108 protein-coding genes, 1 tRNA gene, 3 rRNA genes and 1 riboswitch (1 of these 113 only partly in view) are annotated in these 113098 nt (G+C 70.0%); of the genes, 56 read left to right on the top strand and 56 right to left on the bottom strand.

Annotated features, from left to right (window positions below; all coding sequences use genetic code 11):
• Positions 1–87: 87 nt before the first annotated feature.
• Positions 88–1353 (bottom strand): GNAT family N-acetyltransferase, encoded by a 1266-nt coding sequence (locus P8T65_RS24945; protein ID WP_316727490.1) that lies wholly within the window; start codon positions 1351–1353, stop codon positions 88–90.
• Between the two features lie 166 nt (positions 1354–1519).
• The gene (locus tag P8T65_RS24940) at positions 1520–2161 is read right to left on the bottom strand and encodes an AmfC protein (RefSeq protein ID WP_316727489.1); all 642 of its coding nucleotides are present in this window, start codon (positions 2159–2161) and stop codon (positions 1520–1522) included.
• A gap of 216 nt (positions 2162–2377) precedes the next feature.
• Here P8T65_RS24940 and dtd point away from each other — a divergent pair, with 216 nt between their 5' ends.
• Positions 2378–2803 carry a D-aminoacyl-tRNA deacylase gene (dtd, locus tag P8T65_RS24935; RefSeq protein WP_215457916.1) on the top strand — a complete coding sequence of 142 codons (426 nt, stop codon included), beginning with the start codon at positions 2378–2380 and terminating at the stop codon, positions 2801–2803.
• A gap of 58 nt (positions 2804–2861) precedes the next feature.
• Here dtd and P8T65_RS24930 read toward each other — a convergent pair whose 3' ends face one another.
• The 4 genes from P8T65_RS24930 to P8T65_RS24915 form a co-directional block, all read right to left on the bottom strand.
• Positions 2862–3827 carry a folate-binding protein gene (locus P8T65_RS24930; RefSeq protein WP_316727487.1) on the bottom strand — a complete coding sequence of 322 codons (966 nt, stop codon included), beginning with the start codon at positions 3825–3827 and terminating at the stop codon, positions 2862–2864.
• Positions 3828–3837: 10 nt separating this feature from the next.
• On the bottom strand, positions 3838–4275 hold the full coding sequence (locus P8T65_RS24925; RefSeq protein ID WP_316727486.1) for a transcriptional repressor: 438 nt from the start codon (positions 4273–4275) through the stop codon (positions 3838–3840).
• Between the two features lie 15 nt (positions 4276–4290).
• A complete protein-coding gene (locus P8T65_RS24920; protein ID WP_045555944.1) occupies positions 4291–4866 on the bottom strand; it encodes an FABP family protein in 576 nt (191 codons plus the stop codon).
• A 266-nt stretch (positions 4867–5132) separates the two neighbouring features.
• Positions 5133–5348 carry a hypothetical protein gene (locus tag P8T65_RS24915; RefSeq protein WP_316727484.1) on the bottom strand — a complete coding sequence of 72 codons (216 nt, stop codon included), beginning with the start codon at positions 5346–5348 and terminating at the stop codon, positions 5133–5135.
• Between the two features lie 700 nt (positions 5349–6048).
• On the opposite strand from P8T65_RS24915, the gene P8T65_RS24910 reads away from it, so the two are divergent.
• Complete coding sequence (locus P8T65_RS24910) at positions 6049–6411, top strand: DsrE family protein (protein WP_184892353.1); 363 nt, start codon at positions 6049–6051, stop codon at positions 6409–6411.
• 36 nt (positions 6412–6447) lie between these two features.
• Here the strand turns inward: P8T65_RS24910 and P8T65_RS24905 are convergent, their stop codons facing one another.
• The 7 genes from P8T65_RS24905 to P8T65_RS24875 form a co-directional block, all read right to left on the bottom strand.
• Positions 6448–6708, bottom strand: coding sequence for a DUF3099 domain-containing protein (locus tag P8T65_RS24905; RefSeq protein WP_184892351.1), 261 nt, complete (start codon positions 6706–6708; stop codon positions 6448–6450).
• 109 nt (positions 6709–6817) lie between these two features.
• A complete protein-coding gene (locus P8T65_RS24900) occupies positions 6818–7108 on the bottom strand; it encodes a DUF1416 domain-containing protein (RefSeq protein WP_184892349.1) in 291 nt (96 codons plus the stop codon).
• Between the two features lie 96 nt (positions 7109–7204).
• Positions 7205–8044, bottom strand: coding sequence for a sulfurtransferase (locus P8T65_RS24895; RefSeq protein WP_184892347.1), 840 nt, complete (start codon positions 8042–8044; stop codon positions 7205–7207).
• Between the two features lie 449 nt (positions 8045–8493).
• A complete protein-coding gene (locus tag P8T65_RS24890) occupies positions 8494–9228 on the bottom strand; it encodes a DUF2993 domain-containing protein (RefSeq protein ID WP_316727483.1) in 735 nt (244 codons plus the stop codon).
• Positions 9229–9621: 393 nt separating this feature from the next.
• Positions 9622–10854: a hypothetical protein gene (locus P8T65_RS24885; RefSeq protein WP_316727482.1), complete on the bottom strand. Its 1233-nt coding sequence runs from the start codon at positions 10852–10854 to the stop codon at positions 9622–9624.
• Between the two features lie 10 nt (positions 10855–10864).
• A complete protein-coding gene (locus P8T65_RS24880) occupies positions 10865–11119 on the bottom strand; it encodes a MoaD/ThiS family protein (RefSeq protein ID WP_184892340.1) in 255 nt (84 codons plus the stop codon).
• Between the two features lie 31 nt (positions 11120–11150).
• A complete protein-coding gene (locus P8T65_RS24875; RefSeq protein WP_316727481.1) occupies positions 11151–12107 on the bottom strand; it encodes an alpha/beta fold hydrolase in 957 nt (318 codons plus the stop codon).
• 159 nt (positions 12108–12266) lie between these two features.
• Here P8T65_RS24875 and P8T65_RS24870 point away from each other — a divergent pair, with 159 nt between their 5' ends.
• The 6 genes from P8T65_RS24870 (at position 12267) to P8T65_RS24845 (ending at position 18197) form a co-directional block, all read left to right on the top strand.
• Positions 12267–13046 (top strand): response regulator transcription factor, encoded by a 780-nt coding sequence (locus tag P8T65_RS24870; protein WP_316727480.1) that lies wholly within the window; start codon positions 12267–12269, stop codon positions 13044–13046.
• A gap of 94 nt (positions 13047–13140) precedes the next feature.
• Positions 13141–14163: a LacI family DNA-binding transcriptional regulator gene (locus P8T65_RS24865; protein WP_316727479.1), complete on the top strand. Its 1023-nt coding sequence runs from the start codon at positions 13141–13143 to the stop codon at positions 14161–14163.
• 234 nt (positions 14164–14397) lie between these two features.
• Entirely contained in the window at positions 14398–15498 is a 1101-nt protein-coding gene (locus P8T65_RS24860; protein ID WP_316727478.1) for a trypsin-like peptidase domain-containing protein, read from the top strand.
• A gap of 132 nt (positions 15499–15630) precedes the next feature.
• A complete protein-coding gene (locus tag P8T65_RS24855; protein ID WP_316727477.1) occupies positions 15631–15813 on the top strand; it encodes a hypothetical protein in 183 nt (60 codons plus the stop codon).
• 177 nt (positions 15814–15990) lie between these two features.
• A complete protein-coding gene (locus tag P8T65_RS24850; protein WP_230222064.1) occupies positions 15991–16731 on the top strand; it encodes a response regulator transcription factor in 741 nt (246 codons plus the stop codon).
• Positions 16728–18197, top strand: a complete 1470-nt coding sequence (locus tag P8T65_RS24845; RefSeq protein WP_316727476.1) for a HAMP domain-containing sensor histidine kinase — start codon at positions 16728–16730, stop codon at positions 18195–18197. Before P8T65_RS24850 ends, P8T65_RS24845 begins: the two co-directional genes overlap by 4 nt.
• Before the next feature lie 24 nt (positions 18198–18221).
• On the opposite strand, the gene P8T65_RS24840 is transcribed toward P8T65_RS24845, so the two are convergent.
• From P8T65_RS24840 to P8T65_RS24825, 4 genes are all read right to left on the bottom strand, one after another.
• Positions 18222–18620, bottom strand: coding sequence for a hypothetical protein (locus tag P8T65_RS24840; protein ID WP_316727475.1), 399 nt, complete (start codon positions 18618–18620; stop codon positions 18222–18224).
• Positions 18617–18925 carry a hypothetical protein gene (locus P8T65_RS24835; RefSeq protein WP_316727474.1) on the bottom strand — a complete coding sequence of 103 codons (309 nt, stop codon included), beginning with the start codon at positions 18923–18925 and terminating at the stop codon, positions 18617–18619. The genes P8T65_RS24840 and P8T65_RS24835 overlap by 4 nt, the downstream gene beginning before the upstream one ends.
• Before the next feature lie 66 nt (positions 18926–18991).
• The gene (locus P8T65_RS24830) at positions 18992–19192 is read right to left on the bottom strand and encodes a DUF397 domain-containing protein (protein WP_316727473.1); all 201 of its coding nucleotides are present in this window, start codon (positions 19190–19192) and stop codon (positions 18992–18994) included.
• Positions 19189–20022, bottom strand: a complete 834-nt coding sequence (locus P8T65_RS24825) for a helix-turn-helix transcriptional regulator (protein ID WP_316727472.1) — start codon at positions 20020–20022, stop codon at positions 19189–19191. Before P8T65_RS24825 ends, P8T65_RS24830 begins: the two co-directional genes overlap by 4 nt.
• A gap of 149 nt (positions 20023–20171) precedes the next feature.
• Here P8T65_RS24825 and P8T65_RS24820 point away from each other — a divergent pair, with 149 nt between their 5' ends.
• A complete protein-coding gene (locus P8T65_RS24820; RefSeq protein WP_316727471.1) occupies positions 20172–20399 on the top strand; it encodes a hypothetical protein in 228 nt (75 codons plus the stop codon).
• Positions 20396–20704 carry a hypothetical protein gene (locus P8T65_RS24815; RefSeq protein ID WP_316727470.1) on the top strand — a complete coding sequence of 103 codons (309 nt, stop codon included), beginning with the start codon at positions 20396–20398 and terminating at the stop codon, positions 20702–20704. Before P8T65_RS24820 ends, P8T65_RS24815 begins: the two co-directional genes overlap by 4 nt.
• On the opposite strand, the gene P8T65_RS24810 is transcribed toward P8T65_RS24815, so the two are convergent.
• Positions 20701–21705 (bottom strand): erythromycin esterase family protein, encoded by a 1005-nt coding sequence (locus tag P8T65_RS24810; RefSeq protein WP_316727469.1) that lies wholly within the window; start codon positions 21703–21705, stop codon positions 20701–20703. The genes P8T65_RS24815 and P8T65_RS24810 overlap by 4 nt on opposite strands.
• A 122-nt stretch (positions 21706–21827) precedes the next feature.
• Between P8T65_RS24810 and P8T65_RS24805 the strand changes: the two genes are divergently transcribed.
• Positions 21828–22598 carry a TioE family transcriptional regulator gene (locus P8T65_RS24805; RefSeq protein ID WP_316727468.1) on the top strand — a complete coding sequence of 257 codons (771 nt, stop codon included), beginning with the start codon at positions 21828–21830 and terminating at the stop codon, positions 22596–22598.
• A gap of 52 nt (positions 22599–22650) precedes the next feature.
• On the opposite strand, the gene P8T65_RS24800 is transcribed toward P8T65_RS24805, so the two are convergent.
• Positions 22651–24453, bottom strand: a complete 1803-nt coding sequence (locus P8T65_RS24800; protein ID WP_316727467.1) for a bifunctional metallophosphatase/5'-nucleotidase — start codon at positions 24451–24453, stop codon at positions 22651–22653.
• Between the two features lie 284 nt (positions 24454–24737).
• On the opposite strand from P8T65_RS24800, the gene mshD reads away from it, so the two are divergent.
• The 8 genes from mshD to P8T65_RS24760 all read left to right on the top strand — a co-directional run bounded on the left by mshD (position 24738) and on the right by P8T65_RS24760 (position 33547).
• The gene (gene mshD / locus P8T65_RS24795) at positions 24738–25679 is read left to right on the top strand and encodes a mycothiol synthase (protein ID WP_316727466.1); all 942 of its coding nucleotides are present in this window, start codon (positions 24738–24740) and stop codon (positions 25677–25679) included.
• 112 nt (positions 25680–25791) lie between these two features.
• A complete protein-coding gene (locus tag P8T65_RS24790; RefSeq protein ID WP_230217105.1) occupies positions 25792–26196 on the top strand; it encodes a GntR family transcriptional regulator in 405 nt (134 codons plus the stop codon).
• Positions 26193–27155, top strand: coding sequence for an ABC transporter ATP-binding protein (locus tag P8T65_RS24785; protein WP_316727465.1), 963 nt, complete (start codon positions 26193–26195; stop codon positions 27153–27155). The genes P8T65_RS24790 and P8T65_RS24785 overlap by 4 nt, the downstream gene beginning before the upstream one ends.
• The gene (locus P8T65_RS24780) at positions 27152–28171 is read left to right on the top strand and encodes an ABC transporter permease (RefSeq protein ID WP_316727464.1); all 1020 of its coding nucleotides are present in this window, start codon (positions 27152–27154) and stop codon (positions 28169–28171) included. Before P8T65_RS24785 ends, P8T65_RS24780 begins: the two co-directional genes overlap by 4 nt.
• On the top strand, positions 28168–29148 hold the full coding sequence (locus tag P8T65_RS24775) for an ABC transporter permease (RefSeq protein WP_316727463.1): 981 nt from the start codon (positions 28168–28170) through the stop codon (positions 29146–29148). Before P8T65_RS24780 ends, P8T65_RS24775 begins: the two co-directional genes overlap by 4 nt.
• Before the next feature lie 523 nt (positions 29149–29671).
• The gene (locus P8T65_RS24770) at positions 29672–31906 is read left to right on the top strand and encodes an RNA degradosome polyphosphate kinase (RefSeq protein WP_184898311.1); all 2235 of its coding nucleotides are present in this window, start codon (positions 29672–29674) and stop codon (positions 31904–31906) included.
• Complete coding sequence (locus P8T65_RS24765; RefSeq protein WP_316727462.1) at positions 31887–33128, top strand: CHAD domain-containing protein; 1242 nt, start codon at positions 31887–31889, stop codon at positions 33126–33128. Before P8T65_RS24770 ends, P8T65_RS24765 begins: the two co-directional genes overlap by 20 nt.
• Positions 33125–33547, top strand: coding sequence for an NUDIX hydrolase (locus P8T65_RS24760; RefSeq protein ID WP_316727461.1), 423 nt, complete (start codon positions 33125–33127; stop codon positions 33545–33547). The genes P8T65_RS24765 and P8T65_RS24760 overlap by 4 nt, the downstream gene beginning before the upstream one ends.
• A 50-nt stretch (positions 33548–33597) precedes the next feature.
• Here P8T65_RS24760 and P8T65_RS24755 read toward each other — a convergent pair whose 3' ends face one another.
• Positions 33598–33765: a hypothetical protein gene (locus tag P8T65_RS24755; protein WP_184892294.1), complete on the bottom strand. Its 168-nt coding sequence runs from the start codon at positions 33763–33765 to the stop codon at positions 33598–33600.
• 340 nt (positions 33766–34105) lie between these two features.
• On the opposite strand from P8T65_RS24755, the gene P8T65_RS24750 reads away from it, so the two are divergent.
• Together P8T65_RS24750 and P8T65_RS24745 are read left to right on the top strand one after the other, a co-directional pair.
• Positions 34106–34939: a hypothetical protein gene (locus P8T65_RS24750; protein WP_316727460.1), complete on the top strand. Its 834-nt coding sequence runs from the start codon at positions 34106–34108 to the stop codon at positions 34937–34939.
• 143 nt (positions 34940–35082) lie between these two features.
• Entirely contained in the window at positions 35083–35268 is a 186-nt protein-coding gene (locus tag P8T65_RS24745; RefSeq protein WP_184892292.1) for a hypothetical protein, read from the top strand.
• Between the two features lie 92 nt (positions 35269–35360).
• Here P8T65_RS24745 and P8T65_RS24740 read toward each other — a convergent pair whose 3' ends face one another.
• On the bottom strand, positions 35361–35762 hold the full coding sequence (locus P8T65_RS24740) for a metal-sensitive transcriptional regulator (RefSeq protein ID WP_316727457.1): 402 nt from the start codon (positions 35760–35762) through the stop codon (positions 35361–35363).
• Positions 35763–35951: 189 nt separating this feature from the next.
• On the opposite strand from P8T65_RS24740, the gene P8T65_RS24735 reads away from it, so the two are divergent.
• Together P8T65_RS24735 and P8T65_RS24730 are read left to right on the top strand one after the other, a co-directional pair.
• On the top strand, positions 35952–36572 hold the full coding sequence (locus P8T65_RS24735) for a DUF47 domain-containing protein (protein WP_009326469.1): 621 nt from the start codon (positions 35952–35954) through the stop codon (positions 36570–36572).
• Between the two features lie 7 nt (positions 36573–36579).
• Positions 36580–37578 carry an inorganic phosphate transporter gene (locus P8T65_RS24730; RefSeq protein ID WP_316727455.1) on the top strand — a complete coding sequence of 333 codons (999 nt, stop codon included), beginning with the start codon at positions 36580–36582 and terminating at the stop codon, positions 37576–37578.
• A gap of 456 nt (positions 37579–38034) precedes the next feature.
• Here the strand turns inward: P8T65_RS24730 and pstB are convergent, their stop codons facing one another.
• The 4 genes from pstB to pstS form a co-directional block, all read right to left on the bottom strand.
• Entirely contained in the window at positions 38035–38811 is a 777-nt protein-coding gene (gene pstB, locus P8T65_RS24725; protein WP_037726303.1) for a phosphate ABC transporter ATP-binding protein PstB, read from the bottom strand.
• Between the two features lie 66 nt (positions 38812–38877).
• Entirely contained in the window at positions 38878–39942 is a 1065-nt protein-coding gene (gene pstA, locus P8T65_RS24720; protein WP_316727454.1) for a phosphate ABC transporter permease PstA, read from the bottom strand.
• The gene (gene pstC / locus P8T65_RS24715; RefSeq protein ID WP_184892288.1) at positions 39939–40946 is read right to left on the bottom strand and encodes a phosphate ABC transporter permease subunit PstC; all 1008 of its coding nucleotides are present in this window, start codon (positions 40944–40946) and stop codon (positions 39939–39941) included. The genes pstA and pstC overlap by 4 nt, the downstream gene beginning before the upstream one ends.
• 137 nt (positions 40947–41083) lie before the next feature.
• On the bottom strand, positions 41084–42214 hold the full coding sequence (gene pstS / locus P8T65_RS24710; RefSeq protein ID WP_316727451.1) for a phosphate ABC transporter substrate-binding protein PstS: 1131 nt from the start codon (positions 42212–42214) through the stop codon (positions 41084–41086).
• Between the two features lie 1104 nt (positions 42215–43318).
• Between pstS and P8T65_RS24705 the strand changes: the two genes are divergently transcribed.
• Entirely contained in the window at positions 43319–44860 is a 1542-nt protein-coding gene (locus P8T65_RS24705; RefSeq protein ID WP_316727449.1) for an FAD-binding oxidoreductase, read from the top strand.
• Positions 44861–45015: 155 nt separating this feature from the next.
• Here P8T65_RS24705 and P8T65_RS24700 read toward each other — a convergent pair whose 3' ends face one another.
• The 3 genes from P8T65_RS24700 to P8T65_RS24690 form a co-directional block, all read right to left on the bottom strand.
• Positions 45016–45744, bottom strand: coding sequence for a phosphatase PAP2 family protein (locus tag P8T65_RS24700; RefSeq protein WP_316727447.1), 729 nt, complete (start codon positions 45742–45744; stop codon positions 45016–45018).
• Positions 45745–45979: 235 nt separating this feature from the next.
• Complete coding sequence (locus P8T65_RS24695) at positions 45980–46987, bottom strand: bifunctional lytic transglycosylase/C40 family peptidase (protein ID WP_316727445.1); 1008 nt, start codon at positions 46985–46987, stop codon at positions 45980–45982.
• 66 nt (positions 46988–47053) lie between these two features.
• On the bottom strand, positions 47054–47482 hold the full coding sequence (locus tag P8T65_RS24690) for an ATP-binding protein (RefSeq protein WP_316727443.1): 429 nt from the start codon (positions 47480–47482) through the stop codon (positions 47054–47056).
• A gap of 151 nt (positions 47483–47633) precedes the next feature.
• Between P8T65_RS24690 and P8T65_RS24685 the strand changes: the two genes are divergently transcribed.
• From P8T65_RS24685 to P8T65_RS24655, 7 genes are all read left to right on the top strand, one after another.
• A complete protein-coding gene (locus tag P8T65_RS24685) occupies positions 47634–48482 on the top strand; it encodes a helix-turn-helix transcriptional regulator (protein ID WP_316727441.1) in 849 nt (282 codons plus the stop codon).
• Between the two features lie 11 nt (positions 48483–48493).
• The gene (locus P8T65_RS24680; RefSeq protein ID WP_316727439.1) at positions 48494–48688 is read left to right on the top strand and encodes a DUF397 domain-containing protein; all 195 of its coding nucleotides are present in this window, start codon (positions 48494–48496) and stop codon (positions 48686–48688) included.
• Positions 48681–48959 (top strand): DUF397 domain-containing protein, encoded by a 279-nt coding sequence (locus P8T65_RS24675; RefSeq protein WP_316727437.1) that lies wholly within the window; start codon positions 48681–48683, stop codon positions 48957–48959. The genes P8T65_RS24680 and P8T65_RS24675 overlap by 8 nt, the downstream gene beginning before the upstream one ends.
• 343 nt (positions 48960–49302) lie before the next feature.
• A complete protein-coding gene (locus P8T65_RS24670; protein ID WP_316727436.1) occupies positions 49303–50625 on the top strand; it encodes an ATP-binding protein in 1323 nt (440 codons plus the stop codon).
• Positions 50622–51749 carry a hypothetical protein gene (locus P8T65_RS24665; protein WP_316727434.1) on the top strand — a complete coding sequence of 376 codons (1128 nt, stop codon included), beginning with the start codon at positions 50622–50624 and terminating at the stop codon, positions 51747–51749. Before P8T65_RS24670 ends, P8T65_RS24665 begins: the two co-directional genes overlap by 4 nt.
• 329 nt (positions 51750–52078) lie before the next feature.
• Positions 52079–52378 (top strand): hypothetical protein, encoded by a 300-nt coding sequence (locus tag P8T65_RS24660; protein ID WP_316727432.1) that lies wholly within the window; start codon positions 52079–52081, stop codon positions 52376–52378.
• Positions 52375–52845, top strand: a complete 471-nt coding sequence (locus P8T65_RS24655; RefSeq protein ID WP_316727430.1) for a hypothetical protein — start codon at positions 52375–52377, stop codon at positions 52843–52845. Before P8T65_RS24660 ends, P8T65_RS24655 begins: the two co-directional genes overlap by 4 nt.
• Positions 52846–52922: 77 nt before the next feature.
• Here the strand turns inward: P8T65_RS24655 and P8T65_RS24650 are convergent, their stop codons facing one another.
• From P8T65_RS24650 to P8T65_RS24640, 3 genes are all read right to left on the bottom strand, one after another.
• Complete coding sequence (locus P8T65_RS24650; protein WP_316727427.1) at positions 52923–53573, bottom strand: hypothetical protein; 651 nt, start codon at positions 53571–53573, stop codon at positions 52923–52925.
• A gap of 213 nt (positions 53574–53786) precedes the next feature.
• A complete protein-coding gene (locus P8T65_RS24645; RefSeq protein ID WP_316727425.1) occupies positions 53787–54665 on the bottom strand; it encodes an immunity 49 family protein in 879 nt (292 codons plus the stop codon).
• Between the two features lie 13 nt (positions 54666–54678).
• Positions 54679–57294 (bottom strand): hypothetical protein, encoded by a 2616-nt coding sequence (locus P8T65_RS24640; RefSeq protein WP_316727423.1) that lies wholly within the window; start codon positions 57292–57294, stop codon positions 54679–54681.
• Between the two features lie 618 nt (positions 57295–57912).
• Between P8T65_RS24640 and P8T65_RS24635 the strand changes: the two genes are divergently transcribed.
• From P8T65_RS24635 to P8T65_RS24605, 7 genes are all read left to right on the top strand, one after another.
• Complete coding sequence (locus P8T65_RS24635) at positions 57913–58221, top strand: hypothetical protein (protein WP_033525053.1); 309 nt, start codon at positions 57913–57915, stop codon at positions 58219–58221.
• Positions 58222–58424: 203 nt separating this feature from the next.
• A complete protein-coding gene (locus tag P8T65_RS24630; RefSeq protein WP_316727418.1) occupies positions 58425–59288 on the top strand; it encodes a hypothetical protein in 864 nt (287 codons plus the stop codon).
• A complete protein-coding gene (locus tag P8T65_RS24625) occupies positions 59278–60603 on the top strand; it encodes a hypothetical protein (protein WP_316727416.1) in 1326 nt (441 codons plus the stop codon). Before P8T65_RS24630 ends, P8T65_RS24625 begins: the two co-directional genes overlap by 11 nt.
• Positions 60600–62156 carry an SCO6880 family protein gene (locus P8T65_RS24620; protein ID WP_184892260.1) on the top strand — a complete coding sequence of 519 codons (1557 nt, stop codon included), beginning with the start codon at positions 60600–60602 and terminating at the stop codon, positions 62154–62156. Before P8T65_RS24625 ends, P8T65_RS24620 begins: the two co-directional genes overlap by 4 nt.
• Positions 62157–62210: 54 nt before the next feature.
• On the top strand, positions 62211–63644 hold the full coding sequence (locus P8T65_RS24615) for an ATP-binding protein (protein ID WP_033525049.1): 1434 nt from the start codon (positions 62211–62213) through the stop codon (positions 63642–63644).
• Between the two features lie 52 nt (positions 63645–63696).
• Positions 63697–63819 carry a hypothetical protein gene (locus tag P8T65_RS24610; protein ID WP_316727412.1) on the top strand — a complete coding sequence of 41 codons (123 nt, stop codon included), beginning with the start codon at positions 63697–63699 and terminating at the stop codon, positions 63817–63819.
• Positions 63816–65432, top strand: a complete 1617-nt coding sequence (locus P8T65_RS24605; RefSeq protein ID WP_316727410.1) for a type IV secretory system conjugative DNA transfer family protein — start codon at positions 63816–63818, stop codon at positions 65430–65432. Before P8T65_RS24610 ends, P8T65_RS24605 begins: the two co-directional genes overlap by 4 nt.
• A gap of 37 nt (positions 65433–65469) precedes the next feature.
• Here the strand turns inward: P8T65_RS24605 and P8T65_RS24600 are convergent, their stop codons facing one another.
• Positions 65470–65847 (bottom strand): signal peptidase I, encoded by a 378-nt coding sequence (locus P8T65_RS24600; protein ID WP_230217157.1) that lies wholly within the window; start codon positions 65845–65847, stop codon positions 65470–65472.
• 46 nt (positions 65848–65893) lie between these two features.
• Positions 65894–66475: a GNAT family N-acetyltransferase gene (locus tag P8T65_RS24595; protein ID WP_316727407.1), complete on the bottom strand. Its 582-nt coding sequence runs from the start codon at positions 66473–66475 to the stop codon at positions 65894–65896.
• Positions 66476–66569: 94 nt separating this feature from the next.
• Between P8T65_RS24595 and P8T65_RS24590 the strand changes: the two genes are divergently transcribed.
• Both P8T65_RS24590 and P8T65_RS24585 read left to right on the top strand, forming a co-directional pair.
• Positions 66570–67871, top strand: a complete 1302-nt coding sequence (locus P8T65_RS24590; RefSeq protein WP_316727404.1) for a histidine kinase — start codon at positions 66570–66572, stop codon at positions 67869–67871.
• Positions 67868–68539 carry a response regulator transcription factor gene (locus P8T65_RS24585; protein ID WP_316727402.1) on the top strand — a complete coding sequence of 224 codons (672 nt, stop codon included), beginning with the start codon at positions 67868–67870 and terminating at the stop codon, positions 68537–68539. The genes P8T65_RS24590 and P8T65_RS24585 overlap by 4 nt, the downstream gene beginning before the upstream one ends.
• A gap of 83 nt (positions 68540–68622) precedes the next feature.
• On the opposite strand, the gene rrf is transcribed toward P8T65_RS24585, so the two are convergent.
• The 4 genes from rrf to P8T65_RS24565 all read right to left on the bottom strand — a co-directional run bounded on the left by rrf (position 68623) and on the right by P8T65_RS24565 (position 75042).
• Positions 68623–68739: ribosomal RNA gene (gene rrf / locus P8T65_RS24580) — 5S ribosomal RNA — on the bottom strand.
• Between the two features lie 95 nt (positions 68740–68834).
• Positions 68835–71958, bottom strand: a 23S ribosomal RNA gene (locus tag P8T65_RS24575).
• Between the two features lie 308 nt (positions 71959–72266).
• Positions 72267–73792 (bottom strand): 16S ribosomal RNA (locus P8T65_RS24570).
• The 16S, 23S and 5S rRNA genes sit together here, the layout of an rRNA operon.
• A 692-nt stretch (positions 73793–74484) precedes the next feature.
• Positions 74485–75042 (bottom strand): MarR family transcriptional regulator, encoded by a 558-nt coding sequence (locus P8T65_RS24565; protein WP_316727400.1) that lies wholly within the window; start codon positions 75040–75042, stop codon positions 74485–74487.
• A gap of 170 nt (positions 75043–75212) precedes the next feature.
• Between P8T65_RS24565 and P8T65_RS24560 the strand changes: the two genes are divergently transcribed.
• The gene (locus tag P8T65_RS24560; protein WP_316731699.1) at positions 75213–76499 is read left to right on the top strand and encodes an MFS transporter; all 1287 of its coding nucleotides are present in this window, start codon (positions 75213–75215) and stop codon (positions 76497–76499) included.
• Between the two features lie 47 nt (positions 76500–76546).
• Here P8T65_RS24560 and P8T65_RS24555 read toward each other — a convergent pair whose 3' ends face one another.
• Entirely contained in the window at positions 76547–77608 is a 1062-nt protein-coding gene (locus P8T65_RS24555) for a hypothetical protein (protein WP_316727398.1), read from the bottom strand.
• Positions 77560–77862 carry a hypothetical protein gene (locus P8T65_RS24550; RefSeq protein ID WP_316727396.1) on the bottom strand — a complete coding sequence of 101 codons (303 nt, stop codon included), beginning with the start codon at positions 77860–77862 and terminating at the stop codon, positions 77560–77562. Before P8T65_RS24550 ends, P8T65_RS24555 begins: the two co-directional genes overlap by 49 nt.
• Before the next feature lie 114 nt (positions 77863–77976).
• On the opposite strand from P8T65_RS24550, the gene P8T65_RS24545 reads away from it, so the two are divergent.
• Positions 77977–78684 (top strand): response regulator transcription factor, encoded by a 708-nt coding sequence (locus tag P8T65_RS24545; protein ID WP_316727394.1) that lies wholly within the window; start codon positions 77977–77979, stop codon positions 78682–78684.
• A 30-nt stretch (positions 78685–78714) separates the two neighbouring features.
• On the opposite strand, the gene P8T65_RS24540 is transcribed toward P8T65_RS24545, so the two are convergent.
• Together P8T65_RS24540 and P8T65_RS24535 are read right to left on the bottom strand one after the other, a co-directional pair.
• A complete protein-coding gene (locus P8T65_RS24540) occupies positions 78715–80385 on the bottom strand; it encodes a SpoIIE family protein phosphatase (protein ID WP_316727392.1) in 1671 nt (556 codons plus the stop codon).
• Between the two features lie 226 nt (positions 80386–80611).
• The gene (locus P8T65_RS24535; RefSeq protein ID WP_316727390.1) at positions 80612–81976 is read right to left on the bottom strand and encodes an NAD(P)/FAD-dependent oxidoreductase; all 1365 of its coding nucleotides are present in this window, start codon (positions 81974–81976) and stop codon (positions 80612–80614) included.
• 484 nt (positions 81977–82460) lie between these two features.
• Between P8T65_RS24535 and P8T65_RS24530 the strand changes: the two genes are divergently transcribed.
• Both P8T65_RS24530 and P8T65_RS24525 read left to right on the top strand, forming a co-directional pair.
• The gene (locus P8T65_RS24530; protein ID WP_316727388.1) at positions 82461–83264 is read left to right on the top strand and encodes a helix-turn-helix domain-containing protein; all 804 of its coding nucleotides are present in this window, start codon (positions 82461–82463) and stop codon (positions 83262–83264) included.
• A 351-nt stretch (positions 83265–83615) separates the two neighbouring features.
• Positions 83616–85508 carry a sigma-70 family RNA polymerase sigma factor gene (locus tag P8T65_RS24525; RefSeq protein ID WP_316727387.1) on the top strand — a complete coding sequence of 631 codons (1893 nt, stop codon included), beginning with the start codon at positions 83616–83618 and terminating at the stop codon, positions 85506–85508.
• Positions 85509–85524: 16 nt separating this feature from the next.
• Here P8T65_RS24525 and P8T65_RS24520 read toward each other — a convergent pair whose 3' ends face one another.
• Together P8T65_RS24520 and P8T65_RS24515 are read right to left on the bottom strand one after the other, a co-directional pair.
• Positions 85525–85713 carry a hypothetical protein gene (locus P8T65_RS24520; protein ID WP_316727385.1) on the bottom strand — a complete coding sequence of 63 codons (189 nt, stop codon included), beginning with the start codon at positions 85711–85713 and terminating at the stop codon, positions 85525–85527.
• A 606-nt stretch (positions 85714–86319) separates the two neighbouring features.
• A complete protein-coding gene (locus P8T65_RS24515) occupies positions 86320–88404 on the bottom strand; it encodes an asparagine synthase-related protein (protein ID WP_316727383.1) in 2085 nt (694 codons plus the stop codon).
• A gap of 714 nt (positions 88405–89118) precedes the next feature.
• On the opposite strand from P8T65_RS24515, the gene P8T65_RS24510 reads away from it, so the two are divergent.
• The 4 genes from P8T65_RS24510 (at position 89119) to P8T65_RS24495 (ending at position 94739) form a co-directional block, all read left to right on the top strand.
• A complete protein-coding gene (locus P8T65_RS24510; protein ID WP_184892229.1) occupies positions 89119–90543 on the top strand; it encodes an MFS transporter in 1425 nt (474 codons plus the stop codon).
• Positions 90544–90762: 219 nt separating this feature from the next.
• Positions 90763–91974, top strand: coding sequence for an L-2-hydroxyglutarate oxidase (lhgO, locus tag P8T65_RS24505; RefSeq protein ID WP_316727381.1), 1212 nt, complete (start codon positions 90763–90765; stop codon positions 91972–91974).
• A gap of 462 nt (positions 91975–92436) precedes the next feature.
• Positions 92437–93312, top strand: a complete 876-nt coding sequence (gene trmB / locus P8T65_RS24500) for a tRNA (guanosine(46)-N7)-methyltransferase TrmB (protein WP_316727379.1) — start codon at positions 92437–92439, stop codon at positions 93310–93312.
• A 77-nt stretch (positions 93313–93389) separates the two neighbouring features.
• Positions 93390–94739: a PrsW family intramembrane metalloprotease gene (locus tag P8T65_RS24495; RefSeq protein ID WP_316727377.1), complete on the top strand. Its 1350-nt coding sequence runs from the start codon at positions 93390–93392 to the stop codon at positions 94737–94739.
• Positions 94740–95007: 268 nt separating this feature from the next.
• Here P8T65_RS24495 and P8T65_RS24490 read toward each other — a convergent pair whose 3' ends face one another.
• On the bottom strand, positions 95008–95952 hold the full coding sequence (locus P8T65_RS24490) for an aldo/keto reductase (protein WP_316727375.1): 945 nt from the start codon (positions 95950–95952) through the stop codon (positions 95008–95010).
• A 5-nt stretch (positions 95953–95957) separates the two neighbouring features.
• Here P8T65_RS24490 and P8T65_RS24485 point away from each other — a divergent pair, with 5 nt between their 5' ends.
• Positions 95958–96113 carry a hypothetical protein gene (locus tag P8T65_RS24485; protein ID WP_316727373.1) on the top strand — a complete coding sequence of 52 codons (156 nt, stop codon included), beginning with the start codon at positions 95958–95960 and terminating at the stop codon, positions 96111–96113.
• 9 nt (positions 96114–96122) lie between these two features.
• On the opposite strand, the gene P8T65_RS24480 is transcribed toward P8T65_RS24485, so the two are convergent.
• From P8T65_RS24480 to P8T65_RS24460, 5 genes are all read right to left on the bottom strand, one after another.
• On the bottom strand, positions 96123–96686 hold the full coding sequence (locus P8T65_RS24480; protein WP_316727372.1) for a cysteine hydrolase: 564 nt from the start codon (positions 96684–96686) through the stop codon (positions 96123–96125).
• Positions 96687–96837: 151 nt separating this feature from the next.
• Positions 96838–97899 (bottom strand): M23 family metallopeptidase, encoded by a 1062-nt coding sequence (locus tag P8T65_RS24475; RefSeq protein WP_316727370.1) that lies wholly within the window; start codon positions 97897–97899, stop codon positions 96838–96840.
• Positions 97900–97909: 10 nt separating this feature from the next.
• A riboswitch (cyclic di-AMP (ydaO/yuaA leader) is annotated at positions 97910–98072 on the bottom strand.
• Between the two features lie 286 nt (positions 98073–98358).
• Entirely contained in the window at positions 98359–99462 is a 1104-nt protein-coding gene (locus P8T65_RS24470; RefSeq protein ID WP_316731698.1) for a PP2C family protein-serine/threonine phosphatase, read from the bottom strand.
• A 362-nt stretch (positions 99463–99824) separates the two neighbouring features.
• Positions 99825–100484 carry a GTP cyclohydrolase II gene (gene ribA / locus P8T65_RS24465; protein WP_316727369.1) on the bottom strand — a complete coding sequence of 220 codons (660 nt, stop codon included), beginning with the start codon at positions 100482–100484 and terminating at the stop codon, positions 99825–99827.
• A 213-nt stretch (positions 100485–100697) separates the two neighbouring features.
• Positions 100698–101240, bottom strand: a complete 543-nt coding sequence (locus P8T65_RS24460) for a MarR family transcriptional regulator (RefSeq protein WP_316727368.1) — start codon at positions 101238–101240, stop codon at positions 100698–100700.
• Between the two features lie 48 nt (positions 101241–101288).
• On the opposite strand from P8T65_RS24460, the gene P8T65_RS24455 reads away from it, so the two are divergent.
• Together P8T65_RS24455 and P8T65_RS24450 are read left to right on the top strand one after the other, a co-directional pair.
• Entirely contained in the window at positions 101289–102446 is a 1158-nt protein-coding gene (locus P8T65_RS24455; protein WP_316727367.1) for a dihydrofolate reductase family protein, read from the top strand.
• A 97-nt stretch (positions 102447–102543) separates the two neighbouring features.
• A tRNA-Met gene (locus tag P8T65_RS24450) sits at positions 102544–102617 on the top strand.
• Here the strand turns inward: P8T65_RS24450 and P8T65_RS47340 are convergent.
• Complete coding sequence (locus P8T65_RS47340) at positions 102599–103051, bottom strand: hypothetical protein (protein ID WP_399099976.1); 453 nt, start codon at positions 103049–103051, stop codon at positions 102599–102601. The two genes, P8T65_RS24450 and P8T65_RS47340, sit on opposite strands and share 19 nt — an antisense overlap.
• Before the next feature lie 204 nt (positions 103052–103255).
• Between P8T65_RS47340 and P8T65_RS24440 the strand changes: the two genes are divergently transcribed.
• The 3 genes from P8T65_RS24440 (at position 103256) to P8T65_RS24430 (ending at position 106184) form a co-directional block, all read left to right on the top strand.
• Positions 103256–104566 carry a chloride channel protein gene (locus P8T65_RS24440; protein WP_316731697.1) on the top strand — a complete coding sequence of 437 codons (1311 nt, stop codon included), beginning with the start codon at positions 103256–103258 and terminating at the stop codon, positions 104564–104566.
• 112 nt (positions 104567–104678) lie between these two features.
• Complete coding sequence (locus tag P8T65_RS24435; protein ID WP_316727366.1) at positions 104679–104828, top strand: hypothetical protein; 150 nt, start codon at positions 104679–104681, stop codon at positions 104826–104828.
• A 792-nt stretch (positions 104829–105620) separates the two neighbouring features.
• The gene (locus tag P8T65_RS24430; protein WP_316727364.1) at positions 105621–106184 is read left to right on the top strand and encodes a DUF4232 domain-containing protein; all 564 of its coding nucleotides are present in this window, start codon (positions 105621–105623) and stop codon (positions 106182–106184) included.
• Positions 106185–106238: 54 nt separating this feature from the next.
• Here P8T65_RS24430 and P8T65_RS24425 read toward each other — a convergent pair whose 3' ends face one another.
• The 4 genes from P8T65_RS24425 to P8T65_RS24410 form a co-directional block, all read right to left on the bottom strand.
• A complete protein-coding gene (locus tag P8T65_RS24425) occupies positions 106239–106679 on the bottom strand; it encodes a hypothetical protein (RefSeq protein WP_316727362.1) in 441 nt (146 codons plus the stop codon).
• A gap of 495 nt (positions 106680–107174) precedes the next feature.
• Positions 107175–108395, bottom strand: coding sequence for an MFS transporter (locus P8T65_RS24420; protein WP_316727360.1), 1221 nt, complete (start codon positions 108393–108395; stop codon positions 107175–107177).
• 7 nt (positions 108396–108402) lie between these two features.
• Positions 108403–108873 carry an ArsI/CadI family heavy metal resistance metalloenzyme gene (locus tag P8T65_RS24415; RefSeq protein ID WP_316727359.1) on the bottom strand — a complete coding sequence of 157 codons (471 nt, stop codon included), beginning with the start codon at positions 108871–108873 and terminating at the stop codon, positions 108403–108405.
• Positions 108874–108900: 27 nt separating this feature from the next.
• Complete coding sequence (locus tag P8T65_RS24410; protein WP_316727357.1) at positions 108901–110283, bottom strand: NAD(P)-binding domain-containing protein; 1383 nt, start codon at positions 110281–110283, stop codon at positions 108901–108903.
• Between the two features lie 104 nt (positions 110284–110387).
• Between P8T65_RS24410 and P8T65_RS24405 the strand changes: the two genes are divergently transcribed.
• Both P8T65_RS24405 and P8T65_RS24400 read left to right on the top strand, forming a co-directional pair.
• Positions 110388–111446, top strand: a complete 1059-nt coding sequence (locus P8T65_RS24405; protein ID WP_316727356.1) for an NAD(P)/FAD-dependent oxidoreductase — start codon at positions 110388–110390, stop codon at positions 111444–111446.
• 49 nt (positions 111447–111495) lie between these two features.
• Positions 111496–111873 (top strand): metalloregulator ArsR/SmtB family transcription factor, encoded by a 378-nt coding sequence (locus P8T65_RS24400; RefSeq protein ID WP_316727355.1) that lies wholly within the window; start codon positions 111496–111498, stop codon positions 111871–111873.
• A gap of 99 nt (positions 111874–111972) precedes the next feature.
• Here the strand turns inward: P8T65_RS24400 and P8T65_RS24395 are convergent, their stop codons facing one another.
• Both P8T65_RS24395 and P8T65_RS24390 read right to left on the bottom strand, forming a co-directional pair.
• Complete coding sequence (locus P8T65_RS24395; RefSeq protein WP_316727354.1) at positions 111973–113040, bottom strand: ArsO family NAD(P)H-dependent flavin-containing monooxygenase; 1068 nt, start codon at positions 113038–113040, stop codon at positions 111973–111975.
• Positions 113037–113098 carry the final stretch of an MIP/aquaporin family protein gene (locus P8T65_RS24390; RefSeq protein WP_316727353.1) on the bottom strand. The gene runs 718 nt beyond the window's last position, so 62 of the gene's 780 nt are visible here — the last part of the coding sequence; the start codon falls outside the window, past its right edge; it ends in the stop codon at positions 113037–113039. The genes P8T65_RS24395 and P8T65_RS24390 overlap by 4 nt, the downstream gene beginning before the upstream one ends.

Genomic DNA, 113098 nt, shown 5'->3' with positions numbered 1-113098 from the left:
AATGAAGTGAACTGAAGTGAACTGAACGGCTACGGATAACCGCACACACCAGGAAAGGTCTCCAGAGGCCCCGGAGCCCCGGTGGCCTCAGAAGATGTCCGGGCACCACGGGCGCCTGGACGTCCGCAGCAGGGCGTCGGCCATGGCGGCGGCGCCCTTCCGCTGTTCCCGGGCCCGGCCCAGCGCGGTGAGCCGTACGGCCGACTCGTCGCCCAGCCACAGCGTCGCCAGGTCCGCGACCTCCAGGACGAGGTCGCCGTCCTCGCTCGTCGGCACACAACTCGCCCCGTCCGGGCCCGCGTCCAGCCGGTACCGCCCGTCCGCGAAGCCTCCCCGGTCCACGACCTCCAGCACCAGCGTCCCGGTCCCGGCGTACGTCCGCGCCTCCAGCGCCCGTACGACGTCCAGGATCCGTACCCACAGCCAGTCCGCGTGGGTGGTGACGCTCACGGCGCGCGGGTCGGGGAAGAAGTGCGGCAGAAGGTCGTCGGGGGCCCGCCAACCGCACTTGACCTTGGTGATCCAGTCGATCGAGCAGAGGTAGTGCCACAGGGCGCGCTCGGCGGCCGGGCTCGTCGCGATCAGCCAGTTGACGTCGGCCGTGTTCTGCGGCTGCTTCATCCGCCAGGTGTCGTCCGCCTCGTACGAGACCATGCCCTCGACCTCGCCGGCCGCCGAGCGGTACACCGCGTAGAACGGCTCTCTCCAGGAGCCGGACAAACGCAGGTCGCCGGTATTGATCCGCCACCAGCGCTCGTCGCGGCTCACCGCGCCGGGTTGCGCGGCGCGCAGGCGGTCGTGGAGGGCGGGGCCGAGGGCGCGTACGGCGGCGCCGTCGACGAGGTCGACCCGGCCGCCGTCCGCCGGGCCGGACCAGCGGGGGTCCAGGCCGGTGCGGGGGACGTCGACGGTCCACTCGGTGGTCCAGGTGGCTGGGCCGAAGCCGTAGCGGCCGTAGATGGGGTACTCGGCGGCGATCAGGGTGGCGACGACGTCACCGCGGTCCCTCGCGGCGGCGAGGTCGTGGGCCATCATCCAGGTGAGCAGGCCTCGGCGGCGGTGGGTGGGGCTGACGGTGACGTTCGTGATGGCGTCGGCGGGGACGGTGCGGCCGCCGACGGCGGTGAGCTCCTGGGGGAAGGAGCGGAAGGTCGCCACGGGCTGGGCGGCGGGGGCGGTGGGGTCGAACGCGGCCAGCGTTCGGGACGGGTCTATGTGGAACGAGCGGTCCTTGAGCTCCTGGGGGGTCAGGGTTTCCGGGGCTCGGAGGAAACCTGTGTTCAGAGCGTTCAGCCAGGCCGGGATCTCGTCCTCGGTGACGGGGCGTACGGCTGTGTCGTGGGAGGGGCTCATGGGGTCACGCTAGGGGGGTGCCGGCGCGTTGTCTCGGGGTTTTTCGCCCCCGCCGCCCCTACGAAAAGCACGGGGCGCAGCCCCTGCTTTTCAGGGGCGCGGGGAACTGTGCGACCAGCCCCCACGCACCCGCACCCGCACCCGACATCGCACCCGCACGTCCCCTCTACGTCAGCAGATCGTCCACCTGGGCCTCGCCCTCCCGGTAGCGGCGGGCGATCTCCGCGCTGCAGTCGTCGGCCGTGCGCTGCAGCTGCTGGCGCCGGCCGGAGATCTGCTGCTCGTGGTGGACCAGGCGGGCGAGGCCCGCCGTGAGTTCCTCGTCGGTGCGGGCCTGGAGGTCGGAGAGCTCCACCTCGTCCAGCATCTCGGCGGCCAGCCGCCGGTACTCCTCACCGCGCGGCGTGCCCACGGTGACATGGCGGGCCGAGGAACGCTGCCGGGCGGGCGCATCCGTGAGGATCGCCGAAAGCCGGTCGACGAGTGCCGAGGGCTCCGCCGAGCCCGGGGCCCCGGCGTCGGCCGCACCGCCCCTGCGGGCCAGTTCGGCGCGCAGGATGTCGATACGACCCTGGAGCAGCCGCCGCAGATAGCTGAGGTCGGCCTCGTCCCGCTGGGCGTCCCGGCGCAGGGTGCGCAGTTCGGGCAGCCGCAGCCGGGACAGTTCGGGCTCGGCCGGGTCCGGCGGCGGCAGTGGTCCGCTGTCCGTACGCTGAACCGGTGGCCGACGGACTCCGGGGCCGGGCCCCGGCGTCGTACGGGTAAACGTCGCAGTGCCCGGGGGCTGCCCGGTACTCGATGTGCTCATGCGCCTCAACCGTCCCCTCGACCGGTGTGTGTGAGCATCGTGCCACTCTCCGTGGCCGCTTTGTGACCGAGTCCCCGCGATCCACCCCAGATGGCCGGTAATGGATCAATGAGAAAGACCGGGCAAAGCGCTCTTCAAACCCCCGTGATCACAAACCCCCCGTAAGGGGGACCCCCTCGCGTACGGCTGATGGACGGCGGCGGCATCATGGTCGGCATGCGTGCGGTGGTGCAGAGGGTCGACGGCGCGAGCGTCGTCGTGGACGGTGAGACGGTCGGTGCGATCGAGGGCGAGGGGCTGTGCGTCCTGGTCGGGGTGACACACGACGACACCAAGGAGAAGGCGGCGCAGCTGGCGCGCAAACTGTGGTCCGTGCGGATGCTGCACGACGAGAAGTCGTGCAGCGACGTGGACGCACCCCTCCTGGTGATCAGCCAGTTCACGCTGTACGGGGACGCGCGCAAGGGCCGGCGGCCGACGTGGAACGCGGCGGCGCCCGGTGACGTCGCCGAACCGCTGGTGGACGAGGTCGTCGCACAGCTGCGGGCGCTGGGGGCGACGGTGGCCACGGGACGGTTCGGCGCATCCATGCGGGTGTCCCTGACGAACGACGGTCCGTTCACGGTGCTGTTGGAAATGTGACGCGCGCTGGTGGAAATCTGACGCGCGCCGGTGGAGATGTGAGGCGTCCGGGGGGCGCCTACGGCTCGACCACGACCTCCTGTGCCGCCGCCGTGGTGTCGGCCATCAACCTCGCGTCGACCGGGAGGCTGCGCTTGACCAGGGCCAGCGCCACCGGCCCCAGTTCGTGGTGGCGTACGGACGTGGTGATGAAGCCGAGCTTGCGGCCGTCGGGGCCGTCGTCCGCGAGCCGGATCTCCGCGCCGCGCGGCGGGAGGTGCACCTCGCTGCCGTCCAGATGGAGGAAGACGAGGCGGCGCGGGGGCTTGCCGAGGTTCTGGACCCGGGCGACGGTCTCCTGGCCCCGGTAGCAGCCCTTCTGCAGGTGCACGGCCGTGCCGATCCAGCCCAGCTCGTGCGGGATCGTGCGGTGGTCGGTCTCGAAGCCGAGGCGGGGCCGGTGGTGCTCGACCCGCAGCGCCTCGTACGCGAGCAGACCGGCGGCGGGCCCGGCCTTCTCCGCGTACGCCTCCAGGTCCGCGCGCGGGAGGAACAGATCACGGCCGTACGGCGTCTCGCGGACGACCGTGCCCTCCGGGACCTCGGCGATCGAACCGGCCGGGAGGTGGACGACCGCGAAGTCGCCCGTACGGTCGGCCACTTCGACCCGGTAGAAGAACTTCATCGACTCCAGGTAGGCGAGCAGCGCCTCCTGGGTGCCGGGCTCGATGTGCGCCCAGACGGTCGTGCCGTCGTCGACCAGGTACAGCGCGTGCTCGATGTGACCGTTGGCGGAGAGGATCAGCGCCTCGGTGGCCTCGCCGGTGGGCAGCTCGCTGACGTGCTGGGTGAGCAGCAGGTGCAGCCAGCTGAGCCGGTCCTCACCGGAGACGGTGATCACGCCCCGGTGGGAGAGGTCGACGAATCCGGTGCCGTCGGCGAGGGCGCGCTGTTCACGGAACAGGTCGCCGTAGTGGGCGGCGACGCCTTCGTCCACGCCCTCGGCGGGGACGGCGCCGGGCAGGGACAGCAGAGGGCTTTTCATATGCCTAAGCCTACGACTTGGTATTTGAGGCCTTGAGTGTGCAGTTCTCGCACCGGCCGAAGATCGCGAAGTGCTTCAGGTCGGTGTCGAACCCGAAGGACTCGCGGAGCTGGGCCGTGAACGCGGCCGCCACGTCCACGTCCGCCTCGATGACGTTCTCGCAGTCCCGGCAGACCAGATGGATGTGGTGGTGCCGGTCGGCCAGGTGGTACGTCGGCGCCCCGTGCCCCAGGTGCGCGTGGCTGACCAGCCCGAGCTCCTCCAGGAGCTCAAGGGTCCGGTAGACCGTGGAGATGTTGACCCCCGACGCGGTCTTCCGCACTTCCACGAGGATGTCGTCGGGGGTCGCGTGCTCCAGGGTGTCCACGGCTTCGAGCACGAGCTGCCGCTGCGGCGTCAGCCGATAGCCACGCTGCCTGAGATCACTCTTCCAGTCGGTGCTCACCACACCACGAGTCTAGAACTACTTGAAGAACGCGATGCCGTCGTCCGGCATGTCGTCCGGGAGGGCCTTGGCCCAGCGTTCGACGTCCTCGGGGGTGACGACCTTCTTCAGGTGCGCGGACATGTAGGGGCGCAGCTCGACGTCGGGGGTGGCCTTCTCGCCGACCCACATCAGGTCGCTGTTCACATAGCCGTAGAGCCGCTTGCCGCCGCTGTAGGGGCCGGAGGCCGCCGTGCGGGCGACCGCGTCCGTGACCAGGTCGATCTGCGGCTTCTGCTTGGCCAGCTCGCCGTACCAGACCTCGACGACACCGTCGTCACGGGTCATGACGATCTCGACCTTGCGGTCGGCGTCCACCCGCCAGAACCCGGACTCGGTCTCCAGCGGACGGACCTTGTTGCCGTCCTTGTCCAGCACCCAGGTGTGGGAGCGGTACTCCAGGAAGTCCCGGCCGTCGTGCGTGAAGGTGACCTCCTGGCCGAAGTTGCACTTCTCTGAGCCGGGGAAGTCATGGACGCCCGCGCCGGCCCAGTCGCCGAGCAGGAAGGCGAGGGGGACAAGGTCCTTGTGGAGGTCGGACGGGATCTCGATCATGAGTGGCGGTTCCTGGGAGTCCTGGAGGTCCTGGGCGTCGGTCGGACGCGGGTCAGCGCTGGCCCTGGTACAGCTTCTTCACTGCCAGGCCGGTGAAGGCGAGAACGCCGACGGCGACCAGAACCAGCAGGATCTCGAAGAAGATGATCACGAGGTGCTCCTCGATTGAGCGGGAGACGTGCGGTACGCACACAGGGCCGGACCCCAGCTTACGCGGCTGGGGTCCGGGCTCCGGCGTGAGGTCGGTCCTTGCCTCCCGGGGGCCGTCAGCCCAGCAGCTGGCTCTGCAGGACCACGGTCTGCCAGAAGGGGACCGCCGGAGCCCCCGCCTCGCGGGACTGCAGGATCACCGCGTACACGTCCCCCGCCGAGACGTAGGCCTGGCGGACCTGCTCGGCGCCGTACGGCTTCGCCTCGGCATAGGCGGTCCGGGCGGTCCCCGTCACGGCGGCCTCCTCCGGGAAGTCCTCGTCGTACTCCACCTCGCCCGCACCGCGTACCCGGTAGGTCGGGCTGACGTGGGCCAGGGGCGTGGCTCGCCAGCTCGGCGTCCACGACGTTCGTCGTGTTGAACCGGAGCAGGTAGACCCGCGTCCGGGTGCCGTCCGGGGTGGTCCAGCCCCGGGCGGCGATGTGCCGCAGGCCGGTGTCGACGAGTTTCTGTCCCAGTTCCTCGCGGTCCTCCGCCTCGAACTCCGCCAGATACTCCTTCACCGGCAGCCAGCCGTCCGAGCCCCGCAGCGCCTTGTCCTCCTTCGCCCCCTCGGGCGCCGGCAGGACGAGGGCGCGCAGATCGGCGTGATGGGCTCCGGCCGGGTTGTCCTCGGCGAACGGCTCCGGGCTTCCGGACGGCAGCGGCGGCCTGACGAGCCGGGGGAAGACCCAGCGCCCGTCCGACTCCGTGGCCAGACCGGGTACGTCCGTGCGCTCGGCCGCGGCGATCCCGTACGCCGTGGCCGTCCCCACCGAGGCGAAGACGACAACGGCGGCGGTCCACCGGAGCAGGGCCCGCAGGACCCGACGGTCACGGCGGGGCAGGGCGGCAGAGGGCGTCTTCCGGCACTTCCAAGGCACTCCCCCACAGAACGCGAAGCGCGGACTCCATATCCGCGCGCAGGGGACCCATGGACCACCCATCGGGTTGCACCGAGGATGATCACGATTCGGACTACCATTCGCCCCATGGCGAAGAAGCTCGTGATCAAGGTGACGGCGGGGGCCGATGCCCCTGAGCGGTGCTCGCAGGCGTTCACGGTGGCGGCCGTGGCCGTCGCCAGCGGCGTCGAGGTGTCCCTGTGGCTGACCGGCGAGTCCGCGTGGTTCGCGCTGCCCGGCCGCGCCGCCGAGTTCGAGCTGCCGCACGCCGCTCCGCTGCCCGATCTGATCGACTCGCTGCTCGCGGGCGGCCGGATCACCCTGTGCACCCAGTGCGCCGCTCGCCGGGACATCACCGAGAAGGACGTCATCGAGGGCGTACGGATCGCCGGCGCCCAGGTGTTCGTGCAGGAGGCCATGGCGGACGACACCCAGGCGCTCGTCTACTGAGGGCGCTCGTCGACCGGGCCCGGATCTCGGTCGGCATCACTGTCGGCGTCTCTTGCCGTCCAGTTCGTCCCACCACTCGTCGGACTTCGGGTCGCCGGAGGGATCGTCCCACCAGCGGTCGTCGGGGCCGCGCCGGTTGGCGACGACGGCGGCGAGCGGCGGGATGACCATGGCGACCACGCACATGCCGACCGCCACCGGGACCGACCAGAGGCGTACGACGCCCCAGGCCAGGACGAAGAGGGCCAGGCACGTGCCCATCATGGCGAAGTACTGGTGGCGCCTGCGCGCGTACATGTCTCCAGCGTAGGTCCGCGCACGGCTGAGGGCCGCACTCCGGGAAGTGCGGCCCTCAACTGTTGGTCTGTTCGCCTGATGGCCGTTTCGCCTGTTCGGCGAGACCGTCTCAGACGGCGATCGCGACCTCCGCCAGGCCGCCCTTCTCGGCGACGACGACGGTCCGGTCGGCGGTGCCGCCGGGGACCAGCGCGCGGACGGTCCAGGTGCCCTCGGCCGCGTAGAAGCGGAACTGGCCCGTCGCGGAGGTCGGCACCTCCGCCGTGAACTCGCCGGTCGAGTCCAGCAGACGGACGTAGCCCGTCACCGGCTCGCCGTCGCGGGTCACCTGACCCTGGATCGTGGTCTCACCGGGCTTGATCGTCGAGGCGTCCGGGCCGCCGGCCTTCGCTCCACACATGTCTTTCTCCATAAGGGGTCTGACCGGAAGGAAGGCCGGTCGGGACGAACGGGGGTGTGCGGGTACCGCTGGTGGTGCTGGTGGTGCTGGTGGTGCTTACTTGTTGGCGCCGAGCTCGATCGGGACGCCGACGAGGCTGCCGTACTCGGTCCAGGAGCCGTCGTAGTTCTTGACGTTCTCGACACCGAGCAGCTCGTGCAGGACGAACCAGGTCAGCGCGGAACGCTCACCGATGCGGCAGTAGGCGATGGTGTCCTTCGCCAGGTCCACCTGCTCCTCGGCGTAGAGCTCCTTGAGCTCGTCGTCCGACTTGAAGGTGCCGTCGTCGTTGGCGTTCTTCGACCACGGGATGTTGCGGGCGGACGGGACGTGGCCCGGACGCTGCGACTGCTCCTGCGGCAGGTGGGCCGGGGCGAGCAGCTTGCCGGAGAACTCGTCGGGCGAGCGCACGTCGACCAGGTTCTGCGAGCCGATCGCGGCGACGACGTCGTCACGGAAGGCGCGGATCGCGGTGTTCTGCGGCTTGGCCTTGTACTCGGTGGCGGGGCGCACCGGCACCTCGTCGGTCAGCTCGCGGGCGTCGAGCTCCCACTTCTTGCGGCCACCGTCGAGCAGCTTGACGTTCTCGTGGCCGTACAGCTTGAAGTACCAGTAGGCGTAGGACGCGAACCAGTTGTTGTTGCCGCCGTAGAGGACGACGAGGGTGTCGTTGCCGATGCCCTTCTCCGACAGGAGCTTCTCGAAGCCCTCCTGGTCGACGAAGTCACGGCGGACCGGGTCCTGGAGGTCCTTGGTCCAGTCGATCCGGATCGCGTTCTTGATGTGGTTCTTCTCGTACGCGGTGGTGTCCTCGTCGACCTCGACGATGGCGATGTTCGGGTCGTCGAGGTTGGCCTCGACCCAGTCGGCGTCGACCAGGACGTCGCTGCGGCTCATGCTCTTTCTCCTCCGGGGCAGTTGCGGCGGTGTGCGGGTGCCTCCGGCGGTTCGGCCGGGGGCGCGCAGGGGTGGGCCCTGGCTGGAACAGGGCGGGCATCGGGGAACGCGGCGGCAGATTCCGTCGCTCAGAAGGTGCGACAGAGCATGGCGGCGACGCGGCACAGGTCTACTGCCCGCCGCTTCGTGAGATCCGCCTGTCGCTTCATGAGTGTCGATCGTAGGGACGGACAGGCGGGCGTGTCACCGGCATGTCGTATTCTGAGACGCGATCGTCCGGAATGTGGGATGAAGTGACTGTCGGGGCTGCGGTGACGGGGCGACCGGCCCCTGTAGCCGTCGTCACATCTACGGTACGGACGGCGGCGTCTCGCCTTTCGGACGCGGCCGCGGACGCCGCCGACAAGCGCGTCCCGCCGCAGGCTGCCGGGGATGAGCCGATCCTCGTCCTACCCCGCCAGCTTGACGTTCGAACCCTTCACCGTGATCTCCACGCCGTCCGGCGCGGCCTCGACCTTGTCGAGCTTGATGCCGCCGGGGAGGTCGTCGATGGCCTGTTGGAAGTCGGTGATGGAACGGACGACGTTCTCGGCGAGGTCGGCGCCGCCCAGGCTGGGCAGGGAGTCGGCCTGCACCTCGACCTTGTCGCCCTTGACGCTGACGGTGCTGAGGACGGAGACGGTCTGGGGGGCGAGGGCAGGCGGGTCGATCTCGACGTTGACCTTGATCTTGCCCTTGCCGCCGTCGGAGAGGCCGACGACGCGGGCGGTGAAGCCGAGGCCGACGTCGGTGGGCTCCGACTTGGCGGCCTTGAGGAGTTCGTCGTATCCGATGGTCGCGGTGCCGGTGGCGCTGTCGGCCGTGGCGGAGCTGTAGTCGCTGGAGAAGGCGACGCCGCGCATGTTCGCCTGCAGGTCGGCGATGCGGATGCTCTCGCCGGGCTTGCCGGTGCTCGCCTCGACGTTCTCGATGCCGACCTCGACGTCGTCGAGTTCGCCGCCCGCGACCTGGGTGAGGAAGGGGAAGCCCTTGATGGACACGTCCGGGGTGGTCGTCAGGCCCTCACTGGCCTTCAGCTGCTGGGCCGCCTCGTCCTCGGCGAAACCGACGGCCAGGCGGTCCGCGGCGACGAAGAGGCCGCCCAGGATCACGGCGACGATGACAAGTATTCGCAGTGCGCGCATGTCTCGGTGTTCCCCACGTTGTCCGCTTGACGGCCGCGGGCCGGTGGCCGTTCTACCCGAGGGTAATCGTGGGGCTGTCGGGGAGGGGTGGGTTCGTGCGCGTTGTTGATCACCTGTGACAGGAGCCCCCGGCGCGCCTCCCGGCTTTCCTCGCCCCCGCCGCCCCTACCCGTCCCGTCCCCAGGGGCTGCGCGCCCCTTCGACCCGCGTCAAAGACTCGGGGCTCCGCCCCGGACCCCGTTCGCGCAGTTCCCCGCGCCCCTGATAGGGGCGCGGGGAACTGCGCGAGAAGCCCCACCGGGCCCGCGGACGACCGACGACCGAGCGGGTCGAAGGGGCGCAGCCCCTGGGGACGGGAACGGGTAGGGGCGGCGGGGGCGAAAAAACGCCGGGTCAGACGAGGGCGCGGCCCAGCAGATAGACCGCCGGGGCCGCCGCCGTCAGCGGCAGGGCCACACCCGCGGTGAAGTGCACGAAACGGGAGGGGTAGTCATAGCTGGCGACCCGGTGGCCGATGAGCGCACACAACGCGGCCCCACCCCCGAGCAACGCCCCAGCCGCCCCCAACCCGGTCGCACTCCCGACCGCGATCCCCGCCCCCGCCGCCGCCAGCAGCGACACCACCACCGAGGCCGGCGTCGGCAGCGGCAACGCCCGCGCCAGGACGGCCACCGCGACCGCGACCCCACCCACCGTCACCGCGTCCGCCACGGCCGCCAGATAGCCGGTCGCGATGATCGCCAGTGCCGACGAGGCCACCGTCGCCATCAGTCCGTACATCCGCTCGTCCGGGTCCGCGTGGCTGCGCAGCCCCAGCACGATGCCGAGCAGCACCCACACACCGAGCGTCCCGAGGATCGCGGCGGGCGCGTGCTCCCGGCCGGCCGCGAAGAGGGCCGCGTCCGCAGCGAGGGCGCCCGCGAAGGCCAGCACGATGCCCTGCCGGGCCGGCCACATGCCGTTCAGCCGGAACCAGCCCGCCGCGGTCACGGCCTGGAGGACGACGAGGGGTACGGCGAGGGCGAACTCCCCCACCGCGGCGGCCCCGGCCAGCAGCAGACCCAGGACGGCCGTGATCAGCGCCGGCTGCATCCCGGGCTCGATGATCGGCGACCGGCCCTCGGCCCGCGCCCGCTGGGCGTCGGTGATCCGGGCGTTGCCGGTGAGGGTGGGCGGACCGTAACCGGCCGCGGGTTCCGCACCGACCTCCGGACCGGCCTGCCCCCGGGGCTCCGCCTGAGGCTGGTGTCGGTGTTGGGCCTGGGCATGGGGGACCTGGGCACGGTGTTGCGCCTGGGCCTGAGGGGCGTACTGGCCGCCGCCGTACTGCCCGCTCGGGGCGGCCGACTGCTGGGGCAGGTACGCCGTCTCCGTCAGGTTGGCGGCGTCGGGAGGGGTCTGGGGCTGGATCTGGGTCTCCCAGGTCTGGCCCTCCCACTGCTGGGTGTACTGCTGTGCGTGGGCGCCCTGGCTCTCGTCGTACCCCTGCCAGTGCGACTGCGGCTGCGGCTGCGCGTGGGGATGCGCATGCGGCTGCTGGTACGCCTCGTAACCCTGGTGCCCCTGCTGGCCCTGGTGACCCTGCTGCCCCTGGTGGCCCTCGTACCCGTACGGCTGGTTGCTCATGATGTGGGGGTCACCCTCCTGCGAACGGCGGGAGCACCTCGACCGTGCCGCCCTCGGCCAGACGTACCGTCTCATGCGCACGGGTACCCACGGGGTTTCCGTCGACGAGGAACGAGCAGCGCCGCAGCACGCGGACGAGTTCGCCGGGGTGGCGGTCGCGGGCCGCATCCAGGGCGTCCGCGAGGGTGGCCGCGTCGTAGGGCTCCTCGGCGACGCCGGCTGCGGACTTGGCTGCGGCCCAGTAGCGGACGGTGCCCTTTGGCATCTGCTTTCCTCTTGTATGAGTCGTGACGGGGTCAGGCTACGCCCCTGACCGCGACCCCCTTCACCACCCACTCGCCGATCCTCCCCAGCAATTCCGGGCTCGCCGCGTTCTCCGCGTGGCCCATGCCCCGTTCCAGCCAGAGTTCACCGTCGTCGCCCGCCGCCGCGGCCAGCATCTCCGGGTGGTCGAGCGGGAAATAGCCGTCGCGGTCGCCGTGGACTATCAGCAGGGGGGTCGGGGCGATGAGGGGCACGGATTCCACCGGGGAGAGGGGAACGGGGTCCCAGTCGCGGTGGTGGATACGGGTGCGGAAGCCGTAGCGGCCGAGGAGGCGGCCCTCAGGGCGGGTGATGAGCCAGTGGACCCGGCGCATGGGTGCCGTGCCCCGGTAGTACCAGCGGGCGGGGGCGCTGACCGAGACGACGGCGTCGGTGCCCGCGTCGGGGTGGGCCGCGTGGCGCAGGACGACCGAGCCGCCCATGGAGAAGCCGACGGTGGCGACGCGTGTGTGGCCGAGTTCACGGGCCCAGCGGACCGCCGCCGCGAGGTCGAGCACCTCGCGGTCGCCGACCGTGGAACGGCCGCCGGATCTTCCGTGGCCCCGGAAGGAGAAGGTGACGACGGAGGCGTGGCGGGCGAACGCCTCCACCACTCTTCGAACATACGGACGATCCGCGTCCCCCGTGAAGCCGTGCGCGACGACGAGGGCGAGGGGGCGGCCGCCGGCCCGGTCCTCCGGGTGGTCGGCGCGGTCGAAGCGGTCGCCGCAGCGGTCGGCCAGGTGGCCGGAAGGTGGAGTTCCGGTGTCTTCCGGGCCGTTGTATACAACGGATTTTGGATCGTATACGGCCTCGATATTCACCCCGTCGTCAGTCCGTAGAAACCTGCGCAAAGGGGTTCGCGGCGGCCCCGAAAGGGTTCGATCGGCCGTCTCAGAGTTCGGAATGTCGAAAGATCGCGTCACATGGCCTGCCGGACCAGCACTCATGTGGGCTATTCTGCTGGACAGAGGACTCGGGCAATGTCGCCCCCGGGTCCTTTCGTGCTTTAGGCAAGCTTGTATACGAGCGGAAAAACGCCAGGTGACCGCAGCTGTACGAGCGCCCGCCACACGCGTCCTCGCAGGGACCGAGGAGGAACCAGACGTATGAGTTCTCTGCTGCTCCTGACCAACGCCCTCCAGCCTTCCACGGAGGTGCTTCCGGCCCTCGGCCTGCTGCTGCACAACGTGCGCGTGGCCCCGGCGGAAGGCCCCGCTCTCGTCGACACCCCCGGTGCCGACGTCATCCTCATCGACGGGCGCCGTGACCTGCCGCAGGTCCGCAGCCTGTGTCAGCTGCTGCGCTCCACCGGGCCCGGCTGCCCCCTCATCCTCGTCGTGACCGAGGGCGGTCTCGCCGCCGTCACCGCCGACTGGGGCATCGACGACGTGCTCCTCGACACGGCCGGCCCGGCCGAGGTCGAGGCGCGCCTGCGGCTGGCCATGGGCAGGCAGCAGATCGTCAACGACGACTCCCCCATGGAGATCCGCAACGGCGACCTCTCGGTGGACGAGGCGACCTACAGCGCCAAGCTCAAGGGGCGCGTCCTCGACCTCACCTTCAAGGAGTTCGAGCTCCTCAAGTACCTCGCCCAGCACCCGGGCCGCGTCTTCACCCGCGCACAGCTGCTCCAGGAGGTCTGGGGCTACGACTACTTCGGCGGTACGCGGACGGTCGACGTGCACGTACGGCGGCTGCGCGCCAAGCTCGGCCCCGAGCACGAGTCGCTGATCGGAACCGTCCGGAACGTCGGTTATCGATTCGTTACGCCTGAGAAGGCGGAGCGCGTCGGCGACGAGGCGAAGGTCAAGGCCGCCCCCTCAAAGGCGGCGGATGCGGACGAGACGGCGCCCCTGGACGCCGTGGAGATCCCGGCCGAGGCGTAGTGACGGACACCCCGGGCGGCGTACGCACAGGTAACTCACAGGTGCGCCGGCGTACGCCCTGCCCAGGGGCGGTCCATCCGCGTAGACTCCGCGCGTGGCCAAGGTGACTCGGGATGACGTGGCAAGACTGGCGGGAACATCGACCGCCGTCGTCAGCTACGTCATCAACAACGGACCCCGGCCGGTCGCACCGGCCACGCGCGAGCGTGTCCTCGCCGCCATCAAGGAGCTGGGGTACCGCCCGGACCGAGTCGCCCAGGCGATGGCCTCCCGGCGTACCGATCTCATAGGCATGATCGTGCCGGACGCGCGCCAGCCCTTCTTCGGTGAGATGACGCACGCCGTGGAGCAGGCCGCCGCCGAGCGCGGGAAGATGGTGCTCGTCGGCAACACCGACTACGTCGCCGAGCGCGAGGTCCACTATCTGCGGGCGTTCCTCGGGATGCGCGTCTCCGGGCTGATCCTCGTCAGCCACGCCCTCAACGACAACGCCGCCGCCGAGATAGACGCGTGGGACGCGCGGGTCGTGCTGCTGCACGAGCGGCCCGAGGCGATCGACGACGTGGCCGTGGTGACCGACGACATCGGCGGCGCGAAGCTCGCCGTCGACCATCTGCTCTCCCACGGGTACGCGTACGTCGCCTGTATGGGTGGCCTCGCCGAGACCCCGCTGGTCGGCGACCCCGTCTCCGACCATGTCGAGGGCTGGCGGCGGGCGATGGACGAGGCGGGGATCTCCACGGAGGGGCGGCTGTTCCAGGCGCCCTACAACCGCTACGACGCGTACCGGGTGGCGCTGGAGCTGCTGTCGGGCCCGGCCCGGCCCCCGGCGATCTTCTGCTCCACCGACGACCAGGCGATCGGGGTGCTGCGGGCCGCGCGCGAGCTGCGCATCGAGGTGCCGAACGAGCTGGCCGTGGCCGGGTTCGACGACGTCAAGGAGGCGGCGCTGACGGACCCGCCGCTGACGACGATCGCGACGGACCGTACGGGCATGGCCCGAGCCGCGGTGGACCTGGTGCTGGACGACGGCATCCGGGTGGCCGGGTCCCGGGGCGAGCGGGTGAAGCTGTTCCCGTCGAAGCTGGTCGCTCGACGGTCGTGCGGGTGCGAGTAGCTCCGCCGGGCTTGCGGAGAGCGCCGTAGGGGTTGGGGTGCGAGGTCGGACGCGGGTGCGTCGTGGCTGATCGGGCCCGCGCGGCGGAGACACGTTCCGTGGCATGACCGTCGGCCGCCCTCTGTTTCCCTTGCGGGCGGGCCCCCGCGCCTTTATATGGGGCGAACGAGGTTCTGCCGGGGTTCTCAGGGAGCACTCAGGAAGGTCTCATGGTCGGGCGGCAGGCTCTGAGTCATGACCGAGAGCTTCCGCCGCAGCGGCGAGTACGAGAACCCGTACGAGGGTCAGCAGAACCCGTACCAGGGGCAGCAGCACGCCTCCGCCCCGGTGAACCCGGCGAACCCCGTGAACCCGGAGTGGCCGCCCCCGCCGGCGTACGACCCGGGGACCGCGACCGCGGCCTCGGCGCAGGCCGCCCCCACCGCGCTCCTCACCGAGCCGGTGTCCTCCGCGCCCACGTCCCGAAGGCGTACCCGGGGCCCCATCGCACTGCTCGCGGCCGTGGCGTTCGTCGCGGCGGCGATCGGCGGCGGTACGGCGTACGGCATCCAGGAGCTGACCGACACGGGCACCGTGGCCTCCAGCTCCACCAGCACCAGCGTGGTGCCGACCAGCCAGAAGGGCACGGTCTCCGGGGTCGCCTCGGCGGTCAGCCCGAGCATCGTGGAGATCAACGCCACCTCGAACGCGGGTGAGTCCACCGGTTCCGGTGTGATCATCACCAGCGACGGTGAGATCGTCACCAACAACCACGTGATCTCCGGCGCCTCCCAGATCAAGGTGACGACCAGCAACGGCAAGTCCTACACGGCCGAGGTCGTCGGCACCGACAGCAAGAAGGACCTCGCCCTCATCAAGCTCCGGGACGCCTCCGGGCTGAAGGCCGCCACGCTGGGCGACTCCGCCGGGGTCAAGGTCGGCGACCAGGTCGTGGCGATCGGTTCTCCCGAGGGTCTGACGGGCACCGTGACCAGCGGCATCGTCTCCGCGCTCGACCGTGACGTCACGGTCTCGACGGACGAGAGCCAGGGTCAGCAGCAGGGCGGTGGCGGCGGGCAGTGGCCGTTCGAGTTCGGCGGCCGGCAGTTCAACGGCGACACCGGCTCCTCGACCACCACGTACAAGGCGCTCCAGACCGACGCCTCCCTCAACCCCGGGAACTCCGGCGGCGCCCTCATCGACATGAACGGCAACATCATCGGGATCAACTCCGCGATGTACTCCGCCGCGGACGCCACCTCCTCCAGCGCCGGCAGCGTCGGCCTCGGCTTCGCCATCCCGATCGACACGGTCAAGGCCGACCTGAGCACGCTGCGGGCGGGCGGGTCGGACTGAAGCCCGACGCTCGGACTGAGGTCCGACGCTCCGACCAGGTCTCTTCCCTCCGAGCAGATCTTTTCCCTCCGAGCAGGTCGTCCCCTCCGTCCCCTCCGTCCCCTCCGTCCCGCTGAGCCCAAGGAGTTCGACATGATCACGCAGGTCTCCCACACCGTCGCAACCGCCGGCGACCCGGCCGGGCTGGGCCTCGCCCTCGCGGTGGCGGCCGAACTGCACCCGGCGGTGACGCGGGCCCCCGAGGTGGCGGCCACCCATGCCCCGGCCCGTCGCACCACGGCCGCGCGCCCGCGCCGACGTACGGTTCGCGGCTGATCCGGTACGGCCTACTGCGCGGCCAGGGGACGTGCAAGGCTAGGGCGAAACCGCGCGCCCCATCAGGGGCGCGGGGAACTGCGCGAGAAACCCCACCGGACCCGCACCAGGCAACGCACGAGAACCCCCACGGCGCCCCGGCCCCGCAATCCACCGCTTCCGAGGAACGAAGACCACATGAGCTCCGCCGAAGGCGCCCGCGCCCCCGAACCCCAGCGCATCCTCATCGTCGACGACGAGCCGGCGGTACGTGACGCGCTCAAGCGCAGCCTCGCCTTCGAGGGCTACGACACCGAGGTCGCCGTCGACGGCGCCGACGCGCTGGAGAAGGCGACCGCGTACCGGCCGGACCTGGTGATCCTCGACGTACAGATGCCGCGCATGGACGGGCTGACCGCCGCCCGCCGGATCCGCGGCGCGGGCGACACGACCCCGATCCTGATGCTCACCGCCCGCGACACGGTCGGCGACCGCGTCACGGGCCTCGACGCCGGCGCGGACGACTACCTGGTCAAGCCGTTCGAGCTGGACGAACTCTTCGCCCGGGTCCGCGCGTTGATGCGCCGCAGCTCCTACGCGGCAGCCGTCGCCCAGAGCGCCGAGGTGGACGAGGCGCTCACCTTCGCGGACCTGCGGATGGATCTGGCGACGCGGGAGGTCACCCGGGGCGGGCGGCCGGTGGAGCTGACCCGCACGGAGTTCACGCTCCTGGAGATGTTCATGGCGCACCCGCGCCAGGTCCTCACCCGCGAGCAGATCCTGAAGGCCGTCTGGGGCTTCGACTTCGAGCCGTCCTCCAACTCCCTCGACGTGTACGTCATGTACCTGCGCCGCAAGACCGAGGCGGGCGGCGAGCCGCGGCTCGTCCACACCGTGCGGGGCGTGGGGTACGTACTGCGACAGGGCGGCGCGGAGTGAAGAGGCTCCTGAGCCGCTATCGCTCCCTGCCCATCCGGGCCCGGCTGTCGATGCTGGTCGCGGCGGCGGTGGCCTTCGCGGTGGCGGCGGTGTCGGTGACGTGCTGGTTCATCGTCCAGGGCAAGCTGTACAAGGAGGTCAGCAACGACCTGGAGGCCATGGTCAGCCGAGCGCTGCCCGAGCAGATCGTGCAGGACGACGTCCTCACCGCCTGCCCCGAGGCGCCGTCGCAGTCCTTCTGGGGGCCGAAGAACAAGGGCTACTCCCAGGTGGTGACCACGGACGGCACGACGTGTGTCTTCCCCAACTCCACGGGCGTGGTGAACGTCGCCGAGAGCGACAAGGAAGTGGCCGCGAACCCCAGGATCAAGCGCGGCACGATCCGCAACGGCACCGACAGCGAGGGCAACCCGGTGCGTGTACTGGCCACGGCACTCGTCATCGACGACGGCGACGGACAGTACGTGATGCCGGGCACGGCCTACGTCGTGGCCCTCCCCCTCAAGGGCACCCAGTCCACGCTCAACGAGCTGGCGCTGCTGCTCCTCGTCGTCTCCGGCATCGGAGTCGTCGGTGCCGGCGCGGCCGGACTCGCCGTGGCCCGTGCGGGCCTGCGCCCCGTCGACAAGCTCACCGAGGCGGTCGAGCACGTGGCGCGCACCGAGGACCTCAGCATCCGCATCCCCGTGGAGGAGGAGAGCGAGGACGAGGTCGCCCGTCTCTCCCGTTCCTTCAACTCGATGACGAGCGCGCTGGCGAGCTCCCGCGACCTGCAGCGACAACTGATCGCCGACGCGGGCCATGAGCTCCGCACCCCGCTGACCTCCCTCCGTACGAACATCGAACTCCTCACCCGCAGCGAGGAGACGGGCCGCCCGATCCCGGCGGAGGACCGCAAGGCCCTGCTCGCCTCGGTGACGGCCCAGATGACCGAACTCGCCTCGCTGATAGGTGACTTGCAGGAGCTGTCCCGCTCGGAATCGGGTCAGCAGGGCGGCCGGCACCTCCAGGTCGTCGACTTCCAGGAGACGGTGGAGGCGGCCCTGCGCCGGGCCCGCCTGCGCGGCCCCGAGCTGACGATCACGGCGGACCTGAACCCCTGGTACGTCCGCTCCGAACCGTCCGCGCTGGAGCGGGCCATAGTCAACATCCTCGACAACGCGGTGAAGTTCAGCCCCGAGGGCGGCACGATCGAGGTCTCCCTCGACGCGGGCGTCCTCACGGTCCGCGACCACGGCCCCGGTATCCCGGCCGACGAACTCCCCCACGTCTTCGACCGCTTCTGGCGCTCCCCGTCGGCACGTTCACTGCCGGGATCCGGCCTGGGCCTCTCCATCGTGGCGCGGACGGTGGAGCAGGCGGGCGGCGAGGTGTCCCTGTCCCGCGCGGACGGCGGCGGCACGCTGGCCACGGTACGACTGCCGGGCGCGCCGACGGCTCCGCCGGAGGTACCGGGGACGCCGTAGGGGATCAGGGGTCAGGGGATGACCTCAGTGGCAGCCGAGCATCCCTGGGGAGTCGATGTCGATGGCGAGTACGCCCGGCGGGTAGTCGTCCTCGCGCCCGGTCAGGATGATGGACATGCCACCCGTCTCCAGGTGTGGTGTGGCGACGTAGAGAGCGTGGCAGGTATCGGCCCCGCCCCATCCGTCACGGACCATCCCGCCCACCGTGACAGCGGCTGTCTGCCCGAGTGAGTCCACTTGGATGCCCGGCAGCGCGAGCAGTGCCCGCCCGACGCCCTCGTCCTTCTCCTCTGCCCGCATGAGGCACAGCGAGGGGATGTGCAACCAGTCACCGGGGGTGTGCGCGACGTTGTCGACGAGCCGGTGCAGGGCTTCGTGGCCACGAGCGAGCGCGAGGGCCGCGTCCGTGTCGAGAACGATCACGCGGCGCGCCCCCGGTCGGAGCGCGTCGCCTGGCGGCCGGAGTGCATCTTCTCCGCAGCCATGGCGTAGATGTTGGCCAGGACGTCGGGCCCGTTGTCGAACTCCTCGTCGGTGAGCGTGCAGCCCATGCGCTCACGCAGGACCTTGCGGGTGGCGGCGACCCGCTCCGCGATCTGTTCCGCCGTCGGCTGTTCCGAGGCCAGCTGCTCGATCAGCTGGCCGAGGGTCATGCCGCGCTCCTTGGCGACCTGGGCGAGGTGATCACGGGCCTGCTTGGAGACCTGGATGGTCGTACTGTCTGCCATGGATTCACCATAGCCACACCATGACCCGGGCGTCCCGCCTTGTCGCCCGCCTTCACTCGACGGTGCTCAGTCAGCCGCGACGACCTTGACGAAGGCCGACCAGGCCCTGGGTGAGAACAGGAGAGGACGCCGGTCCGGGGCCTTGCTGTCCCGGACGGGGACTATGCCGGGGACTTCGTCGGCGACTTCGAGGCAGTTCGACGCGCCTCCATCGCTGTACGACGATTTGCGCCACGCGGCGGTGGTGGGGTCGAGGATCGGGTTCATGATCGGCACTCCTCCAGGCGGTTCTTGATGAACGCCGTCGACTCTTCGGGCGTCAGGGCCGCGTCCCGGACGAGATCGTAGGACAAGCGGAAGGACAGGACCTTGTCCGTTTCGTCGATCAGGACACCGACTCCGTTGCCCTCCACGTAGGCGACGGGGTCTCCGGCGCGCTGCCAGAGCAACGTGAGATCACTGCTCATGAGGTCATGCACACCAGCGGTGTAGGGCAGGACCTGAAGTGCGACCGAGGGCAGCTCAGCCATCTCCAGCAGGTATGCCAACTGGTCCGCCCAAACCTTGGCGTTGGGGACGCTCCGCCGCAGTGCGCCTTCGTCCAGGATCGCCCGAATGCTCGGTGCGGGCTTGCGATGCAGCAACTCCTGCCGCCCGACGCGCGCGGCCACCTGCTCCTCGACCTCCTCGCCGTTGTCCGCCGTTGCCTGAGCCCTGGACAACCCTGACAACACCGTGCGGGCGTAGTCCTCGGTCTGCAAGATGCCCGGCACCCGCAGCTGGAACATCCACATGATCCGAGCAGTCGCCTCAAGCTCCATATACGCCTTGTACTGGTCCTTGATGACCTCCTTGCGCGCATCCCTCCACAGGCGAACCAGCAGGTCACCCGCCCCGTAGTAGGTGTCCAGGTCCTCCATGACCGCCCGCTTGGAGAGCCGCTCACCCTTCTCAAGGCGGAAGAGGTAGCTCTTGTCGTACGCGGTCTCCGCCGACAGCTGGGCCAGCGTCTTGCCCGCCTTCTCCCGTAGGAATCGCAGCGTCCGGCCCAGCTCGGCACGCCTCGACTCCCCATCTGCGTCAACGACTTCGCCCATGTCACCCCTCGCCGTTGTCTGGGCCGCCAGGCAACGGCGACCCCCTTCCGCAGCGTACGTCGCACCTGTCACGGTCTGAACACGAACGGTGATGTCTGCTCGTCAGACCCACCCTGAAATAACCCTGAGACGAAAGTCGAGGCACCGGCATGCGCGCATTCATCGAACAGCTCTGTGAGGCTCTGCTCCGCTGGGCCGCGCACGGGCCGTCGCCGTCCGAGGTGGCGGAGCCGCCGCAACCCGCCCCGCCCCCTCCGCCACCTCGCAAGCCCGACGACATCTGGCCCTTCGAGTCGTACGACAACCTCGTACGGCCCTACGTCCTCAGCCCGGAGGAGCTGTACGTGTACGGCGTCGTGGACGAGGTGCTCGCATGATGGACGGCCTGCGCCTGCTGCCGTGGACCACCCCCGACGGCAAGCCCTGCTATCTCGACCCGGACACCGCGCGCCCCGGAGCCCTCTCCCTGCTCGCCGACAGCGTGGAGTCCTCCCAACTGGGGTCGGCCGAGGAGGTGTTGGCCGGGAGCAAGGCCGTACTCGGGGACGAGGCGGCCGGCGAGCGGGCCGTGCGGTTCGCGCTGACGCGGGCGGTGGAGTCCCTGGAGGACGTGGTGCGGATCGCGGTCAGCAGGGGGTGGCGGATCCAGCGCACTGCCGACACCCCTGACAACCGCCTCTAGGCGCTGGCGTCGGCGTCGGCGTGCAGGAAGCCGTCGACGCCCGGCCTCCCCGCGAGGAACCCGTACCGTTCGCCCACCAGCGGACCCAGAATCGCGCCGGCGCCGTACCAGTGGAGGTCCAGGTCGCGCATGCGCATGTGGCTGGGGGCGCCCTGGAGGTGGAGGTTGTGGCCGAAGACCAGGGTCGGACCGCGGCCGGCCTCGACGGCTCGGATGTCCAGCAGGTTCTCGACCATCAGGGCGTCCCGGGTGGCGAGCATGCGGGAGATCCGGACATGCTCCGCGGCGGGGCGCGCCAGTTGCCGGTGATAGCGCAGAAGCCCGATGGCCGCGCCAAGGTGGGCCTTTGCCCTGAACCACGCGGCGCGTGAGGTCGCCGCGATCAACTGCGGCGCGCGGGTGTGGAACTCGGTGAGCATGTCGTCGGCGAGACAGCGCAGCGCCTGGGCCTCCGGCGTGGCACCGATCGACCGGGCCGGGTCCAGGACCGCCTCCGTACGGCTCCACCGTTCGTCGTCCCCGGCGAGGCGCGCGATGTCGAGGGCGGGGTCGTCGGTGAGGGCGAGGGACGAGGGCAGGTTCTCCTCACGCGCCAGGTACGCGCGCGCGGCTTCGAGATAGCGGCGCGGGCTGGGCGCGCTCATGTTCTCCATCTCGGCGTCGAAGCCGTGGAAGGCGAGGCGTTCCTCCGGCGGGCGGGTCCGGTTGTACGCGCGCATCCAAGTGATCAGCTCCCTGTTGGAGGCCATCTCACCCCGGCCGAACGCGATGCCCTCGCGCATCGCCTCGTCGAAGTCGCCGGTCCCTTCCCGTACATGGTCGTCCAGGGCGAACGCGGGGACGCGGTCGGTCTCCAGGGCGATCGAACGGAAGCCCTGGTCGACGAGTTGGGCGAAGAGTTCGTTGCGGGCGTGCCCGTAGGCCGGTTCCAGGTGGGTCGGTTCACCGAGCGCCAGCAGCTCGCACGACGGGGTCACGAAGTCTCGAATGTCCTGACTCATGAGCCTCAATCGTATCCTTGAAAGATCGCTTGAGACTTGGGGCGGATGGGTATCGCCCCTGGGCTTTCCAGAAAGACAGTTGCTTCGCAGCCGTCGCGTAAAGTCTCAAACTGGTGATCAGCATGCGACCTTCCGACCTGGCCCGCGAGCACGGCCTCTCGACCCAGGCCGTCCGCAACTACGAGCGCGACGGGTTCCTCCCGGCCGCCGAGCGGACGGCCAGCGGCTACCGGATCTACACCGAGGTGCACGCGGCGGCCCTCCGCGCGTTTCTCGCCCTCGTCCCGGCGTACGGCCACGCCGCCGCGGGCCGCGTCATGCGTGCCGTGCACGAGGACGACCTCGACCACGCCCTGACGATCGTCGACCGTGGGCACGCCCAGTTGCTCCGCGACCGGGAGACCCTCGACGCGGTACGCGACGCCGTGGACCACCTGACGGCCACTCCGGAGGGGGCGGAGCCCACGGTGGGAGCGGCGGGCTCCGACACCCTCACCGTCGGCGAACTCGCCCACCGCCTCGACGTCACCCCCGCGACCCTGCGCAACTGGGAGGACGCCGGGATCCTCACCCCCGCGCGAGACCCGCTCACCGGCTACCGGATCTACCGCCCGGCCGACGTCCGTGACGCCGAACTGGCCCATCTGCTCCGTCGCGGGGACTACCCCCTGGACCACATCGCCACCGCGGTCCGCCAGATCCGTACGGCCGGCGGCACGGACGCCCTCTCCGCCGCGCTGGCCGACTGGCGGCGGCGCCTGACCGCACGAGGCGTGGCCATGCTGGACGCGTCCGCCCACCTCAGCAGGTACCTGGGAGCACCCGGGCCACACGCCGCAGGGCACGAAAAAGCGGTTCCCCGCGCCCCGGAAAGGGCGCGGGGAACCGCGTGACCAGTCACGAACCACCCGGGCCGGTCAACCGACCCCCGGTGATCCGGTACGACTAGTTGATGATCGTGATCCGGTCGGCCGCCGGCGGCGCGAGCGGGCTCGTGGCCGAGGAGTTGGCCAGCAGGTACTGCTCAAGGGCCGCCAGGTCGTCCCCGCCGACCAGGTCGTTCGTGCCCTGGCCCAGCGTCGGGAAGCCGTCGCCGCCGCCCGCGAGGAAGCTGTTGGTCGCGACGCGGTACGTGGCGGCCGGGTCGATCGCCGCACCGTTGAGCTTGACGCTGTCGACGACGATCCGGTCCGCGCCGGTCTTCGTCAGGTCGAGCGTGTACTTCAGGTTCGAGGACGGCAGCAGCACCTTCGGCGAGGCCGCGTTCGTCCCGCTCACCTGCTCCTTGAGGACCGAGAGGAGCTGCGCGCCCGTGAAGTTCTGCAGGTTGACCGTGTTGGAGAACGGCTGGACGGTGAAGCCCTCGGCGTAGGTCACCACGCCGTCGCCCTCGGTGCCCTTGGCCGCGTAGGTCAGCGGCGCACGCACACCACCGGGGTTCATCAGCGCGAGGTCGACCTCGGGGTCGAGCGTCTTGCCGTACCAGTACTGCGCGTCGGCGATCAGGTCACCCATCGGGGACTCGGTGCCGGCGTTGGGCACGTCGGCGGATATGTAGCCGATGGCGCGGTTGCCGATGGGCGCGGCGAGGGTGTTCCACCTGCTGATGAGGGCCGTCATGTCAGCGGCCTTCTCGACGTCACGGGTGACCACGTGGTTCGCGGAGTCCACGGCCGTACGGGAGATGTCGCCGGTCTTGCGGTCGTACGTCAGCGTGGTGTCGGTGTAGAGGCGGCCGAAGGACGCGGCCGAGGTGACCATGCGCGGCTTGCCCGCCGGGTCGTTGATGGTGCAGGCGTACGCGGCGTGCGTGTGGCCCGTGACCAGGGCGTCGACCTTGGGCGTGATGTTCTTGGCGATGTCGACGATCGGACCGGAGATGCCGTCACCGGCGCCGGGCGAGTCGCAGTCGTAGTTGTACGACGTGGAGGCGGGGGCACCGCCCTCGTGGATCAGCGCGACGACCGACTTGACGCCCTGGCGCTCCAACTGCTTGGCGTACTTGTTGATCGTCTTGACCTCGTCCTTGAACGTGAGGCCCTTGACGCCCTCGGCGGAGACGACGCCCGGGGTGTTCTCCAGCGTCACACCGATGAAGCCGATCTTGACGCCGTTCTTCTTCCACACCCAGTAGGGCTTCAGGAGCGGCTTCTTGGTCTTGTTCTCGATGACGTTGGCGGCGAGGTACGGGAAGTCGGCGCCCTTGAACTTCTTGCCCTTGACGTAGCAGCCGTCCGTCGGGTGGCAGCCGCCCTTCTGCAGGCGGGCCAGTTCCTTCGCGCCCTCGTCGAACTCGTGGTTGCCGACGCTCGTGACGTCGAGGTCGAGGCCGTTGAGCGCCTCGATGGTGGGCTCGTCGTGGAACAGGCCCGAGATCAGGGGGGAGGCACCGACCATGTCGCCGGCGGCGGCCGTGATCGTGTAGTCGTCGGCCCGGCGCGCCTCGCGCAGGTGCGTGGCGAGGTACTCGACACCACCGGCGTTGATCGTGGTGGTCGTCCCGTCCTCGTGCAGCTCGGTCACCCGGCCCGAGGAACCGGCCGGCGGCTCCAGGTTGCCGTGCAGGTCGTTGAACGACAGCAGCTGCACGTCCTGGTACCGGTTCGGCTTGTCCTTGCCGGTCTGCGTCTCACCGGCGCTCGCCGGGATCGCGGCGGCCAGCGCACCGACGGTCGCCAGCCCGGCCGCGGCGGCGAGGATCCGGTTACGGCGGTTTCTGCGGTGCTGGGCATGGGGTGTGGCTGACATGTGCCCCCCTGGTTCGTTTGGAAGTAAGAGAAACGTGAGACAGGCCCCGTCGGCCCGAAGCCTAGGGTCAACGCGCGTAGCGCGGGAGAGGGTTCTTGGTTACGACCTGGTTGCCATCAAGGCGAACTGGGCACGAAACAGGGCCAATAGGGGCGCGGGGCAGTGAAATCAGCGGCTCCGCCGCGGGGCGTGACCAGTCACATTCCGGCCGCACCCGCCCGACCACGGAACCAACCGGGCCCATAGGCGCTCCCCCACCGCACCCCCCGGTTAACCTCGAACCCATGACCAGCGACGACACCGCCCGGCCGAGCGCAGCGGCCGGCGCAGCCGCCCGCAGTATCGAAACCTGTCTGGACCTCACCCCCGACCAGAAGGCCACCGTCCTCGCCCTTCTCGACGAGGCCGCCCAGGTCGACGGCCAACAGGCGGTGTCCGAGCAGGGCCGCCTCCAACTCCGCGGCGGCCCCCGCGAAGGCGTGGCCCACCTCCTGCTCACCGTCGGCGACACCCTCGTCGGGTACGCCCAGCTGGAGGACAACGACCCCGTCGAGGCCCCGGCCGCCGAACTCGTCGTCCACCCCTCCCACCGCGGTCACGGGCACGGCCGCGCCCTCGGCTCCGCCCTGCTCGCCGAGTCCGGCAAGCGGCTGCGGGTCTGGGCGCACGGCGGTCACTCCGCCGCCCGCCACCTCGCCCAGGTTCTCGGCCTCACCCTCTTCCGCGAACTCCGTCAGATGCGCCGCTCCCTGGCCGATTTCGACCCACCCGAGCCGGTGCTCCCGGACGGCGTCACCGTGCGCGCCTTCGTCCCCGGCGAGGACGACGCGGCCTGGCTCGCCGCGAACGCGGAGGCGTTCGCCCACCACCCCGAACAGGGCTCCCTGACCCAGCGCGACCTCGACGACCGCAAGGCCGAGCCCTGGTTCGACCCGGCGGGCTTCTTCCTGGCCTTCAGGGGAGAGGAACTGGTCGGCTTCCACTGGACGAAGGCGCACGCGGCGGAACAGCTCGGCGAGGTCTACGTCGTGGGCGTACGCCCCGGCGCGCAGGGCGGCGGCCTCGGCAAGGCCCTCACCACGATCGGCCTGCGCCATCTCGCCGCCCAGGGCCTGCCCACCGCGATGCTCTACGTCGACGCGGACAACAAGGCGGCCGTGACCGTGTACGAGCGCCTCGGCTTCGTGACGTACGAAACGGACCTGATGTACCGCAGCGAAACCTGACACAGTCGCGTGTAAGCGGAGTTTTCCACAGGCTGGGGGCGGTGTTGTTGACACCGCCCCCTCTCTTGCACCACCCTTTCACTACTCAATTAGTGAAAGGGTGGTTGTCCGAGTGGTCGAGTACCGCATCGACCGGCGCAGCGGTGTCGCCACCTACGTCCAGATCGTCCAGCAGACCAAACAGGCCCTGCGGATGGGGCTGCTGGAACCGGGCGACAAGCTCCCCACGGCCCGCGAGGTCGTGGAAGCCACCGCGATCAACCCGAACACGGTGTTGAAGGCCTACCGCGAACTGGAGCGCGAGGGCCTGGTCGAGGCCCGCCGCGGCCTCGGCACGTTCGTACGGAGGTCACTGGGCACCGCGCCCGTCGACTCCCCGCTGCGGGCCGAGTTGGACAGGTGGGCCGTACAGGCCCGGGAGACCGGGCTCGAACGGGACGACGTGGAGGCCCTCTTCACGTCCGTACTCGACGAACACTTCACGATCGACAAGCGAGATCAGGGGGACCAGGCATGACGGGGACCGCGTTGGAAGCGGCCGCGCTCGGCAAGCAGTTCGGGTGGCGGCGGGCGAGCTGGGCGCTGCGCGAGTGCACGCTGCGGCTGCCGTCGGGGCGGGTGTGCGCGCTCGTCGGACCGAACGGCGCGGGCAAGTCGACCCTCCTGGCCCACGCGGCCGGCCTGCTCGCCCCCACCGAGGGCACGATCAGCGTGCTGGGCACGACCCCGGCCGCGGCCCGCGAGCGCATCGCCTACGTCGCCCAGGACAAGCCCCTCTATCCCCAGCTGACCGTGGCCGAGACCCTGCGGCTGGGCCGCGCGCTCAACACCCGGCGCTGGGACGCGGCCACCGCCGAGCGGGTGGTGGACGAGGGCGGCCTGAACAGGAACGCGAAGATCCGTTCCCTCTCGGGCGGTCAGCGCACCCGGGTCGCGCTCGCCCTCGCCCTCGGCAAACGGCCCGAACTGCTGCTCCTGGACGAGCCGATGGCCGACCTCGACCCGCTCGCCCGGCACCAGCTGATGGGCACACTGCTCGCGGACTCCGCCGAACACGGCACCACGGTTGTCATGTCCTCGCACGTGGTAGCCGAACTGGAGGGCTCCTGCGACCACTTGCTCCTGCTGGGCTCCGGACGCGTCCGGCTCGCGGGCCCGCTGGACGAGGTCCTCGCCGCGCACACCCTGGTCACCGGCCCGGCGGGCGACCTCGCCCCGCACACCGTGGTCGAGTCCCGCACGAAGGGCCGCCAGCTCACCGCACTGATCCGCCCGCAGGGCCCGGTCGGCGGGGGCTGGCAGACAGCCGAGCCGACCCTGGAGGAGCTGGTCCTCGCCCATCTGCGGGCGCCGGGGGCCCCGGCGCTCACGATCGACGACGAAGCGGACGCGGACGCGGACGACACCAACAGGTCGGACGGCACCGACGGGTCGGACGACACCGACGGGGCCGAGACCCGGGGGGCGGCCGTATGAGCACCACGACCACCGGGACCACGGAGACCATCGGGACCGCCCGCTCCGGCGACCCCGCCCCCTCCCCCGCCCCGGCCATGACCCCGGCCCGGGGGCTGATCCGGGCGACGTTCCGCGTGCACCAGTCGGCCCTGTGGTTCTGGGGGCTGCTGGTGGGCCTCGTCTCCGCCGGACTCGTGTGGGCCGCCGGACCGGGGCTCGACGCGGCCTGGACCGAGCAGCTCAAGAGCGGCTGCGCGCGGATCGACTACTGCTCGACAGGCACCGCGTACTCCCTCTACGGACTGGCCGCCACCCTCGGCCCCGCGGTCCTCACCATCGCCCCGGCCCTGATCGGCGCCTGGGCGGGCGGTGCCCTGACCGCCCGCGAGCTGGAGAGCGGTACGGCCCGGCTGGCCTGGACCCAGGGCGTCACCCCGGCCCGCTGGCTCGCCGCCAAACTCGCGGTCCCGGCCGCCGTGATCGTCTCCGGGACGGTCCTGCTGACCCTGCTGAGCCGCCTGGTGTGGTGGCGCGAGGAGCGATTGCGGCAGGCGCTGGGGACCCGGGACTGGTTCGAGTCCACCGTCTTCGTCGCTCACGGCACCGTCGGCACCGCGTACGCCCTGCTGGGCCTCGCGGTCGGCGCTCTCGCCGGCCTGCTGCTGCGCCGCTCGCTCCCCGGGCTGGCCGTCGGCCTGGTCGGCACCGGCCTCCTGGCGGGCGTTCTCCAGTCGAACCGGCACCTGCTGTGGCCCGTGGAGACCCTCGTCTCCAGGACCGCGGACCGGGACTGGACCGGCGAGTTGGTCGACCGCGGCTTCATCACCGGCACCGGTGAACGCGTCTCGGACGTGGCGTGCACGGACGACTCCTGCGGCCGGACCGACGCCGTAGGCTTCTACGCCGACTTCCACCCCTCCTCCCACTTCTGGCCCCTCCACCTGGTCGAGACGGCCATCGTCCTGACCGCCACCGCCCTGCTGATCTGGACCTCGTTCCGAGCGCTGCGCCGCCTTGCGGGAGGAGCCGTATGAGCACCGAGACCCTCACCACCGCGCCCCCGGCGGACACCGCCGCCCGCGGCGGCCTGACCTGGACCGTGCTGCGCCTGCACCGCTCGGCGTTGCTGGTGTGGAGCGCGTACGTGCTGTTCATGGTCGGGTGGATGCTGTGGCTGCAGTACGTCACGGGCGCGGAGATACGCGCGGAGCGGGCCGCCTGCCGGAAGCTGGCGGACGGGTGCATCGACCTCGGGTCCGCCTTCGACTACTCCTCGGCCATGGGCTGGATCGGCACCTTGATCGCCTACTTCTCCTACGGCGTGGCCGCCTGGGCGGGGGCTTCACTGACCGGCATCGAGCTGGAACGGGGCACGGCCCAGCTGAGCTGGACCCAGTCCGTCACCCCGGTCCGGTGGCTCACCGCCAAGTTCGCGGTACCCGCCGTCGCGCTGACCGTCGGCACGACCGTCCTGGTGCTGGTGTACCGCTGGACCTGGTCCACGAACCGGGACCTGAGCGGCGACGAGTGGTACTACACCGATCCCTTCCTGAACCGCGGCCCGGCGGTCCTGGCGTACGCCCTGTGCGCGTTGGCCGTCGGCGCCCTGGCGGGCATCGTTCTCAGGCGGGCGCTGCCCGCGCTCGCCGTGGCCCTCGGCTTCGTGATCGTGTTCCACGCGTGGCTCGACGTGCGGTACCACGAGCTGTGGCCCGCCGCGACGCTCACCGGTACCGCCGCCAGCCGGCTGCCGATGTCGGCGGACCAGCTGGAGCTGGGCGCCGTCACCGGCTCGGGTGCGCGCGTCGAGGACCTGGACTGCTTCGGCGTCGATGCCGACATCGACTACAGCAGCTGCATGAGCGGGAAGGGCTTCACCGATCTGTACGCCGAGGTGCACCCGACGTCCCACTTCTGGCCGCTGCACCTCATGACGACCGGCATCATCCTCGCCGTCGCCGTCCTCGCCACCCTCGCCGCCTTCTGGCTCCTGCGCCGCCGCACCCGCTGACGCCGCACCCGCCGACGGCGCACACCGCCCGAGCCCGACTCGGGACCCCGTACCAGGCACGCCCCTCCTACGGGGGGAGGGGCGTGCCGACGGCGTGCGGTCGGTGAACGGCGCGTGACCGTGGGAAGGCGGCGCGCGTTCCGTGGAAGGCGTACGCCGGGCCGCCCCACACGTCCCCGCAGAACCGGCGGTCCTCCCCGCGCTATCCCGCACGTAAGGTCTCCGTAACCGGCGATTCAGACGACCTTGCGACGCTTCCGCAATGAACCCCGTCGTGCCCGAGCCCTCGCCTCCCCCACGCAGCGGCCCAAGCAGCGGGAACAGCCCGGGGGACGACCCCAGCACGCCCGCGCCCGTCACCCCGCACCACACCGCCGAGGCCGTGGACATCATCGACGTCGTGGCGCGCATCGACGCGGACATCGCCGAGAACGCCGCCTCAAACGCCACCTCGCGCGTCCCCGCACTCCCACCGGCCCTGTCCGACGCGCCTGTGATGCTCGCGGCGCGGAACAATGGTTCTATGAGCCAGTCCAACGCCCAGGCAGCCCAGGTCCAGCACGCGCAGCCGTCCGTCGGCTCCATAACCGGCCACCGCCCCCACACGGTGTCGGCCGTGGTGTCCGACCTGGAACCCGACATCGACGCCGACCTCGACGCGTACGACGAGGACGAACAGGGCGGCGAGAGGCTGCCCCAGGGCCGCTTCCTCGACCGGGAGCGCAGCTGGCTCGCCTTCAACGAGCGTGTCCTGGAACTGGCCGAGGACCCGGCCACCCCCCTGCTCGAACGAGCGAACTTCCTGGCCATCTTCGCCAGCAACCTCGACGAGTTCTTCATGGTCCGGGTGGCCGGATTGAAGCGGCGTATCGCCACCGGCGTCGCCACCAGGTCCGCCTCCGGCCTGCAGCCCCGCGAGGTGCTGGAGATGATCTGGGCCCGCTCCCGCGAGCTGATGGCCCGGCACGCCGCCTGCTTCCACGAGGACGTCGCCCCGGCACTGGCCGAGGAGGGCGTGCACCTGGTGCGCTGGAGCGAACTGGCGGAGAAGGAGCAGGCCCGCCTCTTCACGCTCTTCCGCCACCAGATCTTCCCGGTGCTGACCCCTCTGGCCGTCGACCCGGCGCACCCCTTCCCGTACATCTCGGGTCTCTCCCTGAACCTGGCCGTCCGCGTCCAGAACCCGGTCACCGGCACCTCGCACTTCGCCCGCGTCAAGGTGCCGCCGCTGCTCTCCCGCTTCCTGGAGGCCTCCCCCGGCCGGTACGTCCCGCTGGAGGACGTGATCGGGGCCCATCTGGAGGAGCTGTTCCCGGGCATGGAGGTGCTGGAGCACCACGCCTTCCGGGTCACCCGCAACGAGGACCTGGAGGTCGAGGAGGACGACGCCGAGAACCTCCTCCAGGCCCTGGAGAAGGAGCTCATGCGGCGCCGATTCGGGCCGCCGGTGCGCCTGGAGGTCGAGGAGAACATCAACCAGGAGGTCCTGGACCTGCTGGTGCGCGAGCTGAAGATCAAGGAGTCCGAGGTCTACCCGCTGACCGGGCCCCTGGACCTCACCGGCCTCTTCCGCATCGCCTCCCTGGACCGGCCGGAGCTGAAGTACCGCAAGTTCGTCGCCGGCGTCCACCGCGACCTGGCCGAGGTCGAGTCGGCGTCCGCGCCCGACATCTTCGCCGCCCTGCGCAACCGCGACGTGCTGCTGCACCACCCGTACGACTCGTTCTCGACGTCGGTGCAGGCGTTCCTGGAGCAGGCGGCCGAGGACCCGGACGTCCTCGCGATCAAGCAGACCCTGTACCGGACGTCCGGCGACTCCCCCATAGTCAACGCGCTCATCGACGCCGCCGAGGCCGGCAAGCAGGTCCTCGTCCTGGTCGAGATCAAGGCGCGCTTCGACGAACACGCCAACATCAAGTGGGCCCGCAAGCTGGAGGAGGCCGGCTGCCACGTCGTCTACGGCCTGGTCGGTCTGAAGACCCACTGCAAGCTGTCCCTGGTGGTCCGTCAGGAGGGCGACACGCTCCGCCGCTACAGCCACGTCGGCACGGGCAACTACCACCCGAAGACGGCACGGCTGTACGAGGACCTGGGCGTGCTCACGTCCGACGCACAGGTCGGCGCGGACCTCTCCGACCTCTTCAACCGACTCTCCGGCTACTCGCGTCGCGAGACCTACCGCCGTCTCCTCGTCGCGCCCAAGTCCCTGCGCGACGGGCTGATCGCCCGCGTCAACAAGGAGGTCCAGCACCACCGTGCCGGACGTCCCGCCCACGTCCGCATCAAGGTCAACTCGATCGTGGACGAGGCGCTCATCGACGCCCTCTACCGGGCCTCGCAGGCGGGTGTGCCGGTCGACGTGTGGGTGCGCGGCATCTGCGCCATACGGCCCGGCGTCCCGGGCCTGTCGGAGAACATCCGCGTCCGCTCCGTCCTCGGCCGCTTCCTCGAACACTCCCGGATCTTCGGCTTCGGCAACGGCGGCGAGCCGGAGGTGTGGTTCGGCAGCGCCGACATGATGCACCGCAACCTCGACCGCCGGATCGAGGCCCTGATCCGGATCACCGACCCGGCCCACCGGGCGGCGCTCAACCGCCTGCTGGAGACCGGTATGTCCGACACGACCTCCTCCTGGCACCTCGGTCCCGACGGCGAGTGGACCCGGCACTCGACCGACGCCGACGGACAACCCCTGCGCAACGTCCAGGAGATGCTCATTGACGCCCGGAGGCGCCGGCGTGGCACAGCGACACCTTGACCCCACGAACACCACGGCCGCTCCCGTGGACGCCGTCGCCGGCTATCTGCGGGAGCGGGCCACGGAGTTCCTCCGCGCGCTGCGCACCCACCGGGAGACCGGTGGGGGCGCGGCATCCGGAGCCGAGGAGTCCACCGACGCGGCGCTCGCCCTGCGCCGCTCGGCCCGCCGCATCAGCGGCACGCTGCACACCTTCCGGCCCCTGCTGGACGCCGAGTGGTCGGAGTCCCTCCGCCCCGAACTGGCCTGGCTCTCCGGCACGTTGGGCCGCGAACACGCCTACGCGGCCCGCCTGGACCGCCTGGTCAACGCCCTGAACCGGCTGTCCGGCGCGACGCACCTCCCGACGCAGACGGCGGTCGCGGCTCGCCCCGACACCGGTACGTCCCCGATCGGCCCCGTCCCGGGCAACGCCGGCCCGGCTCAGGCCGGCGCCGGTACCTCTCCAGGCGCCGCCGGTACATCTCAGCCCGGCACCGGTACGTCTCAGCCCGGCGCCGCCTCGGGCGGTCGTACCGCCGCCGGGGCGGCTCGGGTGGGTGCGGCGGCACCCGGCACCGCCGGTGCCGCCCCGCGTCCCCCGGCCACCCCCGACCGCGGCAACCTCACCGTCGGCGCCGCGAAGGCGGGCGCCCTCCTGGACCGCCAGCTCACCCTCGCCCGCACCCGGGCCCACTCGGCCGCCCTCCAGGCCCTCGGCTCGTCCCGCTTCCACGCAGTCGCCGACAGCGTCGCCGTCCTCGCCAGCGAGGTGCCCCTCACCCCGTCCGCCGCCGCCATGGACCTCGGCCCGCTCGCCGCCGCCGCCCACGACCGCCTCCGGGACGCGGTCGCTGGCCTCCCCCTGCACACCGCCGGCCACCCCTACAACGCGGAGGCCCTCATCCACGGCCTCTCCCCGGACACCGCGCCCCACCCCCAGGACGCCCCCTGGCACCAGGTACGGCTGCTGCTCCGCCTGCACCGCTACGCCCTGGAGGTCCTGCACCCCGAGGCCGTCCCCGTCGACCTGCGCCTCCTCGCCGCCGGTGAGGCGCTCAACCGCCACCGGGACGCCAGCGAGGCGGCCTCCGCGGCGGCCGCCGCCGCCCGCACCCCGCGGATCGCCCCGGCCACGGCCTACGCCCTCGGCGTCCTCCACGCCGACCAGCGCCACGAAGTGGAGGCATCCCGGTTCGCGTTCCAGCAGTGCTGGCAGAAGGAGACGGTGAGCACGTCGTGACCGAGAACGCCGACACCGTGGTCCGGGCGGCCGGCTGTGTCCTGTGGCGCCACTCCCCCGAGGGCGGGGGGCTGGAGATCTGTCTGGTGCACCGGCCGAAGTACGACGACTGGTCGCATCCGAAGGGCAAGTTGAAGCGCACCGAGGACGCCCTCACGGGCGCGCTGCGCGAGGTCGAGGAGGAGACCGGCCACCGGTGCGCGCCGGGCCCCCGGCTGTCCGAGGCCCGCTACTTCGTCAACGGCCGCGCCAAGAAGGTGAGTTACTGGGCGGCCGAGGCGACCGACGGCCGCTTCGCGCCCACCGCCGAGGTGGACCGGATCGCGTGGCTGCCCCCGGCCGCCGCCCGCGACCGGCTGACCCAGCCCCGCGACCGCGAACTGATCGACGAGTTCCTGACGACCCTCCGCCACCCGTAGGCGGACCGACACCGGCCCCGACCGTCGCGCACCCACCGCCGCACGCCCGGCTACACCCCGCTCAACGCGTGCCCCTCCGCATCGGTCCGGGCCAGACTCCGTGCCCGCCGGGCCGGCCCGCGCCAGCCGCAGGTGCAGCGCGCCACGCAGAAGCGCCCCTGATCGACGGTGGTCGTACGGTGCTGCTGCGGCGTCTCCGGCTCGTCCTGATGCACCACACCGACAACGCTACCCAAGCGAAACAGCCCCACGCCCCCACAGAGCTGAGGCGCATTCGACGGCCGAAGCCCTTCAGTCGCCCTGCGCACGTTCCACGGGCGAAACCCGTCAAGGGCCCACCGGGCCGAGACGCCTTGACCGGGCGAAGCCCGTCAAGGGGCGCGGGGAACTGCGCGACCAGCCACAACCCACCCGCAGCCGCGAACGCACCCGCACCCCCGAGCCACTGGGCGCCCTTCCCCGTCCCCCGCCCCCTCCCCGGCGTGACGACCACCCTCGGCCGTCGTTATCCGAAACGACCACAGGAACCCGGCAAACCCGGCAGGGGATCGGCAGGCGATGGTGACGCGGCGGCACAGCAGGACGGGCGCGGCACTCGTCGCGGCGGGACTCATCGCCGGTGCGACCGGCGTCACCGGCTGCGCCCTGGGCGGCGTCACCGACGACCCCCTCCCCACGGACCCCGTCGACCTCATGCACCGCGCCGCCCCCACCCTCGTCCGCGCGGGCAGCTCCAAGGCCCGTACGGAGATGGAGATGGCGACCGGCGGCACCCGGGTGACCATCCACGGCGAGGGCGTCTACGACTACGGCAGACAGCTCGGCCGCCTCAAGGTACTCCTGCCGCACGACCCCGCCGGCCGCAGCGAGCACCGCCCGATCACCGAACTCCTCGCCCCCGGCGCCCTGTTCATGAAGAACCGGGGCGCGGGCGTCCCCGCCGACAAATGGGTCCGCGTCGACACGGCCGCCCTCTCCGACGGCAATCTGGTCACCGGCGGCGCCACCGACCCGTTCGCCGCAGCCGAGGTGCTGCGCGGGGCGCGTACGGCGGAGTTCGTCGGGGAGACCGAGGTCGAGGGCACCCGGGTCCGCCACTACCGCGGCACCGCCGACCTCACGACGGCCTCCCGCGCGGCCTCCGAGGGCAACAGGGCTCCACTGCGCGCCGCCGCCAAGGGATTCGCCACGGCCCGCGTCCCCTTCGACGCCTACCTCGACGACGAGGGCCGCATCCGCAAGATCCGCCACCGGTTCAGCTTCGTCAACGGCGGTGGCCAGGGCACCGTGGTGGTCGCCTCGACGACCCTGCTGTTCGACTTCGGCGTCCCCGTCGCCGTACGCCTGCCGCGGCCGGAGGACATCTACTCCGGGAAGATCGCGGAGCAGTAGCCCGGGCAACCCGGCACCCGTGGCAGCCCCCGGGCCGCCCCGGACGAGGCTGAGGGCGCCGGGCCGGAAATGGTCCGTTGGTGCCATGCGCGGGCTGTGGGCCGCTGCCTACCCTAGGAGTCGGTGACGGCAGAGAAGAGGTGATGCGCGTGGCTCCGGCAGGCGGTACGGCGGTTCAGGACCACGTGGCCCTCGCCGAGATCGAGCTCTGTGGCGACCTCATCATCGCGGCCTCCGCCACCGACGGCGACCGCCTCAGCCCCGACCGTATCGACGAGGTCCTGCGCGTCTGGGAAGAACGCGCCCACGAGGGCGAACCGCCCCACTGAGGCCTGTCCGCGCATTCCCGCCCTCCCCGCGGGAAGCCCGCACCCGGTGGCCGAAAAGCGCCCCCGTCGACGAGCCCCAGGCCCCCGGCCCCTCAGGTCCGCAGCAGCCGCCCGATCGCCTTCGTGGCCTCCTCCACCTTCGCGTCGACCTCGGCGCCGCCCTTGAGCGCCGCGTCGGCGACGCAGTGCCGCAGGTGTTCCTCCAGCAGTTGCAGCGCGAAGGACTGCAACGCCTTGGTCGAGGCGGAGACCTGGGTGAGTATGTCGATGCAGTAGACATCCTCGTCGACCATCCGCTGGAGACCACGAATCTGCCCCTCGATACGCCTGAGGCGCTTGAGGTGTTCGTCCTTCTGTTTGTGATACCCGTGGATTCCACGGTCGTGGTCGGTCACCACACCCGACTGGACATCCGGCTTCTCGCCCGACTCCGCGCCCGGTCCCGAACCGTCCACGGCGGAGGGCACCTCGGCTCCGGCCCCTGTGGTCGTCATCGCAGCCTCCAGACATATACCCCTACCGGGTATATCGTATCGAACTTTGGCGGGTATACGCCCTGCGGGCGGCCCCCATGTCGGCCCGTCTCCCTGATGGGCGACACTGGGGGGACGGCCCATTAGCCGTGGCCGGATGATGCGCCTAGCATCAGCCTGACCGAAACCCATGCATACCGAGGACCCCACGTGCGCTTTCGTCTGACCCCCAGGGAGACGAGCTTCTACGACATGTTCGCCGCCTCCGCGGACAACATCGTCACGGGCTCGAAGCTCCTGATGGAACTGCTCGGGGCGGACGCCTCCGCCCGGGCCGAGATCGCGGAGCGGATGCGGGCAGCGGAACACGCCGGTGACGACGCCACACACGCGATCTTCCACCAGCTGAACTCCTCGTTCATCACGCCCTTCGACCGCGAGGACATCTACTCCCTCGCGTCCTCCCTCGACGACATCATGGACTTCATGGAGGAGGCCGTCGACCTGGTCGTCCTCTACAACGTCGAGGAACTCCCCAAGGGCGTCGAGCAGCAGATCGAGGTCCTGGCGCGCGCCGCCGAACTGACGGCCGAGGCGATGCCCAACCTCCGCACCATGGACAACCTCACGGAGTACTGGATCGAGGTGAACCGACTGGAGAACCAGGCGGACCAGATCCACCGCAAGCTCCTGGCCCACCTCTTCAACGGCAAGTACGACGCCATCGAGGTCCTCAAGCTCAAGCAGATCGTGGATGTGCTGGAGGAGGCGGCGGACGCCTTCGAGCACGTGGCGAACACGGTGGAGACCATCGCGGTCAAGGAGTCCTGAACCCTTCATGGACACCTTCGCTCTGGTCGTGACCATCGGCGTCGCGCTCTTCTTCACGTACACCAACGGCTTCCACGACTCTGCGAACGCGATCGCAACCTCGGTGTCGACCCGCGCGCTGACCCCGCGCGCGGCCCTCGCGATGGCCGCGGTCATGAACCTGATAGGTGCCTTCCTCGGCAGCGGTGTCGCCAAGACGGTCAGTGAGGGCCTGATCTCCACGCCCGAGGGCTCAAGGGGGATGGGCATCCTCTTCGCGGCCCTGGTCGGCGCGATCACCTGGAACCTCATCACCTGGTACTTCGGTCTGCCGTCGTCCTCCTCCCACGCCCTCTTCGGCGGCATGGTCGGCGCGGCCCTCGCCGGCGGTACGACGGTCTACTGGTCCGGCGTGCTGGAGAAGGTCGTCATCCCGATGTTCGTCTCCCCGGTGGTCGGCCTGGTCGTGGGCTACCTGGTGATGGCGGGCATCATGTGGATCTTCCGCCGCGCCAACCCGCACAAGGCGAAGCGCGGTTTCCGGATCGCGCAGACCGTGTCGGCGGCCGGCATGGCGCTCGGCCACGGTCTCCAGGACGCCCAGAAGACGATGGGCATCGTGGTGATGGCCCTGGTCATCGCGGACGTCGAGGACTACGGCGACCCGATCCCGGTCTGGGTGAAGATCGCCTGCGCGGTCATGCTCTCCCTCGGCACCTACGCGGGCGGCTGGCGCATCATGCGCACCCTGGGCCGGAAGATCATCGAACTCGACCCCCCGCAGGGCTTCGCCGCCGAGACCACCGGCGCGTCGATCATGTTCGTCACGGCCTTCATCTTCAAGGCCCCCATCTCGACGACGCACATCATCACCTCGGCGATCATGGGCGTCGGCGCCACCAAGCGCATCAACGCGGTCCGCTGGGGCGTGGCCAAGAACATCATCCTCGGCTGGTTCATCACGATGCCGGCGGCGGCCCTGGTCGCCGCGACCAGCTTCTGGATCGTGAACCTGGCAGTCCTCTGACCGCCCGGCGTCCGCCCCGCCCCGGCCTCACGGGGTGAGACGGACTCCCGGGGCACACGGACCTGCGCCACGCCGGCCTGGTGCCAGGTCGTCGGGCGCAAGCGATCAGGCGAACACCGGGCCGAGGCAGAGCTTCGGACACCGACCAGGTGCCGTGACGCTGACACCACGACCGGGCCCCGCCGGTGGCATCGGCCCCCTGGCGACCCGAACCGACCCCGCCATGCCGACCCGAACCGACCCCGCCATGGCGCCCCGGCCCGCTCCACCGCCCCCGCGACCGCCGCCGGCTCCCCGACGAGCGCCCTCGGATGGCAATCCCTCCGCAGTACGAAAGCCGACGGGCCCGCCCCCGGGAGCCGGGGGCGGGCCCTTTATCTACCTCGCGGCGGCACCGCCATGCAGCGCCGCGAGGGGTCTTGGGGAGTCGGCGGCCGGAACTTCGCCGGCGCCGGCTCAGCCGAAGCGGCCGGAGATGTAGTCCTCGGTGGCCTGGACGGACGGGTTGGAGAAGATCCGCTCCGTGTCGTCTATCTCGATCAGCTTGCCCGGCTGTCCGACGGCCGCGAGGTTGAAGAACGCCGTGCGGTCGGAGACACGCGCCGCCTGCTGCATGTTGTGCGTCACGATGACGATCGTGAAGCGCTCCTTCAGCTCACCGATGAGGTCCTCGATGGCGAGCGTCGAGATCGGGTCCAGCGCGGAGCACGGCTCGTCCATGAGCAGCACCTTCGGCTCGACCGCGATCGCGCGGGCGATGCACAGCCGCTGCTGCTGACCACCGGAGAGCCCGGAGCCCGGCTTGTTGAGACGGTCCTTGACCTCGTTCCAGAGGTTCGCGCCCTTGAGGGACTTCTCGACGATCTCGTCCAGCTCGGACTTCTTCTTGCCGCCGACCAGCTTCAGACCCGCCGCCACGTTGTCGTAGATCGACATCGTGGGGAACGGGTTCGGCCGCTGGAAGACCATGCCGACCTCACGCCGCACGGAGACCGGGTCGACCCCCGCGCCGTACAGGTTCTCGTCGTCGAGCATGACCTTGCCCTCGACGCGGCCGCCGGGCGTGACCTCGTGCATCCGGTTCAGGGTGCGCAGGAACGTGGACTTGCCGCAGCCGGAGGGGCCGATGAAGGCCGTCACCGTACGGGGCTCTATGGCCATCGAGATGTCCTCGATGGCGCGGAAGGAGCTGTAGTAGGCGTTGAGGCCGCTGACGTCGATTCGCTTGGCCATGTGATCACTGCTTCTTTCGCGAGGAATTCGCGGGGAATTCGGGGATCTGGTCGCTGTATGGCCGCGTCAGCGACCGGTCTTCGGGGCCTTCCAGCGGGCGATGCCGCGGGCCGCCAGGTTCAGGATCATGATGAAGGCGATCAGTGTCAGCGACGCCGCCCAGGCACGGTCGTACGCCGCTCCGGAACCGGCGCTCTGCTGGAACTGCAGATAGATGTACATCGGCAGCGAAGCCTGCGGGTCGGAGAAGGGGTTCGTGTTGATGTAGTTCGAACCCCACACCAGCAGCAGGACCGGAGCGGTCTCACCGGCGATACGGGCGACCGCGAGCATCACACCTGTCGTAATACCACCGATCGCGGTCGGCAGCACGATTTTGAGGATGGTGCGCCACTTCGGCACACCCAGCGCCAGCGAGGCCTCGCGCAACTCGTTCGGGACGAGCTTGAGCATCTCCTCGGTGGAGCGGACCACGACCGGCAGCATCAGGATGGTCAGCGCCATCGCGCCGGCGAAGCCGGAGGGGCCCATGCCCAGCATCAGGATCCAGGTGCTGAGGATGAACAGACCCGCGACGATCGACGGGATACCCGTCATGACGTCGACGAAGAAGGTGACGGCCTTGGCGAGCTTGCCCCGGCCGTACTCGACCAGGTAGATCGCGGTCAGCACCCCGATCGGCACGGAGATGACGGCGGCGATGCCGACCTGCTCCAGGGTGCCGAGGATGGCGTGGTAGATACCGCCGCCGGGCTGGGAGGTCGCGACCACGCCCATCGAGTGGGTGAGGAAGTAGACGTCGAGGACCTTCACACCGCGGCTGATCGTCTCCCAGATGAGGGAGGCCAGCGGGAGCACCGCGAGCAGGAACGCGACCCAGACGAGGCTGGTCGCCACCCGGTCCTTGGCCTGGCGCTTGCCCTCGACGCGCGCGGCGATGACGAACGAGCCGAGGACGAAGAGGATGCCGGCGATCAGGGCCCACTGGATCGAGCTCTCGAGGCCGGCCGCGGCGCTGATGCCGAGGCCCAGGGCCACCGAACCGGCGGCGACCGCCCAGGGGAACCACTTGGGCAGGGACGCGGCACGCAGGGTGCTCGGGCCCTTCGGGGTGAGAGTGGCGTTGCTCATGCGTTGGCCCCCGAGAACTCCTTGCGGCGGGCGATGATCAGCCGGGCCGCGCCGTTGACCAGCAGGGTGATGACGAACAGGACCAGACCGGAGGCGATCAGGGCGTCCCGGCCCATCTCGGTCGCCTCGCTGAACTTGCTGGCGATGTTCTGGGCGAAGGTGCCGCCGCCCGGGTCGAGCAGGCTGAGGTTGATCTCGAAGCTGGACGACAGGACCATCGCCACGGCCATGGTCTCGCCGAGCGCGCGGCCGAGGCCGAGCATCGAGGCGGAGATGACACCGGAGCGCCCGAAGGGCAGGACCGCCATGCGGATGACCTCCCAGCGGGTGGCGCCGAGGGCCAGCGCGGCCTCCTCCTGCATCTGCGGGACCTGGCGGAAGACCTCACGGCTCACGTTGGTGATGATCGGCAGGATCATGATCGCGAGCAGGATGCCGACGGTGAGCATCGAGCGGGGGGCGCCGCCCTGCCACTCGAGGATGCCGGTCCAGCCGAGGTAGTCGTTCAGCCAACCGTAGAGCCCGTCGAGCTGCGGTACGAGGACCAGGATGCCCCAGAGGCCGTACACGATGGACGGCACGGCGGCGAGCAGGTCGATCACGTACGCGATGGGGCCGCCGAGCTTGCGCGGGGCGTAGTGCGTGATGAAGAGCGCGATGCCGACCGCGACCGGGACCGCGATGGCCATCGCGATGACCGACGACACGATGGTGCCGAACGCCAGCACCGCGATGCCGAACTCCGGCGGGACCCCGGTGGGGTTCCACTCGAAGGTGGTGAAGAAGTTGGCCTCGTCCTTGCTGATGGCGAGCGCGGCACGGTAGCTGAGGAACACGGCGATGGCCGCCATGAGCACCAGCAGGAAGATGCCCGATCCGCGGGACAGGCCGAGGAAGACCCGGTCGCCGGGGCGCGTGACACCACGGGCGGCTCGCTTGTCCACGGCGCTCTCGGAAGTCGGTGGGGTGGGGGGTGCGGGAGTGTCTTTGATCGATATGTCCATCAGGTTCTCCGGTCTGCGGAGCCGTCGTCGTGCGGGCGGCGGCTCGGGGCGGAGCCGTCCGCGGTGGCGGGAGACTCCTGGCGGCGGTGCACCGGACGGTGCGGCCCGGTCCTGGTGAGGACCGGGCCGCACTCAGGTCAGCTCAGTTCCGAGATGGTCGTACGGACCTTGGTGATGATCTCCTCGGGCATCGGGGCGTACCCGGCCTCGGAGAGCAGCGCCTGGCCGTCCTCGGACGCGATGTAGGTGAGGAAGGACTTGGTGGCGGGCAGGGTGTCCGCCTTGTTGCCCTTGTCACAGACGATCTCGTAAGTGACGAGGGTGATCGGGTAGGCGCCCTCGGCGGTGGGCGTGTAGTTGAGCTTCAGCGCCAGGTCCTTGCCGGTGCCCACGACCTGGGCCTCGGAGATGGCCTTGGTGGCGTTCTCGACGGTCGCCTTCACCGGCTCGGCGGCACCGGTCTTGATGTCGACCGTGCTGATGCCGTCCTTGGCGTAGGAGAGCTCCATGTAGGAGATGGCGCCCTTGGTCTCGGTCACGCCCTGCGCGACACCGGAGGAGCCCTGTGCGGACTGGCCGCCCTTGGCCTGCCAGGCCTTGCCGCCCTCGTACTTCCAGTTGTCGGGGGCCGCGGCGATCAGGTACTTGGTGAAGTTGTCCGTGGTGCCGGACTCGTCCGAGCGGTGGAAGGCCTGGATCTTGAGGTCGGGCAGCTTCGCGTCGGGGTTCAGCTTCGCGATCGCCTCGTCGTTCCAGTTGGTGATCTTGCTGTCGAAGATCAAGGCGAGGGTCTTGGCGTCCAGGACGAGGTTGTCGACGCCCGGGACGTTGTAACCGACCGCGATGGGGCCGCCGACCATCGGCAGGTCGATGCCCTGGCCGCCGGTGCAGACCTTCTTGGAGGCGGTGACCTCTTCGGGCTTGAGCGCCGAGTCGGAGCCCGCGAAGGCGACCTGGCCCTGGGTGAACGCGGTGATGCCCGCGCCCGAACCGCTGCCCTTGTAGTTGATCACGACGTCCTTGCAGGCGCTCTGGTACTGCGCCACCCAGGCGTCGATCGCGTTCTTCTGCGCGGAGGAGCCGTCGGCCAGCAGCTGACCCTTGGCGTCGCCACAGTCGATGTTGCCGGCGGCAGCCGTGCTGTCGCCGGTGCCGCTCGCGCCACCACTGGTGTCGTCGGACCCGCACGCGGTGAGGGTCAGAGCGCCGGTGAGGGCGACAGCACCGAGAGAAAGGGCGCGCAGCCGGTTCTTGCGCTGAAGCTTCACTTTCGGGAGTTCCTTCCAGGAGCCGCCGTCCACATGGCGGCGTGCGAAGTCGTCGTATCAGCCTCGGGACCCGAACCGCTGATGCCTTCGGTCCCTCAGACTGCTGTCGCCACGGGCTGCGAGGCCGCATTTCGGTCCACATCCCGCACCGGGTAAGGCCGAAATTAGGCAGATCAGGTGAAGCCGCCGATGGACGGAAGTGAACGGCGAGTGAACCCCTGCCGACAGTGCGGTGAGGTCACGGAACGCTCACGGCCAGAACACGCGAGGATCCCGACACCGCGCCACCCCCCTCCATCCTCTAACTCTCCGCACTCATTTGACTACAGAGAGAAACCATCCCCACTTCCCCCCAACTCCACGCCCACCGAACCGATGAAAGGGGAGGCTGCGCCGTGCGGGCCTGGGGGCTGCGCGGGGGCCGAGGGGGGAACATTCGTTCAGCGGTCAGGGGGCGCGGGGTGTTGAGAGAGGGGGCGCGGGGCGGGGCCACTGTGCTGAGGGGCAAGGGCTGCGGGGGTGGACGTACGTGGGGCGCGGGCTGCCGGGGCCGCCGTACGCGGGGGTGCCGGGCCGTCGTACGGGGGGTGTGGGGGGCCAGGCCGTCCGTACGAGGGGCGCGGGGCCGGGGAACCGCGCCCTGGCGGCGTACGCGTGGCGGAGGAAGCGGAGGGGAGCGGGGGAGGTGACTCCGGCGTCCCTTTGACGCCGACCGCCGCTGGGCGGGGGCTGGTCGCGCAGTTCCCCGCGCCCCTGAAAAGCAGGGGCTGCCGCCCCGTGCTTCTCGGTCCGCAGAGCGCAAAGGGCTATCGGCAACCCTCAGGGTGCCGGGAGACTGCCGCCAACAACCCCGCGCCCCTCCAGGGGCGCGGGGAACTGCGCGAACAACCACGACGAACCCGCGGCCGCCCACGAACTCGCACCCCCGAGCTATAGGGCGCCCCCAGGGGGAGGGGCACAAGCCCTTGAGACGAAGGGGGCGAAGGGGCACAGCCCCTGGGGACGGGACGGGTAGGGGCGGCGGGGGCGGAGATCCTGGGAACCCGCACCCCACCAACCCCGTCTCGTTCCACGAACCCACGACCGGCGCACCGGGAGACCCACATGGAACGGCGCACATTCCTCGGCGGAGCAGCCGCACTCACCACCACCCTGACCACGACCTCCGCCTGCACCACCCCCACCCCCAACCCCCGCGCCACAAACACCTCCCTGCGCACCACCACAACCACAGTCACCGGCACCACCGCCAACTGGTCCGCCCTGGCCCGAGACCTGGACGGCCCCCTCATCCGCCCCGGCGACAAGTCCTGGCCCACAGCCCGCCAGCTCTACAACACCCGCTTCGACACCCTGAAACCCACCGCCGTCGCCTACGTCGCCCACCCCGACGACATCCGCACGACCCTCGCCTACGCCAAGGCCCACGCCCTGAAGGTCTCGATCCGCAACGGCGGCCACTCCTACGCCGGCTGGTCCTCCGGCAACGGCCGCCTGGTCATAGACGTCTCGAAACTGAACAAGATCCGCGCCTCCCAGAACGAGGCCGTGGTCGGCGCGGGCTCGAAGCTGATCGACGTCTACCGGGCCCTGGCCGCGAAGGGCGTCACCATACCCGCCGGCTCCTGCCCCACCGTGGGCGTCTCCGGCCTCACCCTCGGCGGCGGCCACGGCGTCACCTCCCGCGCCTACGGCCTGACCTGCGACAGCCTCACCCAGGCCACCCTGATCACCGCGGACGGCAAGCAACTGATCGCGAACGCCACCACCAACAAGGACCTCTTCTGGGCCCTACGAGGCGCGGGCAACGGCAACTTCGGCGTGGTCACGGAACTCCGCTTCAAGACCCACCCGGCCCGCCAGGGCGTCACCGCGTACCTCACCTGGCCGTGGTCCAAGGCCGCCGCCGTGCTGAAGGCCTGGCAGGAGTGGGGCCCCACACAGGCCGACGAGATCTGGTCCTCCTGCCACCTGGCGAACGGCGGCACCCCGACCGTCGCCGTCGCCGCGTTCTCCCTCGGCGGCTACGGCGACCTGGAGAACGCCCTCGACCGCCTCGCCGACCGCGTCGGCACCCCGGCCCGCAGCGTCTCCCTCAAGCGCCGCTCGTACGAGGACGCCATGGAGGGCTACGCCGGCTGCGGCTCGTTCTCGACCGACGCCAAGTGCCACCTGCCCGGCTCGACGCCGGGCCGCTCCCCGCAGGGCGCGCTGCGCAGGGAGACGTACGCGGCCCGCTCGGACTTCTTCGACCGCTCGATCTCGTCAGCGGGCGTCCAGACCCTCCTGACCCAGATCACCGGGGTGAAGGGCGGGGCAGGCAGCATCGCCCTCACGGCACTCGGCGGCCAGGTCAACCGGGTCTCGCCCACGGCCACGGCGTTCGTGCACCGTCGCTCCCGGATGCTGGCCCAGTACCTCGCCTCCTGGAAGCCCGGCACCACCGGCACGACGGCCCAGTCCTGGCTCGACAGGGCCCACAAGTCCATGACCCGCCACGCCTCGGGCGCCGCGTACCAGAACTACACCGACGCGACCCTGACCAACTGGAAAAAGGCGTACTACGGCGAAGCAACCCCCCGCCTGACCACCGTGAAGAAGAAATACGACCCGACCCGCTTCTTCACGTTCCCGCAGGCGCTGTGATCCCGGGGTGGGAAGGGCCGCAGGCCCTCACACCCCGGGGCGCGGGGAACTACGCGAGAAGCCCCACTCAGCCGCACATGGGGGTCATAGGGGCACAGCCCCTTGAGGGAGGGGACAGGTAGGGGCAGCGGGGGCGAAAAAGATCGGGGAAACCCTCAGGCCGCCAGATCCCGCTCCTCCGCAGACGCCGACTCAACCCGCGCCCCCGGAATCACCGCACGCCCCCCATCACGCCCCCGAGCCCGCACGATCCACCCCGCACGCCCCGACCGTTCCACCGCCTTCATCAACGGCGTCAGCAGAGCCATGGCCAGCGGCGACAGCAGCAACGCGACCGCGGTCCCGAGCGCGAACCCCCCGATCACATCCGTCGGGTAGTGCACACCCATGTAGACCCGGATGAACCCGCCCAGCAGCCCGATGACCAGCCCGACCAGCCCGAACTTCCGGTTGGCGACGAACAGCGCCACCGCCATCGCCATGATCAGCGTCGCGTGATCGCTCACGAACGAGTAGTCGGTCTTGCCGGAGACCAGCACCTCCAGCCCCTCGTGATCGAGGAAGGGCCGGGGCCGCTCCACGAACCCGCGTATCGGCACGTTCACCAGCACGGCGACCCCGGCGGCGAGCGGCGCCCACACCAACGCGGCCACGGACGAGGCCGCGTCCTCGCCGCCCCGCTTCCGCACTCCCCACCAGCACCACAGGATCAGCAGCACCATCGCGAAGAGGAGCCCGTACTCCCCCACGAACTCCATCACCCGGTCCAGCCAGTGCGGCGCATCCTTGGCCAGACCATTGATGTCGTACAGCAGCTCGACGTCGGGATTCGATCCGGATTCAGCGGCCAGTGAGGTAGCGGCATGCGCGGCGAGTCCAGCCATCGTGCTGCGGCCCTTTCGTCATCGTTCTCGCGACCGCACCCGTACGTGCGCCGCGCTTTGCCACCCCCGTGGTGTCCGTAGTGCTTCCGCATGAGCGTCAACGCGCTACGTCAAATAGGAACGCACACTCCTTCTCAATACGTTCCACCCTCCACTGAATGATCACTCAGACGTTATCGAAGAGAGACACGTCTGCGCAGCTCAGGGCAGTGGTTCACAGAGAATTACGGCGCTGTCAGACCGTCGTGGGCAACGCTTTCGCGCCATCTTCGGTGACCCGGGTAGCACCGAAGTAGTCGGGGGTGTCAATCGGGTCGAATCGGATGACGGCCCCCGTCCGCGGCGCGTCGATCATGTATCCGCCTCCCACATAAATCCCGACGTGCCGAATGGCCCGCGAGTTGGTGAGGTCGTCGGAGAAGAACACCAGATCCCCGGGCAGCAGCTCGTCGCGCGAGGGGTGCGGCCCGGCGTTGTACTGATCGTTCGCGACGCGGGGCAGCGTGATCCCCACACTGTCGTACGCCGCCTGCGTCAGCCCGGAGCAGTCGAAGCGTCCGCCCTGCTCAGCGGTACCGGTGCCGCCCCACAGATACAGCGTCCCGAGCTTCTTCTGCGCGTACGCGATGGCCCCGGCCGCCTGCTCACTCGGGTCGACCCGGCTCGTCGGAGCGGCGAAGCTCTTCGACAGCGTCGTGATCGTCTTCACATAGTTCTGGGTCTCCTTGTACGGCGGAACACCCCCGTACTTGATCACGGCGTACGCCCCCGCGTTGTAGGAAGCGAGCATGTTCGCCGTCGGATCGCCGGGTACGTCCTTCACGTACTTCGCGAGCGAGCAGTCGTACGAGGCGGCCGATGGAATCGCGTCATTCGGGTCCCAGACGTCACGGTCGCCGTCCCCGTCACCGTCCAGCCCGTGCGCGGCCCAGGTCCCCGGAATGAATTGCGCGATCCCCTGCGCGGCGGCGGGGCTCTGCGCCTTCGGATTGAACCCGCTCTCCTGGTACAGCTGCGCGGCGAGCAGTGCGGGATTGATGGCGTCGCACAGATTGCCCCATTTCTGCACGAGCGCCTGATAAGCCCCGGGAACGGCCCCCTTGGCCAGCCCGACGGACTTTCCGCCGATCCCGGCGGCAAGATTCCCGGCGACCAGATAGACACCCACGACCAGCACCATCACGAAGGCGAGCCCGGCGCTGCCGGCAGCGATCACCACGATCCACGCCTTACGCACCGTCAACCGCCCCTCACCGCGCGCCAGTCCACCGCCAGCAAGTGTAGAGGCGGCCTGCTTTCTTAGGAATGATCACTCGACGGCGCCGCAGTCGACCCACAGCAGTTTTCCGCCGCGCGAGACACCGAGGTCGCTCCACACGGACACACCCCGCCCCTCGGAGCAGGCGCGCACGAGCTGCAACCCACGCCCACACTCGGCGTCGAGGTCGACGGGCCGGACGTCGCCCCCTCCGAACCCCACCGGCACCCGCCAGTCCCGGTCCCACACCCCCACACGCAGCCGCCCGCCGACCTCCAGGACCCGCAGGGCATACTCGCCCACGGTGTGCCGGTGGGCGTTGCTGAGCAGCTCGGCGGCCAACAGCTCTGCAGTGGGGGCGAGTTCGGAGATGTCGTGCGCGGAGAGCACGGCCCGCAGAGTGGCGCGTCCGACGCCGGGGGAGCGGGGGTCCCGGGGGAGACGAAGGGTGTAGTTCCAGGACGGGGATACGGTGGCCATGGAAGTCTCCGGTTACTGAGGGGAGTTGGTCGGATACAGCTCCTGAGCTCTAAAGTAGCGGGACAGAGTTAATACATTCACCAACTCTTGATAATCTCGTTCACTGCCACCCGTGTGGGTGACCAGCGGCGGCAAGGAGGTCCACGGCCCCGTGAGGACCAACCCGACGGGCAGACAACTTCGCTTCGGCGCGGAGCTGCGCAAACTCCGCGAGCGGGCGGGCCTGAGCGCTACGGAAGCCGGTCAACTTCTCGGCATCAAGCAGGCACAGGTCAGCAACATGGAGGCCGGACGCGTGGGAGTGAGCCCCGAGCGCCTGCGCACGATCGCCTGCCACTACGACTGCTCGGACAAGGCCCTGGTAGAAGCGATGGCGGTCATGGCGTCGGAGCGGAAGCGCGGCTGGTGGGAGGAGTACCGCGAGCTGCTCCCGACCCCGATGCTCGATCTGGCCGAACTCGAGCACCACACCAAGTCGGTACGCGAGGCCACCACAGCCCGCGTCCCCGGCCTGCTCCAGACCCGCGAGTACGCACTGGAGATCTTCCGCCAGGCGGTCACCGAACTCTCACCCCCCGACATCGAGCACCGGCTCTCGTTCCGCATCAAGCGGCAGGCGGTGCTGTATCGCGCGGACGATCCCACGTCGTACCAGGCGGTCATCCACGAGGCAGCCCTGCGCATGAAGGTCGGCGGCCCCACTGTGGCACGACAACAACTGGAACACCTGCTCGATCTGAGCGATCGTGAACACATCACCCTGCGAGCCATCACCTTCGACGTCGGCGCCTACCCAGGATCGGGGCAGTCGATCTCCTACGCGCACGGCCCCGTACCGCAGTTGGACACCGTCCAGCTCGATCAGTCGCACGGCGCGGTGTTCCTCGACGCCGAAGCACAGCTGCACAAATACCGAACTCTCCTGGACCGGATCGAAGCCGTGGCCCTCAGCCCGGACAAGACCCGCGACCTCATCCACGACGTGATGCGAGACCTGTGAGGAAAATACCCATGGCCTCTTCCTGGCAGAAGTCCTCCTTCTGCTCCGAAGGCAACTCCTGCGTGCACATATCCACCGGCCCCGCCGACACCGTCCTCATCACCGAATCCGCCGACGCCACCGGAGCCGTACTCAACGCCACCTCGACCGGATTCCGCGCCCTCCTCCACGCCCTCAAACTCGACAAGGCCCCCACCCGTGTCTGACATCCCCCAAGACCTCGACTGGATCCGCGCAGCCCCCGAGGACGCGACCGGACCCGGCCCGTGGATCGAACTCGCCTTCGGAGCCGGGAACGGCGAGGACGACCCCGAAGCCCCCGTCTACATCCGCGAGACGAGCGACCCGGACAATGTCGTGACAACGAACCGCCGGAAGTGGGACGCGTTCGTACTGGGAGTCCAGGCAGGCGAGTTCGACCACTTCGTGGAGGGGGTCGAGGGCTTCGAGTCGACGGTCAAGCCAGTGGATCGCTGAGGTCTCCCCACGTCACTTCGCGTGGATCGCAGCGGTGCACGCCTCGGGAAGGCCGTACGGGACCCACGAAGGGTCGTCCTCCGGCGGGGCGAGCCGGCGAAGGGGGCCGCCCTCGACGTGGAACAGTGATGACGACCTCCCCTGCTCGCGCCAACCGCATGACCACGGATACTGCGGCGCGACACCTTTCCCGACCGGAGGATCACCGGCAAGACGGGCGACAGCGGCGGCGTCGGCGACCGCGCCCCCGGAGCCGCCCAGTTGCCCGACCCGTCCGGACGCCGGTCGCGCCCGTACCCTTCGCCTGCGCCCCCCCCTGACGGAGATCCGTAGGGTGTAGCCCATGTCGGACGACTCACCCCTGATACAGAGCCTGCGCAAGGCGGTCGAAGCGGCACCCGCCGACGTGCCTCTGCGGCTGCATCTGGCGGAACTCCTCCTGGACGCCGGCAGACAGGACACGGCCGTCGCCGAGGTGGCCGTCGCGCTGCAGCACGCGCCGGGGGACACGCAAGCGCGGGAACTCATGATGCGCGCGATGGCGGTCCCGCAGCGGACCACGCCGTCCGCACCTGCACCGGCGGCCGAGACGCGGACGTCGGGTCAGGAGACGGCCCGGACGCCGGAGGAGCGGCGGGGCGGGTTCGACTGGCGGGCCGCCGAGGAACAGGTCGGGGACGTCGTGCCGCCCAGGTTCGTGGAGGCACCGCTCGCGGCGGACGGGCGGAACGACCCGGGTGACGCGCCCGCCTGGGACGTCGAACAGCCCGGGACCGGAGAGAACGGCAACGGGGACGGAGGCGGGGCCGTGCGCCTGGCCGATGTCGGCGGTATGCGGGAGGTCAAGGAACGTCTGGAGGCCGCCTTCCTCGCACCCCTGCGCAACCCCGAACTGCGCCGCCTGTACGGCAAGAGCCTGCGCGGCGGACTGCTGCTGTACGGACCGCCCGGCTGCGGCAAGACATTCATCGCAAGGGCCGTCGCAGGCGAACTGGGTGCGAGTTTCCTGTCCGTGTCGGTCAACGATGTCCTCGACATGTGGATCGGGAACTCCGAACGCAACATGCACCAGGTCTTCGAGACCGCCCGCCGCCAGGCCCCGTGCGTGGTCTTCCTCGACGAACTGGACGCTCTGGGCGCGAAGCGCAGCCGCACCCTCCACAACGGCATGCGCAACACCGTCAACCAGCTGCTCACCGAGCTGGACGGCATCGACGCCGGAGCGAACGAGGGCGTGTTCGTGCTGGCCGCCACCAACGTGCCCTGGGACGTGGACATCGCGCTGCGCCGCCCCGGCCGCCTTGACCGCACACTGCTCGTGCTGCCGCCCGACGCCCCGGCGCGCGAGGCGATCCTCCGCTACCACCTGCGGGACCGGCCCATCGTGAACGTCGACCTGGGCAGGCTGGCCAAGGTCACCGACGGCCTGTCCGGTGCCGACCTCGCCCATCTGTGCGAGGCGGCGGCCGAGAGGGCGCTCCTCGACTCGGCCCGCAGCGGCACCGTACGTCTCATCGGCATGAAGGACCTGCTCGCGGCCGCGAAGGACATCGTGCCGTCCACCGACCCGTGGTTCGCCTCGGCCCGGAACGTGGCGATGTTCGCCAATGAGGGCGGAACGTACGACGACCTGGTCGCCTACCTGAAGAAGAAGCGGAAGCTGTGACCACTCTGCATCCCGCGGTGGAGCGCGCCGAGGCGCTCCTCGCCATCGACCGACGCGCCGAGGCCGAAGCCCTGATGAGGCAGCGGCTCGCCGAGGACCCGGAAGACATCCGCGCCTGGGTCAAACTCGCCAAGTGCCACCTGGTGGAGCCCAAGAACGCGGACGCGGCGCTCGACGCGACCGAGCAGGCGCTCGCGCTCGGCCCTGCAGACGTCGGAGCGCTCGTCATGCGCTCGCACGCCCTGTGGGCCGCAGGGGGCGGACGGCTGCCGGAGGCGGAGAAGGTGCTGCGCGAGGTCGTGCGTCTCTCCCCGGAGGACTGGTACGGCTACGCCAAACTCGCCGACACCGTCTTCACCGCCGAACTGCTCCGCCTCGGCCGGGCGGGCGGCGGCGCGGTCCGCGCGGACGAGGTGGACGCCGCGGCCCGGCGCGCCGAGGAACTGGCCATGGCCGCGCTGCGCCTGGGCCCCGAAGAGGTCTATGCCCACGAGGTGGTCTGGAAGATCGCCTCCCTGTCGGGCAATACGACCGTCGCCGACCAGATGGACGAGGCGATCCTCCGTCTCGACCCCCAGCACCAGTACGCCCTGGCCCGCCGGACCGAGAAGGCGGCAACCGCCCCGGGCGTCAAGGCGACAGAGGCGGCGACGCTGTACGCCGACGCGCTGAGCGCCGCCCCCGAATCGGCGTCGCTGCGCAGCAAGCTCGACGACGCCTCCTACCGCCTCCTACGCGGCGTACGCTGGCTCGCCCTGCTCTGCCTGGCCCTCGCCGGCACCATGCTCGACCTCTTCGCGGTGGAGGGAGAGACCCAGCGGGAGCTTCCGGTCTCCCTCGGCCAACGCCTGTGGACCCTCGTCCCCATGGCAGCGATCTGGGCTCTGGGCGCCCTGCTCAGATACCGGCGCCTGCGCAACGGCATCCGTATCAACCTCCGCTCCCTGATCCGCTGTCGCCGCTGGCCCCGCATCGTCCTGGCCCAAGCCGCCTGGGCCATGCTCTGCGCACTTCTCATCGCCCAACTCCCCTGGTCCGACCGCACAGTGCCCCAGATCCTCTTCTGGACCGGCCTGCTGCCCACAGCGGCCACCATCCTCTTCGACCGGAAGAAGCGCGGCTGAGGAGCGGCCGAGGAGCGAAGGGCGGCTCGGGTGACGGGTCGCCCACGGTCAGCCGTGCGCCGTGCGCATGGCTGACCTCTATGTGATCGACGTCTCCATGAACCTCACGGCTTCCCTGCCGGACGCGGTGCTCTCCGAGTTGCGCCGGCACCTTGGCCTCGGTGAAACGGCGGATGGTCAGGAAGACGATGCCCCGCCTACCCCGTCTGGGCCGCTCGCGGTCCCGCGAAACGGATCGGTGCATTCGGATCGGCGAGTTGACCCAGGCCCCCCCAGGCTGGTCGTCCTGAAGAGCGCAGCCTGGTAACACTCGGTGTTACCGTAGTGGCATGGCGACCGTACGTTTCTCGATCAGCATGCCTGCCACCGTGCGCGACCGAATCAGGGAGCACGCCGCAGACGCCGGACTCGACGTCTCCACCTTCCTGACCATCGCCGCGCAGGCGCAGATGGATCAGCAGGACCGGGTCAGGAAGATCTTCGAGCCCTTCGAGAAGGCCCGTGTGGAGGCCGAGGAGGAGGCTGGCACTGGCATCTGGGCAGGTGACGACATCGAGCCGACCAAGGAGGAGCAGGCTGAGATCGACACGATCCTCGGCCGCACCCTGCGCAACGAGGCCGCCGCGTGAACGTGGTCGTGTACGACATGGGGATGTTGATGGCCCTGGTCGGTCAGGATCGCCGGGCGCACATCCTGCACAAAGGCTTCGTCGCGGCCGGGGGGCACAAACCGATCATCCCTGGGCCCGCTCTGTCACAGGCATGGCGGACAAGCCCGAAGACGGCCTACGCCTGGAAGCGTCTCCTCGCCGATGCCTTCGTGTATCCCGCCGACCGGGCTCGATACCCGGATGACCTGCCACCTCGCTGTCTCCCCTGCGCGGGCGGAGTGAACATCGAAGGCTGGAAGACACTCGGCGACATGATCGGCTCTGCTGCCCTGCCGCCGAAGAAGCGCCCTGACCCGGTCGACGCCCTTGCCGTGCTCATCGCCGCCGGCCACGGCGGAGGCAGTGTTCTCACCTCGGATCGCGACGACATCGAGGCCTATGCCGCGAGGCTCCCCGGCAGCAATGTCTCCGCCGTAGCCGTGTGACCTGCGGCCCGCACTTGCCTCCCGCAGCCGCGCCGTCCTGACAACGCCTCAGCCGCAACGCAGGGCGCCGACTCGCCTCACGGTGTCCATGTCACGCCTGCGGAGGGCGGGAAGTCGGGGTAGCCCTGCCCCGTCCATGCCGCACCCGTGACCTCGGTGCCGGGGTCGGCGAAAACCGGCGCGCACGTCTCGTACGAGGCCCCGGGCGGGAACTTCTTGGTCTTCGGGTAGGAGTCGCAGGTGGCGAAGGTCCCGATGACCAGGAGCTGCCGGGCCGCGGTCCCGTCGTCGAGCAGTCCGCTGGGCGGGTCGACAGCCGCGTGGGAGAGATCGTTCTTGCCCGCGTTCTTGATGGTCGCCCGCACGTAGTACGGCGTCATCTCCTTGGCGTCGTCCTTCAGCCCCAGCGAGGCCACATCAGCCTTGCTGCCCTTCTCGATCCCGGTGACGGTGACCTCGAGAATGCCCGACTTCGTCCCTCCTTCGTAGCGGAGCAGGACCGGCTCCCCGAGCTTCGCCTTCGCCCCCGCCTTCGCCGTACCGTCCTCGTTCACGCTGGACGTGGGGGACGGCGAGGACTGAGGTGAACCGGAAGAAGAGGGGGCACTCTGCGCAGGCTTGTCCTCGGAGGGACCCGCCACGTCGCCGGCACCGCAGCCGACGAGGGTGAGCGCGAGGAACAACGAAGCCGCGGCCAACGCTGACCGGGGAGCAATACGAGTGACCATGCCAGGAATCGTATGCATCAGCGGTGCTCGCCTCGTGGGCGAGTAGCGCACGTACGCAGAAGCCCGGCACCACAGGTCACGGTTGTCCTCCGATCGCGCCCGAGGTACGGATCCGCTCCGGCAACGCGTGTCCACAAGGGAATCGGGCGGTTGCAGTGGATGTGTCCGAGGCATGCCCTCCGTTGTCGGCGGTACTTACCACTGACGGTCGGTTCAGGTGTCGATCTCGCCCCGCCACGCGAACGTCAGCAGAGCGCTCGGCAGGTACTCCGACTCGACCTCGATGGGGAAGCCCTTGTCGTGGGCGAGGCAGGCGATGGCCAGCGGACCGAAAGCGACGAGGCCGTCACTGTTGATGGCCCGGTCGTCGGACGCGGTCCAGTACTCCTTGTGCCACCGGAGCGCGTCGACCAGCGCCTCGTTGAACTTCTCGTGGTCCTCACGCAGGTAGCGGTAGAACAGGATGATCGGCGGATACAGGATCGAGGACATGTAGTCCTGGTCTGCCCACTGCGCCGAGTCCGGACCGGTGCCGTCCACGGCGGCGACCAGATGGTCGCCAACCCCGTCCTGACCCAGCCAGAAGCGCTGCAGGGTCTCCACCCACGAGTAGATGTACTCGTCGAACGTCGCACCCGATTCACGCAGCAGAGAGACGGGCACCCGAGCCAGCTCGCCCAGCCGCTCGTTCTCACGGCAGATCAGAGCGAGGTAGAAGGCTTTGAGCCAACTGTCGGCGTTCACGTTGGGCCGGGGCCCAGTCGTCGGAAGCGTTCGCTCCTTCTCCTTGATCCGGCAGGTCAAGGTATGGCCCTCGGGCTCGATGGCCAGAGCGAAACGCGTGTGGGCCAGTTGCATCGCGGTGACCCAGGCCTCCCAAGTCTCGAACTCCTCGGCGTCCGGGTCCACCTCGCATCGGCCCATGGCGTAGGTCAGTGTCGTATCCAGGGCACGCCGCTGGGACATGTCCGACTGCTCAAGACGCTCCAGCACACGCGCCACGGAACCCGCCAGCGCTTCGAGGCCCGCTGCCGCATTGACGTGGGCAGCGAGACCGGGCGGGGTGTCATGGCGAGGAATGCGCGTGACCACGGGGTTTCTCCTCTTAGTCAATATCGAAGTGCTCCAGCTTCGCCCCAGCGTAGGTGCCTGGATTTTCCGCCGCCTTCACCATCACGTACTTCAGCTTGCCGCTCTCCAGGGCGTCCGATATCAGCTCCGCGAGGTCGCCATTGGTCACCGGTTTGCCCTGTGTATCCAGTACTCGGTTGCCCGCGCTGTCCGTCGCCTCAAGCTTGAAGTTTTTCTCCATCTGAAAAAGGATCGTCTCGATGTAAGGTCGTGTCCCCTGCTGCACCATCCAGCCTTCCGCATCTCCGGCACCCTTGCGCCATATCGGATTGGCCTGTGGCGCCTTCGCCTCCGCGATCACGAGCGTGCCGTCATCCAACCGGTAGAGCTGGTCGAACATGTTCGCGCCGTTCGATGTCTTCGGCAGGTCGATCCACTGGGCGTCCGGGAACCGCTGCGGAATGACATGCCTCATGGCCGCCTGCTCGCCGAGAGCCTCGGCGATCGAGCTGTTGTTGGGCCGCCCCGGGAGCTGCAGGTCAAACGCCACCTGTGCCTTGTTGAGCTTCGCCAGGTTCTCGGCGGAGGGATCGGCCCTGTACACCCGCTCGGCGTTGGTGAGGTCCTTGGACACCTTCCGGTCCATCGCGGCGTCGTCGAGATGACCGAGCTGGTCGGTCCGGACCGACCCCCGATCGAACGTCCCCGGGTCGAGCGTGCTTTTCGCACCCGGCTTCGGTGGCAGGGAGTCCTTGGCGATCCAGCTGCCGTCCGAGTCCTTGGCCAGGATCGGCAGTTCGTCCCCGTTCTCGTCGAGCGTCTTGATGCTCTTACGGTGGCCGTCACAGCGGTAGAAGCTCTCGAACCAGGTCGGATCGGGGTCGTTCGCCTTCTTGATCTGCTCCTCGATGATCTTCTTCTGCTCTTCGGGGGTACGTTCGCGCGCCTGCTGCCCCTCGTCTGCGGCCCCGGCGCCATGGTCAACCGCCTCCCCGGCCCCAGCAGCCTCATCGCCGGAACGGCCCGCGTCACCGGCCGCGTCGCCGCCGGTCCGCCCCTCGTCACCGGTCCGCCCGAGATCGTCCAGGCCACCGCCACCGCCACCCCGGCCGCCGCCTGTGCCGCCCGTATCGCCGCGGCCCACCGGTGGGTTCTCGCCGATACGGCCCCCGGAACCGCCGAGGCTGTCGCCCCCGCGGCCCCCCACCGCCGCGGTGTCCCCGACCCGGGTGCCGGCCCCGGAGCCGACCAGCTCGTGTTCGTCGGCTGTCCTCGGTGCTCCTATCCCCTCCGCCCGCTGCTCCGCCGTCCGCTCGTGCCGGATGTCGTCCAGGGACTCCCGTACCGTCCCGTCGGCGTTGTGCATGACCAGGGTCTTGGTGTCGAGGTAGACGACCTCGCCCTCGGGGGTGGTCATGCGGACGGAGTTCTCGGGGGTGAGGCCGGCCGGGAGGTCGTCGGCGATGTTCGGCGGGTCGGCGATCTGGTACGTGCCCTCGCCGAGCCGGATGTGCGTGCCGTCGGTGATGCCGCGCAGGCCGGCCATGACGTCACTGATCTTGACGGCCGTTCCGCCGATGCCCTTGGCGAGGTACGTCATCGGGTCGGCGATCCGCCCCGCCTTGCCCGCGAAGGAGATGGCCTTCGCGATCGCACCGGCCTTGCCGGTCGCCGCGACCGCTCCGCCCGCCCCGCCCGTGAAGACGGTCGTCAGGACGTTGAAGGTAACCGCTCCCGCCGCCCGGGAGGGGTTCTTGCCCCACTCGTCGTAGGCGATCAGCGCCTTGCCGGTCTCCACGACGGCGGTGCGGGAGTCGCGGAGCCAGGAGGGGAGTTTGTCGGCCGGGGTCAGCCAGTACGCGGCGCCGAGCGGCGTTCCCGTGATCAGGATGCCGGTCGCGAGTTTGCCGAGGCCGACCCAGGCCTGGCCCGCCGCGTCCCAGCCGTTGAAGCCGACCAGCGTGCCCAGGCCCTTGATCGTGCCCCACACACCGTCGACGACGAAGCCGACGGTGAAGTCCCAGGCGTGCTCGTGGAAGTAGTACCAGGGGTTGGACTCCTCGACGACGTCGCCCCAGGGCAGGCCCGCGGCGTTGTTGAGGTCCTCGGCGCGGTAGCCGTACGTGTTCTCTTTGTCCGACCCGTCGCCGACGGCGAGCGGCTCGCCGCCGACCAGCGCGACGATCTTGTTGTAGCAGGCCCGCTCGGCGGCCTGGAAGGCGGTCCAGGCCGCGTTGACCGCGTTGCGGCGGGCGGTGTTCTCGTCGATGAGGTCGCCGTCCGCGACCCAGTCCTCGTCGTCCGCGACGCGCCGTTCGAACGCCGCTGCCTCCTCGCGCAGCGAGTTCAGCCGGTCCACCAGCGGACGGACCTCGGCCGCGTAGTCGAGCAGCGCCTTGGAGACGGTGCCCAGTTCGGTCTGCAGGTCCTGGCCGGCCGCCGCGACCGGCGCGGTCGTCGCGAAGAGCTGGTCGGCCTCGGGAGCCTTGTAGAAAGGTTCCAGCAGATTGAAGTTGGCATCGATCAGCAGCCCCGCCGCGCCGACCGCCATCCCGTCGAACGCGATGTCACCGGCGTCCTTCTCCAGTTGCTCCAGATTTCCCGTGAACTCCGGTATCTCGGCCGAGACAACGGGCCTGTCCTCGCTCACGTCTACCCCCGTGGACGCCTTAGCAGCAGATACGTTCCCTCAACCCGGCCTTCCGTCGGCATCCCTGACGCCGCAACACCGGAGGACCTAGTCGATCATTTGTACCAAAATTGCGATCGCGATCCCATGCACTTCTGGCCAAAGCTCGCTCTTCAGGGGCACCCCGGCCCCACACACGACCCTTACGTCCCCATCAGGCACACTCGAACCCACGAAGAAGGGGCGAGCCAGGGTCGACATCCCGTCAGAAGCGGGACAGGCCCAGCCTCCTGAGGTCACAGAAGGGGAATAACGACGGAACCACACCACAGGTTCCGCTTGATCCTCATTGCCCGGCGTGACCTGCCGTGATACACAGAGTGACGATACGACCCTTCGTTTACCGTTCCGCGCCCCCCGTTAGGGTCCCGCGCGGGCCGGCGGCAAGGGATCCGTACGAAACCCGCCAATCGATGACGCCAAGTCGACATACGACAGCGTCATTGTCGGCGAGAATGGGCCCGACCTCTGCGCAACTGCGCGGAGGCGTGCGGAGCGGACGCCGAGGCGTACGTGCCGCACAGCAAGCGCACAACCAGCACAGACACACAGAACTACCCACTAGGGGCGGTGACTTACATGTTCGTTGCGGCCGACAAGGGCGACATCACCACCATCATCGGCGGAATCGCCCCGGACTGGGGGCCTTTCGGCGACCTGGGCAACGAGGCACGCGTGATGATCGAGGTCGTGATGGCGGTCGCCATCCTCCTCTGCCTCGGCATTGCGATCTGGGGTGCGGCCAAACAGCGCATCGGCGCGACCGCCCTGCGCGACACCTTCAGCGCCGAACAGGGCAAGGGCCTCATCATCGCCGGCCTCACCGGCGTCTTCATCATCGGCTCACTGGGCACGCTCTTCACCATCGTGTACGGCATGGCCGTGTAGCGCGGCCGCCGGCACCCGCCCCGGCCGGACCACCGGCCTCGCCCGGTTCCCCTCCCACCCCACCCGTCCGTCGTGCCCACCGGCTGAGGTTGCGTTTCCCTGATGTCGAGTCTCCACACCGCGCCCGCGCGGGAACCAGCGCGGCTACCGTCGTACTGCTACGCCTTTCGGTACGACGTCGAAGTTGAAGGGGCGACCGCGGCATGAGTCTCGGCGACGAGCACGGGTACCGCGAGTCCTCGCGCTCCGGGGACGACGGGGCGTACGGGGGGTACGCCGGCACCGGCCAGACCCGGACACGCCTCCCCGAGGGCGGCGGCGACCCCTACGGCGGCGCGCCTCGCCGACCCCGCTCCTCCTCCAGAAGCCTCGTCACCGTCGTCGGCGTGGTGGTCCTCCTCATCGCCGCGATCGCCTTCGCGAACCGGGGCGGCGGGGGCGGCTCCGGCAGCCAAGGAGGCTCTGACAAGGCTGAGACTGCGCCTACGGCGGCTTCGGGGGAGCGGCCGGTGAAGTCGAAGACGGCGGGTATCCCTACGGGGTTCGCGCGGAGCGAGGAGGGCGTGCAGAGCGCCGCGGCAAACTACGCCGTGGCACTCGGCTCGACCGGCATGTTCCACAAGGACGACCGCCACACCATCGTGGACACGCTCTACACCACCGACGCGGCCGCCAAGCTGAGGACGCCGCTCGACGAGGCGTACTCGGCCGACTTCCTGGGCAACATGGGCCTGGACGCCGACGGCAACCCGCCCGAGGGCAGCACGTTCGTCTCACGTGTGACTCCGCTGGGCACCACGGTCCAGGAGTACAGCGACACCGCCGCGAAGGTCGCCGTCTGGTACATGGGCCTCATCGGCATGTCCGGGCAGAGTTCGACCGACCCCGTCACCTCGACCTGGAAGACGTGGACCTTCGACCTCCGGTGGTCCGACGGTGACTGGAAGATCGTCACGGACTCCCAGAAGGACGGCCCCGCTCCCGTGCCGGGCGACGACCAGGCCGCCACCTCCGAAGAGATCAGCAAGGCCGTCGAAGAGTACGGAGGGTTCACTTATGCCCGGTAGCCCGAACCGTGCGCTCAGGCTCACCGGAGCCGTAGCCGCCGTACAGACGGCTGTCGTCCTCCTCGCGTCAGGGGCCTACGCGGCCCCCACCCCGTCGCCGTCACCCTCGACGTCCGACAATCCCTGCGATCTCATCGTCGGCGAAGCCAAGAAGTACTGCGAACGAGGCGCCGGCGAAAAAGCCGACACCAGCACCCTCCCCAACGACGTAACCACCACCCTCGACCCCCTCTCCTCCCTGGCCCAAGGCTGTGCCGACGCCGCCTCCTGGACCGTCGACAAGCTCTCCGAAGCCGTCAACGAGACCGCGAACGTCGACTTCACGAACATGACGTTCCTGAAGCACTACGCGGTCGTGTTCGCCGCCTCCGCGATCCTCACGCTCGTGCTGTGGCTCCTCGCCGTCACCAAGCGAGCCGTCCGCGGCGTGCCGTTCACGACGGCCATCTCGGAGGCCATCGGCTTCCTCTGGCTGACCGTGCTGGCCTCCGCCTTCACCCCGCTCATCCTCTACACCATCGTCTCGGCCACCGACGGCGTCAGCGACATCATCGCCCGCACCACCGGCAACCAGACGGACACTTTCTTCGGCACGTTCTCCGAGGCCCTGAAGAAGGGCAACGACATCGGCGGCGGCCCCATCATGCTGATCCTGGTGTCGCTGGTCTCCATCGTCGCCGCCGGCGTTCTGTACCTGGAGCTGTACCTGAGGGCCGTCCTGCTCTACGTCGGCGCCCTCCTCGGCGTCGTCGTCTACGCCGGCCTCGTCGACAAGGACCTGTGGGGCCACGTCCGCCGCTGGGCGGGCATCATGATCGCGATCATCCTGGTCAAGCCCGTCATCGTCATCGTGCTCGGCCTCGCCGGCGCCCTGACCACCGAGGACGGCCCCGACTCCCTCGCCGCGGTCGTCTCCGGCCTCGCCATCATCCTGCTCGCCATCTTCGCCTCGGCGATGATCTACCGATTCGTCCCGGGCTTCGGCGACGAGATCGCCAACTCCCGCAACAACCGCATCATGCGCGGCGCCGAGGGCAAGGCCGCCGCCGTCATCAGCTCCCCCGCCACCCTCGTCGCCCAGGGCATCAAGACCCACAGCTCCCGGGCCGACAACAACGGCGGAGGCGGCAGCAGCACCCCCCGCCCGTCCAACCCCGCGTCCGGCGGCGTGGCCGCCCACAGCTCGCGCAGCGCGAGCGGCGGCGGAACTGTCCCCTCCGCCGCACCCCCGCCCCGTTCGAGCCCCATCAACACCCCGCACGCCGGCAACACCCGCAACAGCAGCAACAACCGCACCGGAGGTGAAGGGCGTTGACGACCGATTCCCACCTGTCCCACGCGATCACGCCCCGCCGTACCTATCTGATCGGCCGCGCCCGGCCGAACGCGATCATCGGCCGGAACCGCGAGTCCGGCGAGATCGCGCTGATCATCGCGGGCGCGTTCCTCGGCATGATGTGCGGCCTCCTCGTCCCGGTGCTCGTCCCACGCATCGCCCTGCTGACGGGCTTCCCGATGCTGGCGCTGGCCGCGGTGTACGTGCCGTACAAGCGGCGGACCTTCTACAAGTGGTTCGAGATCAACCGCAGTTACAAGCGCAGCCTGCGCAAGGGCACGACGTACCGCTCCGCCAACATGGAGGCCGGCACCCGCCTCGACGGCCGTGAGGTCGAGGTCGGCCCCCCGCCCGGCATCGGCCGCATCACCTGGCTCGCCGCCCCCTTCGGCCCCGACGAGATCGCCGTCCTGCTGCACGCCGACCGTCGGACCGTCACCGCCGCCATCGAGATCGAGGGCCCGGGCGTCGGCCTGCGCGACTCCGAGGACCAGGAAGCCCTCGTCGACCGCTTCGGCACCCTCCTCAAGCACGTGGCCAACGGCGACGGCTTCGTCACCCGCCTCCAGATGCTCGCCCGCACGCTCCCCGCCGACCCGGACGCCCACGCCAAGGACGTCGCCCAGCGCGGTGACGACCGCGCCCCGGGCTGGCTGCAGCAGTCGTACGACCAGCTGCAGTCCATGGTCTCCACCAGCAGCGAGCAGCACCGCGCGTACCTCGTCGCCTGTATGCACTACACCCGCGAACTGGCCGCCGAGGGCCACGCCATGGCCCGCGCCGCCCGCCCCCACGGCCGCAAGCTGGACAAGGACGCCGGCCTCGCCGTCGTCATGGCCCGCGAGCTGACGGACATCTGCTCGCGCCTCCAGGAGGCCGACATCCGCGTACGGCAGCCGCTCGGCCAGGGCCGCCTCGCCTCCCTCATCCACTCCATGTACGACCCGGACCACCCCATCGACCACATCCAGGCCATGACCAAGCGCAACGCCTGGCCGGCCGAACTGGACGCGATGGAGCCGGACTACCTCCAGGCCAAGACCCGCGAGTCCTCCACCCGCGCCCCCTGGTGCCACGCCACGGCCTGGGTCAAGGAGTGGCCGATGACCCCGGTCGGCGTCAACTTCCTGGCGCCCCTCCTGGTCCACACCCCGGACGTCATCCGCACCGTCGCCGTCACGATGGACCTCGAACCCACCGAGGTCGCCATCGAACGCATGCTGACGGAGAAGACCAACGACGAGGCGGAGGCGTCCCGCGCCGCCAAGATGAACCGCACGGTCGACCCGCGTGACGTGGCCTCCCACTCCCGCCTCGACCAGCGCGGCGAGGACCTCGCGAGCGGCGCCGCCGGCGTCAACCTCGTCGGCTACATCACCGTCTCCTCCCGCTCCCCGGAGGCGCTGGCCCGCGACAAGCGGACGATAAGGGCCTCGGCCGGCAAGTCGTACCTCAAGCTGGAGTGGTGCGACCGCGAACACCACCGGGCCTTCGTCAACACGCTCCCGTTCGCCACCGGAATCCGAAGGTAGGGCCATCGCGATGCGGGACCATCCGATCCAACCGCACCTGGAGGTGAAGCGCTGATGAGGGACCCGATCTCCGCCCTCACCGACGCCTTCACGTCCTTCCTCTTCGGCAAGGTCGAGACGACCCGCCTGCCGGTCCGCACCTCCACCGGACAGGCCCAGGCGGTCTACCTCCCGACCGCCGCCCCCGGCCTCGGCGACTCCGGCGTGATCATCGGCCGCGAGGTCTACTCCGGGAAGGGCTACATCTACGACCCCTTCCAGCTCTACGGCCAGCAGCTCCCCGCCCCGCACTGGCTCGTCCTCGGCGAGTCCGGCAACGGCAAGTCGGCCCTGGAGAAGACGTACGTCCTGCGGCAACTGCGCTTCCGCGACCGCCAGGTCGTCGTCCTCGACGCCCAGGGCGAGGACGGCGTCGGCGAGTGGAACCTCATCGCGGAGGAGCTGGGAATAACTCCCATCCGCCTCGACCCGACGGCCGCCCTCGACATGGGCATCCGCCTCAACCCCCTCGACCCCTCGATCACCACCACGGGCCAGCTGGCCCTCCTGAGGACGATCATCGAGGTGGCGATGGGCCACGGCCTGGACGAACGCTCCGGCTTCGCCCTCAAGGTCGCGCACGCCTACGTCAACGAGACGATCGTCGAACGCCAACCGGTGCTCACCGACATCGTCGAGCAACTCCGCCACCCCGAACCGGAGTCCGCGGAGGCGATGAACGTCGCCATAGACGACGTACGGGCCTGGGGCCTGGACGTGGCACTGGTCCTGGACCGCCTGGTCGACGGTGACCTCCGCGGCATGTTCGACGGCCCCACCACCGTGGGCATCGACCTCGACGCGCCCCTCATCGTCTTCGACCTCTCCCACATCGACCGCAACTCCATCGCCATGCCGATCCTCATGGCGATCGTCGGCGTGTGGCTGGAGCACACCTGGATCCGCCCCGACCGGAAGAAGCGCATCTTCCTGGTCGAGGAGGCCTGGCACATCATCAACAGCCCGTTCGTCGCCCAGCTCTTCCAGCGCCTGCTGAAGTTCGGCCGACGGCTCGGTCTGTCCTTCGTCGCGGTCGTCCACCACCTGTCCGACGTCATCGACGGCGCGGCGGCCAAGGAGGCCGCGGCCATCCTGAAGATGGCGTCCACACGGACGATCTACGCCCAGAAAGCGGACGAGGCCCGGGCGACGGGCCGCGTCCTGGGCCTGCCCCGCTGGGCGGTGGAGATCATCCCCACCCTCACTCCCGGCATCGCCGTCTGGGACGTCAACGGCAACGTACAGGTGGTCAAACACCTGATCACCGAGACCGAACGCCCCCTCGTCTTCACCGACCGCGCGATGACCGAATCGTCCGTCGACCACCTGCTGGACGACGACGCCCTGCACGCCGCCGAACTGGAGGCGGAGGAACGAGCGGCCGCCTTCGTCGAACAGCAACTGAGCGAGGTCGACGGATACGGCTCCTCCGAGTCGACGGTGGCCTGAGCGGGACAGCAGCGATGAGCCGGAACGAGCAGGGTCAGGACGAGGAAACGGCGTGAACGACGGCGGGGCGTACGGCGCGAACGACGGCCGGGCGTACGGTGGCGGGGCATGCGGCGTGGGCAACGGCCGGGCGTACAGCAGCCGGGGCCACGGCGGGTACGGCGGCGTGCGGTGAGACCAAACGAGCGGCGCCCTCAGCACGGCGGTGGCGGCATCCCCGACGGGCTGCTGATCGCCCTCCTGGGCTTCCTGGTGAGCGTGACCCTGCTGGTCTGGTCGGCCACCGGTCTGGCCGGCCTCTTCGCCCACGGCGCCTGGCCGGACGCAGTCACCTTCACCCGCACCCCCCTGGCCGTACGCAGTCTGATCTCCGCCCCCCAGGACCTCTCCGCCGCCTGGCCGGACACCCCCGCCGCCCAGCTGTCCGGCTACGGCCTCTTCTGGGGCCTCCTCATCAGTCAGCTCATGGTCCTCCTCGTCCTGACCGTCTTCACCATGGGCACCCTGGCCCGCTGGCGAGCCGTACGAGCGAGGGACAAGGCAGCACGGGCCCAGGGGCAGGGCACCCCGACGGCGGGAGCACCGCCCCAGCACCCTGGCCACGCCGCACCGCACGCCCCCGGCCACGCCCCGAGCGCGTCCCCGACAGCCGTCCCCGTGGAACAGCCGTCCGCGCAGCCGACCACCCCCACCCCGCCGCACACCACCACCTCCAGCGGCGGCGGCCTCGCCCCACCCGCCGGATTCACCGGCCCGAACCCGACGCCGACCCCGATCGCCACTGCCGCTGCCCCCATCGCCACCGCCCCGGCAGCCGGGGTCGGCACGGCACTCGACACCGGCGCCACTTGGGCGAACCCGGCCCCGACGGTCGTCCTCGGCCCCGCCGAGTCCCGTCGCCCGGTCGCCGCGCAGGCCGTGCGGGACGCCGAAGGCCCGGCCCTCGTCGTCACCTCCGACCCCACCCTCTGGTCGGACACGAAGGGCGCCCGCGCCAAACTGGGCCCGGTCCTCCTCTACGACCCCGCCCACCGCTGCGACACCCCGGCCCGCCTCCACTGGTCGCCCATCTCCGGCTGCGAGGACAAGCCGACGGCGCTGGCCAGGGCCATCGCCCTGCTCGCCCCCATCCGCCCCACCGCCAGGATCGACCAAGCGGTGGCGGACACCGCCGAGACCCTCCTGCGCAGCTACCTCCACGCCGCCGCCATAGACACCCGCACCATCCGCCACCTGCACCGCTGGGCCCAGGGCAGCAACGTCCAGGAAGCGGTCCGCACCCTGCGGACGAACCCGAAGGCGGCCCCCGGCGCGGCGGGTGAGCTGGAGTCGGCGCTCACCTCGCACCCCGAACGCCGGGACATCGCACAGCAGTTGACGGCCCGCGCCCTCTCCGCGCTGTCCACGGTCAACGTCCGGGAGGCATGCGCCCCGAACCGAGCCGACTCCCTGGCGCTGGATTCCTTCGTGCACGAGGGGGGAACGCTCTATGTGGTCGGCGACCCCATCGAGGACCCCAAGGCGAACCCCTCCGCCATGCCTCTCCTGACGGCCCTCGTCTCAAGCGTGGTCGAGCGCGGCCGGCGCATGGCCGAACGGTCATCCTCCGGCCGCCTCGACCCACCACTCACCCTGGTCCTGGACGACGTGGCGGCCGTGGCCCCGCTCCCCCAGCTCCCCGCGCTCCTGACCGGCGGCGCCGACCAGGGCCTCCCCACTCTGGCCCTCCTCCGCTCCCGCGAACAGGCCCGCTCCCGCTGGCCGAACGCCGAACTCCCGCTGCCCTGACCACGTCAGGCGCTCAGGCAGTAAGACAGTCACACAGTCAGGAAGCGCCCTCGTCCGGCACCGCGTACCCGGCCACGGACGGCCACCGCACGGTCAGCACCACCGACTCCTCCTCGGCGACCCAGGAGTGGTCCACTCCGCGCCCCCAGACGACATAGTCGCCCTGCCGCTCCAACACGACGCTACGGCCGGGGAAGTCGACCCGGAAACGACCGCTGATCAGCACCTGCAGAGCGGTCCGCTCCTCACCCCGGACCCACTGAGCGCGCGTGTCACCCCGCGGATGGACACCCCACTTGATCTCCACCGCCTCACTCCGCCGCGGATCCCCCTCCGCCTTGAAGTGTCCGAGCAGCCAACCCCGGTCCAGCGCCGCGTCCTTGCCCGCATTGCCCACATACACGCTGTCGTCCATGCCGCCGAACGCTAACACCCGAGCCGCAGGCCCTACGCCCCACGCCCTACACCTGCGCCCGCTCCAGCACGTACTCCAACTCCCGCCCCTCGCCCCCCTCGACAGTCACCCCACTGCCCACGAAGCCGACCCGCCGGTAGAAGGCGGCGGCCCGCCCGTTCCCCTCGTTCACGAACAACCGCACCCGCTCCACCCCGGCCGACCGGGCCCACCCCACCGCGACCGCGAACAGCGCCTCGCCCACGCCCTTGCCCCGATGCCCGTCCCGCAGGAACACGCCCACCAGATGCGCCTGCCGCCGCTCGACGACCCCGCCGAAGAAGTCCCGCGCCCCGGCCTCCTCCACGAGCACGGTCACCGTCCCGACCCACTCACCGGCCGCGCTCTCCACCACGAACTGCCGCCGCTCCCGAACCCCCTCCGCGGCCCCCTCCGCCCGCTCCTTCCAGAACCCGTCCGGACGCGCCGCGGCCTCCTCGTACGTCTCCAGGAACGCGAGATGAGCCACCGGATCCCGCAGCGCGACCAGCCTCAACTCCCGCACCTCACGCCATTCCTCGGCGCGGACGGACCGGATCCGGTACCCCTCGGGAAGAACGGGGCCCTCAGCACGCGCAGGCAGCTTCATGGGGGTCACGGTAGTACCGGGGTACTACACCCTTCACCGGATTTCCGGCCCCGGTCGCACGCCCCGAGCCCACCCGACGTACGAGGATGCCCACGTGACGAGCGACGGCACCGAACGCGACACCGGCACCGAGAGCACCTGGCAGCCGGCCGGCCCGCAACCCCTCACCCAGCACTTCCGACGCCTCACCCAGCGAGCCCGGGATCTCGACCACCGCCGCCCCCTGCTCTGGGACCTGCTCGTCACCGGCTTCTTCGTGACCGCCGCCCTCATCGACTACACCAGCGGCGGCTGGCGGAACATCACCGACAACCCCACCCTCCCCGGCTGGCTGATCGTCACCCTCTCCCTCGGTTTCACCCTCCCGCTCCTCCAGCGCCGCACCCACCCCTTCGCGGCCCTCCTGACGACGCTGCCCTTCGCCCTCGTCAACACCTGGACCGGTGCCTCCCTCCAGGCCGGGGAACTCTGTCTGCTCACCGTCTTCCACGTGGCCCTGCGCACCCGCCAACGCACCCTGCTCTGGTCCTACGGCCTGGCCGTCATGCCCTACTTGGTCGGCGGCCTACGCCACCCCGACGAACAGGGCCTCGACCAGAACATCGTCCCCGCGGCGACGGCCCTGGCGCTCGCCGCGGTCGCCGGCATAGCCGTGCGCACCCGCAAGGAGTACCTCGCCTCCCTCGTCGAACGCGCCCGCCAGCTGGAAGTCGAACGCGACCAGCAGCTACGCCTCGCCGCCGCCGCCGAACGCGCCCGTATCGCCCGCGAAATGCACGACATCATCGGCCACAACCTCTCCGTCATCACCGGCCTGGCCGACGGCGGCCGTTACGCGGCCCCGAAGGACCCCGCCCGCGCCAGCGAGGCCCTCACCGCCATCTCCACCACGAGCCGCCAGGCCCTCGCGGAACTACGCCGTCTGCTGGACGTCCTGCGTGACGACCCCCAGGACTCCTCGGCCCCCGCCCCGCCGGCCGATCTGACCCCCCAGCCCTCCCTCACCGACCTCGACCGCCTGCTCAGCGGCGTACGGTCCGCCGGCCTCCCCGTCCACAGCACCGTCCGCGGCGCCCCGGCCCTGTCGCCCGGCCGCCAACTCACCGTCTACCGCGTCGTCCAGGAAGCCCTCACCAACACCCTGAAACACGCGGGACCGGGCGCCACGTCCCGCCTCCTCATCTCCTACGAGGACTCCGGCGCCGTCTCCCTCACCCTCACCGACACCGCGCGCACCGCCCCCGCCCAGCCCGCCCCGGCAAACGGCGGCCGCGGCGTCCCCGGCATGCGCGAGCGAACAGCCCTGTACGGCGGCACACTTGAGGCCGGCCCGCTCCCCCACCCGCGACGCGGCTGGCGAGTCCACCTTCACCTCCCGGAGGAATCCCCGCAGTGACGACCGTCCTCATCGCCGACGACCAGCCCCTGCAGCGCCTCGGCTTCCGCATGCTCCTGGAGAGCCAGGACGACATGACGGTCGTCGGCGAGGCCCCGGGCGGCAGCGAGGCGGTCCGTCTGACGGCCGAGCTCCACCCCGACGTGGTCCTGATGGACGTCCGCATGCCTGGCCTCGACGGCATCGAGGCCACCCGCCGTATCGTCTCGGCGGGCGACCGCACCCGTGTCCTGATCCTCACCACGTTCGACCTCGACGAATACGCCTACGCCGGTCTCCGCGCCGGCGCCTCCGGCTTCCTCGTGAAGGACGCCCTCCCCGAGGAGCTCCTCTCCGGCGTCCGCGCCGTGGCCTCCGGTGACGCGGTGGTGGCTCCCAGCCTCACCCGCCGCCTCCTCGACACCTACGCCCGGCACCTGCCGAAACCCGAAGAGCCCATCGCCCCCGCCCTCACGGACCCCCGTCTCTCACCTCTCACCGACCGCGAACGGGAGATCCTCACGGTCATCGGCAAGGGCTGGACGAACACCGAGATAGCCGCCCGGCTCCATCTCGCGGAGTCGACGGTCAAAACCCACGTCGGCCGCATCCTCGCGAAATCCGGTTCACGGGACCGCATCCAGGCGGTGATCCTGGCGTACGACACGAAATTGGTGGAGCCGTCCTGATTCCTGTTGATTCCCGAAAGGCAGCTGGCCCGTAAATGCAGAAAGCCCCCGCCGGTAACCCGGCAGGGGCTTTCTCAAAAATTGTTCGGCGGCGTCCTACTCTCCCACAGGGTCCCCCCTGCAGTACCATCGGCGCTGTAAGGCTTAGCTTCCGGGTTCGGAATGTAACCGGGCGTTTCCCTCACGCTATGACCACCGAAACACTATGAAACTATGAATACCGCACCATCCCTCATGACCATGAGAAATGGGGTTGTTCGTGGTTTCAGAACCAACACAGTGGACGCGAGCAACTGAGGACAAGCCCTCGGCCTATTAGTACCAGTCAACTCCACCCGTTACCAGGCTTCCATATCTGGCCTATCAACCCAGTCGTCTACTGGGAGCCTTAACCCCTCAAAGGGGGTGGGAGTCCTCATCTCGAAGCAGGCTTCCCGCTTAGATGCTTTCAGCGGTTATCCCTCCCGAACGTAGCCAACCAGCCATGCCCTTGGCAGAACAACTGGCACACCAGAGGTTCGTCCGTCCCGGTCCTCTCGTACTAGGGACAGCCCTTCTCAAGACTCCTACGCGCACAGCGGATAGGGACCGAACTGTCTCACGACGTTCTAAACCCAGCTCGCGTACCGCTTTAATGGGCGAACAGCCCAACCCTTGGGACCGACTCCAGCCCCAGGATGCGACGAGCCGACATCGAGGTGCCAAACCATCCCGTCGATATGGACTCTTGGGGAAGATCAGCCTGTTATCCCCGGGGTACCTTTTATCCGTTGAGCGACGGCGCTTCCACAAGCCACCGCCGGATCACTAGTCCCGACTTTCGTCCCTGCTCGACCCGTCGGTCTCACAGTCAAGCTCCCTTGTGCACTTACACTCACCACCTGATTGCCAACCAGGCTGAGGGAACCTTTGGGCGCCTCCGTTACCCTTTGGGAGGCAACCGCCCCAGTTAAACTACCCATCAGACACTGTCCCCGATCCGGATCACGGACCCGGGTTAGACATCCAGCACGACCAGACTGGTATTTCAACGACGACTCCACCCGAACTGGCGTCCGAGCTTCACAGTCTCCCAGCTATCCTACACAAGCCGAACCGAACACCAATATCAAACTGTAGTAAAGGTCCCGGGGTCTTTCCGTCCTGCTGCGCGAAACGAGCATCTTTACTCGTAGTGCAATTTCACCGGGCCTATGGTTGAGACAGTCGAGAAGTCGTTACGCCATTCGTGCAGGTCGGAACTTACCCGACAAGGAATTTCGCTACCTTAGGATGGTTATAGTTACCACCGCCGTTTACTGGCGCTTAAGTTCTCAGCTTCGCCACCCCGAAGAGTGACTAACCGGTCCCCTTAACGTTCCAGCACCGGGCAGGCGTCAGTCCGTATACATCGCCTTACGGCTTCGCACGGACCTGTGTTTTTAGTAAACAGTCGCTTCTCGCTGGTCTCTGCGGCCACCCCCAGCTCACCGAGTAAATCGGATCACCAGGTGTGGCCCCCCTTCTCCCGAAGTTACGGGGGCATTTTGCCGAGTTCCTTAACCATAGTTCACCCGAACGCCTCGGTATTCTCTACCAGACCACCTGAGTCGGTTTAGGGTACGGGCCGCCATGAAACTCGCTAGAGGCTTTTCTCGACAGCATAGGATCATCCACTTCACCACAATCGGCTCGGCATCAGGTCTCAGACTATGTGCCAGGCGGATTTACCTACCCGACGTCCTACACCCTTACCCCGGGACAACCACCGCCCGGGATGGACTACCTTCCTGCGTCACCCCATCACTCACCTACTGCAAGTCTGGTTCGTCGGCTCCACCACTCCCCTTCACCCGAAGGATCCGGGACGGCTTCACGGACTTAGCATCGCCTGGTTCAATGTTTGACGCTTCACAGCGGGTACCGGAATATCAACCGGTTATCCATCGACTACGCCTGTCGGCCTCGCCTTAGGTCCCGACTTACCCTGGGCAGATCAGCTTGACCCAGGAACCCTTGGTCAATCGGCGCAAACGTTTCTCACGTTTGTATCGCTACTCATGCCTGCATTCTCACTCGTGAACCGTCCACAACTCGCTTCCGCGGCTGCTTCACCCGGCACACGACGCTCCCCTACCCATCCCAGCGGGCGTTGGCCCTCATGCTGGAATGACACGACTTCGGCGGTACGCTTGAGCCCCGCTACATTGTCGGCGCGGAATCACTAGACCAGTGAGCTATTACGCACTCTTTCAAGGGTGGCTGCTTCTAAGCCAACCTCCTGGTTGTCTCTGCGACTCCACATCCTTTCCCACTTAGCGTACGCTTAGGGGCCTTAGTCGATGCTCTGGGCTGTTTCCCTCTCGACCATGGAGCTTATCCCCCACAGTCTCACTGCCGCGCTCTCACTTACCGGCATTCGGAGTTTGGCTAAGGTCAGTAACCCGGTAGGGCCCATCGCCTATCCAGTGCTCTACCTCCGGCAAGAAACACACGACGCTGCACCTAAATGCATTTCGGGGAGAACCAGCTATCACGGAGTTTGATTGGCCTTTCACCCCTAACCACAGGTCATCCCCCAGGTTTTCAACCCTGGTGGGTTCGGTCCTCCACGAAGTCTTACCTCCGCTTCAACCTGCCCATGGCTAGATCACTCCGCTTCGGGTCTTGAGCGTGCTACTGAGTCGCCCTGTTCGGACTCGCTTTCGCTACGGCTACCCCACCCGGGTTAACCTCGCAACACACCGCAAACTCGCAGGCTCATTCTTCAAAAGGCACGCAGTCACGACGCACTGAGTAAACTCAATGCGCGACGCTCCCACGGCTTGTAGGCACACGGTTTCAGGTACTATTTCACTCCGCTCCCGCGGTACTTTTCACCATTCCCTCACGGTACTATCCGCTATCGGTCACCAGGGAATATTTAGGCTTAGCGGGTGGTCCCGCCAGATTCACACGGGATTTCTCGGGCCCCGTGCTACTTGGGTGTCTCTCAAACGAGCCGCTGATGTTTCAGCTACGGGGGTCTTACCCTCTACGCCGGACCTTTCGCATGTCCTTCGCCTACATCAACGGTTTCTGACTCGTCCTGTTGCCGGCAGACAACAGAAGAGAGATCCCACAACCCCGTATACGCAACCCCTGCCGGGTCTCACACGCATACGGTTTGGCCTCATCCAGTTTCGCTCGCCACTACTCCCGGAATCACGGTTGTTTTCTCTTCCTGCGGGTACTGAGATGTTTCACTTCCCCGCGTTCCCTCCACACTGCCTATGTGTTCAGCAGCGGGTGACAGCCCATGACGACTGCCGGGTTTCCCCATTCGGAAACCCCCGGATCAAAGCCTGGTTGACGACTCCCCGGGGACTATCGTGGCCTCCCACGTCCTTCATCGGTTCCTGGTGCCAAGGCATCCACCGTGCGCCCTTAAAAACTTGGCCACAGATGCTCGCGTCCACTGTGCAGTTCTCAAACAACGACCAACCACCCATCACCCCGAACCAGTAGATTCGAGTGCACCGGGGCCGGCACTGAAGGCAGCCACACGGCCGTGCCCTCAGACACCCAACAGCGTGCCCGACCGGATTCCGTCCGGAGATCATGTTTTCCACGCTCTTGCGAGCAGTACTAACAGCCTCCGGCCCGTGAAACCGGCCGAATAATCAACGTTCCACCCATGAGCAACCACCGTCGGACGTTCGCCGACGTTGTGGCCCTGGATCTCTTGCGAGATCTAGATGCTCCTTAGAAAGGAGGTGATCCAGCCGCACCTTCCGGTACGGCTACCTTGTTACGACTTCGTCCCAATCGCCAGTCCCACCTTCGACAGCTCCCTCCCTTACGGGTTGGGCCACCGGCTTCGGGTGTTACCGACTTTCGTGACGTGACGGGCGGTGTGTACAAGGCCCGGGAACGTATTCACCGCAGCACTGCTGATCTGCGATTACTAGCAACTCCGACTTCATGGGGTCGAGTTGCAGACCCCAATCCGAACTGAGACAGGCTTTTTGAGATTCGCTCCGCCTCACGGCTTCGCAGCTCATTGTACCTGCCATTGTAGCACGTGTGCAGCCCAAGACATAAGGGGCATGATGACTTGACGTCGTCCCCACCTTCCTCCGAGTTGACCCCGGCAGTCTCCTGTGAGTCCCCATCACCCCGAAGGGCATGCTGGCAACACAGAACAAGGGTTGCGCTCGTTGCGGGACTTAACCCAACATCTCACGACACGAGCTGACGACAGCCATGCACCACCTGTACACCGACCACAAGGGGGCGACCATCTCTGGCCGTTTCCGGTGTATGTCAAGCCTTGGTAAGGTTCTTCGCGTTGCGTCGAATTAAGCCACATGCTCCGCTGCTTGTGCGGGCCCCCGTCAATTCCTTTGAGTTTTAGCCTTGCGGCCGTACTCCCCAGGCGGGGAACTTAATGCGTTAGCTGCGGCACCGACGACGTGGAATGTCGCCAACACCTAGTTCCCACCGTTTACGGCGTGGACTACCAGGGTATCTAATCCTGTTCGCTCCCCACGCTTTCGCTCCTCAGCGTCAGTAATGGCCCAGAGATCCGCCTTCGCCACCGGTGTTCCTCCTGATATCTGCGCATTTCACCGCTACACCAGGAATTCCGATCTCCCCTACCACACTCTAGTCTGCCCGTATCGAATGCAGACCCGGGGTTAAGCCCCGGGCTTTCACATCCGACGCGACAGACCGCCTACGAGCTCTTTACGCCCAATAATTCCGGACAACGCTCGCGCCCTACGTATTACCGCGGCTGCTGGCACGTAGTTAGCCGGCGCTTCTTCTGCAGGTACCGTCACTTTCGCTTCTTCCCTGCTGAAAGAGGTTTACAACCCGAAGGCCGTCATCCCTCACGCGGCGTCGCTGCATCAGGCTTTCGCCCATTGTGCAATATTCCCCACTGCTGCCTCCCGTAGGAGTCTGGGCCGTGTCTCAGTCCCAGTGTGGCCGGTCGCCCTCTCAGGCCGGCTACCCGTCGTCGCCTTGGTGAGCCGTTACCTCACCAACAAGCTGATAGGCCGCGGGCTCATCCTTCACCGCCGGAGCTTTCCACACTCATCGGATGCCCGAGAGTGTCGTATCCGGTATTAGACCCCGTTTCCAGGGCTTGTCCCAGAGTGAAGGGCAGATTGCCCACGTGTTACTCACCCGTTCGCCACTAATCCCCACCGAAGTGGTTCATCGTTCGACTTGCATGTGTTAAGCACGCCGCCAGCGTTCGTCCTGAGCCAGGATCAAACTCTCCGTGAATGTTTACCGGTAATCCGGTGCACACACACGAGAGCGGAACCACCGGAGGAATAGTCCGATGGTTCACAGCATCCTCGCTGTGTTTGTTTCAAAGGAACCTCGCCCCAGCCGAGATCGGCCAGGAACGGGGTATCAACATATCTGGCGTTGATTTTTGGCACGCTGTTGAGTTCTCAAGGAACGGACGCTTCCTTTGTACTCACCCGAGCTGTTCTCAGGCTTTCCTCCGGGCAGTTTCCCTTCGGTCTTGCTGTCTTGCGTTTCCGACTCTATCAGATCGTTTTCCGATCCGATTTCCTCGGTGCTTTCCAGGTTTCCGCTTCCGCGTTTCCCTTTCCGGCGGTTCCGACTCTATCAGATCCTTTCGGTCCTGATTCCCAGTCAGCGGGAGTTGCCTTCGCGGCTGTTGGGCCGCTCCGACTCCCCAAACCTTAGCGGATCTGTCCGGCAGTTCCCAATCGGGCCTGTCGAACTCGTCCGAACCAAATCGAATTGAATTCGGGCGCACCGAATTCGCCCCGGTTGGGAGATCGAGCTGGTTGGTTTGGGTGCCGCTCGAAGCGGCGGAGGTGCTGTCGCAGAACCGTTACGGCTCCGCGGCAACCCGAAGAACTCTATGGATCGCGGGGTGGACTGTCAAGTCTCCCCCTGGTGAGCCGCGGCCAAACCTCGGCCGCCCCGAGCGTACGGCCTCAGTCGAGGTCGGCGAGACGGCCGCCGGCGTCCGGCTGGGCGTGCTCGACGCGGCGGAGGAGTCGGGTCAGGACTTCGCCCAGGACGGTGCGTTCCAAAGGTGAGAGGTCCTGGAGGAGGTCCTCCTCGAAGACCGAGGCGAGGCGCATGGCCGCCAGCCACTTCTCTCGACCGTCGGGGGTGAGCTCGACGATGACGCGGACGCGGTTGTTCTCGTCGCGTTCCCTCGTCACCAGGCCCTCCGCGACCATGCGGTCGATGCGGTGGGTCATGGCGGCCGGCGTCAGACCGAGTCGCTTGGCCAGCTCGCTCGGGCCCATCCGGTACGGGGCGCCGGAGAGGACGAGAGCCTTCAGGACCTCCCACTCGGCGTTGCTGATCCCGAGCTCCGAGGTCTGGCGGCCGTAGGCGACGTTCATACGGCGGTGGAGCCGGGAGAGGGCCGAGACGATCTTCTCGACCTGGGGGTCGAGGTCCTGGAACTCGCGCTGGTAGGCGGCGATCTGCTCTTCGAGTGTCGGCTCGGCGCTGCCGGAGGTGCCTGGGGTGTCGCCCATGGGACCGCAGTATGGCACGCCGTCGCTTGGCATCGAAGTCCTTCGGAGTGTAGTGTTTAGGTTCTAAATTTTAACTTCGAAGTCTTCACTACTAACGCCTGCCCAGTAGGACGGGCGGAGGGCTTCCCTTACCTAGGCAGGTGAACGTGACCAGGGGGACGGGCGCAGCGATGCGCCGGATTCATGTGGGCAACGCGCTCGGCGCGTTCGGACTCGGCTTCACCGTCCCGTATCTGTACGTCTATGTGGCGCAGGTGCGGGAGCTCGGTGCGATGACGGCAGGGCTCGTGCTCGCGGTCTTCGCCGTCGCCGCGCTGGTGGTGCTGCCCTTCGCGGGGCGGGCCATAGTCCGGCGCGGGCCGCTTCCGGTGCTGCTCACCGCCCTGGTCACCGCCGCCGTCGGGTCGCTTGGCCTCGGCCTGGCCACCAGTGCGACGACGGTGTTGTCGTCCGCGGCGGTGCTCGGAGCGGGGCAGGCCGTGATGCAGCCCGCGCTCGCGACGATGATCGTCGACTGTTCCGGTCCGGAGAACCGCTCGCGGGCCTTCGCCACCCAGTTCTTCCTGCAGAACCTCGGGCTCGGGGTCGGCGGACTGATAGGAGGGCACCTCGTCGACGCCACGCGGGCGAGCTCCTTCGTCCTGCTGTTCTCCATACAGGCGGCGATGTTCCTGCTGCTCGTGGGTGTGATGGCGACCGTACGGATGCCGCGGGCGCCCAAGGCCGAGGACGTGCCCGCGGGCCCGTCGGCCAAGGGGAGCTGGAAGCAGCTGCTCGGCAATCGGGCCATGGTGCAGCTGTGTGTGCTGGGGTTCGTGCTGTTCTTCGCCTGCTACGGGCAGTTCGAGTCGGGGCTCAGCGCGTACGGGGTGGAGGCTGCCGGCATATCGACCTCCGCGCTCGGTACGGCGCTGGCGGCCAACACGGCGGTGATCGTGATCGCGCAGTTCGCCGTGCTGCGGTTCGTGACGCGGCGCCGGCGGTCGCGGGTGATCGCGGCCGTGGGGCTGATCTGGGCCGTGGCCTGGGCTGTCGCGGGCTTCGCGGGCCTCGGGCACGGGAGCCAGGAGATGGCCGTGGCCGCGTTCGTGTCGACGTACGCGCTGTTCGGGCTGGGGGAGGCGATGCTGTCGCCGACGGTCGCCCCGTTGGTCGCGGATCTCGCTCCGGCCGGGCTGGCGGGGCAGTACAACTCGGCCTTCGCGCTGGTGAAGCAGCTCGCGCTGGCGGTCGGTCCGGCGGTGGGCGGACCGATGGGCGCCTCGCTGCACGCGCCGTACATCGTGGCGTTCCTGCTGTGTTCGCTGGGCATCAGTGTGCTGGCGCTGCGGCTCGGACGGCAGCTCACGGCCGTGCAGGATCAGCCCGCGCTCGCGAGCAGCCGCGTGGTCGCCGGGAGCGGGGCCGATGCCGGTACTGGTGCCGGTGCTGCCGAGTCGGTGGCGGCCCGGGCCTGAGGACCCGGGCCGGGTGCCCGGCCCCGAGGGTGTCGTGCGCGGCGCCCTCAGGTGCCCCGGGCCTCGGTCACGCGGAGCTTGTGGGCGGAGAGGACGGCGGCGAACAGTGCCGCGGTGTAGGTCGCCGCGGCGAGTACGCCCATTTGCCACCAGGGAACGCTGAGGACGAATCCGGAGATCTGGGAGGCGAGCACCACGGTGGGGATCACGGCGATGAGCAGACCGAGGAGGGTGCTCACCGCGACGAGGATGCCGTGCTGGCAGAGCAGCACCTGGCGGGCCCGGCTCGGCGGGATGCCCACGGCGATCAGTCGGGCGAGATAGCGGCGCAGGATGCGGGTCTGGCTGCGGGTCGCGGCCAGTACGGCGGCGAGGGCCAGCAGCACCAGACCCACGGCGGTGGCCAGGAGCGCGGCCGGGGGCACCGGGTCGTCGGGTTCCACGTGGATCAGGACGGCTCCGGCGTCCATGCCCGCGTCGACGACGGCCTGTTGCAGGGCCCGCGCCTCGGTGTCGGGGACGCCGGTGACCATGATCGGACCATGGGCCTGGATCGGCAGGTCGAGGGCGTTCGCGGTGGCGCGCAGCATGATGCCGTCGGAGCCGGTGCGCCACTCGGCCGGGCTGACCTCGACGGCGGCCTCGGGCAACTCGGCGGTGCTGCCGAGGACCTTGTCGCCCTGGCGTACGACGAGGGAGGTGTGCGCGTCCGGGCCGGTGGGGGCGTCGGGGGCGTGGGCCCAGACGAGCAGGCCGCCGTTCGGCAGGACGGAGATCTGGGTCGGGTCGAGTCGGCGGCCGATCAGCCGTTCGACGTCGGCGGGTGTGTCGGCGGCGAGGAGGCTGCCGTCGTCGCCTTCCCGGCCGGCCATGCGGGGGTTGTCGGGGTCGTCGTCCATCAGATAGCGCGGTTCCGTGCGGCGCAGCCCGTCGAGTGCCCCGGAGGCTTCGACGGTGCGGAGCAGGGCCTCGCCGGGCGGGAAGGTGTCGCTCTCGTGGCCGGCCAGCAGGACCTGGCCCGGGAGCACCGAGGGGTAGGACTGCTTCTCGGCCGTGCGGATCAGGGTGTCCAGGAGGGTGACGTATCCGAGGGACGCGCCGAAGAGCACGGTGAGGACGGCCAGGGCCGGCGCAGGCCCTGGACCGGTCGGCGGACCAGCCAGCGGCGGGGCCCGCTTTCCGGCAGGAGTCGGAGCACCCCGGAGAACACCTCGGGGATGCTCAGCAGCACGGCGGTGATCAGTATGCCGGTGAGGATCATGGCCTGTGGGGGTGAGTCGACCCAGGTGGCGTACACGACCGTGGCGCACCAGGCGGCGACGGCCAGCAGATGCCGGGCGTCGCGGGCGCGGCGGGTTGACACCGGGGCCGCCGCCCCGTAGAGGCCCGTTGCGCCTGACCGGCCCAATCCCAAGTGTGAAGCTGCACACGGTTGTTGAGGTCTTAACAACGCGCTCTTGACCACAGCGCGTCTTTCGTGTCCAACAAGACTGACCTGACGGGGGAACAGATGGTTCATGTCGCGTTGGTGGCTCGCATGCTCTCCGCACGCATCGCGGTTCGCCCGGGATTGGAGGAAGTACAGCAGCTCACCCTCGTCGCCGAGGGTGCTCCCTGCACTCTGGCCGACATCGTGCGCTGGTCCCGGCCCGACGTCGTGGTGATCAGCCACGCAGCGGAGAGCGAGGCCCTGCACACGCTGCTCCGGCTCGGCGGACCCGCCGGCGTCGTCCTCTGCGAGCAGCTCACGGGCCACGGCACGCGCCAACTGCTCCGGCACGGCGCGACGGGCATCCTGCGCCGTGCCACGGCCGCCCTGCACCTGCCCTGGGCGGTGACGGCCGTCGCCCACGGCGGTCTCCCACTGGACCCCTGTCTGACGGAGACCGTGAAGAGCGCCTACGCCAGACCCGCCCCGCCCGACCGGGAACGCGCCCCGGCCGAGGCGCTGGTGTCCACGCTCACCCCGCGCGAGCGGGAGATCCTCGCGCTCGTCGGCGACGGGCTGCCCAACCGGGAGATCGCCGACCGTCCCAACCTGAGCCCCGACACCGTCAAGGACCATCTCCGGCGCATCTACGCCAAGCTCGGCGTCGAGACCCGTCTCCACGCGGCCCGTGTCGCCTGGCACGCGGGGGTCGACACCGCCCGCCGGGCGGACGCGCAGGTGCCCGAGTCCGTGTGAGGGGCGCTGCTCAGCCGCGGCCCCGGCCGCTCAGGTCGTCCCCGGCAGGGCGAACTCGCACCACACCGCCTTGCCGCCGCCCGGTGCCCGGCGGCTGCCCCAGTTGGAGGCGATGGTGGCGACGATGGCGATGCCCCGGCCGGACTCGTCGGCGGGGTCGGCGCGCCGGCGCCGGGGGAGGTGGTCGTTCCCGTCGGTGACCTCGACGATGAGGCGGCGGTCGGTGCGGCGCAGCCTCAGCCGCATGGGCGGGGTGCCGTGCTGGAGGGAGTTGGCGACGAGTTCGCTGGCGGCCAGGACGCCCAGGTCGTGCAGTTCCGGTGGGAAGCGCCAGCTGGTGAGGACGCCGGAGGCGAACGCGCGGGCGCGGGGCGCCGCTTCGACACCGCCGAGGAGTTCCAGCGCGGCGTTGCGGAAGAGTTCGCTGTCGGGGCCGGTGCGGGCGGGGTGCTGGAGGACGAGGACGGCGACGTCGTCGTCGTGGTCGGCGGTGACGCCGGTGGAGCGCACCAGGCGGTCGCAGACGACCTGCGGGGTGCCCGTGGCGCCGGACAGGGCGCGTTCGAGGGCGGCGATGCCCTCGTCCAGGTCCTCGTTGCGGCGCTCCACGAGGCCGTCGGTGTAGAAGACGGCCGTGGAACCGGGGCCGAGAGGGATCGAGCCGGAGGCGTGGGTCCAGCCGCCGGTGCCCAGGGGCGGGCCGGTCGGTTCGTCGGCGCGCAGGACCGTGCCGCTCTCGTCGCGGACGAGGATGGGGAGGTGGCCGGCGGAGGCGTAGACGAGACGGCCCTCGTTGGGGTCGTGGACGGCGTAGGCGCAGGTGGCGATCTGGTTGGGGTCGATCTCCGTGGCCAGGCCGTCGAGCAGTTGCAGGACCTCGTGGGGCGGCAGGTCCAGGCGGGCGTAGGCGCGGACGGCCGTACGGAGCTGGCCCATGACGGCGGCGGCGCGCACGCCCCGGCCCATGACGTCGCCGATGACGAGGGCGGTTCGGCCGCCGCCGAGGGTGATGACGTCGTACCAGTCGCCGCCGACGGCGGTCTCGGTGCCGCCGGGGTGGTAGACGGCCGCGATGCGCAGGTCGTCGGGCTGTTCCAGTTCCTGCGGGAGGAGGGAGCGCTGGAGGGTGACGGCGGTCTCGCGCTGGCGGCGTTCGCTGGCGCGCAGGCGTTCGCCGGCCTCGGCGTGGTCGGTGACGTCGGCAGCGAAGATCAGTACGCCGCCCTCGCTCCGCTCGGCACCGCTCGGTACGGCGACGGGGGTGCAGGTGATCGTGTAGCTGCGGCCATCGGGTGCCTTGCGGGACTTGACCGTGCGGGGTCTTGAGCTGCGCAGGACCTGGTCGAGGAGCGGGAGGAGGCCGAGGGCGTCCAGCTCGGGCAGGGACGCGCGGGCCGGTTCGCCGAGGGGGCGGGCGCCGAAGGCCTTGGTGTAGGCGTCGTTGACGTAGGCCGTGCGGTGGTCGGGGCCGTGGACGAGGGCGACGAGGGCCGGGATGCGGTCGAGGATCTCGCGGGTGGGGAGGTCGTCGACGGCGGGCACGGTCGGGTGGCCGTCCGGAGGGTCGTCGCTCTGCCGTTCGACGCGGGCCGCGGGCACGGAGCCTTCGCCGCGCCGGTCCGGGGTGACCGTGTGTTCGGTCCGCGCTGCGGCGCGGCGCTGCGTACCGGGGAGCCGGGCGCTCCAGCGCGTGAAGTTCACCGAATCCTTGCCTCGTGCCTCGTGTGGTCGTCTGTGGCCGGCTCCGGATCCGGCCGGTGGCCCGAGGGGTTGCCCCGGGTGCGGCGGTGGGGGACGCCTGGTCGTGGGTACGTGTGGGCGAGGGGGTGGCCCCGCCCGGGATCATGGATCACGTCGCGGACCAGTCTGGCCGACCGGACCGACATCCGTCAGACGTCGGCCGAAACGGTGGAGTTCCTGGATCCGGTCAGGACGACCCCTTCGGGTTCTCAGGAGGCTTTCCACCGGCCGCGAGTTCGAACTCCGCACGGGGATGTTCGAGTGATCCGAGCGAGACGATCTCCCGTTTGAAGAGTCCGGAGAGGGTCCATTCGGCGAGCACGCGGGCCTTGCGGTTGAAGGTGGGAACCCTGCTGAGGTGGTACACGCGGTGCATGAACCAGGCCGGGTAGCCCTTCAGCTTCCGCCCGTACACGTGGGCGACGCCCTTGTGCAGGCCCAGGGAGGCGACCGAGCCGACGTATTTGTGCGAGTACGTCTCCAGCGGTTCGCCACGCAGGGAGTGGGCGATGTTGTCACCGAGGGTGCGGGCCTGGCGGACGGCGTGCTGGGCGTTGGGCGCGGTCTCCTTGCCGGCCTCGGCGGTGACGTCGGGGACGGCGGCCGCGTCACCGGCCGCCCAGGCGTGCGCGACGCCCTCCACCGACAGCTCGGCGGTGCACTTCAGCCGCCCGCGCTCGTTCAGCGGCAGATCGGTGGCGGCGAGGACCGGGTGCGGCTTCACCCCGGCCGTCCACACGACCGTACGGGTCGGGAAGCGGGCTCCGTCGCTGAGGACGGCGACGCGGTCGGCGCACGATTCGAGGCGGGTGTGCAGCCGTACGTCGATGTTGCGGCGGCGCAGTTCGGTGACCGTGTAGCGGCCCATCTCCTCGCCGACCTCCGGGAGGATGCGGTCGGAGGCCTCCACGAGGATCCACTTCATGTCCTCGGGCTTGACGTTGTGGTAGTACCGGGCGGTGTAGCGGGCCATGTCCTCCAGCTCGCCCAGTGCCTCCACGCCGGCGTAGCCGCCGCCCACGAAGACGAAGGTCAGGGCCGCGTCGCGGATCGCGGGATCGCGGGTGGAGGAGGCGATGTCCATCTGTTCGATGACGTGGTTGCGCAGGCCGATGGCCTCTTCGACGGTCTTGAAGCCGATGGCGTGGTCCGCGAGCCCGGGGATGGGCAGGGTGCGCGCGATCGAGCCGGGGGCGAGGACCAGTTCGTCGTACGTCAGCTGCTCGGCGGCCGAGCCCTCCTCCTCGGTGGCGAGGGTGGTGAGGGTCGCGACGCGTTTGGCGTGGTTGATCGCGGCGGCCTCGCCGATGACGACCCTGCACTTGTCGAGGACCCGGCGCAGCGGCACGACGACGTGGCGGGGCGAGATGGAGCCCGCGGCCGCCTCCGGAAGGAAGGGTTGATACGTCATATAGGGGTCGGGGGACACGACGACGATCTCGACGTCTCCGCGTCCGAGTTCCGGTTTCAGCTGTCGCTGCAAACGCAGCGCTGTGTACAGCCCGACGTATCCGCCGCCGACGATAAGGATGCGCATCGGTTCCTTCACCATCCCATGACGCACCTTGCTCGCTGGTTTGTCCACAGGCCCGGCAATTTGTGTGACCGGTCTCCGTGGGGGCGCGGGGTTGGCCGATTCACCGGCGCGTGCGGCAGGTGCGCAGGTCAGGTGGGGGGAGACCGGTTGCGGAAGGGGGTGCAAAACGGACGTAAACCGCCCGTACTCCGATCGAGGGGCGCTCTGCGCGGAACGTGCCCCTTCTGAATTGACTCCCTCTCAACTATGTTCGTGTGTCGACGGGGTGTAGGGGGATGCGTTCAAGAGGTTCGGTCGGGTCCGGGATCGGGATTGTGGGTTTCGGGTTCGGGTCCGGATTCCGGGTGGTCCGCGACGGGCGGATCGGCCTGGGGCCGGGTCGGGTCTCCGGCGAAGGTGATCGGTGACCGCCGAGGACCTTGGGCGCTCGTTCCGCCGCTCCGGCTTCCGATGACGGGGAGAGTCTCCGGGGGGAGACGTCATTACCGGGGGAACACGTATGCATATTCAGGAGTCCCATTGGTCGTCCGCGTCCACCATCGCACCCGGCGGTGCGATCGGCTCGGCGGGCGGCAGCGGACGCGGTGACGGAGCGCGTTCCACTCCGCTCCGCGTAGACGCACAGCGCAACCTCGAGCACGTGCTGCGCGCGGCGCGCGAGGTCTTCGGCGAGCTGGGGTACGGCGCGCCGATGGAGGACGTGGCCCGCCGCGCGAGGGTCGGTGTCGGCACGGTGTATCGGCGCTTCCCGAGCAAGGACGTCCTGGTCCGCCGGATAGCCGAGGAGGAGACGTCCCGGCTCACCGAACAGGCCAGGGTGGCGCTCGGGCAGGAGGAGGACCCGTGGCAGGCGCTGTCGCGGTTCCTGCGGACGTCGGTGGCGTCGGGTGCCGGGCGGTTGCTGCCGCCGCAGGTCCTGCGGGTCGGCGTCGCCGAGGACGAGGCCGACGCGGTCGGCGGGATCGGCGGGATCGGCCTCGACGAGGCGCGGGTGCCGCAGCAGCGGATACAGCCGACGGCCGAGCTTCGGCTGGTGTCGGCGGATTCCGGTGCGGGTGGCTCCGCCGGTGGCCTTGGTGGGCCGGTGGACGACGCCGGGGCTTCCGCGCTGCTCGAGGTCGTGGGGCAGTTGGTGGAGCGGGCTCGGGCCGCGGGTGAGTTGCGGGAGGACGTGACTGTGGCGGATGTGTTGCTTGTGATCGCCACGGGGGCGCCTTCGCTGCCGGACGCTGCGCAGCAGGCTGCCGCGTCTGCTCGGTTGCTCGACATTCTGTTGGAGGGGTTGCGGTCTCGGCCTGCCTGATCGTGGGTGGGTGAGAGTCGTTCACCCAAGAGCGGTGTGGGGTGGTTCTGTCGCCCCCGCCGCCCTTACCCGTTCCCCTCCCAGGGGCGCTGCCCCCTTCGCCCCCGTGGGGTGCGTTGATGGGGTGCGTCGTCGGGTGCGGGTTCGGTGGGGGTTCTCGCGCAGTTCCCCGCGCCCCTGAAGGGGGCGCCACCGTGTTCGCGTTACTCATATGAGGAAGTCGCGTACCACGGTCTGGGAAGTGACCTCGGACGAGTGGTATGCCCGTAGCGCCAGGGACTGAACAAAAGCCAATATGGCACGCTGCCCTGGTGTTGGGGACTGGGTCGGCTGGCGGCGGGGGCTTCCGCGATGGGTGTTGACAGGCAGGACGAGTCGATGTCGGCGGAGGGGGCGGAGGCCGAGGCGGAGCCGCAGGTTCCGAGGCAAGGGGGGCGCGGCGTTCCCGCGCAGTGGGACCGTTCCGACTCCGGTGTGCTGCCGCCGCGGGCGCCTTCCGACGCCGATCTGATCGAGTGGATGCGGTCGGGGGACGACTCGGCGTACGAGGAGTTGTACCGGCGGCACGCGCAGGCCGTGCGCCGCTACGCCCGGACCTGCTGCCGGGACACCCACACCGCCGACGACCTGACGGCCGAGGTCTTCGCCCGGATGCTGCAGGCGGTACGGGGCGGCTCCGGACCGGAGCACGCCGTACGGGCCTATCTGCTGACGTCGGTACGCCGGGTCGCCGCGAGATGGACGAGTTCCGCCAAGCGGGAGCAGCTGGTCGACGACTTCGCGGTGTTCGCGGCGCAGGCGTCGCGCGGGGGCCATGGGTCGGACAGCGACACGCTGGACCTGGGGGCCGATGTACGGGCGATGCACGAGGCCGAGCAGTCGCTGGCGATGCGGGCGTTCCGTTCGCTGCCGGAGCGGTGGCAGGCCGTGCTCTGGCACACGGAGGTCGAGGACGAGTCGCCGAGCGAGGTCGCCACGCTCTTCGGGCTGGACGCCAACGGCACCCGGGTGCTGGCCAGCCGGGCGCGGGAGGGTCTCAAACAGGCGTATCTGCAGGCCCATGTGAGCGCCACGCTCGCCGGGAACTCGGCGGAGTGCGGGCGCTACGCCGACCGGCTCGGCGCGTACGCCCGCGGCAGCCTGCGGACCCGCGCAGAGCGGGGGCTGCGCGCTCATCTGGAGGAGTGCGCGGCGTGCCGGCTGGCGGCCGGACAGATCAAGGAAGTCGCGAGCGGGATCCCCGCCGTCGTACCCGTGGCGGTCATCGGGTGGTTCGGCGCGGCCGGGTACGCGAAGGTGGCCGCGCTCGTCGCCGGCGGCGCGGGGGCCGGTGCGGCCGGGGCCGCGGCGGGCGCGGCGAGTGGTGGGTCCGGCGGCGCGGGCGCCGGTGCCGGTGGCGGGGCCGCCGCGGAAGGACTCGGCGCGCCGGCCAAGGCCGGGATCGCGGTGAGTGTGGCCGGGATGGTCGCCGCGGCGGTGGCGCTCGCGCTGGCCAACGACGAGGTGGAACCCTGGGAGCCGTTGGCCAGGCCGCCCGCCTCGCAGCCCGTCGAGGCCGCCCCGGAGCCGGCTCCCCCGACGCCGCCGAAGTCGCGGCCCGCGCCGGACGCGCCCGCGCAGATGGTCCCGGTGTCCAAGCCGTTGCCGACACCGAAGTCCTCGCCGTCGCGGGCCCCGACCCCGGCTCCCTCCGCGAAGCCGACGCCCGCCCCCGACCCCACGCCCACGCCGACCCCCACTCCGTCCCCCGCGCCGCCGAAGCCGTCCCCCACACCCCCCTCGACGCCCGCTCCCCCGCCCCCGCCGCCCTCGGCCGTCTACCGGTGGAACGAGCTGCGGTACGGCGTCCTCGGCGACGGCACCGAGCCCGAGATGCGCCTCGGCGAGAGCAGCTGGGTGTGGCAGCGGTACGGGATGGCGATCGCCGGGAAGCGGTACGCGAACGGAGTAACCGTGCACGGCCGCTCCTCCGTGACCATCGACCTCAACCGCCGGTGCGCCTCGTACAGCGCGTTCCTCGGTGTCGACGACCTGTCGCACGGCCTCGGCCGGGTCTACTTCTCCGTCTACGGCGACGGTGTCCGGCTGTGGATGTCCGGGCTGGTGCGGGGCGGGGATCCGGCGGTCCCGGTCCGGGTGAACCTGAGCGGGCGGGAGACCGTACGACTGGTCGTCGAGCCGCACGGCCCCCACGACCTGGCGGTGCTGGCGGACTGGGCCGAGTCGTCGTTCAGGTGTGAGTGACGGCTCGCCCCGGCGCCTACTTCGCCGTCACCGAGTCGCCGTACGCCGTCGCTCCGCTCGTCGTGAAGGTCGAGGCGGCCTTCCAGCGCCAGGTGCCCGAGGCGCTGGCGGTGACGGTGGTGCGCAGCTTGCCGGCCGAGTCGGTCGTGACCGTCTTGACCGTCGTGTACGTCGAGGTGCCGGACCGCTTGAACTGGAGGGCCACGGAGCGCCCGGCGTGCGGGGTATAGGTGTGGTGTTCCAGTCGGCTCGGGTCAGCGTGCCGGTGACGGTGAGTTTGGTGCCCTTGGCGACCGGCTCGGGGCAGGCCTGGGTGGTGGCGAGCCTGGCGAGGCGCTTCACCTGGATCTTGGCGCTGGTCTCCAGGTCGTAGAAGTCGCTGTCGTTGGCGACGGCCTCGGCGGTGCAGCGCCAGGTGCCCGCCGAGCTGTTCCTGAGGTCGTAGTAGTCGGAGCGGTTCGCGTCCAGGGTGAACTTGAAGACGCACCTCATGGTGGTGGACGAGGGTCTGGTGCAGTCGGCGGCGTGGGCGTGGATGATCCGGTCGTCGGAGCTGACGAGCTTGGCCCCGAGGATGCCCTTGATGCCCGAGCCGTCCTTGGCCGTGGGGTGGCGGCGGCCGTACGTGTACGCATGGTTCTCCTGGCGCAGGAGCTGCCGCACCTCGGTGCGCCATGCGTGGGGGCGCTCACGTACACGTGAGGTGCCGAGGAATCGAACGTCTGTCCGGTCCAGATGAGACCATCGGCGCACCCCGCTGGTTGTACGCATCCGGATGCCGAGATTCCGCTACGCCGGTCGGGCAGATCCGCTACGCCCGGCGGGCCGTCGCCCCCGCGCCCAGAGCGCCCCGCTGGGGGGTGATCCCGGCCGGGACCGCGCGCTGTCTGGCCGGGGTGCCGGTCCAGCAGGTGCCTCGGCGGGAGAGGAGGCGGCGGAGCCAGAGTTCGAGGGCGACGAGGTCGGCGAGGCCGTCGAGCGGGAGGGGTTCGCCTTCGGCGGCGGCGCGCAGGGCCTTGCGGACCACCCGGGCCTCCACCAGCCCCGCCTGGGCGAGGAGCGGGGTGTCGAAGAGGGTGATCAAGGTGTCGGCGGCCATGCGCAGGCCGGTGCGGGCAGCCGCGGAGGAGGTCGCGTGCGACGGGGCGCCCCAACCGGGCGGGAGGTCGGTGACGCCGGCGCCCTCCAGGACCGTACGCAGGATCGCGGCGCGGGCGCCCGGCTGGACGCGGAGGGCCTCGGGGAGGGCGCGGCAGGCGCGGACGACCTGGTTGTCCAGGAAGGGGGTGTGGAGGCGCTGGGAGCGGATCTCCGCCGCCTGTTCGAGAACTCTGAGGTCGGCCGCGTGGCGGGCGAGGGCCGCGCGGGCACGGAAGTCGCCGGGGCGCTGGCCGGGGCCGACGGTGGGGCGGCCGGTCGTCGCACCCAGGCGAATCGATACTTCTGCCAGGGCCTCACCGGTCAGCCAGCGGGCGGCGGGCCCGGGTCTGGCCCAGGTGAGCGCCGCCAGGGAGGCGCCCACCGCGCCTCCGGGCTCCTCGAAGCCGCGCTGCATCAGACGGGTGGCGAGGACTTCGACGCCGGAGCGGTACGGGGTGCGGGACAGCTTGCGGGCGGCGCTGTAGACGCGCGCGGGGACCATCACCGAGCCGTCGGCCTTGGCGAGGGCGGCGACCGGGCGGACCAGGTGGCGGCGTTTGCGGTCCATCAGCAGGTCGGCCAACCGGGCCGGGTGGGCGTCCAGGACCTGACGGGCGCCGTAGCCGGTGAAGTGGTCGGCGCTGCCGGAGGCCAGGCGGGCGCGGTGCCGGGCGGCCGTCACCAGGGAGGGGCCCGGCTCGTCGGTGAGGGGGACGTCGAGGTCGGCGTACGGGAGGACCTCCTCGCCGCCGGTCACGACGACGTGGTGCAGGCGGGGGTTGGCGGCCAGGGTGCCCGCGCGTTCCAGTTCGGTCTCGCGGCCGGAGGTGACCAGGTCGTTGAAGGTGACGGCAAGGAGGCGCTCGCCGGCGCCGGTGCCGTGGCCGAGGACCGTGCCGGGGGCACCGGGCAGGCCGGCGGCGAGCAGGGCCAGGGTGCCGGAGGCGGGGCCGCCGGAGACGTCGGCTCCTATGCCGGGCACGGGCATGCCCCGGGCGGCGCGGCGCTCGGCCGGGCCCATGCCGGGGACCGGGCCGGGATCGACGTCGGGCACGTGCCGGGGAGCGGCGAGGCGGACCCGCACGGACTCCACGAGGGCGTCGCGGACGGCGTCCACCGCGCTGGCCGGGTCGGCGGAGGGGGCGGCGACGGCGAGGGAGGCGACGGGCTCGTAGCCCGCGATCTCACGCGCCCCGGCGCGCAGGATCAGTGCGTGCCCCGGAGGAATGCGGCGCACGCCGTCGTACGGCGTGGAGTCCTGGAGGGCGTCCGGCACGTCGGGGGCGGCCAGCAGGGCGGCCAGGTGACCGAAGTCGAGGTTGGCCTCGACGAGGTCGGCCAGCGGCAGGGCCGCGGTCGCGTACGCCGTGCCGCCCGCCCAGGGGGTGTGGAAGACCGGGCGCGCGCCCGCGAGGTCGCCGCAGACGGTCACCCGGCGGCCGACCTGGACGACGGCGGTGTAGCTGCCGGGCCAGGCGGTGAGATGCCGCAGGGCGCCGCCGCGGGCGGCGAACAGGCCCACGCGCAGTTGCTCGTCGGAGGCTCCACAGATACCGAGGACGGCGATCCGCGTCTGGGCGTCGGCCTGCACCACCCGCACCTCGTCGGGGCGCCAGTCGCCGACGGCCCACAGCGGGTCGGGGTCGCCCCAGAGCAGGTGCGAGCCGACCGGGTGCACGGTCTCGCCGTCGCGTCCGGTGGCGCCGGCGGCGGGCGCGCCAGCGGCGGTACTGCTCCATCCCACCAACCACCGCATCGACGCCTCCACGGGCTGTGGACAACCGGTGCACCGTACGAACGGGTCCCATGCTGCCACGAAGGAGGCCCCTCGGAGGGCGCGCGGCACGGCTTGCACACCGGCAAGTGCGCCCCTGGGGAGCCTTGAGCGCTCCCCCGTCACACCCTCAAGTCGCCCTGGAGGAGGGGCGGTCGACAAAGGCGGACCCCGGGTCTACGACGTGAATGCGCCCCCGGTACGCTCCCCCAAAACACCTAACGCGCCCTCAACAGACGTGGTCGGAGCGGTATTCGCCCTCGCCGACCACCGTCGATTTTCGGCCAAATCGGCCGCGAAGGGCGAAGTTGGCCCGCCCTCCGCACCGCCCCCGATGACGACACAGCGTCAACGCACAGTCCGGGAGGCGGAGTTCGCCCCCCGGACCGGTCCGCCGCCCGCGGGGATGTAGGCGGCGGTGTCCCCCAGCCCACTGGATCCAGTACAGCGGGCCGACCCACGCACGACCATGGAACCGCTCCCCCGGTGGCCGGAGAAGAGCGCACGGACGGGCGCACGGCCACACAGCGGGAGCACGTGACAACACTCCGTACTTCGTCCGCACTTTCGTACGGACCACATTCCCGCCATCCGGATTTGGGCCCCTTAACGCTTGGGATGCGGCGAACTACGCTGGGTTTACGAATGCCGCGCGCCTATGCCGCCGCGGCAGCCGTCTGTTCGAGGGGTGGCTCAATGTCCAGGGAGCAACGCGGGCCGAACGAAAAGCTCGGCGCCGTTCTCGCCCTCGCGGGAATCAGCAACGCAGGACTCGCGCGTCGCGTCAACGATCTTGGCGCTCAACGCGGGTTGACACTTCGCTACGACAAGACCTCGGTGGCGCGGTGGGTCTCCAAGGGCATGGTCCCCCAGGGTGCCGCGCCGCATCTCATCGCGGCCGCGATCGGGCAGAAGCTCGGCCGCCCGGTACCGCTGCACGAGATCGGCCTGGCGGACGCGGATCCCGCCCCCGAAGTGGGCCTCGCCTTCCCCCGTGACGTCGGACAGGCGGTGCGCGCGGCGACGGAGCTCTACCGCCTCGACCTCGCCGGCCGCCGCGCGGGCACCGGCGGCATCTGGCAGTCCCTCGCCGGGTCGTTCGCGGTGAGCGCGTACGCGACGCCCGCGTCACGCTGGCTCATAACCCCGGCCGACAGTTCGGTGGCGCGCGAAGCGGGCTCCGTGGAGGGCTCCGGGTCGCCGCTGAAGGTCGGCCACAGCGATGTGCAGAAGCTGCGGGAGGCCGCCGAGGACGCCAGGCGCTGGGACTCCAAGTACGGAGGCGGCGACTGGCGTTCGTCGATGGTGCCGGAGTGCCTTCGGGTCGAGGCGGCGCCGCTGCTGCTCGGCTCGTACTCCGACGAAGTCGGCCGCGCCCTCTTCGGAGCGTCCGCCGAACTCACCCGCCTCGCCGGTTGGATGGCCTTTGACACGGGTCAACAGGAGGCTGCGCAGCGGTACTACATCCAGGCGCTGCGGCTGGCGCGGGCCGCTGCCGACGTGCCGCTCGGCGGATACGTCCTGGCGACGATGTCGTTGCAGGCGACCTACCGGGGCTTCGGGGACGAGGGCGTCGACCTCGCGCAGGCCGCGCTGGAACGCAACCGGGGGCTCGCCACCGCGCGCACGATGAGCTTCTTCCGGCTCGTCGAGGCGCGGGCGCACGCCCGTGCGGGCGACGCGGCAGCCGCGGGGGCGGCCCTGAAGGCCGCCGAGGGGTGGCTGGAGCGGGCCCGGGACGGCGATCACGACCCGAGCTGGCTCGGGTTCTACGGGTACGACCGGTTCGCCGCTGACGCGGCCGAGTGCTACCGCGACCTCAAGGCACCGCGTCAGGTGCGCCGCTTCACCGAGCAGGCGCTGTCGCGGCCGACGGAGGAGTTCGTACGCTCGCACGGGCTGCGGCTCGTCGTCTCGGCGGTCGCGGAGCTGGAGTCCGGCAACCTCGATGCGGCGTGCGAGCAGGGGGTGCGGGCGGTGGAGGTCGCGGGGCGCATCTCCTCGGCGCGCACGACCGAGTACGTGAAGGATCTGCTGCACCGGCTGGAGCCGTACGGGGACGAGCCGCGGGTCATCGAGCTGCGGGAGAGGGCGCGGCCTCTTCTGATGACGCCGGCGTAGGGATGGGGGCGTCTGGGCGTCTGGGCGTCTGCCGGGTTGCTCCTCGGTCGGCGGCTGCGGGTTGTTAGTGGCTTGTCGCGCAGTTCCCCGCGCCCCTTGGCAGGGGCGCGGCCTTGGGCTCCCGGCGTCGGGGACGTGACCGAGGCCATGAAGACGTCTTCCGGGTTTGAGGGCATTGTCAGTGGTGCAGTGCACTATCGGAGTCGGGAGGTGGGGCGCGTGCGGAGGCAGGGCGCTTACGACTGTGATGTGCTCGTCGTCGGCGGCGGGATCGTCGGGCTGTCGACGGCGTACGCGATCACGCGGGCGGCGCCGGGCACGCGGGTCACCGTGCTGGAGAAGGAACCGGGACCGGCCCGGCACCAGACCGGGCGGAACAGCGGCGTCATCCACAGCGGGATCTACTACCGGCCGGGCTCGCTGAAGGCGCGGTACGCGGTCAAGGGCGCCGCCGAGATGGTGAAGTTCTGCGCCGAGTACGGCATCGACCACGCTGTCACCGGGAAACTGATCGTCGCCACCGAGCGCTCCGAGCTGCCCCGGCTGCACGCCCTGGTGCAGCGCGGCCGGGAGAACGGGATTCCGGTGCGGGAGCTGGGCGCCGCGCAGATCTCCGAGTACGAGCCGGAGGTGCGCGGTCTCGCGGCCATACACGTCGGCACCACCGGGATCTGTGACTTCGTGGGCGTCGCCCGGCAGCTCTCCCGTGCTTCCGGCGCCGAGATCCGCTACGGCGCCGAGGTCGAGCGGATCGACCGGCGGGCGTCCCTGGGCGTCGCCGTACGGGTGCGGGGCGGCGACGTCGTACGGGGGCGGATGCTGGTGAACTGCGCCGGGCTGCACTGCGACGAGGTGGCCCGGCTGACCGGGGACGACCCCGGGATGCGGATCGTGCCGTTCCGGGGGGAGTACTACGAGCTGGCGCGGCCCGAGCTGGTGCGCGGACTCGTGTATCCGGTGCCCGACCCCGCGTTCCCGTTCCTCGGGGTGCATCTGACCCGGGGGATCGACGGGGGCGTCCACATCGGGCCCAACGCCGTGCCCGCGCTGGCCCGTGAGGGGTACGAATGGGGGACCGTACGGCCGCGAGAGCTGGCGGCGACGCTGGCGTGGCCCGGCTCCTGGCGGATAGCGCGGCGGCACTGGCGGTACGGAGCGGGGGAGCTTCGGCGGTCGGTGTCGAAGAAGGCGTTCACCGGGGCGGTGCGGCGGCTGCTGCCCGGGGTCTCGGAGGGGGATCTCGTGCCGGCCGCGGCCGGGGTACGGGCCCAGGCCGTGCTGCGGGACGGAACGCTGGTGGACGACTTCCTGATCCGGGAGGGAGCACGGGCGGTCCACGTACTGAACGCGCCGTCACCGGCGGCCACGGCTTCACTGCCGATCGGGCGCGAGGTGGGCAGGAGAGCGCTGGAGGCGTTGGCTCGGGTGTGAGGGGGTGCCTTCGCCGGGTTTGTGGATGGCCTCGCCGGTCCTGGTGGAGAGCCCTCGCCGCCTTGGTGGATCGCCACCGCAGGTGCTGGGGGATCGCCGCCGCCGGTCCTGACGGATCACCGCCGCCCGTCCCGACGGATCGCCCTCGCCCGCCCTGACAGATCCGCCGCCCCCCGTCCCGACAAATCACCGCCGCCGCCCGTCCTGACAGATCACCGCCACCCGCCCTGACAGATCCGCCGCCACCCGCCCTGACAGATCACCGCCACCCGTCCCGACAGATCCGCCGCCACCCGTCCCGACAGATCGCCCTCGCCCGTCCTCACGGATCACGCCGCCCGTCCTGACGGATCACCGTCGGCCTTTAGCCGTCCCGTCCTTCAGCGGTGCTGCCCCTTCGGTCTCGGCCGTGGGGCACCGGGCGCGTCCGGGGGCTGCTCGGCACCGTAAAATTGGGGCACTGTGTCTGACTCCGTCGATTCTCCCGAGCCTCGCACCACCGGTGCCTCCCTTCCGCATACCCGCGCCAAGGGGGCGCCCCGTTTCCCCGACGGACCCAAGGCGGATCCCGCCGGGTCGCACTTCGAGCGGCGGATCCGGAGTTTCCAGCCGCGGCGGAGCCGGGTCACCGCCGGGCAGGCGGACGCCCTGCAGCGGCTGTGGCCCAAGTGGGGGCTCGACATCGACGGACGGTCCCTGGATCTCGTCGAGCTGTTCGGGAACGACCGGCCCGTTGTCCTGGAGATCGGCTTCGGCATGGGCGAGGCGACCGCGCAGATGGCCGCCGCCGACCCCGAGACCAATGTCCTCGCCGTGGACGTGCACACGCCGGGCCAGGGCAACCTGCTGAACCTCGCGGACCAGGATGGTCTGTCCAACGTCCGGGTCGCCAACGGCGACGCGATCATCCTGCTGCGCGAGATGCTCCCACCGGACTCGCTCGACGGGCTGCGGGTCTACTTCCCCGACCCCTGGCCCAAGAAGCGACACCACAAGCGGCGCCTCATCCAACCGGAATTCCTCACCCTCGTCGCGTCCCGGCTCAGGCCGGGGGCGATCGTGCACTGCGCGACGGACTGGGAGCCGTACGCCGAGCAGATGCTGGAAGTGCTCACCGCCCACCCCGATTTCGAGAACACCCGGGCGGACGGCGGGTTCGCGCCACGTCCCGGCTTCCGCCCGCTCACCCGTTTCGAGGGGCAGGGACTGGACAAGGGTCATGTGGTGAACGATCTGCTCTTCCGCCGCGTACAGCAGCGTGAGCAGGAGCGGAATCCGAAGCGGAAGCAGGACCAGGAGCAGAAGCAGCAGTCCGAACTGCCCCCCACAGGCGCCTGACGACTTGCCTTCACCGCCCGGCGGGGCGTACCACGCGCCGTCGCGGGCGGCGCCCGTCCCTCGTTAGGGTCAATGCAATGGCCACCAGTTCCCCCGACCCGACGCACCCCAGCGGCTCCACCGATGGGTATGCGTTCAGGCCCACTCGCTGGTGGCAGCGGAAGAGCGTCAGATACGGGGCGCTGATAGCACTGCTCGCGGTCTCCGGGCTCGTCATCCTCGCGCTCGTCCGGGAACAGACCGGCACGGAGGGGTTCCTCGTCGGACTCGGGCTCGCAGTGCTGCCCGTACCTCTGCTGATGGCGGCGTTCCGGTGGCTGGACCGGGTGGAGCCCGGGCCATGGCGGAACCTGGTGTTCGCGTTCGCCTGGGGGGCGTGCGCGGCGGCGCTGATAGCCATCGTGGCGAACAGCTTCGCGACGCGGTGGATAGCGACGGCCACGGCCGATCCCTCGCACGCCGACACCCTGGGCGCCACCGTCATAGCCCCCGTGGTCGAGGAGACCGCCAAGGCCGCCGCCGTCTTACTCGTGTTCCTGTTCAGGAGACGGGACTTCACCGGGGTCGTTAACGGGGTGGTGATCGCGGGCTTCACCGCGACGGGGTTCGCCTTCACCGAGAACATCCTGTACCTGGGGACCGCGTTCGGGACGGACCAGCTCAGCGGGGGGAGCGGTCTCGCGTCGGTCACCGCGGCCACGTTCTTCGTGCGGGTGATCATGTCGCCGTTCGCGCATCCCCTGTTCACCGTGCTGACGGGGATCGGGTTCGGGGTGGCGGCGTTCTCCGCGGAGTGGCAGCGGGTGCGGCGGGTGCTCGTACCGGCGGGCGGGCTGCTGCTCGCCATCGGGATGCACTCGGTCTGGAACGGGTCGGCGACGTTCGGGGAGTACGGGTTCTTCGCCGTGTACGCCGGGTTCATGGTGCCGGCGTTCGGGCTGCTGACGTGGTGGGTGATCTGGGCCCGGCAGCGGGAGTTGCGGACCGTGCGGGAGGCGTTGCCGGCGTATGCGGGCGCGGGGTGGCTGACGCCTGTCGAGCCGTATGTGCTGGGGTCGATGCGGGGGCGGCGGGTGGCGCGGGAGTATGCGGCGCACCACTTCGGGAAGGCGGGCGCTCGGTCGATCGCGGAGTACGAGGTCTACGCGACGAAGCTGGCCTTCCATCGGTATCGGGGGTTGCGGGGGCGGGCCGGGGGTGACTTCGCGCTGCGGGAGCGGGAGTTGCTGTTCGAGCTGTGGCGCAGGCGGGAGTTGGCCCGGTCGGCCATGGGGTATGCGGGGCGGGAGGTGGGGGCGAAGTACGGATACGGCTACGGGCACGGGTACGGCCATGAATGCGGGGCGTACGGGCAGCCTGTGGGGTGTGGGGTGTATGGGGCATATGGGGTGGCGGCGTACCCCGCGTACAACCCCTATCGGTACTAGCGAGTTGCTTCGCGAGCCGTCGGCGCGGGGTCGGGGCCGTTTCGTCCGGGGCGCGCGTCTCCATGTGCGGCCCCCGATGTCGGGGAACAGAACCGCTCCCGACCTGCCGGCGCCCCGACCGCGCCTCCCGCTCCGTCCCTCGGCTCTGCCTTCGCCCGCCTACGACCCGCTTCCTCCTCCCCCGCCAAGGCCCCAAGTCACTTCCGGGCAGCCCATCGCGCCGCCCGTTGGCGTACCTGGACTGTGAGGACTACCAGGAGTACCAGGACTACGCCGAAGCCTCCGTCAGGTGGTTCAGTTCTTCGGGGGTGAGGGTGTGGTCCGCTACGGCCAGGAGGGCGGGGAGTTGGTCCAGGGAGCGGGCGGAGGCGATGGGGGCCGTGACGGTCGGCTGGGCGGCCAGCCAGGCCAGGGCCACCGTGGCGTGGGCTGCGCCTCGGGACGTGGCGATGTCGTCCAGGGCTGCGAGGACGCGCGGGCCGGCCGGGGTGTCGAGATAGGCGCCGGCGCCTGCCGCCCGGGGGCTGTCGACCGTCGCGCCGGGGCGGTACTTGCCCGTGAGGAAGCCCATGGCGAGGGCGAAGTACGGGACGGCGGAGAGGCCTGAGTCGACGGCGACGGACTGGAGGGCGCCCTCGTAGGTGTCCCGGGAGACCAGGTTGTAGTGGGGCTGCAGCGCCACGTAGCGCGCCAGGCCCTCGGCGGCCGAGAAGTCCAGGGAGGCCTTCAGTCGATCGGGGGTGATGTTGGACGCGGCTATCGCGCGGACCTTGCCGGCCTTCACCAGGTCGTCGAGGGCGGTGATGATCTCCTCGACGGGGACCTCGGGCTGGTCGAAGTGGGTGTAGTAGAGGTCGATGTGGTCCGTGCCGAGGCGGGCCAGGGACGCGTCGGCGGCGGCCTTGATGTTGGCCGCCGTCAGGCCCTGGTACTCGGGGTGCTGGCTCACCTTGGTCGCGATGACCACGTTGTCACGGTTGCCGCGACTCTTGACCCACTTGCCGATGATCCGCTCGGACTCACCGCCCTCGTTGCCCTCGACCCAGGCCGAGTAGGAGTCGGCGGTGTCGACGAAGTTGCCGCCCGCGGCCGCGTACGCGTCGAGGACGGCGAAGGACCGCGCCTCGTCCGCGGTCCAGCCGAAGACGTTGCCACCGAGGGCGAGCGGGAAGACCTCGATGTCGGATGCGCCCAGCTTGCGAAGAGAAGTCATGTCCGATGTCAACGAGCGGACCGGACGCCCACATTCCCATCGAGATCGACGCCGACGCCGCGCAGGGCAGGGCAGGGCAGGGCGGGGCGGGGCGGGACGACGTGTACGAGGCCCTGTCGTCACATTCCCGTCGTCACCCGAAGGGCGGCCCCGGAATGTGACGACAGGGCCTAGCGCGATGCGATGGCCGTGAGCCAGTCCTCGACCGTCAGGACTTCGGCCCACTGCGGGAACAGTTTCTCGGTGAGCATCGTGTGGACCTCGGGATCGGTGTCGAGGCAGCCGTCCGCCAGAACGGTGACGCCGAAGTCCAGGTCGATGGCGCGCCACAGGGTGGACAGCACCACGGCGCTGGTGGCGATGCCGGTGAGGACGAGGCTGTCGATGTCGCGCGCCCTGAGCACCAGGTCGAGGTCGCTGCCCGAGAACGCGCTCCCCCTTCTCTTGGTGACCACGACCTCGCCCGGACGGGGCACGACCTCGTCATGGATCTGGGTGCCGGGCTCGCCCTCGGTGAACAGGCCGGCCCGCACCACGTTCGCCATCGCCTTGTTGCGCGGGCTGATCTCCGGCGCGCCCGGCCGTAACCCCATCACGACGTAGATCACGGGGATCTCGGCGGCCCGGGCTCCGTCGATCGCCCTGCGCAGGCGCGGCAGATATCCGGACCCGTCGTCCGCGATGGCCACGACGTCGCGTTGGACGTCCATCACGAGAAGTGCGCTCTTCGCCATGTCTGCCGGCCCTTCTGTCTACAGGGGAGTTCTCCGGGGAGCCGAGAGGGCCGGGGTCCGGGGAGGTCCAGGGCGTCGCAGGGGACAAGACGAACGCCGCGTAGGCCCAGGGGCGTACGCGGCGTCGTTGCTTCGGGTGTGATGCCGGCCGTTACGGGTTGAGGCCCTTGCTGCGGAGCCAGGCCGCCGGGTCGATGCCGGTGGTGGAGCCACCGGGGTGGACCTCCATGTGGAGGTGGGCGCCCGTGACGTTGCCGGTGGCGCCGACGCGGCCGATGACGTCGCCGGTGGCGACCTTCTGGCCGACGCTCACGCCGATGGAGGACTGGTGGGCGTACCAGATCTCGGTGCCGTCATCGAGGGTGAGGACGGTCTTGTAGCCGTAGGAGCCCTCGTAGCCGGCCTGCGTGATGGTGCCGCTGCCTACGGCCTTGATCAGGGTGCCGGTGGGGGCCGCGAAGTCGAGGCCGGTGTGGTAGCCGGAGGACCAGTACGGGCCGGCCTGACCGAAGCTGGAGGTGAGGGTGTACGAGGAGGTGGGAAGCGTGAACTGCTTGGCCAGGGCGGCGAGACGCTCGGCTTCCTTCTTCGCCGCGGCCTCCTCCTCCGCCTTCTTCTTGGCGGCGGCCTCCTTGGCCTCGGCTTCCTTCTTCTCCTTGGCGGCCTGCTCGGCGGCCTGCTCCGCGGCGGCGGTCTGCGCGGCCTCGGCGGCGGCCTTGTCGAAGGCGTCCTGCTGGGACTCGGCCTGCGCCATGATGCGGGCGCGCAGCGCCTCACCGGCGTCCGCGGTGCCCTGCTCGGTGTCGGCGGCGATCAGCCCCGCGTTGCTGAGGGGGGAGGTGGAACCCTGGGGCTCCGGCTCGTCGGCCTCGTCCTCGAAGACCGAGCCGACGTTCGGCAGGTCGGGTATCGATATGGAGACGGGGGCCTTGCCGGACTGTGCGCTCGCCATCCCGGCACCGCTGACGGCGGCTATGACACCGACGCCGAGGACCGTGGAGCTGCGGGCGAGACCGTTACGGGCGAGTACGCCGCTCTTCTTGGCCACGCGGTGCCGACCGCGAACGGGGCGAAGGGAATCCTCGCTGGGGTTCCACTCCTGCCAGGGGCCCTCGTTGTCGCTGTTGTAGCTGCCGTAGCCGAACGTCTGGCTCTCGCCGTCACGTTGGGCCGGCACGAACGGGGCTTCGGTCGCGGACCGGTTCGACGCCACGTGGGCGTACTCCTTCCTTCCTTCTCGCCTACCGGGTTAGCTGACGGGTTCGGAGCAGGAAGGTCTCCTACGCGCGTAAACCGGTCGTGCGTAATGCCACGGCGGTTTCCGTGCGATTCACCCCAGGGTTGGTGGTTCCCCGGTTCCCTTGCGGGATTCGGCGCGTGAGCACGGAGCCGTCTCTTGTGACGGCTGGGACGACCGCGCTGCGTTATCGAACGTTAATAGACGCGAGCACTCCATTCCAAGCTGTTCTGAATGATCGTTCCGTTTTTCGCGCGGGACTTTACGGGTCATGAGGGTCTGAAAACGGGCGAGTTGACCTTTACTCGCGAGTAACAGTTGACCTGACGTGGCGTCAGTTTTTATACGGAGAACGGCGGGGCGGACACGCTCGGTGACATCTCCACCTCGCGGACGTGGGACGGCCACACTTCACGAACGCCCGACGGCCATACTTCACGGGCGGCGGACGGCCAAGAGGGCCATGTCGTCCGTCGTGCGGTCGCCCGTGTGCCGCCGCACCTCCTCCGCGAGCGTCGTCAGCAGGGCGCCCGGGGCGGTGAACCCACGGCCCGAGAGGCGCACGGCCGGGTCGTAGAAGACACCGTGCGCGTCGCGCGCCTCGGACAGGCCGTCGGTGTAGAAGAGCAGCGTGGCGCCGGACGGGAACCGGGTCTCCTCCGCGCGGTCGGGCCAGGTGCCCAGGTCGTCCATGCCGAGCGGCAGCGCGGGCTGCGGGGCGTCCAGGGTGCACAACGTGCCGTCGGCATGCAGCAGCAGGGGCGAGGGGTGGCCCCGGTTGACGATCCGGGCGCGGCCCGCGCCGTGCGGGAACTCCGCGAGCACGGCCGTCACGAACCCCTCGTACTCCACCGCCCCGTCACTCCGCGCCGCCTCCCGCCGCGTCCCCTCCCGGGCCAGCGCCCGTTCCAGCCGCTGGGCCACCGCTTCGAGCGTCGCCTCCTGCTCGGCCGCCTCCCGGAACGCCCCGATCAGCACCGCCACCGCCGACACCGCTCCCAGCCCCTTGCCGCGTACGTCGCCGACGATGAGCCGTACGCCGTGGGGCGAGTCCTGCACCGCGTACAGATCGCCGCCGATCGACGCCCCGGCCTGCGCGGCCTCGTACCGCGCGGCGATCTCCAGCCCGCCGATCCGCTCCTGCGGCACCGGGAGCACGGCCCGCTGCGCCGCCTCGGCGATCTCCCGGGCGGTGGCGAGCCGGGCGTCGCTGCGGCGGACGAGGCGGTTGATCAGTACGGCCAGTACGGCGGCGGTGGCCACCGTGGCGATCTCGGTGATCGCGTCCTCATGGCCTGCGTCGTCGTAGTAGAGGCGGACGCCGGTGATGCCGACCCCCGACGCGGCGCCGATGACCACCGTGCCGAGCAACGAGAAGAGCGGGGCCGCCACCAGGGGCGCGGCGATGAAGAAGGGGACCGCGGTGAACTCGCGCGGGGTGAAGTGGTCGTAGAAGAGTCCGACGGCGATCAGCAGCACGGGAAGGACGCAGGCGAGCCTGCGGGCGTACGAGAACCGCCGCCCACCCGGCTCCCGCATGACCTCCGTACCCTCTCGCTGCCCCACGGATACAGGGTTTCCGGGGGTGGGCGGTGGGGCGAGCCGACGGGGCCGAGTGGGCTAGGCCCTGTCGTCACATTCCCGTCGTCGCCCGAAGGGCGGCCTGGCGGCGTCGTGGGGGTACCTCCCGGTCGAGCACAGCCGAGACCGGGGGAGCGTGCTCTCGGCGTGCCGGGCACCGACTCGCGTACCGGGCGTACTCGGGTCGGTGCCCGGTGCGTCGAGAGCGCGAGCATGGCGTCGCGGGGCAGGCGGGAATGTGACGACAGGGCCTAGCGGAGAGACGGGGGGAGGGACGCGGAGGGCGGACGGGTTGAGGCCATCGGGAAGCCGGGCGGGGCTCAGCCCGTCGAGAGGCCGGTCAGTCCCGTCGCGCCCGTCAGCTCGTGGAGGGGGAGGGTGTGCTGGGTCTGGAGGACCTTGGCGCGCAGGTAGCGGACGTTGTGGGCGGTGGTGAAGACGCCCGTGGGCACGCGGTCGCGCACGGCCACGCCGAGGCCGCGCAGCTGCTGCGCCTTGTCGGGGTTGTTGGAGAGCAGGTCCAGCTCGTCGATACCGAGGGCGCCCAGCATCTGGGCCGCCGCCGTGTAGTCACGGGCGTCCTCCGGCAGCCCGAGCGCCGCGTTCGCCTCGTAGGTGTCGAGGCCCTGGTCCTGGAGGGCGTATGCGTCCAGCTTGTTGTAGAGGCCGATGCCCCGGCCCTCCTGGCGGAGGTAGAGGAGGACGCCGCCGCGGTCGGCGATCCGCTCCACCGCCTCGCGCAGCTGCGGACCGCAGTCGCAGCGGGCCGAGCCGAACACGTCACCGGTCAGGCACTCGGAGTGCAGCCGGACCAGCGGGGCCGTGCCGGGGGCGGGGTCGCCGAGGACGATCGCCAGGTGCTCCCGGCCGTCGACGAGGTCGTGGAAGGTGACCAGTTCGGCGTCGACGCCGTAGCCGTCGTGGAAGCGCAACGGTACCCGGACGCGGGCACGCGGGGTGGCAGCGGGAAAGTCGGGCATGCGGGTTCTCCGGTCCTGGTGCGGGCGTCACTGTGCTTCAGTTTTGAAGCACAGCGCTCGCAGCGACTCTAACCCGTGCTTCAAATTTCAAGCAACAGGATTGGGGATACGTCACATTCCCGTCACGCGAGGCCCAGCTCGGCCGTCACACGCGAGGCCCTGCCCGACCGGGACACGCGATCCCCTCGGCCGTCACCCGCCATCGCTCGGCCGTCACACGCGATTGCCCTCGTCCTGCTGGCCCGACGGGCAGGCGCGGCGGCGCCAGGGGAGGTCGTCCGAGCCGGGGGCCGTCCGGGGATCCCCGCCCTGGATCGCCGTCGCGATGGCCGCGCAGATCTCCTCGAACTGGCCGATCTGCTCGGGGCTGAGATGGTCGAAGACGGCACGCCGCACGGTCTCGACATGGCCCGGCGCCGTGCGCTCCAGCAGGGTCATGCCCTCGTCGGTGAGCACGGCGACACTGCCGCGCTTGTCCCGCGGACAGTCCTCGCGCCGCACCACGCCGTCCTTCTCCAGCCTGGTCACGACGTACGTCAGCCGGCTGCGCGTGATCTTCAGCCGCTCGGCGAGCTCGGTCATCCGCATCCGGCGCTCCGGCGCCTCGGAGAGGGCGGCCAGCACCGAGTAGTAGAGGTGCGGCAGGCCGGCCTCCTGCTGGAGCTGCCGATCGAGCGCGTCCTCCAGGAGGGAACTCGCGGCGACGTAGGCGCGCCAGGCACGCTGTTCGTCGGGGGTGAGCCAGCGGGTCGTCATACGTACAGTGTAGTTATTGTTTAAAACTTGAACCAAGGGAGCGCGTCCATGCCCCAGCCCTACGTCCTGTTGTCCGCCGCCGTCTCCCTCGACGGCTTCCTGGACGACACCGGACCCGAGCGGCTGCTGCTCTCCGGCCCGGCCGACTTCGACCGGGTCGACGAGGTGCGCGCGGCCAGCGACGCCATCCTGATCGGGGCCGGCACCCTGCGCACCGACAACCCCCGGCTGCTGGTCAACTCCCCCGAGCGACGCGCGGCCCGGATCGCCGCGGGGCTCCCCGAGTACCCGTTGAAGGTCACGGTCAGCGCCTCCGGCGAACTCGATCCGGCGGCCCAGTTCTGGCACACCGGCGGCGAGAAGGCCGTGTACACGACCGACAAGGGCGCGGCACGGCTGCACGGGCTGGGCCTGCCGACGGGGCCGAACGGCGTGGCCGTGGTCTCCGTCGGCCTCGAGCTGGAGTGGACGGCCGTCCTCGACCACCTCGGAGACGTACGCGGTGTGCGCCGCCTCATGGTGGAGGGCGGCGGCCGGGTCCACACCCAGCTCCTGCAGCAGGGGCTCGCGGACGAGGTGCAGCTGGCCGTCGCACCGCTCTTCGTGGGGGAGGCGGACGCGCCCCGGCTGTTCGGGACGGGCCCCTACCCCGGAGGGCCGAAGAGCAGGCTGCGACTGCTGGAGACCCGGCCCGTCGGCGACGTCGTCCTCATCCGCTACGCCCCCACCGTCCCCGGCACCGGCCCGGCCGTCTCCCCCGCAGACCGGCACTGGCTCGACCTCGCCTGCACCCTGGCCGCCGCGTGCCCGCCCTCGCGGACCGCGTTCAGCGTGGGGGCGGTCGTGGTCGCGGCCGACGGTACGGAACTGGCCCGCGGCCACTCCCGCGAGGGTGACGACCCCGTGGTCCACGCCGAGGAGGCCGCCCTCGCCAAGCTCGACCCCGCTGACCCGCGCCTCGCCACAGCCACGGTCTACAGCAGCCTCGAACCGTGCGCCCGCCGCGCCTCCCGGCCCGCGCCCTGCGCCCGGCTGGTCCTCGACGCGGGTGTACGCCGCGTCGTCACGGCCTGGCGCGAGCCTGACACGTTCGTCGAGGACGCGGCCGCGGGCAACGCGGTGCTGTCGGCGGAGGGTGCCGAGGTGGTCGTGGTGCCGGAGTACGAGGAGCGGGCGAAGGCACCGAACGGGCATCTGCTGGGCTGAGCGAAGCCGGGGCCGTGCGGCGTGCACGGCCTGCATGGCCTGGTGATTTAACCCGTGTGCTCGGGGTCCGCCGGATGGCGTACACTGGTCTCAACGACGCGGGGTGGAGCAGCTCGGTAGCTCGCTGGGCTCATAACCCAGAGGTCGCAGGTTCAAATCCTGTCCCCGCTACTGAAGGCCTGGGGCCCGGAATCCGACAAGGATTCCGGGCCCCAGGTGCTTGTCCCGAACCCGGGACCGGAACCGGTGTTGGTCCCGGTCCCGGGTTCGGCGGTACGGCGGGCCGCCGCCACCGCGTCCGTGTAGAGCTCGCGCGTGAGTTCCTCGGGGGAGACACCCAGCTCCTCCAACACCGCGCGAATGTCGTCGAGGGCCGCGCCGACCTCGGCCTCCTCCTCCACCAGGGTCTCGACCTCCAGAAACGTCCCGTCCAACTCGGGGACCCGGACGAGGGTCGCGAGCATCGGCCGCCCGTACGCCTCGAACGCGTGGCTGCGGCAGCGCTTCTCGAACACGATCGCCGGTACGTAGCCGAGGTGCTCCAGGACACGGGCGCGCTTGCCCCCGCCGACCGGGACGTGATGCGGCTGAGGAAAATCAGCCACCGGACAGTAGCCGTCGTTCACACCTGAGCGTGACGACGACCGTCATCGAAATGCCGGGCTGAGAACGGCGTGCCACGCTCGGAACCACGCCAAGCGCGGCGGGCTCGGTGCGCAGCTCCGCGTTACGCGGATCGCGAATGCGAGGAGGTGGAGCGCGTGCCGGTCGACCCGACCGGGGCCGGGGCCGTGAAGCCGCCGGATCCGATGGCGCTTCTGCGGAGCCGTGCTTACCTGGTGCTTCTGGCGATGGCCGCCGTGATCGGCGTACCCGTGTCCGTGGCGGCGTTCGGATTTCTCGCACTGGTCGGTGAGGTCCAGCCGTTGATCTACCGGGATCTGCCGGAGACGCTCGGGTTCGACGGCACGCCGCTGTGGTGGCCGTTGCCGCTGCTCGCCGTCGGCGGACTGCTGGTGGGGCTGACGGTCCGATACCTGCCGGGGCACGGCGGGCATGAACCGACCGCCGGCTTTCAGCCCGCCGGCCCGCCCCCGCCCGTCGAGTTGCCCGGCATCTTCCTCGCCGCCCTGGCGACGCTCTGCTTCGCCGCCGTCCTCGGGCCCGAGGCCCCCCTCCTGGCGCTCGGCAGCGGGCTCGCCGCCGGTGCCGTACGGCTGGTCAGACACGATCCGCCGGAGCAGATGAGCGCGGTGCTGGGTGCGGCGGGGAGTTTCGCGGCCGTCAGCTCGCTGCTGGGGTCGCCTCTGCTCGGGGCGTTCCTCCTGATGGAGGCCTCGGGGCTGGGTGGCGTGATGATGACGACGGTCCTGGTGCCCGGCCTGCTGGCCGCCGGCGTCGGCGCGCTCGTCTTCGTCGGGCTGGGCTCCTGGAGCGGGCTGGGCACCTACTCACTGGCCCTGAACGGCGTACCCGAAGCGACCCGCCCGACAGCGGCGGAGTTGGGCTGGGCCCTGGTCATCGGGTTGTCGGCCGCGCTCGTGGGTGCGGGCATCCGATGGCTCGCCGTCCGGCTCAGGACGCGCGTCGAGCGGCGACGGGTGGTGGCCTCGGTCGTCATCGGCCTGGTCGTGGCGGGGCTGGCGATCGGCTACGCGGAGAGCACCGGCAAACAGGCGACCGACGTGCTGTATTCGGGGCAGACGGCGCTGGGCCCCTTCCTTGCCGACAGCGCCGCGTACTCGGTGGGCGCGCTGGCGCTGCTGGTGCTGTGCAAGGGCCTCGCCTATTGCGCGTCGCTCAGCGCTTTCAGGGGAGGCCCGATCTTCCCCGCGATGTTCGTGGGGGCTGCGGGTGGCATCCTCTGCTCCCATCTGCCGGGGCTGAGCCTGGTCGCGGGGTTCGCGATGGGGATCGGGGCGATGAGCGCCGCGATGCTGCGACTCCCGCTGGTCTCCGTCCTGTTGGCCACGCTGCTGATCGGGTCCCAGGGGATCACGGTCATGCCGCTGGTGATCGTGGCGGTGGTGGTCTCGTACGTCACTACGGCGAGGCTGACGCCCATGTCCGATCCGGCAACGGCATCGTCGACTCCGGCACCGGGGCGGGAACAGGCATGAACGCGATACGAGGAAGCGGCGGCTGTGCCGCGATGCCGCCGAATGCCGGTCGCGGCGGCGGTGAACCCGACCCGCCGCCCCGACCGGCCTCGGTTCACTGCCAGAACACCTCTTGACCGATCTGTATCGGGTGAGCATCGGCACCGTGCGTCGAGCTGTCGTCGAACTCTGGAAGCGAGGGCTCGTCGCCACCTTGCCCGCCAAGGGGACGTACGTCATCGCGATGCCGGAGTCATCGGACGGCACCGCCGAAGAGGACTAGCCAAACGGCTGAAGGGGTCGCGCGTGGTGCACGCCCCCGCCGGTTGCCTGCCCCGGGTATGGACGACTCGTCACCGCTCCGAATTCGACAGCGACCACCCGGTCGGCCAGCTTGAACCAGGCACCCTTGTCCCCCAGACCCTCACCCTTGCGGGCGGTGAAGCCCTGGACGCGGTCCTCCGACCCGGCCGCGGTGATCGCTCGGCGGTGCCGGAGGGTCAGCTTTCCGTCGGCACCGAGGGTGCAGGCGAGGAGCCGGACGAGGCTGAGGTGCGGCTGCCTCGCGACGAGCGTGTGCCCGATGTTCCTGGTGGCCGCGCTGTCTCCGGGGACGCGACGAGCGCGGGGGCCCGTTCGAAGCGGATGGTGCCGCCGGCACGGTCGTACAGACAGGTCGTACGGCCCCGCAGCGGATCCGCGGGCGGCCGGGTCCCACACCACACGAAGGGCGGCCCCGGCTCCCCGACGGCGCCTGAAGCCGCACCCATGGCCACCACCACCGCGGGCGTTCCGCGCCCTGGCACCACCGTTCAGCACCCTGCAGCCGTTCCGTCCGGCGTTCCAGAAGTGCCGCGTATGTGCAGTTCAGAGGCGGTCTGAGCGTTCCAGCGTCCCGAAGATCCCGGAGGAATGGCGGCTGGGACGGGGCCGGGCACAGTCTTGGGTCATCGCCACCACGGCGTCCCACCGGAACGAGCGGTGACTCCGTGATCGGCACGAGCGAACAGGGGCGCCCTGCGCCGGTTCGCGGTACGACGCCCATCTTCCGAATGCTCAGAGAAGGCAGTCCCTCATGCGTATCACCACTCGTCTCACCACTCGTTTCGCCGCCCGAGCAGCCGCCTCCTCCATGGTCGTCGCGGCCGCCCTCGCGGTGATCGGTTTCCAGGGTGCCGGGCAGACCGCCTCCGCCGCCACGCAGAAGAAGGCGCCCTCGATCGTCACGTGCACCGCGGCGAACACCAAGGTGACCGTCTCCACGCCGACCCGACCGATCAACCACCTGCTGCTCAAGGCCACCAACACCGGCTCGAAGCCCTGCTACGTCTACAGCGCCCCGTTCCTCAGGGCCGGCGCGGACGCCCAGGCCCCGGTGGCGTGGGCCGAGGAGACGACGCCGCAGTCCGTGCTGATGCTCGAGCCCGGCAAGTCCGCGTACGCCGGCATCACGACGTACTCCCCTGACGGTGAGGGCGGCAGCAGCATCAAGACCCTGGGCGTGATCTTCGCCGACAGGAAGGGCGACGCGACGGGCGCGGAGAAGACCCTGAAGCTGTCCAAGGGCGGTGTCTTCTTCAACAGCGCCGCCACCGTCACCTACTGGCAGGGCAACGCGGCGGACGCCCTCGCCTGGTAGCGCGTACGGCAGGTCGGAGGGGATGCCCCCGCCCTCGAACCGTGGGCCCGGTGTTCAGGACAGGTGCGGCTCGTGACCCGAGAAATGGAGCGAACCCACGTTGCCGGCCTGAATCACCGGGCCGTGCTGAACGCCACCACTGATCGTGTTGTCCACATCCGCGGCCTGTTGCCTCTCCCCACCGGGCATCAAGTCATCGAGTATCGACCTCAGTTCGGACGCGGCGGCCGGGTTGGACTGCAGAGTGCGACGCAACCGCGTTCGCCACTCCGACTCCACATCCAGGGCCGTCTGCTCGTCACCGGCCTCCAGCGCCGCCGTCATCTCGGCACGCGACGTCTCCAGCTCCCCCTCGATCACGTCCTCTTCACCACCACGGTGACGCGAGAAGAACGAGACCATGCGGTCACGGGCCTGTGTCCAGGAGTCCGTCGCCATCTGCTGAACGAATGCCGTGGCTCCCGCGGCAGCGAGTGCCATCAACTCAGCTTCCACCGAACCCCCTTTGCAGGATCGTTCTCGGCGCCTGGCCCTTTCATGGGCTTCCCACCGCCACTGTCCCCCATGCGCTGACGGTAGGGCACAGCGCCGGTTGGCGACAGAGCGCGTCAGCCTCTACGGATCGAGCCAGCCGCCCCGGGAACGCCACAGCGCCCGACCCGACCGAAGTCGACTCGGGCGCTGCACCGCAGGTCGGAGGGGATGTCCCCCACCCGCGAACCGTAGGCCCTGTGGGACTCGAACCCACAACCAATGGATTAAAGGTCCTGGCGTGATCTTGCTGGGTGGTTCCGGACGCTGCTTCGGTTTCCGGAACCACCTGGTCAGGACAGCTGTGGCTCGTTACGTGGTCTCCTCCGTGATGACCTGTGCGGCTCCGTCCGCTCACGCATCGCTCACGCAAGAAGGCAGGCTGAACAGCTCTTTCATCGTCGCCGTCGCCTGTACGGCTCGGCGTCCGGCCGGCGGAAGTTCGGTCCACTCACATTCCTAGCTGTGACAGTCCGCATCACTTCCCAGGGTGAGGAGTGCTGCGACGGCGGAGGTCAGCGCGAGCGCAGTGAACAGGCCGGGGTATCCGCCAAGGGGTCCAGCCAAGGCGGCTCCCGCGAAAGGAGCCAGGGCGGCGGCGATGGTGGCCGGGGCTGCCAGGAGTCCGGAGAGGCTTCCGTAGTGGGTGGTGCCCCAGCGGTCGGTGACGGCGGTGGCCTGGAGGAGGGTGAGGTTGCCCCGCACCATGCCGGCCACGATCGCGATGCCGACCAGCAAGGGAAAAGGGCCGGTGACCACGGCGAAGGCGGCGGTCGTGGCGCCGCCGAGCGTGATCAGGGCGACGGTGCGGGTGGTGACGCCGGTGCGCCGGGCGAGGGTGGCGTACAGGGTGCGGCCCAGGGTCTGGCCCGCACCGCCCAGGCCGAGGGCCCAGGCAGCAGCCGTTGGGCTGGCGCCGCGGGTGATCAGCAGGGGTACGAGGGCGATGACGACCGCGTACATGGCGAAGCTGTTCAAGGTCATTGCCGTGGCGAGCATCAGGAACGGTCGGCTGCGGGTCACCGAGGTGCTGTTGTCGGTGCGCCGTTGAGACGGTGGTGCTGGGGCGGGTGGCCAAGGTCCTCGTAGCGCGAGGGCGTGGGCGGGGATGGTTACGAGGGCCAGGACCAGGGCGAGTACGGCGTACGTGTTGCGCCAGCTCAGGTGCTTGGCGAGTGCGGCGGTCAGGGGCGCGAATGCGGTGGAGGCCAGGCCGCCGGCGAGGGTGACGATGGTGAGGGCGCGGATGCGGTCCTCGCCCCACCAGCGGGTGAGGGCGGCGAAGGCGGGCTGGTAGAAGGTGGCGGCCATCGCGACGCCGGCCAAGAGCCAGGCGGCGGTGAAGGCGATCAGGTTGGGTGCGGAGGCGACGGCCAGCACGGCTAGGACGCCCAGGACAGACCCGGTGGTCATCACGGTGCGTGGTCCTCGACGGTCGAGGATGCGGCCGACGGGTATGCCGGTGAGGGCAGAGATCAGGAGCGCGCCCGAGAAGGCTGCCGTGGTGGCTGTGGTCGACCAGCCTGTGGCGGCGGTGATCTGCGGATTGAGGACGGGGAAGGCGTAGTAGACGATTCCCCAGCTGGTGATCTGGGTTGCGCACAAGGCGGGCAGCGCGGCGCGGGGCCGTGACCGGACCCCCGTCCCGGTGACGGCCCCGCTGGCACGGAGGTCGGTCATCGGCGGATCAGCAGCAGCCGCCTGCGGCGACCGGCTCCTTCGCGCCGGCGCCGGAGGCAGCGGCCGTACCGGTGCAGCAGGTGCTGCCCTGCTGTTTGGCGAGGGAGTCGGCGTCGGCCTTGACGACGTACACCTCCCAGGGTTCCTGGCCGGGGCCGTGGACCCAGACCTTGTCCTGGAGGGCGTAGCAGCAGGTGGTGTCGTTCTCCACGTCGGTGGCCAAGCCGGCCTCGCCCAGGCGGGCGGTGGCGGCGCGGACCGCTTCGGTCGACTCGACCTCGACGCCGAGGTGGTCCATGCGGGTCGCCTCGTCCGCGGTGCCTTCGATGAGGACGAGCTTGAGCGGGGGCTCGGTGATGGCGAAGTTGGCGTAGCCGTCGCGGAGTTTGGCGGGCTCGGTGCCGAAGAGCTTCGTGTAGAAGGACACGGACGCTTCGAGGTCGGGGACGCGGAGGGCGAGCTGTACGCGGGATGTCATGGCGAACCTCCTTGGGTGGGTGGGTGTTCAGCAGCCGCCGGAGGTGGTGGCCGGGGCGCCGATGCCGATCTGGAGCGTGGTGGGGGCGGCGCAACATCCGCCGCCCTCGCTGCCCTGTGCCGCGTCGGGCTCGTCGAACAGACCCGCGCCGCCGCAGACACCGGTCTCGGGGAGCGTGAGTTCGACCCGCTCGGCGGCTTCGTGGTCGCCGGCGATCGCGGCGGCGATGGAGCGGACCTGCTCGTAGCCGGTCATGGCGAGGAACGTGGGCGCACGGCCGTAGGACTTCATGCCGACCAGGTAGATGCCCTGTTCGGGGTGGGAGAGCTCGATCACGCCGTGCGGGTAGACGGTGCCGCAGGAGTGGACGTTCGGGTCGATAAGAGGGGCAAGGGCGGTGGGGGCCTGGAGACGTTCGTCGAGGCCCAGGCGGAGTTCGGAGAGGAACGTCAGGTCGGGGCGGAGGCCGGTGAGGACGATGACCTCGTCGACCGGGTCCAGGCGGCGGCCGTCCTCCGCGATCAGGACGAGCCGGTCGCCGTCTCGTTCGACTGCCTCGGTGCGGAAGCCGGTGGCGGCGGTTGCGTGGCCGGCCTCGACGGCGGCCTTGGCGCGCAGGCCCAGTGCGCCTCGTGCGGGCAGTTCGTCGGCCTCGCCGCCGCCGTAGGTGGTGGCGCCGATGCCACGGCGAAGGATCCATACGGTGTGCGTGCCGTCCTCGTCCTTCGCGAGATCGGCGAGGAGGGCGAGGGCGGTGAAGGCGGAGGCCCCGGAGCCGATGACGGCAGTGCGCCTGCCCGCGTAACGGGCACGGATGGCGGGGTCGTCGAGGTCCGGCACTCGGTACGTGATGTGCTCGGCGGCGGCCTTCTCGCCGAGGGCGGGCAGGCCGTCGGCACCCATGGGGCTGGGGACGGACCAGGTACCGGAGGCGTCGATGACAGCGCGAGCGGTGATCCGTTCCTCGCGTCCGTCGGCGGACTGGACGTGCACAGTGAAGGGCTGCTCGGCGCGGCCTGCGTCGACGATGCGGTCGCGGCCGGCGCGGGCGACACCGGTCACGGTGGCGCCGTAGCGGACCTTGTCCCCGAGGGCGTCTGCGAGGGGCTGGAGGTAACGCTCTGCCCAGTCGTCACCGGTCGGGTAGGCGGTGGCGTCCGGGCTGACCCAGCCGGTCGGGGCGAGCAGCTTCTCGGCGGCCGGGTCGATGACCTCGCCCCAGGTCGAGAACAGCCGGACATGGGACCACTCGCGGACGGCGCTGGCCGCGCTCGGGCCGGCCTCCAGGACCAGGGGTTCCAGACCGCGTTCGACGAGATGGGCGGCGGCGGCCAGACCGATGGGGCCGGCGCCGATGACCACAACGGGCAGCTGGCCGGTGGTGAGCACGCTGTCAATGGACGCAGCCACTGGATTCCCCTTTGTTTCGATATCCGTCGATCTCTTGCGCCGCCCAGCATGACACCTGTATCGATAGACGTCAACATAGACATTCATCGAATTCAGGAGTGCGGATGGAACAGGTGGACGTAGCGGTGATCGGGGGCGGTCAGTCGGGACTGGCCGCAGCGCACGCCCTGCGCCGACAGGGGCGGGAGCCGGTGGCCCTGGAGGCGTCCGACCGGCCGACCGGATCGTGGCCGCGCTACTACGACAGCCTCACCCTCTTCTCTCCCGCCGGATACAGCTCGCTGCCCGGGATGCCCTTCGGCGGGGACCCGGATCGCCATCCACACCGGGACGAGGTCGTCACCTGTCTGCTGCGCTACGCCGACCGGCTGGATGCCGACATCCGTGCGAGGACGCGCGTCGGGGAGGTCCGGGCAGCCGTCGACGGCACCTTCGCCCTGGACCTGGAGGGCGCAGGCGAGTTGTCCGCACGGGGCGTGGTCGCGGCCTCCGGAACCTTCGGCCGCCCTTACTGTCCGGCGCTGCCCGGGCTGGAGGGCTTCGCCGGCGCGGTGCTGCACGCGGCCGAGTACCGCACGCCGGGTCCGTTCGCAGGGCAGCGCACAGTGGTGGCCGGCGCCGGGAACTCCGCCGCGCAGATCGCCGCCGAGCCGGCCGCGCACGCCCAGGTCACCCTCGCCACGCGGCACCCGGTGCACTTCGCGGCACAGCGCACCCTGGGCCGGGATCTGCACTGGTGGCTGAAGCGGACCGGGGCGGACACCCTGCCCCTCGGCCGGTTCCTGCGCACGCCCCCGACCCAGCCGGTCATCGATGACGGCCGCTACCGGGCCGCCATCACGTCCGGTGCTCCGGACCGGCGCCCCATGTTCACGGGGATCGACGGCGCCAAGGTCACCTGGGCCGGCGGCCACAGCGAGGAGGTCGACACGATCCTGCTGGCCACCGGCTACCGGCCCGACCTCGCCTACCTGGGCCCGCTCGGCGCGCTCGACGAGCACGGCCACCCGATCCACCGCGAGGACGTCTCGCTCACCCATCCCGGACTCGCCTACGTGGGGCTGGAGTGGCAGCGCGGCCTGCCCTCGAACTCCCTTCGCGGGGTCGGCCGGGATACGGAACGGATCGCGCGGCACCTCGCCGCCCACCTCACCCGAAGCTGAGGCGGTCCGACCCTCGCACCATTGGTTCGACATATGTCAACATAGATGCATGTCGAATACGAAGGTGCTGCCGCTGCTGGACCCCGCTCCCGGTGAGGCCGTGGCGCCGTGCTGCCCGCCGCTCACCGAGCGCCCGTTCACCGCGGAGGAGGCCGAGACGGCCGCGCGGATGTTCAAGGCCCTCGGCGATCCCGTACGCCTGCGGCTGTTCTCCGCCGTCGCCTCCCACGAGGGCGGTGAGGCGTGCGTGTGCGACATCTCCGACGTGGGCGTCTCCCAGCCGACCGTCTCCCACCACCTGAAGAAGCTCAAGGAGGCCGGCCTGCTCACCTCCGAGCGACGCGGCACCTGGGTGTACTACCGGGTCGAGCCGTCGGTTCTCGCCGCGATGGGCCGGCTGCTGACCAAGGCCGCGTCGGCGGCCTGAGCGTCACTGGTCATCCGTCGAGAGGCTGTGGTCCCACACGGCGATGGCCCCAGTCGTAGGGACTCAGGACCACGGAGACCCAGAGCACCGCCTATCGCATCAGCTACCGGCTGCCAGGAGCTGGGCTATCTCGCGAGCCGCGTCCCGTGCCGGGCGGCCGACACCGATCAGCGTGGCGGAGGCGGGGCCGGTCCAGTCGCCGTATCCGAGCAGATGCAGACGCGATTCGCCGACCGCGTGGGTGCCCGTCGTGGCGATGTGGCCGCGCACGCCTCGCAGTTGGAGCGGGGCGAGGTGGGAGAGATTGGGCCGGAAGCCGGTGCACCAGATGATCGCGTCGGCCTCGACGCGGGTGCCGTCGGCCCACTCGACGCCGCCAGGTACGAGGCGGCGGAACATCGGGCTCGCCTTGAGCAGCCCGATGTCGCGGGCCTTGCGTACGGGTGGGACGGCGACGATGTCACCGAGGGAGGCAACACCGCCGACGTCCGTACGCCCCTCATCCAGGGCTCGACGACGAGCGGTTGCCACGTCGAAAAGGACGCGGCCGTCGATGTCGTCGGCGAGGAAGCGGGGCGGGCGCTGGGTGACCCACGTCAGGTCGCTGTCGTAGGCGAGGTCGGCTGCGATCTGGGCTCCGGAGTTGCCGCCGCCGACCACGATGATGCGCTGCCCGGCGAAGTCGGCGGGGCTGCGGTACTCGACGGTGTGCAGTTGGCGTCCGCGGAACTCTGGCCGGCCGGGGACGGCGGGCAGGAAGGGGCGCCACCAGGTGCCGGTCGCGCTGATCACCGCGCCAGCGTGCCAAGTACCGGAATCCGTCTCCACGTGCAGGAGTGGGCCGTCCCGGTGGACACCGAGGACGCGGACGGGTCGCTCGACGGGCAGTTCGTAGCGTTTCTCATAGTCGGTGAGGTACTCCACCACGTGCTGCGCGTCGGGGTAGGTCGCGCCAGTCTGCGGTGGCATGAGGCGGCCGGGCAGCGAGGAGTACGCGGCCGGAGAGAACAGCCGGAGCGAGTCCCAAGCATGTTGCCAGGCACCGCCCGGTGTGGCCTGGGCGTCGAGGATGACGAAGTCGAGGCCGAGACGGCGCAGGTGGTAGCCGGCGGCGAGTCCGGCCTGGCCTCCGCCGATCACCACCACCTGGGTCCTGTTGGGGGTCACTCGGCCGATCGTCCGGGCATGAAGATGAGGGCCACCAGGGCCAAGCCGACCACGCCGC

Source organism: Streptomyces sp. 11x1 (assembly GCF_032598905.1).
Taxonomy (GTDB): domain Bacteria; phylum Actinomycetota; class Actinomycetes; order Streptomycetales; family Streptomycetaceae; genus Streptomyces.
The sequence above is the reverse complement of the archived record's forward strand: the minus strand, read 5'-3'. Positions and strand labels throughout refer to the sequence as shown.

Excerpts from the sequence above, each read along its gene's own strand:
- P8T65_RS24430 (WP_316727364.1), top strand. The coding sequence starts at position 105,621 with ATGCGTATCACCACTCGTCTCACCACTCGTTTCGCCGCCCGAGCAGCC.
- P8T65_RS24525 (WP_316727387.1), top strand. The coding sequence starts at position 83,616 with ATGGGTGTTGACAGGCAGGACGAGTCGATGTCGGCGGAGGGGGCGGAG.
- P8T65_RS24930 (WP_316727487.1), bottom strand. The coding sequence starts at position 3,827 with ATGAAAAGCCCTCTGCTGTCCCTGCCCGGCGCCGTCCCCGCCGAGGGC.
- P8T65_RS24860 (WP_316727478.1), top strand. The coding sequence starts at position 14,398 with ATGACCGAGAGCTTCCGCCGCAGCGGCGAGTACGAGAACCCGTACGAG.
- P8T65_RS24515 (WP_316727383.1), bottom strand. The coding sequence starts at position 88,404 with ATGCGGTGGTTGGTGGGATGGAGCAGTACCGCCGCTGGCGCGCCCGCC.
- P8T65_RS24615 (WP_033525049.1), top strand. The coding sequence starts at position 62,211 with ATGAGGGACCCGATCTCCGCCCTCACCGACGCCTTCACGTCCTTCCTC.
- P8T65_RS24850 (WP_230222064.1), top strand. The coding sequence starts at position 15,991 with ATGAGCTCCGCCGAAGGCGCCCGCGCCCCCGAACCCCAGCGCATCCTC.
- pstB (WP_037726303.1), bottom strand. The coding sequence starts at position 38,811 with ATGGCCAAGCGAATCGACGTCAGCGGCCTCAACGCCTACTACAGCTCC.
- P8T65_RS24485 (WP_316727373.1), top strand. The coding sequence starts at position 95,958 with ATGTCAACGAGCGGACCGGACGCCCACATTCCCATCGAGATCGACGCC.
- P8T65_RS24835 (WP_316727474.1), bottom strand. The coding sequence starts at position 18,925 with ATGGCAGACAGTACGACCATCCAGGTCTCCAAGCAGGCCCGTGATCAC.
- P8T65_RS24460 (WP_316727368.1), bottom strand. The coding sequence starts at position 101,240 with ATGACGACCCGCTGGCTCACCCCCGACGAACAGCGTGCCTGGCGCGCC.
- P8T65_RS24800 (WP_316727467.1), bottom strand. The coding sequence starts at position 24,453 with ATGTCAGCCACACCCCATGCCCAGCACCGCAGAAACCGCCGTAACCGG.
- P8T65_RS24900 (WP_184892349.1), bottom strand. The coding sequence starts at position 7,108 with ATGTGTGGAGCGAAGGCCGGCGGCCCGGACGCCTCGACGATCAAGCCC.
- P8T65_RS24920 (WP_045555944.1), bottom strand. The coding sequence starts at position 4,866 with ATGATCGAGATCCCGTCCGACCTCCACAAGGACCTTGTCCCCCTCGCC.
- P8T65_RS24635 (WP_033525053.1), top strand. The coding sequence starts at position 57,913 with ATGTTCGTTGCGGCCGACAAGGGCGACATCACCACCATCATCGGCGGA.
- mshD (WP_316727466.1), top strand. The coding sequence starts at position 24,738 with ATGACCAGCGACGACACCGCCCGGCCGAGCGCAGCGGCCGGCGCAGCC.
- P8T65_RS24440 (WP_316731697.1), top strand. The coding sequence starts at position 103,256 with ATGGCGCTTCTGCGGAGCCGTGCTTACCTGGTGCTTCTGGCGATGGCC.
- P8T65_RS24890 (WP_316727483.1), bottom strand. The coding sequence starts at position 9,228 with ATGCGCGCACTGCGAATACTTGTCATCGTCGCCGTGATCCTGGGCGGC.
- P8T65_RS24600 (WP_230217157.1), bottom strand. The coding sequence starts at position 65,847 with ATGGACGACAGCGTGTATGTGGGCAATGCGGGCAAGGACGCGGCGCTG.
- P8T65_RS24820 (WP_316727471.1), top strand. The coding sequence starts at position 20,172 with ATGCGCGCATTCATCGAACAGCTCTGTGAGGCTCTGCTCCGCTGGGCC.
- P8T65_RS24775 (WP_316727463.1), top strand. The coding sequence starts at position 28,168 with ATGAGCACCGAGACCCTCACCACCGCGCCCCCGGCGGACACCGCCGCC.
- P8T65_RS24455 (WP_316727367.1), top strand. The coding sequence starts at position 101,289 with ATGCCCCAGCCCTACGTCCTGTTGTCCGCCGCCGTCTCCCTCGACGGC.
- P8T65_RS24530 (WP_316727388.1), top strand. The coding sequence starts at position 82,461 with ATGCATATTCAGGAGTCCCATTGGTCGTCCGCGTCCACCATCGCACCC.
- P8T65_RS24490 (WP_316727375.1), bottom strand. The coding sequence starts at position 95,952 with ATGACTTCTCTTCGCAAGCTGGGCGCATCCGACATCGAGGTCTTCCCG.
- P8T65_RS24810 (WP_316727469.1), bottom strand. The coding sequence starts at position 21,705 with ATGAGTCAGGACATTCGAGACTTCGTGACCCCGTCGTGCGAGCTGCTG.
- P8T65_RS24680 (WP_316727439.1), top strand. The coding sequence starts at position 48,494 with ATGGCCTCTTCCTGGCAGAAGTCCTCCTTCTGCTCCGAAGGCAACTCC.
- P8T65_RS24945 (WP_316727490.1), bottom strand. The coding sequence starts at position 1,353 with ATGAGCCCCTCCCACGACACAGCCGTACGCCCCGTCACCGAGGACGAG.
- ribA (WP_316727369.1), bottom strand. The coding sequence starts at position 100,484 with ATGCCCGACTTTCCCGCTGCCACCCCGCGTGCCCGCGTCCGGGTACCG.
- P8T65_RS24510 (WP_184892229.1), top strand. The coding sequence starts at position 89,119 with ATGTCCAGGGAGCAACGCGGGCCGAACGAAAAGCTCGGCGCCGTTCTC.
- P8T65_RS24560 (WP_316731699.1), top strand. The coding sequence starts at position 75,213 with ATGCGCCGGATTCATGTGGGCAACGCGCTCGGCGCGTTCGGACTCGGC.
- P8T65_RS24895 (WP_184892347.1), bottom strand. The coding sequence starts at position 8,044 with ATGAGCCGCAGCGACGTCCTGGTCGACGCCGACTGGGTCGAGGCCAAC.
- P8T65_RS24885 (WP_316727482.1), bottom strand. The coding sequence starts at position 10,854 with ATGAGCAACCAGCCGTACGGGTACGAGGGCCACCAGGGGCAGCAGGGT.
- P8T65_RS24650 (WP_316727427.1), bottom strand. The coding sequence starts at position 53,573 with ATGGTCACTCGTATTGCTCCCCGGTCAGCGTTGGCCGCGGCTTCGTTG.
- P8T65_RS24470 (WP_316731698.1), bottom strand. The coding sequence starts at position 99,462 with ATGCGGGAGCCGGGTGGGCGGCGGTTCTCGTACGCCCGCAGGCTCGCC.
- P8T65_RS24415 (WP_316727359.1), bottom strand. The coding sequence starts at position 108,873 with ATGACATCCCGCGTACAGCTCGCCCTCCGCGTCCCCGACCTCGAAGCG.
- P8T65_RS24750 (WP_316727460.1), top strand. The coding sequence starts at position 34,106 with ATGGTGACGCGGCGGCACAGCAGGACGGGCGCGGCACTCGTCGCGGCG.
- P8T65_RS24745 (WP_184892292.1), top strand. The coding sequence starts at position 35,083 with ATGCGCGTGGCTCCGGCAGGCGGTACGGCGGTTCAGGACCACGTGGCC.
- P8T65_RS24535 (WP_316727390.1), bottom strand. The coding sequence starts at position 81,976 with ATGGTGAAGGAACCGATGCGCATCCTTATCGTCGGCGGCGGATACGTC.
- pstC (WP_184892288.1), bottom strand. The coding sequence starts at position 40,946 with ATGGACATATCGATCAAAGACACTCCCGCACCCCCCACCCCACCGACT.
- P8T65_RS24480 (WP_316727372.1), bottom strand. The coding sequence starts at position 96,686 with ATGGCGAAGAGCGCACTTCTCGTGATGGACGTCCAACGCGACGTCGTG.
- P8T65_RS24870 (WP_316727480.1), top strand. The coding sequence starts at position 12,267 with ATGAGTTCTCTGCTGCTCCTGACCAACGCCCTCCAGCCTTCCACGGAG.
- P8T65_RS24875 (WP_316727481.1), bottom strand. The coding sequence starts at position 12,107 with ATGAGTGCTGGTCCGGCAGGCCATGTGACGCGATCTTTCGACATTCCG.
- P8T65_RS24420 (WP_316727360.1), bottom strand. The coding sequence starts at position 108,395 with ATGACCGACCTCCGTGCCAGCGGGGCCGTCACCGGGACGGGGGTCCGG.
- P8T65_RS24785 (WP_316727465.1), top strand. The coding sequence starts at position 26,193 with ATGACGGGGACCGCGTTGGAAGCGGCCGCGCTCGGCAAGCAGTTCGGG.
- pstA (WP_316727454.1), bottom strand. The coding sequence starts at position 39,942 with ATGAGCAACGCCACTCTCACCCCGAAGGGCCCGAGCACCCTGCGTGCC.
- P8T65_RS24705 (WP_316727449.1), top strand. The coding sequence starts at position 43,319 with ATGGAACGGCGCACATTCCTCGGCGGAGCAGCCGCACTCACCACCACC.
- P8T65_RS24880 (WP_184892340.1), bottom strand. The coding sequence starts at position 11,119 with ATGCCAAAGGGCACCGTCCGCTACTGGGCCGCAGCCAAGTCCGCAGCC.
- dtd (WP_215457916.1), top strand. The coding sequence starts at position 2,378 with ATGCGTGCGGTGGTGCAGAGGGTCGACGGCGCGAGCGTCGTCGTGGAC.
- P8T65_RS24565 (WP_316727400.1), bottom strand. The coding sequence starts at position 75,042 with ATGGGCGACACCCCAGGCACCTCCGGCAGCGCCGAGCCGACACTCGAA.
- P8T65_RS24855 (WP_316727477.1), top strand. The coding sequence starts at position 15,631 with ATGATCACGCAGGTCTCCCACACCGTCGCAACCGCCGGCGACCCGGCC.
- P8T65_RS24700 (WP_316727447.1), bottom strand. The coding sequence starts at position 45,744 with ATGGCTGGACTCGCCGCGCATGCCGCTACCTCACTGGCCGCTGAATCC.
- P8T65_RS24690 (WP_316727443.1), bottom strand. The coding sequence starts at position 47,482 with ATGGCCACCGTATCCCCGTCCTGGAACTACACCCTTCGTCTCCCCCGG.
- P8T65_RS24770 (WP_184898311.1), top strand. The coding sequence starts at position 29,672 with ATGAGCCAGTCCAACGCCCAGGCAGCCCAGGTCCAGCACGCGCAGCCG.
- P8T65_RS24830 (WP_316727473.1), bottom strand. The coding sequence starts at position 19,192 with ATGAACCCGATCCTCGACCCCACCACCGCCGCGTGGCGCAAATCGTCG.
- P8T65_RS24630 (WP_316727418.1), top strand. The coding sequence starts at position 58,425 with ATGAGTCTCGGCGACGAGCACGGGTACCGCGAGTCCTCGCGCTCCGGG.
- P8T65_RS24670 (WP_316727436.1), top strand. The coding sequence starts at position 49,303 with ATGTCGGACGACTCACCCCTGATACAGAGCCTGCGCAAGGCGGTCGAA.
- P8T65_RS24825 (WP_316727472.1), bottom strand. The coding sequence starts at position 20,022 with ATGGGCGAAGTCGTTGACGCAGATGGGGAGTCGAGGCGTGCCGAGCTG.
- P8T65_RS24625 (WP_316727416.1), top strand. The coding sequence starts at position 59,278 with ATGCCCGGTAGCCCGAACCGTGCGCTCAGGCTCACCGGAGCCGTAGCC.
- P8T65_RS24400 (WP_316727355.1), top strand. The coding sequence starts at position 111,496 with ATGTCGAATACGAAGGTGCTGCCGCTGCTGGACCCCGCTCCCGGTGAG.
- P8T65_RS24905 (WP_184892351.1), bottom strand. The coding sequence starts at position 6,708 with ATGTACGCGCGCAGGCGCCACCAGTACTTCGCCATGATGGGCACGTGC.
- P8T65_RS24730 (WP_316727455.1), top strand. The coding sequence starts at position 36,580 with ATGGACACCTTCGCTCTGGTCGTGACCATCGGCGTCGCGCTCTTCTTC.
- P8T65_RS24740 (WP_316727457.1), bottom strand. The coding sequence starts at position 35,762 with ATGACGACCACAGGGGCCGGAGCCGAGGTGCCCTCCGCCGTGGACGGT.
- P8T65_RS24910 (WP_184892353.1), top strand. The coding sequence starts at position 6,049 with ATGGCGAAGAAGCTCGTGATCAAGGTGACGGCGGGGGCCGATGCCCCT.
- P8T65_RS24595 (WP_316727407.1), bottom strand. The coding sequence starts at position 66,475 with ATGAAGCTGCCTGCGCGTGCTGAGGGCCCCGTTCTTCCCGAGGGGTAC.
- P8T65_RS24405 (WP_316727356.1), top strand. The coding sequence starts at position 110,388 with ATGGAACAGGTGGACGTAGCGGTGATCGGGGGCGGTCAGTCGGGACTG.
- P8T65_RS24495 (WP_316727377.1), top strand. The coding sequence starts at position 93,390 with ATGGCCACCAGTTCCCCCGACCCGACGCACCCCAGCGGCTCCACCGAT.
- P8T65_RS24815 (WP_316727470.1), top strand. The coding sequence starts at position 20,396 with ATGATGGACGGCCTGCGCCTGCTGCCGTGGACCACCCCCGACGGCAAG.
- P8T65_RS24805 (WP_316727468.1), top strand. The coding sequence starts at position 21,828 with ATGCGACCTTCCGACCTGGCCCGCGAGCACGGCCTCTCGACCCAGGCC.
- P8T65_RS24940 (WP_316727489.1), bottom strand. The coding sequence starts at position 2,161 with ATGAGCACATCGAGTACCGGGCAGCCCCCGGGCACTGCGACGTTTACC.
- P8T65_RS24660 (WP_316727432.1), top strand. The coding sequence starts at position 52,079 with ATGGCGACCGTACGTTTCTCGATCAGCATGCCTGCCACCGTGCGCGAC.
- P8T65_RS24780 (WP_316727464.1), top strand. The coding sequence starts at position 27,152 with ATGAGCACCACGACCACCGGGACCACGGAGACCATCGGGACCGCCCGC.